The sequence below is a fragment of the Chromohalobacter marismortui genome (assembly GCF_004364315.1).
Lineage (GTDB): Bacteria > Pseudomonadota > Gammaproteobacteria > Pseudomonadales > Halomonadaceae > Chromohalobacter > Chromohalobacter marismortui.
Map to the genome: position 1 here is coordinate 57,672 of NZ_SOBR01000002.1, position 115,343 is coordinate 173,014.

A 115,343-nucleotide genomic window follows, 5' to 3' on the forward strand; every position below is an offset into this window, starting at 1 on the left:
ATTTGCAACAGAATCTGACGGAAGCCTGAAAGCAAGCGCTCGACGTCGGAACCGTCAAACTTGCGTGTGTCGTAGGAGAACTGCAGCATCAACTGCTCGCCAGGCACCACCACTACGGTCAAGGGATAATTGGTGTGGGTGCGATTCCCCTTGATGGACACATGAAGATCTTGGATCTTCTCCGTTAGATTCGAATCTATAGGCGCATTCTCGAACACAAAGAGGCTGTCGAACAGGCTGCGCCCTTGTGAGCGCTCTCCCAAGGATTGAATTTCGACCAACGGCAGGTGCTCGTATTGACGCATCTCCAGGTTTTTCGCCAATAACGCATGCAGCCAATCAAGGACGGATGTTTGCGGCGAAGGGGCTGACACACGCAGAGGAATCGTGTTGATAAACAGCCCCATCGTCTCCTGTATGCCCTCCAATTCTAGCGGACGCCCAGCCACCGTCACGCCAAACAGGATGTCATCCACCTGGGAAAGCCGCCCTAACAGCAATGCCCATGCCCCTTGCACAATCGTATTGACAGTCAATTGATGCTGTCGGGCAACGATCTGTAGTCCTGCACTCTCATCGTGGGAGAGCGAGGAGAACACATCGGCTACCGTGGCAACACTGTCGAGCGAGCCGTGCGGTTTAAGATACGGAATCGGCGTCACCTCACCGAAACCTTCAAGCTCCTGTTGCCAGTAGTCGCGAAGCGCCATTACATCCTGCTGCTGCAACCAGGCAATAAAATCACGATACGGCCTTGGCTGCGTCAACTCGTGCCTCGTACCTAGTCGACAGGCATCGTAGTAGTGGAAAAAATCGCTGAGCAGCAGGGAGCGGCACCAGGCATCCATCAGAATATGGTGGAAACTCTGTACGACGTAGAACAGGTTCTCCGCCAGTTGAACAAGGCGTACCTTTAGCAACGGTGGCTGTTCCAGATCGAAGCCATCGTCGAGCTCCTGACGCAGTAACACCGCCAAGCGACGATCAGCCTCGTCCTCGTCAATGCCGTGCCAATCGATATATTCGACAGGTGAAGGGACTTGCCGATACACCACCTGCAGTTGCATATCTTCGGTTTGCCAGACGAAGCCCGTACGTAGTACCTCATACCGTTCGACGACTCGCTGCCAGGCTTTCTCGAAAGCATTGACATCAATAGGCGACGCAAACCGGTAGCGATCCTGCATCATGTACATGCCTGCGCCTGGATTGAGCAGGGTATGCAATAACAGCCCTTGCTGCATCGGTGCCAGCGGGTAGATGTCCTCGACATTGGCGGCATCCAACCGCAAGCCGTCCAACTGTTCTTGACTCAGCCCCGCCAGCGGGAAGTCCGATGGCGTGACGCCGCGAAACCCGCTGTCACAGTGCTCGATCAATGCCTCCAGTTGCATCTGGAAACTTGCTTGCAAGGCACGCATCGTTGCCTCGCCGTGAATCTCACGACTGTAATGCCAGTCAAAGCGCAGTTGGCCTTCCTGAACCCAGGCCACCACCTCGATCCAGGTACGGCGCTCACTCTGCGGCGCACGGGGCTGCCCTGGGCTCTCTTTGGCGAGCCGCCAGGCCGCATCGCCTGGCAGAGTACGATCTAACTGGCCCAGATAATTGAAGGTGACCTGAGGATAGGCGCCACCGGCCAGCGCGGGCTCCTCTTTCAGATAGCGCAGCACGCCGTAGCCGAGTCCCTTGTCGGGCACCTGACGCAGTTGCTCCTTGATGGCCTTGAGATTCGAACCCGGTTCCGCATTGCCCGGCGCCAGGCGAACCGGGTAAAGGGATGTGAACCAACCCACGCTGCGACTGAGGTCGACACCATCGAACAGGTCTTCGCGGCCATGGCCTTCCAGCTCGACCAGCACGCTGTCTCGCTCCGCCCATTGGCACAGGGCGCTCGACAGCGCGGTCAGCAACACATCGTCGACCTGGGTACGGTAGGCTTTATGTATCGGTCCCAGCAGTTGCGTGGTCGCCTCGGCAGACAAGCTGCCAGCAAGTGATGCGATGTCGGCAGCGGTGTTGCTGCCCTGAGGGTTCCGTGATGGCAGGTTGGGCTCTGGCTCTTTGACGAGGCCTTCCCAATAGGAGCGCTGCTCAGCCAACGCCTCCGATGTGGCGTAGTCGGCCAGGACTCGCGACCACTCCTCTAGCGAAGTGGTAGCGGATGGCAGGTCGATGGCCTTTCCTGCACTTGACTGCGCGTAGGCCGCTTGCAGGTCGTCGAGAATCACGCGCCACGAGACGCCGTCGACCACCAGGTGGTGAGCCACCAGCAGCAGGCGTCCACCATGATCGCCTCCCAATTCCATCCAGATGGCACGAAACGGGCGTTCCAGGCTCAGGCTGCGCTGGGCAGCATCGGCGGTTTGAGTAAGCGCTTGCACGAGATCGGCATGCCCACTCAGATCCAGGTGCTCGAAGAGGTCATCGGCTAGCTTGCCATAGGCTTGTTGCCAGCTATCGCCAATGCGCTCAAAGCGCAACCGCAAGGCACCATGGTGTTCTACCACGGCCTCAATGGCACGCCGTAGCAGCGCGGCATCGACTCCACTGGCCGCTTCCAGCATCAACGACTGATTCCAGTGGTGTTGCCCAGCGCCGTAGTGCTCGAAGAACCAGCGCTGTACCGGCAGCAGTGCAAAGGAAGCCGCTTTATCAGGCGCAGCCGCTGGTTTAGGAGCGATGGCAGCTAGAGGTGTGGCCATCGCCGCCACGGCGGCCACGGTCTGCCCTTCCATCAACTGCTTGGGCGTTACCTTGTAGCCACGCTTACGCGAGCGCGCGACGATCTGCAGGCTGAGGATGGAGTCGCCGCCCAGTCCGAAGAAGTTGTCGTTGCGTCCCACCTGCTCGCAGCCGATCACCTCGGCCCAGACAGCGGCCAAGATTTCCTCCGCGTCTCCCTGCGGAGCTTCGAAAGACTCAACGCCACCGGCCGCATCCGGTTCCGGTAGCGCCTGCCGATCCAGCTTGCCGTTGGCGGTCAGTGGCAGGGCGTCCAACTGGGTGATGCCGGCCGGCACCATGTAATCCGGCAAGCGGCCACCAAGCTGCTCGAGCAGCACTGACGGATCGAACTCGGATCCGGCCTCGGCTACCACATAGGCATGCAACTGCGTGCGGCCATCCTCGCTTTCACGTGCAACGACCCCGGCGTCGTCGATGCCCGGCCAATCACGCAGCACCGCGGCGATCTCGCTTGGCTCCAGCCGATAGCCCCTGACCTTGACCTGATCGTCCACGCGACCGAGGAATTCCAGGCTACCGTCGGCCAGTTGACGCACCCGGTCACCGCTACGATAAAGCCGCTCGCCCGTATGAAAAGGGCTGGCGATGAAGCGTCCCGCCGTTTGCCCCAGCCGCTGCAGATAACCTTGCGCCAAACCGGCACCCCCCAGATAGAGCTCGCCAGCAACGCCCCTCGGCACCGGGCTGAGCCAGGGATCGAGCACATAAGCCTGAGCATTGGCCAGCGGCGTGCCGATCGGCAGTGTGGCGGCATGCCGATCCGCCGCCTCGGCCTCCTGTGTCAGGATGCCTACCGTGGTTTCGGTAGGGCCATAGTGGTTGAGTACTCGGCATCCCGGACTGAGTTCGGCGATACGCTCCACCAGTGCCCAATCGGCGGCCTCCCCACCGAGAATCAGACGCTCTCTCGGCAGTACGTCTGCCGGGCTCGCCGCACTCAGTAGCGCTCGCAGGTGGCTGGGCACGATCTTGAGGACATCTATGCGACGTTCACGCATGCAAATGGCGAACGCATCCGGATCGAAGGCGCATTCCTGCGGTATCAGATGCAGCGTGCGCCCCGTGCACAAGGCCCCGAACAGCACGGTGTGTCCCAGGTCAGCCGCCACCGTCGAGACCATCGCCATGTTGCGGGCATCTTCTGGTAGCGCCAGCGCCTCAAGAACGCCCTGCACGTAATTGGCCAGCGCACCGTGACTGACCGCCACCCCTTTGGGCTTACCCGTGGAGCCAGAGGTATAGATCACATAGGCGGTCTGCTGGGGATGGATGACGGGTGGTTCGTGCTCAACTGCAGTCGGAAGATCGTCGGCAAACGCCAGTTCCATTACCGGAACGGCACCGCTCCAGTCGCAAGCCGTACCGCTCAGCATTAAGCGAGCACCACTGTCAGCCAGTTGATAGGCCAAACGCTCGGTTGGTAGTTGCGGATCCAGCGGTACGAAAGCCCCGCCCGCTTTGAGTACGGCGAGAATGCCGAGCACGTACTCGCACGAGCGCTCGGCATGAACGCCAACGCGCACATCGGGGCCTACGCCCTGGGCCACTAACGCTGCCGCCAACCGTTTAGCCTGGGTATCGAGACTGGCATAGGTGAGCGCCACGTCCGATGCTTCTCGCATGGCCCAGCGTTGGGCGTTTTCCTCGACAGCGCGATCCCAGAGTTCCATGACGCTGCCAAAGGGGACGGTCGATATCTTGCCTTGCAGCACCGATATGGGGGGTGGCATTTCAAGCGACACCAACGAGGCATCAGGCGATTGCAGGACCTGCTCAGCCAAACGTTGCATGGCTTCGGCGAGTTTCGAGATCGTCGTTTCGTCGAACAGAGCCGTCGCGTAGGTGAATGCGCAGCGAATGCCATCGGAAGTATCGGTGAAGTCAAAACTGAGATCGAAGTGAGCATCCCCGCCGCTGAGTTCCTCGATATATACCGTGAGATCGCCCACGCGCTTCTCACGTTCAAACGCTTCCTGCTGGGTACATTTCACCTGAAACAGCGGATGTACTCCCGATTGCCGCTCGGGCTGAAGTGCATCTACCAAGAGATCGAACGGAATATCCTGATAGTCCTGCGCATCGAGCACCGTTTCCTTGACATCGGCTAGTAAATCGACAAAGCCCTTGATGGGGTTCACGCATGTCTTCAGCACTTGAACATTGAGTAGATACCCCATAAGCCCGTGTGTTTCCGCTTTCTTGCGGTTGGCGCTTGGGGAACCGACGCGTATTTCTTTCTGCCCACTGAATCGATATAACGTCAATTTCAACAGTGACAGCATCACCATATAGAGGGAAGCGCCCTGCTGTCGGGCCAACTGGTGGAGACCACCGCTCATTTCTCGAGGCAACTTCAGGTGATAGAGGCTGGCTTCCGACGTTTCCTGCAAGCCCCTCGGCCGGTCCAGAGGAAGCTCGATAGGCGAATGCGAAACACCAAGCCGCTTGCGCCAGTGTTCTAACTGCCGTTCCTTTTCTCCAGCTTCGAACCAGCCTCTTTGCCATACCGCATAATCGCCGAATTGAATCGGCAACACTGGTAACGCATCATCGCGGTGTTCGACTCGAGCCTCATAGAGTTCGAACAATTCATTGATCAGCAGCCGGACCGACCAACCATCGCAAGCAATATGGTGCAGCACGACAACGACCGCATGATAGCTGGCATCCAGTTGATAGATTGCCGTCCGGAACGGAATCTCTTCATCAAGGGCAAATGGCCGCCGAGAAAACTCGTCAACCAAGCCCTCTAGTGCTTCTGTCCGCTCGGACTCGGAATAGTCGTTCAGTGCCCCGTGTGACACGGGGATACTCCAGTCTTCGACGACCTCCTGGAAAGGCTCTCCATCGTCATTTTGAGGATATATCGTTCGCAGAATTTCATGTCGACGCACAAGGTCATTCAAACTCGACTCGAACTTCACGACGTCCAGCGGCCCTTTCATATAAATAACTCCCGGCATATTGTATGCAGGGCTCGTCGGATCGAGACGCCACGTCAGCCATAAACTACGCTGCGAATACGACAAGGGAAGCTGCTCATCCCGTGCTGCGGGAACGATGGGTAATTCACGAAAGTCGATGCCACTGCTTCTCAACTTCTTCAGGAAGGTTCGCTTGGCTTCCGGTTGCAGCACTGCAAAACGCTGAGCGATTTTTCTTTCGTCCAACTCCATGATTCACCCTTCCAATTCGTTGAGCAGTTGATTCATGGCGGAAAGTCGCTGTGTGCGGCTCTCATCGTCATTCGCGTCTCTTGGCGTGACCTGTTCTGCCACATGCGCCAGCGTCGGGTATTCGAAAATCAGCCTCACTGACAGATCCTTTCCCAGACGCTGCGCGAAACGCGCCGATATCTGAATCGCTGCAAGCGAGTGGCCACCCAACTCGAAGAAATCGTCATACCGGCCGACCCGCTCGACACCCAGCACTTCCGACCAGATCGCAGCCAGCGTCTCTTCCACTTCGCCTTGCGGCGCCTCGTGGTTGTCATTCCCCAACAACTCCGGCACAGGCAACGCCTGACGATCCACCTTGCCGTTGGGGAGCCGTGGCATCTCGTCCAGTGCCATCACATGCGCTGGTATCATGTAATCCGGCAGTGTATCGGCGAGGTTCGACTTCACGACCGACGCAGCGACCCGATCGCCCACCACATAGCCCACCAACTGCCGCCCCGCATCCGTTTCAACGAGCCGCACCACCGCTTCTCGGACCCCGTTACACTGCTGCAATGCAGCCTCTACTTCGCCAAGCTCGATACGGAACCCGCGCAGTTTGACCTGTTGATCCAGGCGGCCCAGGTATTCCAACTGCCCCGACTCGTTCACACGCACCCGGTCGCCCGTGCGATACAGCCGGGCACCATTCATGAACGGATGGGGCACGAAGCGTTCCGCCGTCACCCCCGGTCGCCCCAGGTAACCGCGCGCCAAGCCGCCCTCCAGATAGAGTTCACCCGCCATGCCAGGCGGCACCCGGTTGAGATCGGCATCCAGGACATGGCCTTGGCGGTCGCCGACGGGTTCGCCGATCGGGGCGTAGGTGCTTGCAAAGTCAGCCTCTTCCGCTGCGGCGCGCCATAGCGCTGGTGTCACTACCGCTTCGGTAGGCCCATAGCCATTGATGATCCACCGCGGCTGCAAGGCTGCTACGGCATCGCGCAGCATCTCCCGGTCGAAAACCTCCCCGGCGAAACAGTAGGTCGTCACGCCTGGCGCTCTCTGCTGGTGTCCTGCCCACTCGGCCAGCTGCCGCAGATAACTCGGCGGGAACGCGGCCACCGTGATGCCTTCGTCCGTCAGGCAGTCATAAGTCTGCTGGACACTCCAGAGTGCTTGGTCGCGCAGCACCACGCGAGCCCCCCGACTAAGCGGTGACAACCACCGCTCGTGGGCACCGTCGAAGCTGATCGACAGGAAATGCAGCTCCCGATCGTTCTCGGTCAGTTCATAGCGGTCCGCGATGCTCTGACAATGCATGGCCAAGGCGCCATGTTCGACTGCAACGCCCTTCGGAATGCCCGTGGAACCCGAGGTGTAGATCAGGTAGGCCAGTTGCTGGGAATGGATGGAAATGCGGGGAGGGCTTGCCGCTTCCAGCGAGAGGTCCAGTCGGTCCAGATCGGTCGCCTCGACGCCCTCGCTGCGCGGCAAACGCTCGATTGCCGCGCCGTGACTGAGCAAAAGCCTGATGCCGGCGTCAGCCTGCATGTAACGTAGCCGCTCGGCAGGATAATCGGGATCAAGAGGCACATAGGCACCACCTGCCTTGAGAACGCCATAGAGGGCCACTATCAGGTCCACGCTGCGTACCATGCCGACTCCGACGGGCACGTCCGGTCCCACCCCGTGGCGTCGCAACCAATGTGCCAGGCGGTTGGCCCGAGCGTCCAAATCGGCGAAATCGAGGCGCTCGGCACCGCACACCACCGCGATAGCCTCTGGTGTCATCGCCGCCTGGCGCTCGATCTGTCGGTGGATGGCATCGACATGGGAATAGCGAGACGCATGCCCACCCCACCGGGCCAGTTGTTGCCGTTCGGCTTCGCCAAGCACTTCCATGTCGCCCAGCGATTGCCCGGGTGTTGCAAGCATTCTTTCCAACAAGGCCTGGAAGTGACCCGAGAGTCGCTCGATGGTGGTGGGCTCGAAAAGTTCCGAGGCATAAATCATGCTGAATGCCAGCTTTCGACCCGGGAACTCCCGAACGTCCAATACCAGATCGAATTGGGCATCCTGCTGCAGAAAGCTCGAGTCGCTCGGCATCAGCTCGGACACATCCTGAAATGCGCGCATATCCTCGTGTCGATAATTGAATGCGACTTGCACAAGAGGATTGTGAGTCGAGCTACGCGCGGGCTGCAGTGCTTCGACTAGCTGCTCGAAAGGCAAGTCCGAGTGTGCCAAGGCATCGATCATCGTGTCCCGGCACTGGGTCAGGATCCTCCGAAGTGAGTGGTGACTCCTGATCACATTCCGCATCACCAGGGTATTGACGAAAAGCCCGATAACACCTTCGATTTCCCGACGCTGGCGATTGGCAACCGGTACTCCCACGCGAATATCGCTCTGTCCGCTACACCGGAACAACAATGCCTGGAAGGTGGCCAGAAGCACGGTGACAAGACTCGTATTCTGGCGTTCCGCAAGTCGGAACAGACCTTTCTGAAGGTCTTCGGAAAGCACAAACTCATGCTGGCCGGCACGCTTCGCAAACGCCCTCTGCCGCGGATGATCAGTTGGAAGGTTCAACGTGGGGTGCTCACTGCCGAGCTGTTGCTTCCAGTAAGCAAGCTGTCGCTCCCCCTCGCAGGATGCCAGCCAATCGCGATGCCAGGCCGCATAGTCGACGTACTGAACACTCAAGAAGGACAGCCCGGCAGGCTCACGACGTTTATGAGCACGGTAAAGAGCGGCCAGTTCATCGAACATGATCTGCATCGACATACCATCCGAGACGATGTGATGCATGACAACGGCCAAGACATGAGCGTCGTCGCTCAAGCGCAACAATACCGCACGCAGCAAGGGGCCCTCCGAGAGATGGAACGGCTCGTCATTGAAACGCCGTACCGTGTCATCCTCGTGTTGGCGTTGCTCTTCGGCAGTCAAACCACGCAAGTCCAACACGTCCAGCCCAAGGTGCTCGGGTGGCATGACCGATTGCCTGGGGAGTCCTTCATTGTCGAGGTGAAACAGAGTGCGCAGCGACTCATGACGGACTACCAAATCGTCAAAAGCGGCCTGCAACGCAGCGATATCCAGTTGACCCGCTAAACGCAAGACACCACCGATATGATAAGCCGTGCTCTGAGGGTTCAGTTGCCACAGGAACCAGAGACGTTGCTGAGCATGGGAAAGAGGCAGTGGCTTGACTCGGCGCTCAGGTGGCAATAGCGGTATCGGCGAACGCCTCGAAGTGACGTGCTCGTCTCTCAGACGGTCTACCGCTTCCGCCATGTCATCGAGCGCGGCATGCTGGAATACGGATGAAGCCGAGAGGTCGACCGCCCAATGATCGCTAATGCGTGATGCCAACCGCACCGCCGCCAAGGAATCGCCGCCGCTGGCAAAAAAATTCGCTTGTCGTCCCAATGCCCGGCTGTCGTCATGGCCAAGCACCTGGCGCCAGAGCATTGCCAACGCCTGCTCGGTTGAAGTCTCGGGCGCTTCGGCGACCTGCGGAGACTCGCCCTCTCCAGCAAACCTCCCGAATTCATGGACGGCATAGGCATCCAGCGTTCCCGCCTGCCAGCCCTGGCGGCAGGCGCTGCGCTGCAGTTTGCCGCTGGAGGTCTTCGGCAACCCGCCGGGGTTGAGCAGCAGTGCAACCGATAGCGGCTCATGACAGGCGTTGCCGACCGCCTCGCTCAGGGCATCGATCAGTTTTTCGGCGGGCACCAGCTTCTGCATGCCGCGGGAGACTTCTGCCGCGACCCCGATCCCTTCGGCGCCGTCGGGCGTGGTCACCGCAAAGGCCGCGATTCGTCCCTTGCGAACCGCCTCCACCTCCGCTTCGATAGCGCACTCGATGTCCTGGGGGTAGACGTTATGGCCACGCAGGATGATCAGATCCTTGATGCGCCCCGCGATATACAGCTGCCCATCATTCAGGAAGCCCAGGTCGCCGGTACGCAGCCAGCGATCGTCTGGGGCGTTGTGGTCTTCTGCCTGGGTATCGTGAGCGTCGCTATCGTGAGCCCCGGTACGTTGCCAGCTAACACCACCACGGGTAACAAAGGTTTTGGCCGTGGCTTCCGGGTTGTGCCAATACCCCTGTGCCACGCTGGGCCCCTTGACCCAGATCTCACCGACCTCACCCTCGGGCAGCGAGTGGAACTCCTGAGGGTCGACGATATCGATGCCGTGGTCGGGCGCCGGGGTGCCACAGCCCACCAGAGTGTTGCCTTCAACCGCTGAGGCAGCCTTTCCCTCGGCCAGCGACTGACGAGAAAACGCAGTGCCCACCACGCCCGTACCGCGAGGATTACAGCTCACCAGCAGCGTCGCCTCGGCCAGGCCATAGCAGGGCGCGGCAGTCTCGGCGGCAAAGCCCGCCGGGCGGAAGCGTTCGATAAAACCAGTGAGGGTCGAGTGTCGCACCGGCTCGGCGCCCGAGAACGCCAACCGCCAACTCGAGAGATCCAGCGCTGCGAGCTGGTCGTCGCGAATGCGCTCGAGGCACAGTCGATAAGCGAAATCTGGGCCCCCGCTGACGGTACCGCGGTGACGGGAAATCGCCTCCAGCCAGCGAACCGGCCGCTGCAGAAAGAAGGTGGGGCTCATCAACACCACGGGGATACCGCGATGGAGAGGCTGCAACAGACCGCCGATCAGCCCCATGTCGTGGTAGAGCGGCAGCCAGCTGACGAAGACATCATCGGCGCCGATCGAGAAGCCCGTCTCGATGGCGACTTCGTTGGCCATCAGGTTGCCATGGCTGACCATGACCCCCTTGGGCGCTGCCGTGGAGCCCGAGGTGTATTGCAAGAAGGCGATATCGTCTTCGTGCGGGCGGTGCTCGGCCCAGCATTCGGCGCGAGACTCGTCCACACCATCCACGGGGATCAATTCGGCACTACCGAAGCCCTCGCTTGCCGAGGCGACCACCTCGATGATCGTCGTCGAGGTGAGCACACAGGCAGCCCGGGAGTCGGCGGCAATGGCGCGCAGGCGCGCCAGGTGCTGCTGTTTCGACGACTCCGGCGGAAAGACCGGCACGGCAATGACCCCGGCATGGAGGCAGGCGAAGAATGCCACCACATAGCGCTGGTCGTTATCGAGCAGTATCAGGGCCCGCTCGCCCGGCGCGAAGCGCTCCTGCAGCTCGGCGGCCAGAGCCCGCGAGCGTCGCTCGAGGGTGGCGTAGTCGAGGGTAATTTCACCCTGCGCGTTCACCACGACCAGGGCCCTGTCGGCAGGCCGCTCTCTGGCCAGCCTGCCGAGGTGCTCGATAAAGTCGCGAGGATGATCGGTGCGTGGTGTCGGGATGTGTCCTGCGTTCATGGGGATACCTGCTGGAAAGCCGAGGGCCGGTAAGTCGTTACAAAGCGTCGTTGGCGAGATTTCCATGCCCTTCCGCCATGGCCACCACGACCTTGCGTGGCCCCTTGAACGGCGTGCGGGCATGGGCAACCAGCATGTTGTCGAGCATCAGTACATCGCCGGACTGCCAGGGAAAGATCACCGTTTCCTCGGCCAGCACGTCGCGAACCTCATCGAAGATGGCGTCATCGATGGGGCTGCCGTCGGCGAAGAAGACGTTGCGCGGCATGTCTTCGGGATCGAGCAATTCCTCGAGGCTCTCGCGCACTTCAGGCTGCAGGTTGGAGACATGGAAAAGGTGTCCCTGGTTGAACCAAACGCGCTCGCCGGTGACCGGGTGGGTTTCCATGCCCTGGCACAGCTGTGTCGTGCGCAGTTCGCCATCGGGCTTCCACTCCCAGCGAATGCCGGCTCGGCGGCAGAATGCCTCGACCTCGGCGCGATCGTCGGTGCCGAATACCTGCTGCCAGGGCACATCGAAGTCGCCGTAGTTGCGCACGTAGAGCATGCCGGGCTCGAAACGCTCGCGAATCCCTGCCGGCATGCGGCGGTAGATGGCGCGACTATCGGCAATGGGCGTTTCACCGCCCTCGGGCGCAGCCGTGACGCAGTGGAACCAGATCTTCATCGGCCATTCCCGGGTATAGGCCTGTTCGTTGTGCAGCGGGATATGCTGGTGGGCGGGATACTCGGTCGAGGTATAGATCCCCGCGGAAACCGCCGAGCGAGGCGTGGAAGCGAATTCGTAACTCAGTAACGGATGACCGAAGGCGGCGGCAAATTGCTGGAAATCCTCGACCGCCGGCACCTGAAAACCGCGCAGCAATACGCCACCGACTCGCGCCACGTGCGACTCGATATCGGCACGCAATCCGCCGAACGCATCCAGTAGCGGCTGTCCTTCATGATCGGCCGTGATCAGATGGGGCAGTTCCGAGCCGGCCGGCGCCTGGCGTTCGAACTCCCTCGTGGCATATTCCACTGATGTTGCACGGTTGCTAGACATGATGGGGCTCCTGGAAAGTGAGGCTTGGAAGTCCGCCCGGTGGCAGGTCCGCATGGGCCAGCGCGGCGACATACGCCGTTGGCGCGTGCAGCGCCCAGGCTGTTACAGGTCTCGGGATGGACAGGTGGAGATCGATTCGATAGCCGTGCCGCCGGGGCGGAGCGGGGGCAACAGAGAGCGCCTGCAAATGGTCGCCGATCCCCACCCCCAGGGCCTTGAGCGCCGCTTCCTTGACCACCCAGCGCTCGATGAAAGGCAGCGCAGCCTTGCCGCTGGCGTGGTCTCGCTGCTCGCGCGGCGACAGCACCCAGGCAACCAGCGCCGCGAGATCCGCATCGGGCTGGCGACGCTCGATGTCGATGCCGATCTCGCCGCACGGCGCCAGGGCAAGGAGGGCATATTCACCGGCATGGGAGACATTGAACGCCGGCCCATCGCCGTCACCCAGGCGCGGCTTGCCGTAGGCGTTCTCGGTGAACGTCAGCTCGTCCGCCGCGACGCCCATCCGGCACGCCAGCAGTCGCCGCAGGGCAGCACGCGTCGTCACCGAGCGCACCACATCCGCCGGATCGCGCAGCCGGCGCACCCGCTGCAGCTCCGTCGCGCTCATCAGCCGATAGTCGTCTGCGGCCGCCGGGGCGTTCAGGTCGAGCGCCAGTTGCCAGACCTCGAGCCCCGCGGGGGCGGATTCAGGTAGCGACAGGCGCTGCATCGGGCACCTCCACACGCTGACCGGAGAGGATTCGCTCGAGGGCCGACAGCACTTGCCGCTCCTGTTGACGGATGAAGAAGTGCCCACCATCGAACCAGTCCAGCGAGAACGCGACGTCGGTCTCCTGCCGCCAGGCGGCCATGCACGCGGGCTCGATGGCGTCGCCACGCCCGGCCAGGACATGCACCGGGATGTTCAAGGGAGCCGATTCGCGGTAGCCAAAGCTTTCGCATACCCGATAGTCGGCGCCCAGGGTATCCAGGGTGATCCGCAGCAACTCGGGGTTGGCGAACACCTCTTCAGGAGTACCGTCCTGCCGGCGCAGGTCGGCGATCAGGGCGGCATCGTCGTGCTTGCCGGGCAGGCCCTGTGTGTCGCGCCGCGCCGGTGCCGGGCTGCCCGAGGCCAGCAGCGCACGGGGCAGAGGCGCCCCGGCGGCGCGCAGGCGCTGCGTCATGCCGTAGGCCAGCAGCGCCCCCATGCTGTGGCCGAACAGGGCATACGACTCGAGCCTCCCATGCCCGCGCAGCTCGTCACACAGCCGGGAGGCGAGCCGTTCGAAGTCTTCGACGCAGGGCTCGGCGAGCCGCGTGCCCCGTCCTGGCAACTCGACGGGCTGCACGTCTATCCAGCCCGGCAGGCGGGCCTTCCAGCGCAGATACATCGTGGCACTGGCCCCGGCACAGGGCAGGCAGAACAGCGTCAGCGGCTCAGCCTGCATTCACCTGCTCCGCCTCGGTGGCGGCCTGCTCGTCCATCCACTGGCGTAGCGAGAGCGGTCGCATGTCGGTCCAGGTCTTCTCCACGTAGTCCAGGCAGGTCGCCTTGTCGCCGAGCACGCCGGTATCCGCCCAGCCCTCGGGAATCGCCTTCCATTCGGGCCACAGGGAGTACTGCTCTTCGTGGTTGACCAGGACGCGGAAGGTCTCGCCCTCGCGATCGAAACAGCTTGTCATGATGCTTACCTCGTCATCGCATGAACGCCAAGAAGCGAATGTGATTGCTTCTCATTTCAAATGACGGGTGAGGCGGGTCAGAATTTAGCGATCAGGCAAAAGAGATCGCCGGGAGGGAGAGATCAGGCGGGCCAGGAAAATGTCAGTGGCGCTCATCCGCCGGCGGGATCAGCCCGGTCAGCGACCATAACCGCTCGGCCTCACGATACGCCGCACGGTTCCCCGGGGAGGCCGCCAGCCAGGCATGCAACGCCTGACGCTCCGCCTCGTCCAGGTCGCCGTCATGCTGACGCATGAGCCAGCCCAGCGCCGTCTGCCAGGCATCATTATCGTCATCGTTCATTGTCGCCGTCATGCCTCGCCAAGGTTGCGGCCCTACCCACGGGCTTTACACCATCGTAACAAAACGGCGGCCGGGAATGAGCCGGCAGGAATCAACCGGTCTGCAACGAATCCCGGCAGTGACTGAGCGCATCGCGGATCATGAAGTTGACCAGCGTGGTCGATACCCCCAGCTGCTCGGCCACTTCACGCTGGGTGTGCCCGCCCATGCGATACAGCTCGAAGGCCCGACGCGTGCGTTCGGGAAGTTCGTCCAGCGCCCGCACGACCCGCTCCATGGCCTGGCGATCGATCTCGATCGCCTCGGGGGAGCCTGTCGGCGCGGCCACCGCCGCGCCCTGCTCCTCTGCCCTGAACAGGGTCGACTCGAACTGGCAGCGCCGCTGCCGATCGATCGCCAGGTTGCGCACCACACGGCAGGCATAGGCCAGCGGTTGCTTGATGGCGAAGGCGGACTGCGCCTGTGAAACCTTGAGATAGGCATCCTGCACGACATCGTCGGCCTGATCCGGCCCCAGGATCCTCGTCGCCAGCTTGCACAGTCGCAGCCTGTGGTTGGCGAAGACATCCTCGAGCTCGGCATTCCATTCATGTGCATCCACTGTCCGGCCTCCTGCCTCGAGAGATCTTGCACTAATATGATAATGATAAACATTATCATTAAAACCTCAAGACAGATTACCCCCCCAGTACTCATCACTGCATCAAGACCAGTTGCATAGCCCCCATGACCATGTTGACCTCATTCTTGGCAATTCCCACCCCACTAAACAGGATCACGCGCCACTGAAGACGCTGACCAACAAGGGCGTCGCAAGGCCACTCCACAGTGGAAAGCCTGAAACGAGACATCTCATATTATGGGACGTTAACGCACACCTGATTGCGCCCACCGTGCTTCGCCCTGTACAGCGCTTCGTCGGCCCGTTTGAACACATTTGGATACGTATCGGTAGACTGCCATTGAGTGACGCCGCTGCTGATCGTGATGAAAAGCGTGGGCACTCCTTCGATAGGAACCGGCATCGATTCGACCTTCGATCTCACACGTTCCATCACGCTGCGGGCCACGTCCAGTGACGAATTATTGATCATGACGACGAATTCCTCACCGCCCACGCGGGCCGCGAAGTCGCCCGCTCGGGCGCGAAGGATGTCAATGAAGAGTTCAGAGAGCCAAACGATGACCTGGTCGCCAATGTGGTGCCCATAGGTATCGTTGATGGTCTTGAAATGATCGATGTCGATGACGGCGAGACAAATGCCGCCGCGTTGAACATCGGGGCTATTGACTAGCGTGTTGACATAATCATTGAGATACGCACGGTTGGGAAGTCCCGTCAGCTGATCCTTTCTTGCCTGGGCTGCCATTTCATCGCGTTCTCGGCGCACCTGTGACAGATATTCGGAGTGCGTTACGATTCTCTCGACGGCCCCTACGATCAAGCGCACGAGCTCTACCTCGATATCGCTGAAGGGTTTCACGCGAGACTCGGCGCTGGAAAAGTTGACGGTTCCCCAGACACTGCCGTTGACGCGTATCGGAGCCCCAACATAGGTTTCCAAGCCAAACGTTTCATAGCAAGGGTGGCCTGAAAAGCGTATATCATTACCTGCATCAATGGTGTGGAAAACATCATCATGATTTAGCGTCAAACGGCAGTATGTATCCCCGAGGGGTAACACCGCCCCAGGCTCAAGCCCTTCCTCTCTAGATTCGCACCACATGATGGTGTATTGATCGCCTGTCACCTGGCTGACGATCGCGATATCCTGGCCCAGATAATCCAATGCATCACACAGCAGATTTCTTATAATCTCTTGTGTACCGACATCCGTCCTGTTGACAGCGGCATGAATGTCCTTGAGGAGATTGATCATTGCGCTATATTCCGAGACATCATTGATGACGGCATAGAACCCGCCGACTTCATCACCTAAAAAGTCGGGAATATAGCTGACATTGAAATGAAGCGATCGACCATCGGCAAGCGTTAGCCTATCTTCATAGTTGACTCTCTCGCCTTTAAGGGCCCTTTCAAAGCGCGGCACCACTCTCTTGAAGGACTCTTCGGTCATTACCGAGGAGACAGGCTTTCGGTACAACTCCTCACGAGTCAAACCGATGAAATCTTCATAGGCTTTATTGTTGAAAAGAAAGCGCCAATTTCTGTCAACATAAGTAACCATCATCGGCAACGCATCTGCAAGCTGATCGACGATCGCCTCTTCGGCTTCCAGGTTGGCATTCATTCGAGACACTTTGGCGACTACATTGCCCTCCTTGGCTTCATAGTATTTCCAGCGCAGACGGTGCTGGCGGTCTAAGTAGATACCATTTTTACCACCGGAAGGGAGAAATTTTTTGTTGGACGCCGACGTATAGTTTCTCAAAAAGTCGGCCCTCAAAATTTCCAAGTCGGATACAGTCGCTCCGAGCAGCTCTTCGCTCGGCACCTTGAAGATGTCATTGACAGCCCCCGCCACATCTTGGATCACGCCACCACGGGAAATGAAAAGGTAGGCATCTTCCAAGTCCTGCATGACCTGCTCGAACCACGCTTTCTCAGGCATGGGCTGCTCCCGGATCCTATCGCTGTCTTGGTACATGCAGCATATCTAGTGTGCCGTGTGTTTGTCATACTCTATGCCGATTTAATTCATGAGCAAAGAGAGCAACCAGCTGGCACTTCAATATATTCCACTAGGCATCCAGGTGATGGGAAAACCCACATTTCACCCCACGGATGTTTCTGCCTACAACCTCATTATAATTAGGCATTCCAGGTAGTCCGAATACGACATGAACAGCATGTGCTTGACACGCAGCCGCTCCGCGGTCATCCCTCAATGGCCGGTGGTTCACGCCCGCGTGGTGCTGGAAAATGCCAGGATGATGCTGTCCCGTTCAACGTACGCACTCTTCAAACCTCTTCCCAATGTACCCGGTTGCGGCCCGCTTTCTTGGCAGCGTAGAGCTTTTGGTCGGCACGCTTGATCGCCGGCTTCAGTGTGGTCTCTCCGGCGCTGACCATCGTCACGCCTAGCGAGGCGGTATAAGCCAGCACCGTGTCTTCTTTCGTGACCTGACCGATCTTGGCCGGGGTGGCCGCGATTGCCCGACGTAGCCTTTCGGCAACCTGCAGAGCTTGGTCTTTGCTCGTATTAGGCAACAGTACGGTGAACTCCTCACCCCCGATGCGACACAGGACGTCGCCGTCACGCAGCACCTCCTGAGTAAGCTCAGCGAAGGCTTGCAGCACCCAATCGCCCACGTCGTGGCCATAGGTATCGTTGATATCCTTGAAATGGTCGAGATCGATGGCCACCAGCGATAGCGGGGCGCCGCTACGCTCGGCACGGGCGATCTCCATGGCTGCCTGATCTTCCAGAGCACGACGGTTCCCCAGACCGGTGAGCGGATCGGTGAGCGCCTGTTGTTCCAACCGCGCTTCCATTGCCTTACGCTCGCTGAGATCGAACACCATGGTCCGAGAATACTGAAAGCCCTCCTCGGTCACATGCGCTTTGCCCTGAATGGCCACCGGCAGACGCGTGCCATCGCGACACAGCAGCTCGCACTCCGTTCCCCCCTCCTGTCCCTCGCCCAACACTTTCTGGAAAGCGGCATCAAAGGCCTCACGGCTCTCCGGCGTGACGAAGTCTCGGTAATGACGCTTGCCGATCACCTCGTCAGCACGATAGCCCAACCACTCGAGCTCGGTACGGTTGATGCGAATGACTCGCCCCTCACTGTCCAGCGAGTGGTAGCCACAGGGGGCGTGCTCATAGAGGTCCTGCACCTCGCCGGCGTACTGGCGGGCCTCGCGCGAGAACATCAGTGCCTGCTGGCGTAACTCACGTAGCCGGTAGTGACTGAACACCCAGAATACCCCGAAGGCCATCGACAACAGATAAACCAGGACGATGGCCAGCAACTGCACTGGGTTTTCTAACAGCACCCCCCAGAAACTGGGCCGCGGCATGAGAATGCCAAGATGCCAAGGCTGGGTGCCGGAGTCACTGATGATCATGCCCGCTTCGCTTCGATAATGCTGAGTGCGCAGATCGTGGCTGCGGAAAGCGAGTAGGTGATCGCTCAAGGTCATGCTGCCTTGGTTACGAGTAACCATGGCCGCCCAGGCGGCGGGCCATCGTGTTGACAGCAGTTGCCCGAAACGCATGTCGTCGGCATCGCCGCCAGGCAGCAACCACTGACCTTGGGCATCCACCAGCAGCGCCTGCCCTTGGTTGCCACGAGCATGAGGCAACGACGCCGTGAGTCTGGACCAGTCGAGCGTGAACATGAGCACGCCCAGGCGCTCGCCCCGCTCATCAACGATCGGCGTGGCGATATCGATGACGGTGGTCACCGGTGACGCTTGTTCGCCGGACGCCCCCAAGCGTGGCGGAGAAACATACAGGTCCCGTGAATGGAGAGTCATGGCCTTGTGGAAAGTGTCCGTGGTGTCATACGCAACGACCGGGGGCCGCGGCTGGAGTGGCAGCTCGGAGGTAGCCACCCACTCACGGCCCGCGGTATCCACTACCGCCATGCGAGTGTAGCGACCAAAATGCGTCAGCAGGGTACTAAACAATGTGTCCAGCTGTTCCCAATCGTGCTGCGACGCTCGATCCCACCTCGGCTCCTGGCTTACTGCTTGGCGGGACAGAAAACGCCTCAGCAGAGGATATTCCGCGGTAGACAACACCTGATTGAAACTCTCGTTCATGCCACTCAGGAGCAGGTCGTACTCGGAATTGAGCATCGCCTCGGCCGACCGGTGCGTGGCGTCGGTCCGCTCTTCCAGGTGCGAAATGAAGATGGGGATCACTGTCAGCGTGACCAATGCCATGGGGACCAAGACCGCCATCGCCAGGCGTGCCCAAAAGGGTTTGATGATCAAGGGCGAAACCTCGAAAAAGGCTAACCGCGGTCCATGCGAGTAAAGTCGTCCAAGATGTCTCGGGAAGTCGGAGAGGGCTTCCTCGCTGAGCGCACGCAGTATCCAGCACGAGCCGTATCGTGTCAGCTCGTCACGCATGGATAACGTAACGATATCGCCCTGCTCGTCAGGGCATACGCCACCGCCCCGCCCCGTAGATAAATGGCGCTGGTCGCCCCCTAGGTGCAACACTGCACACATATCCGTGCGGGTGAATCGCTGCGTTGCACGGTACTCCGAATTCTCACATATACAACGGTACGTAACGACCTATCAGGCACGCCCACAGGCGATTTCCATCGGTGCTGATATCGCCTCCTCTGGCTGCGCGGCCTATTGCCGCGAGCCGGTCATCCCTGGAGGCATCCGCAGCAGGAGGTCGTACTGTTGCACCATGACCTGCATGCGGCCTTGCTAGAGAGCCGGTTCGCGCCACAGAAACCGTCGATATCCCAAGACAGCCCCGGGATTCCTCAAAAGGACTCCCACTCGTCTACCTCTTGGCGAGGTTCGTTTGCCTTCTTGGGCTCTTGATCACGGTTCAGGCTGTGGTCCTCGTTCGATGGCTGCTGGCTGCTGGCATATCGCGCTTTGGCGACACTGCCGCGAGGCCCACGATCTTCTCGGCTACCAGGGCCACTCTGTGTCTGGGCATCGTGGCCCTGAGCCAGTGACTTGCGGCTGGCCGGTAGCGCCGTTGAGGAAGCTGACGCGTCTTCGCGGAGCTGGAAGGACGCCACCAAATCCGCCAAGCGGAAGGCCTCGTCTTCCAGCGATGCCGATGCCGTGCTGGTCTCCTCAACCAGGGAAACGTTCTGCTGAGTCGCGCTATCCATCTGATTGACCGCCGTCGAGACCTGGCTGATACCGCTTTCCTGCTCATGCACGGCACTCTGAATCTCCTGCATCATGGCCGTGACCTGCTGGATCGATTGCATGGTGGCTTCCATGTCTTCCCGCGTCTGGCCCGATTGCTCGGCACCCTCGGCGATGTGCCGGGTAATCTCTTCGATGATGGTGCGAATCTCCTTGGAAGATTCGGCGGAGTTGGCCGCCAACTTGCGCACCTCATCGGCCACGACCGCGAAGCCACGACCATGCTCGCCGGCCCTGGCAGCCTCGACGGACGCGTTCAGTGCCAGGATGTTGGTCTGGAAGGCGATGTTATCGATGGTGCCAATGATATCCTGCACGCGACGGGAGCTCTCCTCCATGGTCTCCATCAACTGCGAGGTGCGAAGAACGGCATCACGGGACTCCCTCGCTTTGTCGACCGTCTCCTCACTGAGTTGATTGGCCGTAGTGGCCGACTCGCTGGTCTGGCGCACCGTGGAATTCATCTGCTCCATGCTGGTCGCAGTCTCCTGCAACGCCGACGCCTGTTCCTCGGTGCGACTCGCCAAATCCTCGCTGCCAGCCGCAATTTCTCGAGAGCTGTGAGCCACCTGGTCACCGCTTTGGCGAAGCAGTCCGATGATCTCGATCAGGCGGACCTGCATGTCTTGCAGTGCCTGGTTCAGGAAGCTGATCTCGTTGCGCCCTTCCACGTCGATCTGGTTGGTGAGGTCACCCTTGGCGATCTGCGAACAAACCTTACTGGCTTGCCGCAAGGGGGCCACCAAGAGCTTCTGCATGCCAACGTAGGCCAGGAGCGTCAACACGGCTGCCGCCAGCAAAAGGAACGCCATCACCATGATGGCCTGCTGCACGTTGCTGTTGGCCTCCGCCTCCATTTCACCGGCTCGCTTCTCTGCGTACCCCGCAAACGCACGCACACGATTCGAGAAGTCGGGGCCAAGGGTGTTGAGCCGTTGGCGTTGCTGTTCTATTGCGGCAACATCTCCGCTTTCGACGGCCTTGACCAGTGCCGGCGTCACCATCTTCTCGAATCCCTCAACTACAGCCTTGAAGTAAGGATAGCGACGCTGGGCGGTTGTAATATTGGCCTCACGAAATCCTTCGAACCGATCTCTAGTCCGCTCAAGGCTTTCTTGCGTCTGGGCGAGTGCAGTAACCGCCATCTCATCGTCGTCACGCTGCGAGAACTCTTCGTAGCGCGCCATGCGCAGCCGCATCTCCAAGAGATTCGACTCCATGCGGTTAGCAGTGTTGGCCTGGTCGACACTGATTTCCGCCAGTTCGTTGACATCGCTTTCGAGGGCTAGCTGACCGCGGATGGAAAGCGTGCCGATGATGGCAGCCATGCCCACCATGATCAGCAATAGCGTCGTCAGTAGCGTCTTTAATGCTAGTCTGCGCATCATTCGTTCTCTTCATTATACTTAGGAATTGGGCGTCACATGGCTCCTATCGGCACGCGTTCCCTTGTCTTTAGTTGATTAGGGAGATAGTGCCTCTCATGGAGGCAGAGGTGCAGGCTGCAGGGGGCCGCAAGATGCGCAGATGGTCGTGGCCAGCCACTTAAGCCAGATGTGCTCGCGCATTTCGAGCGCAGGGCAGCGCCTCGATATGAGCCGATGGGACCAAGCTCTATCTGAAAAATGGACAAACGATGGCCAGACAATGCAAAAATCGGCGAAAAACGCACCGGGCTGGCGTTCCAATCGATTTTAGCGCCGTATGGGCAAGCACAGGGATTGTTAGACACAGCGTGCCGATGACGATGCGTTACGCGCACTTATCCCCGGACCACCTCAAGGAAGCCGTTCAACTAGGCCCCAAGATCGAGCGTGGACAAAATGTGGACACTGTACCGAAAGAAACGAACTCAGGAAGGAAAAAACGAAGCTAAGTGCTTGTTTTGTGGTGGGCCCAGGCGGACTCGAACCGCCGACCAAGGGATTATGAGTCCCCTGCTCTAACCAACTGAGCTATAGGCCCTATCGCAACGGGGCAGTATCATAGCGGAAGCCGATAAACGAGACTAGGGGTGATTGGCCCTTGGAGTTTAATTCCATCCCATGGAGGGTTTGGTGATGTATGAGATGAAGCGTATAGGGCGTCGCGCCGCTGGGATCGTCGCGCTGGGTCTGGCGGTTTTGCCGTGGGCGGCACAGGCGGATTGGCAGCTTGATCCGGCGCGCTCTCACGTCGAGGCGACGATCACCGAGATCACGTCGTCCGGCGAGTCGGTGCCGCATCATCATGCGCTGAAGCGCATGAACGGCCATATCGCGGAAGATGGCACGCTACGCTTGCCGGTGCGGCTCAATCAGACTGATCTTCTTGAGCAGCTAGGCGAGCTTCCCGTATGGATGCAAAGCCTGTCGGATACCGAGCTGACCACGGTGGTCACGCAGTTGGCCCCCAGCGTGCTCGAGAACCTGCCCGTCGGCGAGTCCCGTACCGAGACGCTGATGCTCAGCGTGGCGAATGGTGATGCCTCGCAGCAGGAGCCGTTGAAGGTGCGTTTCACGCGTGAGAGCGAAGACGAGATACGCGTGCGCAATGCCGACCCGGTGGCCCTGGATGGCACCGCCATCATGCAAAACCAGACCGCACGCACGGTGCTCGGCCTGCTCGGCTACCAGCAGATCGACGACGAGGTGCCGGTCGAACTCGACGCGGTACTGGTGGACCGCTGACGCATGCAGGACGCGCCCGATCTCCCCGCCGGTTGTCAGGACTGGCGACAGGCCTGGCCCTGGCCGCATACGTTACCCCACGTCGCCTGGCGAGGGGTGAGCTTCACGGCAGACGCGATATGCGAAGCGGCCTTTGCCGAGCACGGCATCGCCCTGCCGACGGGACTGGGGTCGGCCGTCGCCAAGCGCCGCGCGGAGTTTCTCGCCGGACGCCTGTGCGCGCGCGATGCCCTGCGCGCCGCAACGGGCCATGCCGAGGTGCCGGGAATCGCCGAGACACGGGCCCCGTGCTGGCCAGCCGGCACGCTCGGGAGCATCACGCACAGTGCCGGTTTCGCCGCTGCCCTGGCGGCACCGGCTCGCCATTGGCAAGGGCTGGGGCTGGATGCCGAGACGCTGATGCCGGCGGCACGCGCGGCGCGCCTCGCGCCGCAGATTCTCACGCCTTGCGAACGCGACTGGCGCGACCGGCTCCCCGCCGAGGCGCAGGCACTGTTCACCACCCTGGTCTTCTCCTGCAAGGAAAGCCTGTTCAAGGCACTGTTCCCGCTCGTGCAGCGGCGCTTTTACTTTCAGGATGCTGAACTCGCGGACTGGCAGCCCGAGGAAGGCCGCGTCACGCTTCGCCTTCTCACCACGCTCGCCCCCGACTGGCCTGCCGACACACCGTGCCATGGCCAGTACGTGGCGGCCCCACAGCGGCTCTTGAGCGTGATCGCGCTACCCCAGGCGCACGAGCACCCCGTGCATTCTTGAGCGAACCTGGGCCAGCCCCCTGTGTCTTCCTGCTTGTTGAACACCCTCTAATAATAATAATTATCGTTGAGTTTTGTTTTCTCATGCGTATGCTGTCACGCGCATACGAATAACACTCAATCTCAAGGGATCCGTCATGAAGAAGACACTCTCACTCGGCCTGGTCATCGCCACAGGGGGCGTGGCGCTTGGCGCCTCGGCGCAGGACACCGGGGAGACGATGGTGGTAGTCGGCACGCGCACCCCCACGGAAATCAGCCAGATTCCCGGGGCAGTCTGGGTCGTGGATGAAGCACAGATCCAGCAGCAACTGCGTTCGGGGCAGTCCCTGAAGTCGGCCCTGGGGCGGCTGATTCCGGGGTTCGACTTCGGCTCGAGCACCAACCGCACCAACTACGCCCAGAATTTCCGGGGCCGCGATGCACTGGTGATGATCAATGGCGTGTCGTTGAACAATTCGCGCAGCCTGTCGCGTCAGTTCGACTCCATCGACCCTTTCAACATCGCGCGCATCGAGGTGCTCTCCGGCGCGAGCAGCCTCTACGGTGGCGGCGCCACCGGCGGCATCATCAACATCATCACCAAGAAGGGCGAGCAAGGCGGGCCGCATTTCGAAAGCGAGCTGGGCCTGACCAGCGGCTTCAACGCCTCGGACGACCTGTCTCGGCGCGCCGCGCAATCGGTCTCGGGCGGCAACGAGCGCGTTCAGGGTCGACTGGCCGTGGCGGTGCAGGAAAACGGCTCGTTCTACGATGCCGACGGGGACATCATCAAGCCCGACATCGCCCAGACGGGACTCCAGGAAAACCGCTCCGTCGACCTGATGGGCACTATCGAGGCCAAGCTGAGCGACCATGAGCGCCTGGATATCACCGCCCAGTATTACGACTCATCCTTCGTGGGCGACAAGGGGCTCTACTACCCGAATTACGAAAGCGGCGCGGAATATTCGGACAAGATTCAGGGCAGCGAGGTCCGCGACGGCTATGACTCGGATGTCGACCCCGAGACCGAGCGGCTGTATCTCAACGCCAACTATCATCACGATGCCCTGCTCGGCCAGCGCTTCTATTTCCAGGCCTACCACCGTGAAGAGTCCTCGGTCTTCAACCCGTTCCCCGGCAGCAGCACCTTCACCGTCTCGGAACAGAACACCGACTTGACCGGCGCCAAGGCGGTCTTCACGGCATCACCGAGCGACCCGCTGAGCGTGACCTACGGGCTCGACGCCTCGCGGGAGGAATTCGATTCCAAGCGTTATACGCTGGCGCCTTCCGAGGGCGGTCTGGAACTCGATCAGATCGGCGTACTCGATCCGTATTATCCGTCGTTCCAGGCCGACACCCTGGCCGCGTTCGTGCAGGCGGATTATCAGCTCACCTCGAACCTGCAACTCTCCGGCGGCGCACGGGTGGAGCAAACCGATGTCGAGGTCGAGCCGCAAGGGGGCAACGACGGTGGCTCCAACGAGTACGATGTCTCGCTGTTCAATCTCAAGGCGCTCTACGATTTCCAGAACGGGCAGCAAACCTGGCTGGCGTACACCCAAGGCTTCGAGATTCCGGATATCGCCAAGGCGTATCGCGGGGTCAGCTTCGATATTTCGGACAACCCCGTGGATGGCATCAAGACGCAGCAGCTCGAGGCCGGCTGGCGTCTCACCGGGCGCGATTGGCAGTCGCAGATCGCCGCGTATTACAGCTGGTCGGACAAGGCGATCGACTATCTTTACAGCAACGATGGTGAACTCGAGATCGGGGTGACCACCATCGAAAAAGACGTGAGAACCTACGGCCTGGAAGGCAAGATCGAACGCTTCCTCGGCGCCCACTGGCTGTTCGGCTCGGCCTTCAACTGGGTCAAATCCGAGGAGAAGGTGGATGGTGAATGGGTCGACACCAGTGTCACCGAGGCCAGCCTGCCCACCACCACCTTGTATGGCGAATGGTCGGATGCCGATACCCGCGCGCGCCTGCAGGTCAACCGTGCCTTCGGCATCGACGACGCGTCAGGCAACGAGATCGACGGCTTCACCACGGTGGATGCCACCGCCAGCCAGGACACGGCCTACGGCACCTTCAGCCTGGGCATCAAAAACCTGCTCGACGAGAGCTACGTGACGATCTGGGGACAACGCGCCGCCGTGTTCTATGAAGCCTATGGCGCACAATCCCTGTGGGACCTCCAGGGGCGTGGGCGCACCTATACCCTGTCCTGGTCACACGCCTACTAGGTGATGTCTGGACAGCACAGGCGTCGCTTATGAGGCTCCCTGTCTAGAACCCGCACGCTCCCGACGGCCCGCTGCCCAGGCGGGCCGTTTCAGTGCGTTCGCCTCGCGACACACCGACACCAAGAGTTTTGATAACCGTTCTTATTTGAATTACGATTGCGCTCTAAGATTCTCCCGCTTGGGGTTCACCTGTAATGTTCAACGTCGACGCTGCCAGCTTCGAGGTCAACGGCCAGTGCCTATTGCACCCCACCGACCTCGCCTTCGAGGAAGGCAAGGTCTATGGGCTGATCGGCCACAACGGCTCGGGCAAGTCGACCCTGCTCAAGCTGCTCGCCCAGCAGCAAGCGCCGAGTCGCGGCCATATCCGTCTCGACCGGCGCCCACTCGCCGATTGGGGCACGCGTGAATTCGCGCGTCACGTGGCGTACCTGCCCCAGCAATTGCCGGGCGCCGACAATCTGACCGGCCGCGAGCTGGTGGGCTTCGGGCGCTATCCCTGGCACGGCCTGCTCGGTCGGCTCAACGGCAAGGACAAGACGCAGATCGACCGCGCCATCGCACTGACCCATACCGAGGCCTTCGCCGACCGCCTGGTCGACACCCTTTCCGGCGGTGAACGTCAGCGCGTCTGGCTCGCCATGCTGCTGGCTCAGGAAAGCCGCTTTCTGCTTCTGGACGAGCCCCTGGCGGCGCTGGACATCGCGCATCAGGTCGAAGTATTGGCTTTGATCCGCTCGCTGTGCCGCGAGTTGGGGCTGGGCGTGGTGATCGTGCTGCACGACGTCAACATGGCGGCGCGCTACTGCGACCACCTGATCGCCCTGCACAGCGGGCAGGTCTTGGCCCAGGGCGCCCCCCGCGACTTGATGTGCGATGCCACGCTGGAAGCCATCTATGGCATTCCCATGCGGGTCATGTCCCACCCCGGCGGCGAGCACCCCATCGCCATATTGCATTAGGGAGTCGATGTGAGGCCATTGTGGAACCGTGAAGGCCCGCGGCGCCCGCGGCTCGTCGTGCTGCTGTTGCTGATCGTGCTGGCTTGCCCGTATGCCGCTGGCGCCGACACGCCGCGCATCGCCACTGTCGACTGGACCATCGCCGAAACCCTGCTGGCACTCGGCGTGACACCCGTCGGCGTGGCGCAAACCGATGCCTACCGCGAGTGGGTCGGCGCCCCTTCCCTGCCTGACGAGGTGGTCGATATCGGCTTGCGAGCGCAACCCAATCGTGAACTGCTGGCCCAATTGAAGCTTGATCGAATCCTGATTTCGCCGATGTTCAGCCCCTTGAAGCCAAGCCTCGAACGTATTGCGCCGACGAGCACGGTAGCGCTCTACACTCAGGGCGACGATCTTTGGACGCGACTCAAGAAAGCCACCCGCAAGATCGCGGCGTTCGCCAATCGCGAGAAGCGCGCGGACACGCTGCTCGCCTCGCTGGAGGCGCACTTGGCCGAACTGCGGGACGGACTGAGTGACGCGGCCAAGGCACGGCCATTGCTCGTGGTGCAGTTCATGGATGCCCGCCATGTCCGCGTGTTCGGCGACCATAGCCTGTATAACGCCGTCATGCAGCGTCTGGGCCTGGAAAACGCGTGGCAGCGGGAGACCAATTTCTGGGGCTTCTCTCTGGTGGGACTGAAAGCCCTCGCCACGCTGGACGAGGCGCGTCTGGTCGTGGTCGACCCCATGCCCGTGGGCGTGGAAGAAAGCCTCGAGACGAGCGCCATTTGGCAACATTTGCCCTCCGTGCGGCGCGGCGGTGTCCTTACCCTGCCACCGGTATGGAGCTTCGGTGGCGCCCCCTCGGCGCGACGCTTCGCCGACAATCTGACCCAGGCTCTGCATCAGACGTCCCGCACCGCTGCCCACCGCGAGGCACCCGATGCGTAACTGGATTTCTCACTCGTTGCCATTTCCACACGTCATCGTCACGCCGGCACGCCTTTGCGCACTACTTGCGCTGCTTTGTCTCGTTTTGAGCGGTTTTTCTCTGGCAATGCAATTGCCTGCCGCGCAATGGGCAGAGGCGCTGTTCGCCCCCAATAGCACCCATATCGAACAGATAGTAGTGCATTACAGCTGGCTGCCACGCTGGACCATCGCGCTGCTGGCGGGCGGCGCCCTGGGCATCGCCGGGGTATTGATGCAGCAGGTACTGCGCAATCCCTTGGCCGCCCCCACCACCCTGGGCGTCGCCACCGGGGCACAGCTCGCCCTGCTGCTCGCCACGCTGTTCGCACCGGGGCTGCTCGTTCTCGGCCGCGAGTGGGTGGCCGTGGCGGGCGGCGGCCTGGCCATGGGACTGGTGTTTGCGCTGGCCTGGCGACGCGGTCTGGCGCCCATGGTGGTAGTCCTCGCAGGATTGGTGGTCAACCTTTACCTGGGCGCGGTCAGCACCACGCTGATCCTCTTCCATCAGGAAGAACTGCGCGGCCTGATGGTATGGGGCGCGGGCTCGCTCTCGCAGAACAGCTGGGATGGCGTACTCTATCTGCTCCCGCGATTGCTCATCGCGCTTGTCCTGGCCGTGGTCATGCTGCGCCCACTGGCGATTCTCGAGCTCGACGACGTCAACGCACGCAGCCTGGGAGTCTCGCTCAAGCACCTGCGCCTGGTGAGCCTGGGACTGGCGGTCTTCATCACGGCCTGCGTGGTCAGCGTGGTGGGCATCATCGGCTTCATCGGCCTGGCGGCGCCGGCCATCGTCCGCTTGCTGGGCGCCCGCACCCTGCCTCAGCGCCTGTTATGGGCACCGCTACTGGGGGCCTTGCTGCTGACGACCACCGACCAACTCCTGCAGCGCTTTTCCGGTGCCCTGCCGACGATGATTCCCACCGGCGCCACGACCGCCGCCCTCGGCGCCCCGCTGCTGTTGTGGCTGATCCCGCGCCTCAAGCTGGGCGGCGATCGCCCCCAGACCACCGCCATGCTCACTGCGCCACGTCGTCGCCACCCGATGCGATTGTACTTGGCATTGGGAGTGGCATTACTGGTCGCACTCGCGGCCTCTCTGCTGCTCGGCCAGGACGGCCAAGGCTGGGCCCTACCCTCGTGGTCGGTATGGCAAGCCACTCATGAGTGGCGCCTGCCGCGTACCCTGGCGGCGGCGGGGGCCGGTACGTTGCTGGCTCTGGCCGGGACCCTGATCCAGCGCGTCACCGGCAACCCCATGGCCAGCCCTGAAGTCGTGGGGATCAGCGGCGGCACCGCTATCGGCCTGATTGGCGTGGTCATGTTCGTGCCCGGCGTGGGGCTGGCGACGTTGCTGATCGCCGGCACGCTGAGCGCGTTGGTCACGCTGGGCGTGCTGCTGCTGATCAACCGCCGCAGTGGTTTCCAGCCCGAGCGCGTGCTGCTGACGGGCATCGCCATCACCGCCCTGTTCGATCCGCTGCGCAGCATCGTGCTGGCCAACGGCGACCCGCGCACGCAGCAGTTGCTCGCCTGGATGTCCGGCTCGACCTATTACGTCAGCACCACCCTGGCCGTCGTCGTGGCAGCAAGCGCCGTGGTACTGACGCTGGCACTGCAATGCCTGTCGCGCTGGCTGGACCTATTGCCGATGGGTAACTCCAGTGCCCGCGCGCTGGGCGTCAATGTCGACCGGGCGCGCCTGGCGCTGCTCGGTGTCGTCGCCCTGCTCACGGCCGCCGCCACGCTAGTGGTCGGGCCGCTTTCCTTCGTCGGTCTGCTCGCGCCGCACATGGCACGCCTGCTGGGCGCCTCGCGGGCACGCACACACCTTCTCGCCGCCGCCCTGTTGGGGGCGCTCTTGATGGTTCTCGCCGACTGGCTGGGACGCCAGTGGCTGTTCCCGCAGGAAATTCCCGCAGGCCTGATGTCCTCGTTGCTCGGCGGCGCTTACTTCATGTGGACGCTGCGGCGACTGTAGCGCTATGGGCAGTCGGAAGGTGGAAGGTGGAAGGTGGAAGGTGGAAGGTGGAAGGTGGAAGGTGGAAGGTGGAAGGTGGAAGGTGGAAGGTGGAAGGTGGAAGGTGGAAGGTGGAAGGCAATAGCATCGGCACGTGACGTATAAGGATCAATAAAAAACGGCTGGGATATACATTCCCAGCCGTTTTTTTTCCTCTTTCTTATACCTTTCCTCTGACGTCTTCTCTCTTGCGTTTCCTTACCACTGATAACTCAGGCTACCGATCACGCTACGTGATTCGCCGTAATAGCACCAGAAATCACAGCTAGCAACGTATTCTTTATCGGTGAGATTGTTGACGTTGACCTGGGCGGTCCAGTTGTTGTCGAAAGCGTAACTCGCCATGGCGTCTGCCACGGTGTAGTCAGGCACGGTAATGCTACCATCAACCGACTCTCCCACATGGCGAATGCCGGCGCCGACGTTCAGTCCATTCAAGGTCGACCCCGTGAAATCGTAGTCTAGCCACGCAGACGCCATGTGGCGAGGGATTAGTGCCGCACGGTTATCATTTTTGTCACGTGCATCCGTATACGTATAAGCCGCCGTCAATTGAAGTGACTGGGTCAGATAGCCCACACCTTCAATTTCAAAGCCGGTAGCGGTACGCTCACCTTCCTGAGTCTGATAACCGCCCGCCGTCGTTGCGAAGGAGTTGGATTCCTTGATATCGAAAACCGCCGCCGTGACATAACCATCCCAGCCTGTGGGCGCATATTTGGTTCCCAGTTCCCACTGTTCCCCTTCGATATCATCGAAACCAGCACCAGTTGCACTGAGCTGTGCAACTGGTTGGAAGGACTCGGTGTAGCTAAGATAGGGGTTCAGGCCGTTGTCGCCTAGATACATAACCCCGCCCGACCATGAGACTGCGGATTGGGTTTCATCTACAACGACGTCATAACGTTTGGATTCACTCCTGACATCAGCATTATCGTAGCGCACAGCCCCCAGCAATACCCAACTATCGTCTATGCGTAGTTGGTCCTGTACATAGAGACCAAGCTGCTGCTTATCGATCTTTCGGCCGGTCAGAGCGCTATCAGGTACCGGTGTAATAGAAGTATCAGGATCGAAGATATCGACGATGTCGTAAGTGAAGTCGTCGAATTCTTTACCATCCAGGCTCAGGTCTTGGTAATCCACCCCGACCAACAGGGTATTTTCCGTGCGTTCGGTGTACCACTTGCCGACCATGCGATTGTCGACGGTAAAGCTGTCAATCTCGCCATTACGCTGCAGGTGACCACGATAAGCCGTTCGGCCATCGCCAGTCGCAAAATCCATGTAGGTACTGCGCAGGTCGAGGTCGAGCTTGCTATAACGTAAATCCTGCTCGAATTTCCAGGTGTCATCGAGCTGGTGCTTGAATTCGTAGCCGATGGCCGTTTGTGTATGCTCATCTTTATCGTAGTCAGGTGCACCGTAATTGGTTTCCGGGTCCACTTTTCCGAACGGCGTGTCTTGCACTGTACCGTAGGCAAGCTTGAAGGGGTTGACGGGGACGCCATCGTCCTTCTGGAAGCTGGCCAGGACTGTCAGCTGGGTATCATCGGAGATATCCCACTCGAGGCTCGGCGCGAAGTAATAGCGCTTGTTGTAGGTGCCATCGAGATCGCCGTCACGCTCCTTGTACAACCCCACCATCCGGTAGCGTATGTCCCCGCTCTCGGTGGCCGGCCCCGAGGTATCGAAGGCGAACTGACGATGCTCGCGATTCCCAACCTGGATCTCGATTTCCCCCTGAGCTTCCTCGGTGGGACGCTTGCTAACGGCATTGACGATCCCCCCTGAGGGCGCCTCGCCGTAGAGAATGGACGCCGGTCCCTTGAATACCTCGACACGTTCCAGCCCATACGTCTCAGGCAACCATTGATAGTAGCCGGTCCGATAAAGACGTAGGCCATCCAAGTAGGTCGCCTGATCGAAGCCCCTGACCTTGAACCAATTCGTATTATTGTCAGCACCATAGTGACCAGACAACACACCCGAGCGATAACGGAAGCTTTCATCGAGGCTTTGGACGTTACGCTTATCGAGTGCTTCGCGGCTCACGCTGGATACCGAACGCGGCGTCTCGGCAAGCGGAGCAGCTACCTTCAGCGCGGTCGCCGTCACCACGATGGTATCGCTCTGGGCGGCGTTATCTTGTGCCTGTGCCGCTAGTGGGCAGCTCAGCAACAGCGTCGCCATCGCCGCACGGTGAGCCGAGGACGAAAGCACGTTGAAAGGCAGGAACGAGGGACGGGAGCAGGACATGAGGTTCCTTATGGCATGTTATTAGCGGATAGCAGGAGCGAGCTTGGAGCAAAGCCCTTCGCATATGATAAGAATTGTGATTTGTTTTCACAATGACGATTGTTCAACGCTGACCTTTGCTCTCCTTCACACCTCGCCTGATGTGTCCTCGAGCCGTGCCACGGCGTCGCGGCCAAAGCTTTCGCCCCCTCCCACAGAAAGCGTGGCATGACGCCCTTTCCCCTGCTCAGATCACGCGATGCACCAATATTGCAAATAAAAAGAATTATCATTATATTTATCATTCAATGCCTATAACAAAAAAATCATCACATCAAATCCAGCAAGGGGATATCGGTTTACCATGCAAGCCTTCCAACGACCACGTCATAAGCAGCTCTCTCTGCTGCCATTGGTACTCGTTTCTGCTCTACCCGCCACGGTACTGGCCCAAGCCTCCGCGAGTACCAACTCCCAAGAGGCCAATGACCATGGACTGGACCCATTGGTCATCACCGCTACCCGCAACCAGAGCCGCGAAGACGAAACCCCGCAAAAAATCACCATCATTACCCGCGAGCAAATCGAACAGCAATTGGCGATTACCCAGGATCCCGGGCAGGTGCTCAGCAACTTGATACCTTCCTACTCGCCCAGCCGCCAAAAGCTCTCCAACGCTGGTGAAACCTTCCGTGGGCGTTCGCCGCTGTTCCTGATCGATGGCGTACCGCAGTCCAACCCGCTGCGTGACAGCTCCCGAGACAGTTACACCATTGACCTCTCCATGGTCGAGCGCATCGAAGTCATTCATGGTGCCAGCGCCGAACACGGCCTGGGTGCGACCGGCGGTATCATCAACTACGTGACCAAGCGTCCCGAGGGCGCCGGGGTCAATCAGCATGTCGGCGTCAGATTGACCAGCGACGACGATTTCGAGTCGGCAGGCTTCGGCCACAAGCTGAACTACCGTCTCAGCGGCCAGACTCGCGATTGGGACTACCTGGTCGCCGCCAGTCGCCAAGAGCGCGGAATCTTCTACGACGGCAGCGATGATGAAGTAGGTATCGCCTATCCCGGCGAACTCCAGAACTCCACCAGTTACGACCTGATGGCCAAAGCAGCCTACTGGATCGACGACGACCAGAATGTCAAAGTGTCACTTAACCGCTTCGAACTCGAAGGCGACGGTGACTATGTACCAGTGCCCGGTGACCGTGACGCAGGCGTCGCCACCACCGCACGCAAGGGCAACCCCGATGGCGACCCGGGCTATAACAAGGTCACTACCGCTAGTGTGTCATATTCCCATGACGATTGGCTGGGCAACAGCCTGAATGCCCAGCTTTATACTCAGCGTTTTCGTGCTCAGTTCGCCACCACGCCGTATTTTCCTTATCCAGATAGTGCCGGTAACACCCTTTATGATCAGACTCGCAACGAGTCCGATAAGCTCGGTGCCAAGTTCACCCTGAGCCGCGACGGCCTGCTCGATGACCGGCTCACGCTAACCACGGGGCTCGATCTGCTACAGGATGATACCCGTCAGATGCTGGTCCATACCGATCGCACTTATGTACCGGAGACCCGCTTCCGTAACGCAGCCGTGTTCTTGCAGGGCGATTATGCCCTGACCAATGCGTTGAGCCTGCATGCCGGGATTCGCCAGGAATATGCCGAGCTCGAGGTGGATGATTACAGCACCGTTGATCGCAGCACCGATGATGGTAATCCTGAGAACGTCACGCGGGACCTGGTCGATGTCAAAGGCGGCAACCCCGACTTCAACGAGACGCTCTACAATGCTGGCATCGTCTACCAGGCCACCGACTGGGCACAGATCTATGCCAACTACTCCGAGGGTTTCGGCATGCCCGATGTCGGCCGGGTGTTGCGTGGCATTGAAACTCCCGGCTTAGATGTCGACTCACTGCTGACGCTGCAGCCCATCGTCACCGACAACCGTGAGATCGGCGCCCGCTTCGACTGGGATCGCTATGGCCTCGAGCTAAGCTACTATGAATCGAACTCCGACTATGGCGAGCGCCTCACCGAGGAAAACGGCACCTGGGTCGGCAGCCGCGAGAAGACCGAAATCCAGGGCATCGAGATTACCGGCGAAGCGCAGGTGAGTGATGCCCACCAACTGCGACTTTCTTATGCGCACACCGAGGGCAAGTCGGACACCGATGGTGACGGTAGCGTGGATACCAAACTGACCGGTATTAACATCGCACCAGACACTCTCAGGCTGGCCTGGAGTGCCGCCTGGAACGAGAAACTCTCCTCGCATCTGCAGTACAGCCGCTACTTCGACCGCAGTGTCGACGATCCCAAGCTCGCATTCGACGGCTATGGTTTACTCGACGCCTCATTGGCCTATCGCCTGCCGGTGGGCCGCACCAGTCTGGGCGTGGAGAATCTCACCGACGAGGACTACTTCACCTATTATTCCCAGGCGGCAAGGGTCAGCGACGAGTATTACTTCAAGGGCCGGGGACGCACTTTCACTCTGAGCTACCAGCTCGACTTCTAAGCCATATCCGCCTATTGCCCAGTTCTCAGAAAGCGCGGCACGGCCACTTTTACGACCCGCTCAATAGCTTAATAAACAAGGAGGCTGCCATGCAGCTCCGACACAAGTGGCTCGCCGCGCTGCTGGTATCCCTCATGCCTTGGGCGGCCATCGCCCTCGCCGCCGACGCTACCCGAGATGGACGCTCCGTCACCAATGCGTTCGGCGACACCCACATTCCCGCAATGACCCAGCGCATCGTCACCCTTTACCAGGGCGCGACGGACAGCGCAGTGGCACTGGGCATCACGCCAGTCGGCGTCGTCGACTCCTGGCTGGAAAAACCCATGTATCGCTACTTGCGTGATGCCCTCGACGGCGTGGAACACGTTGGCCTGGAGACCCAACCCAACCTGGAGAAGGTCGCCTGGCTGAAACCCGACCTGATCGTAGCCACGCGCTTTCGCCACGAGCGGGTTCGGCCACTGCTGGAAAAAATCGCGCCGACGGTCGCTACAGACACCGTCTTCGACTTCAAGGCTACCCTGAGGCTGATCGCCGAAGCCACGGGGCGAGAAGCCCGCGCCCGCAAGTTGTTACGGAACTGGGACGCACGCGTAGCGGACTTCCGCCAAAAAATCGCTGACACGCTGGGCGACGCCTGGCCGCAGAAGGCCGCCGTGGTTCGCTTCAAGAGCGACCATGTACGCATCTACTCCACGGGCTTCGCTGGTTCTATCCTGAATGAGCTGGGTTTCGAGCAACCCAACTCACTGCACGACCAGGGCTGGGGTATGAAGCTGACCAGTGAGGAAAACATCCCGGTCATGAATGCCGACGTGATCTTCGTTCTCCTGGAACCGAACGATCCAGCCATCATGCGCAACTATCGGCACTGGACCTCCCATCCTCTCTGGAAACGACTGGATGCCGTACAAGACGACCGTGTCTTCGAGGTAGACCCAGTGGACTGGATCATGGGCGGGGGCATCCTGGCCGCCAATGCCATGCTGGATGATCTATACGCTCATTACGGGCTGGATGATCCTCGTGATCCCACGACGCCCGCCGCTATCTGCACCGTGGGAGCGTCCGCGAAGTCTCGCGCTCACGACCAGGAGTCGAGCGCATGCTGAATCATCGTGCTTCCCGCATTGCGGGGCTCTTGCTGGGCCTGGTACTGGTCGCGACGGCCTTCGCAGCAAGCGTCATGCTGGGCACCACGGATATCGCCCCGCCGATCTTCGTTCAAGCCTTGGTGCAATACGACCCCGCTCGGGTCGCGCATATCATCATTGTCACGGAACGCCTGCCACGCGCAGTCATTGCCGCCTTGGTCGGCGCGAGCCTGGCCATCGCCGGCGCTCTGATGCAGACCATGACCCGCAACCCCCTCGCCTCGCCAGGCATCCTGGGGATCAACGCCGGGGCGATGTTCTTCGTGGTGGTCGCAGTCTCGCTGCTGCCCCTGCATACCCCGGCCGAGTACGTCTGGGCGGCGCTGCTGGGCGCCCTGGTAGCGGCCTGCCTGGTAGTCATGCTGAGTCGCGGTCGACAGGGAGAGCTTTCATCATTGCGGGTCGTGCTGGCAGGCGTGGCCGTCACGGCCATGTTCGTCTCGTTTAGCCAAGGCCTGCTGATCGTCGACCAACAGAGCTTCGAAAGCGTGCTGTACTGGCTGGCTGGTTCCGTGTCCGGGCGCGAGCTGTCGGTAGTGGTACCTCTGCTGCCGCTCTTCGGCATCGCCCTGCTGCTGTGCATACTGCTGGTCCGCCACGCCAATGCCTTGATGTTAGGCGATGACATGGTCAAGGGTCTGGGCATGCGTGCCGGCACCATCAAGCTACTGCTTGGTCTGGTGGTGATCCTGCTCGCCGGCAGTTCGGTCGCGCTCGCTGGCATGATCGGTTTCGTCGGTCTCATCGTGCCGCACATGGCGCGGGGCCTCTTCGGCGTCGACCATCGCTGGCTACTGCCGGCCTGTGCCCTGCTGGGAGCAAGCCTGTTGTTGCTGGCCGATGTGGCCTCGCGCTTTCTGATGCCACCTCAGGATGTCCCGGTAGGGGTGATGACCGCCCTGATCGGCACGCCCTTCTTCATCTATCTGGCGCGCAGGAAGCAGACCTGACCATGACGCATTCCGCCTCCCTGCCACAGCAAGGCAACGACACCGCCGCCGGCCACACGACTCGCCCTGTACGCCTCAGTGCCCTGCTCGCTCTGGTGCTGCTGGCCAGCATAGGGCTGTCGCTGAGTCTGGGCAGCTTCCCCACCTCGTTCGATCAGGTGGTGCACGCGCTGGCCACGCCGCAGAACAGCGACATCACCTTCATCGTCTGGGAGCTGCGCCTGCCGCGTATCCTGCTTGCCTTGTTGGTGGGTGCAGCCTTGGCCGTGGCCGGCGCCATCCTTCAAGGCATAGTACGCAACCCGCTGGCCTCCCCGGACGTCATCGGCATCACCAGTGGCGCCGCCATGGCCGCCGTGACGTTCCTGGCACTGTTCGGTACCGGCCTGAGTATCCATTGGCTGCCGGCCGCCGCCCTGCTCGGCGCGCTGCTTTCCGCGGTGCTGGTGTTCTCGCTGGCCTGGAAGCGTGGCATCACGCCCTCACGTATGGTGCTGGTCGGCATCGGGCTCTCCGCGGCAATGGGGGCCGTGACCACCTTGTTGATCGTGATCAGCGACGATGCCGCTGCCATGGTCGCCTATGTGTGGTTGACCGGTAGCCTCTACGCCGCCCAGTGGCAAGATGTCTTCGGCATGCTGCCGTGGCTGCTGGTCGCCGTTCCGCTGTGCCTCACCCTGGCACGCCACATGGATGCCATGGCGCTGGGAGACTCGGTGGCCCAGGGGCTGGGCGTGAACGTGTTGCAAAGCCGGCTGGTGCTGATGGCCTGCAGCGTGGCGCTGGCGGGAGCGGCGGTGGCCTTCGCCGGGGGCCTCAGTTTCGTGGGCCTGATCGCCCCTCATATCGCCGCCCGCCTGGTGGGCCGGGGATTTGCCCGGCTGGTGCCCGTCACCGCCCTGGTCGGGGCCCTGATCGTGCTCTACGCCGACCTGCTGGGCCGCGTGGCTTTCCTGCCCAAGGACCTGCCCGCCGGCATCTTCGTCTCGGGGGTCGGCGCGCCCTTCTTCGTCTACCTGTTGCATCGGAACCGTCATTCCCCCTATCAAACGGCGAGACAGAACTGATAATTGAAAATGAGAATTTTTTGTCTTACGGTTGCCAGCCTAGAGACCATACCAACGAGCTACCTTCATGCCCTCGATACCTGCCAAGCCGTCTCGTCTAACAGGCGAAGCCTTGTGCGCCGGGTACGAATCCCGACGCGTACTGGACGGCGTCGATCTGACGGTGGCCGAGGGCAAGCTGACGGTGTTGCTGGGCGCCAACGGTAGCGGGAAGTCGACGTTATTGAAGACGCTCGCGCGCACGCTTATACCCAGCGCCGGGCAAGTCTGTCTCGATGGCAAGGATATCCACCGCCGCAATACGCGAGAGGTAGCACAGCGCCTGGGTATCCTGCCCCAGGGCCCTGTGGCCCCGGAGGGACTGACGGTGCGGCAACTGGTCGGTATGGGGCGCTTTCCTCACCAGCGGTTGTGGCGACAGGACGCCGAGCAGGATGCCCGCGCCATCCGCGAGGCGATGGCCTATGCCGATGTCACGGAGTTCGCCGAACGCAGCGTCGATGCGCTCTCCGGCGGTCAGCGTCAGCGTTGTTGGATCGCTATGGTACTGGCCCAGGAAACCGATCTAATCCTGCTCGATGAACCCACCACCTTCCTCGATCTCAAGGTGCAAGTGGACTTGCTGGAGCTGCTATCCCGCCTGGCCCATGAGCACGGCCGCACCCTGCTGCTGGTCCTGCACGACCTGAACCTGGCGGCAGCCTACGCGGACCAGCTAGTGATGATGCGTGAAGGGCAGATTGTCACCCGCGGCGCGCCACAGGAGGTATTCACGGCCCCCAATCTCAAACATGTCTTCGATCTCGATGCCCATGTGCTCGAAGACCCAGAGACCGGCAGCCCGATCTGCGTGCCACACAAGAAAAAGCGACCCCATCGGCGTGCCCACCCCACCACTCAACAGCGCTGTGTTTCATGAGCCATCGCTTCTGCGCCGATCTCAGCCGTGAGCAGCATGACCCGTTGGCCGGCAGCGCCGCGCATTTTGAGCACAATCTGCTGATCAGTTGGCCTCGCGCCAAGTGGACACGCAATCTGCGTCATGCCCACGACATGCCGGACAGCCTGGCAAAAACCCTCGACGCCATCGCCGCCGATGGGCGACGGGTCAATCTGATTCATCGACGCGAGCAGGCCGACGAGAGCCATCAGGTGTTTCTGATGCCCGAACGCCGGCGGTTCGTCGTGCCTCGCGAGGCACTGGAGACGTTTCTGGCCGCGTGGCAATCAGGTGCGCCACTGACGGCATGGGAAGGGGCGCGAGTCGACCACGACCTGCTGCTTTGCTGCACGCACGGCAAGAAAGATAAGTGCTGCGCCAAGTATGGTTACCAGACCTACAAGCAGTTGGCCCAGACCGTCGCGGCACACGAGCTGCCCTTCGACGTCTGGGAAAGCAGCCACTTGGGCGGCTGCCGCTTCGCCGCCAGCCTCATCCTGCTCTCGCCAGTCCGCAAGTACGGCCGCATCACACCGCAGCAGGCATTACCTTTCCTACAAGCGGAGTCACGAGGCCGTCGTTTTCTGCCCGGCTATCGCGGCGACTCCCGACTGACACCCGCGCAGCAGTGCGCCCAGCTTGCCGCCCTGGGCTTTCTGGAACGACGCTACCCGGCGGCCAACCTTAGGTTACAGAACGACACCGGCGACGAGCAGCGGCGGTGCATCCTGTGGCAATGGGAGCAAGATGGTGCGCATGGTCGGCTGCGGACGGTATGCGAAACGACGGCGATCCTGCGCGTCGACATGTGCTCCGATCTGGATGACGGCCCCACCGAAAGCCTCGTCTGGCATGCCAGCGAGATCTCACCCGCATGAGCGTGTCTGGCATGAGAGTGGCAGCCGCCGCAGGTAGCCTGCCGTCCCTCACACGTTGTCCGATGTGTCCTCGAGCCGTGCCACGGCGTCGCGGCTGACGCGCTCGCGCATCTCGCCGGTCAGTTCGCTCAACTGACCTGCGCGCATTTCCAATAGCCGGTCGGCATGCTGGAAGTAGTGATCGTCGTGACTAATGGCGAAGACGGTCTTGCCGTTTTCGCGCAGCAAGGGCAGCAGCTCGCGGTAGAAGATGCGCCGGAACTGCGGGTCCTGATCCGCCGCCCATTCGTCGAGCAGCAGGATATCGCGTTGTTCGGCCACCGCCAGCAGCAGCGCCAGGCGTTTGCGCTGCCCCTGGGAAAGCTGCGTGTTGGTCACCCGCCAGCCGTCGAAATGTAGCTTCTCGCCCATGCCCAGGCGTGCGATCCAGGTTTCGGTCAGGGCCGTGTCCGGCGCCTTGCCATCAGGGCCGATCACCTGGTCGAAGAGGTGAAAGTCGGTGAATACAGCGGCGAAGCGACTACGAAACGCCTGCCAGCCGGCCTCATCCACGGCGACACCATCGATGCGAATCTCACCGCTGCGCGGCTGGTAGAGTCCCGTCAGCAAACGCGCGAGTGTCGATTTGCCACTGCCGTTACCCCCGATCAAGAAGACCAGCTCGCCACGCGACAGCGTCAGATCGACAGGCCCGACTTCGAAGCCTCGGCCATGCTCACCGGCCGCATAGGCAAAAGTCACGCCACGCAGCTCGAGTGTCTGCCAATCGCCTTGCATGGCGTTTTCGCCGAACGCCGTACGATATTCGGTCAGCTCCAATGCTTTGAGCTTGTCGAAGGCGACCTGAGCACTCAGCAACGTGGGCAGGGCACCCACCGCCTGGATCAAGGGCGTGCGCAGGAACAAAAGCGTCAGCGAATAGGTCGCCGCCACGTTGGTGTTGGCCCAACCCAAGCCATTGGCGAGGAAGAAGACCATGCCGATGGCCCCCAGCATCATGATGTTCGACCAGTTCACCGCACTCAAATGGAAGGTGTCGGAGCGGATGATATGGTGGCGATACGCCTTGGCGTCGCGCTCGTAGACATCCTCGTAGAGCGTCTTGGCCCGGTCGCGATTGAGGGCCAGCTCCTTGCGACCGTCGATTACCGCCTCGTAATCCTTATAGAGTCGATCCTCGGTGTTGCGCACTTGGCCGAGATGACGATACACGTGCGAGACCAGATACCAGCCTCCCACCACGGTCACCGCCACCCACAGCGCCGTGATCCCCAGCATGCCCGGCGATAGCCAAGCCAGATAAGCGGCCGAGCCCAGCGTCAGGATCACGCCCTGCACCAGTTCGGGCAAGCGCACGAAGGCGATGGTGATATTGCGCACGTCGCTCGATAGGCTCGCCAGCAGATGCGCGCTTCCCAGGCGCTCAATGCGCTCGATATCGGTATCCAGAATCCGCTTGATCAGTCGCCCGCGCAGCCGATAGACGAAATGATGGCCCAACGTGGTCAACGCCAATTGCGAGCCCAGCGTGACCACCAGCAGCAAGGCGATCAAGCCCAGAAACTGCGGCAGCACCCGAAGCGGCGCCCCCTGGGCTTCGATCAAGCGTTGGTTGATGAAAGCGATGACTCCAATACCAAGTCCTGCGCTGGCCAGGCTCAACACCATGACGCCGATGAACGGCCAGCGGTAATCTCGATACACGACGCGCAATAATTCCATGCAAGCCTCAGAATGGCGACGCGCCGCGCGTACGCGACGCCAATGAATGTCAGCGTGGCCCACGATTCTTGCCAATTCGCACGTCACGTCAAGGTAAAGGATTCTCGTTTTCGTGCGCACATTGCAACGCATTGCCACGATTGGCGACAATAGCGCCTTATATGGCACTGTCCGCGACTCTTGTGATCGCGTTCACAACCGTCTCGTCCGCTCACCACTCAGTGGACGCAACCTCCTGAATCAGGCTCGCGCATGCTCGCCGAACTCCTAGCTGTCATGGCCCCCGTCTTCGTGGGCGCCAGTATCGGATTTTTCTGGATACGCCTGGGATACACGTATCCCACCGACTTCGTCACCAAGTTGGTCTTCAATGTCGGTACGCCATCGTTGATCCTCGCCTCGCTCTCCGGCGCCAACATCGATGCCCACACCTTCGGACGCACCATGCTGAGTACGCTGGTCGTGCTCGTCATCATGGCAATGTCGACCGCCTTGATGGCGCTGCTGCTGCGCAAGGACTGGCGCGTCCTGCTAGCGCCCATGATGTACCCCAACACCGGCAATATGGGACTACCGGTCGCGCTCTACGCCTTCGGCAAGGAGGGCTTCGCCTATGCCATCACCGTGATGGTAACGGTCGCCCTGGTGCAGTTCACCTTCGGCATCATGATGATCAGCCGCAGCAATCCTCTGAAAAGCCTGCTGCGCACGCCTACCGTCTACAGTATTCTACTCTCGGTGGCCATCCTGCTGACGGATACCGATCTGCCTTTGTGGATCGACAATACCGTGGATCTGATCTCCGGCTTCACCGTGCCCTTGATGCTGATCACCCTCGGCGTGTCGCTGGCCAACATCCAGGTGCGTAGCCTCTCTTCAGGACTCAAGTTCAGCGTGTTACGCACACTCTTGGCCGTGGGTGTCGCCTTCGCCGTTGGCCATTTGCTACGACTTCCCCCTTTGGCGCAGAGCGTCTTGATCATGCAGATGAGCATGCCGGTCGCCGTCTATAATTACCTTTTCGCCCAACGCTCGCGGCGTGAACCGGAATACGTTGCCAGCCTGGTATTCTGCTCTACCTTGCTGGCCTTCATCTATGTACCGCTGCTGCTGGCGCTGTTCATGTAGCGACCCTGCCCTCGATACGCTGACCTGGCAACATCTGTGCCTATAATTGCTACAGCGTGAATCTCTGTTATTCTGCATCATACGTGACGCGCAGGAAGTGCACGCGTATTGGCAATTGTTCAGGAGGAACCGCCATGAAAGTAAGTAACTCAATGTATCGCATGACGCAAACCGCCATTCTCATCGGCGGCCTGAGTCTGACAGGCGCTGCCCTCGCACAATCGCAGCAGTCCCAGCCACAAGGGCTGTACTCGGCCGACGAGCTGATGGATGCCGATGTTTTTCTTTCGGAAAACCCCAATGAAGATGTCGGCGATGTCGAAGACGTATTACTCGGCGAAGACATGAGCGTACAGGCACTGGTCATCGAGACCGGCGGTGTGCTCGATCTCGGCGATACCCATCGCGTGATCGATCGCAACAACTTCACCCTGACCACGCAGAACGCAGATAACCTCGACAACATGGACTACAGTGTCACGCTCGACTTGACGCGTGACGATATTGCCACGCTTCCCGAATACGACAATGACTGGTGGCAAAACGCCCAAGAGCAGGCACGCCAGGCTTGGAAGAATACCAAGCAGGGAGCTGAAAGTGCTTGGCAAAGCACCAAGTCGGTCACTGCCGATTTGCTCGACGATGCCAGCGACGCCATCAGCAACTAAGCACATCGTGGCGGGCTAATCCCACACGAAGTCGACGTAAAGGCCTGCCTATTGGCAGGCCTTTTTAGTACTCACGCATCGCCTTGAACCGCGATCCCGTGCTTTTGATGCGTCCGGCCACGAAAAAGACCACCCGAAGGTGACCTTTCACGAAAGATGACATCTTTACGCCTTCCTAGCGCCGCATCGATGTCTCGATCATATGCTTACTGCGGCTGTTGTACCATGCCCTGAACGCGCTTCATGAGCTGTGGATTCTGCTGAATCGCTTGGCCAATGGCATTGAACTGTTTAACACTCAAGCCGCTGTCCTTGACGACGCTGACCATTTCTTCATTAGCTTGCTTACGCAGTTCCTGCTGAGCGGACTTGTCTTGTGCGTTCTGAAGCTGCTTGGTGTACTTCTGAGAAACCTGAGCGATTTGCTGAGAGGCGTCGGCGAATTGCTGAAGCTGCTGGTCAGAGAAATTCTGCGTCTGAACGCCTTGCTGGGCTTGATCAGAACCGCTGGCAGCCGAGCTGTCCTGCTGGGCCATCGCCATCGGTGCGGCGACCATTCCCGTGCTCAAGATGGCCGCTGAAACGAACGCAGTAATCCTTTGCATGAATACCTCCAAGTTTTACATATATGTAAGGCGTCAGACGCCCTCATGCTGCATGAGTTCCACTTCCCATGAAATAAAAAGTGGTTTTTTAACGTGAATTAAGCCATGTCACGATGGCTTCTATTCCTTTACCTACTGACCGAATATCGGGATCAGCCATGTCAGTTTCAAGGGTGGCAGGGGGGTCACGTTCAAGCAACCCCGCGCCATCGAAGTCGACATAGGCCAAGCGTGCCGTCAATTGCGTCGGTTCGCAGCCAAATGCGCTGCCCGGCAAGAGCGCGACTCCCGCCTCTTCGAGAAGCGTTTCTGTCAACTCGGTACTGGTGGTAATCCCGCGCACGCGTAGTGCCTCACGGTATGCGCTGAAATCGGGAAAGAGATAGAAACCGCCATCCGGCACATGCGTCCGCACCCCCGACGCCTCGAGGCGTTGTGCGCACCAGCGGCCGATCGCGCTCAACCACTGCCGCTGGGTATCGAGATACACTTCCAGCGCTGGCGTGATGCTATATGCGGTAGCCGCTGCCGCCTGTACCGGACTGGCCACGCTCGACCAGGTCTCCGAGGCAATGCCCAGCAGGCGCGTGAGGAGCTCATCACCCAGCGCATCGGGCACGTTGAGCACGCCCAGGCGCCAGCCGCCCGCGCCGCACCATTTGGAAAGCCCGCTGGTGGTCAAAGTACCCTCAGGGTAATCGCGTGCGAAGGGGCGATGTTCCCCGCGATGATGGAGTGGGCCATATATTTCGTCGGCCAGCACCACTACGCCATGACGCCTGGCGACCGCGGCCAATTCACGCTGTACCTCGGGCTCATATGACAGCCCCGTGGGATTGCCGGGCGCATTGAGGATCAGCAAGCGCCGGGTCGGACCGTGTTCGCGGCAATAGCGGTCGAGTTGTTCCGGCGTGACCTGCCAGCGGTTTTCGAAGGTCGTCGACAGACGTACCGCGTGCTGTCCCGCCAAGCGTGCTTGCGGGGCATAGGAGACCCAGGCCGGCGCGGGAATCAATATCTCGCTAGCCGGCAGGGCCTTCATCAGCGCGAAGAGAAGCAGCTTGCTGCCCGGCGCTATCAATACCCGCTCGGCCCGCCAGTCGGTGCCATCCATATAGCGATGGAACGCTGCCACCCGCTCGCGCAGCGCGGCGGTGCCCTGTACCGGCAAATAGGCCTTGTCGGCGGCGTGCTCGGCCAGTGTCGCCACCGCCGGCGCGAACACCGGAAACGGCGATTGGCCGAACCCGAACTTGATGATGCGCCGCCCCTGCTCCTCGAGCAGGCGCGACTGCTCGTTGATCAAGAGCGTATCCGAGGCGGCGGTGGCGTTGTAATCCTCGGCGTAGCCCCGGTCCAACCAATCGGCGGCGCTAGTAGCTGACCCCGGGATACCATAGGAAGAGGCGGAATCGGGCATGAAAGTCTCCAGGAGATAGGGCACAAGAAAGCGATGAGAGTGGATACGTCACTCGACGTGCAGACGTGAGATCAGCGCCTCGCGCTGGCGCAAGGCGAGCACCGCGTCGTTCCCCATCTCTCGGGCCACGCGGGACAACAACAGCTCGACGAGCATGAACAGGCTACTCATGGGATTGAAGAAGAAGGCGCCTTCGGCCGGCGCGAGCAGCGTCGATTCGCTCAACGCGGCCAGTTGCGAGCTGGAATGATTCGTCAACGCCAGCAGCGAAGCGCCCTGTTCCCCCGCCAGCCGGCAATAGTCGACGCTCATCCGCGACTCGGGCCGAAAGGCGATGCCGATCACCAGGTCGTCTTCGCCCAACCGCAATGCCTGCTCGACGCTCACGCCCGCCTGCCCCGAGACCAGGTGCACAGCATCGCGCAGATAATCCAGGTAATACGCCAGGTAATGCGCGGCCCCGAAACTCGCCCGCAGGCCGATGACATGAATGCGCCTTGCCCGCTGGATGGTGACCACCGCTCGCGCCAGTTGCGCCGTGTCCAGCGCCTCGACCGCAGCCGATAGATTTTGCATCTCCTGCTGCCAAAGCGCGCGATCGTCGGCCAATTCATCGCCCTCGGCGCGGGGCGTCTCACCGAAATCCAGCAGGCGCTGAGCACGCGTGGAATAGAAAGCGCTGTCGCTAAGATCTTCACGAAAAAGCGCCTGCAGTGCCTTGAAGCCGTCGAGGCCGAGGGCATGTGCCAGGCGCGTCAGACGCGAGGGATTGACGCCATGGCACTGCGCCAACTGCGAGATATTCGACAGGCTAACGGTCTCGGGGTGCGTCAACAGGGCCTCGAGCAATGCCAACCCTTTGGCGGAAAGCTTCAGATCGGGCGTGTCGCCGCGTCGAGCACGCAGCATCAGCAGTTGCAGATCGGCATAGCGCCGGGGCGGCAAGTCGATATCGTCGGTGGGCATGGCAGGCTCCTGGCCCCCTCTTTTGAAACGCGTTTGAGTCCAGATTAGATATCGACTCCCTTTATTGCAAATAAATTTGCAATAAAGGAAATAAAACATCAAAGCGTTCCCGAGAGATCCTGCCCCAATATGTCAGCGCCAGTACGCCAACTGGCGAAGATGGGCGTCACGCGCCTGCCCCGCCGCCACCGGTGTCAGCCATACCTCGCTGCCCGGCTGACATTGCGCCAAACGCGTGCAGGCCAGCGGCGTCAGCGCGCCGAGACGCGGGTAGCCGCCGATGGTCTGACGATCATTGAGCAACACGATGGGCTGGCCATCGGCAGGTACCTGGACGGCGCCCAGGGGGATGCCTTCCGAGACCATTCCCTCTCCCAGATAACGCAGTTCGGGACCAGTAAGACGCACGCCCATACGATCCGCGCGCTGATCGACCTGCCAGGGTGTGTTGAAGGCTTCAAAAACGCTGGTACCACTGAAGCCGGCGAGCTGCGCACCGCCCACCAGCGCCAGCATCACGCGTTCACCAACTTCAGGTAACGTGCCCACGCCCGAGGGTAGCGTGCGCTCGGGTCCGGCGGCGCCCGCCCAGGTCAGGCAATCGCCTTCGGTCAGCGCCCGCCCCTGGCCATCGAGACCGCCCAGGCGTTCGCGCACCGTACTGGCCGCGCTGCCCAGCACCGGCGCGGCATCGAGTCCGCCCGGGAAGGCGAGATAGGCGCGCAGACCGGCTCTCGGACGCTCGAACGCCAGACGCTGCCCGGCAGCGATCGTGAAGCGGCACCCTGGCGCTAATGGCTCATCGTCGAGGGTCGCGCCTAGATCAGCCCCCGTCAGGGCCAGCGTGGCCGAGGCCTCGGCACAGAGCGTCAGGCCGCCCAGGGTGATTTCCACGCCGGGCGCTTGCGGTGCGTTACCCAGTAGCCAATTGGCCCAGCCCAGCGACACCCAGTCGGCGGCACCGCCCTGGGTCACGCCGAGGTGACGCACGCCGAAGCGCCCGCCATCCTGAATCAGCGCCAGCGGCCCCGCGCGTTCGACGATCAATCCCTTCATCTCTGGGCCTCCGTGGGTGTGTCGCCGCGCTCGGCCAGCGGCGCCGGATCGCCGCCCTGCTCGATGAAGGCCTCGCGGGTGATCGCCTCGAAACGCACCGTGTCACCGGGCCGGAACAGGCTGTAGCCTTCTTGGTCGCGCCCGAACAGCGCCACGGCCGTACGTCCGATGATGTTCCAGCCGCCGGGCGAGAGCGTGGGATAAACGGCCGTCTGGCGCTCGGCGATAGCCACGCTGCCGGCGGCGACCTTCTGACGTGGTGTCTTCAGACGCGGCGTGGCCAGCGCATCGTCGAGGCGCCCCATGAAGGCGTAACCGGGCGCGAAGCCCAGCGCGAAGACGCTGTAATCCCGTGCGCAATGTCGCGCGATGACGTCTTCTTGGCTGACGCCCAGACGCTCGGCGATGCGCGCGAGTTCCGGCCCGACACTGACGTCGTACCATACCGGGATCACATGCCGCTGGCCTTCGCCACTCGTCGCGGGCGTCAGCCCCGTCAGCGCTTCTCTTGCCCGCGCACGAGCGGCCTGCAGGTCCAGACGTTCGATATCGTAGTGCACCAGCAGCGTGGTGTAGGACGGCACCAGATCGATCAGCGCCTCGCCAAAGGCCTCACGCAGGGCGTGATCGGCGGCCAGCATCCACGGCATGTGCTCTTCGTCGATGTCGTCGAAGAGGCGCACGATGAGCGTGTCCATGCCCACCGTTTCGATATTCGGATCGCTCACCGGTTCACTCCCGTGCCAGGCCATCGAAGGCGTCACGAATGGCGCGCACGGCGGCCACCGACTCGGCATTGTCGCCATGCACGCACAAGGTATCCGCCGGCAGGTGCAGCGAGCTGCCGTCGTTGGCCGTCAACGGCTCTCCCCTGGCGAGCGTCACTGCCTGCGCCACGATGGTCTCGCGATCGTGATGCACGGCGCCCGGCTCACGCCGCGACACCAGTCGTCCCTGGGGGTCGTAGGCCCGGTCGGCGAAGGTCTCGAACCACAGCGTCACGCCCATTTCCTCGGCCAGCGCACGCATCGGCGCCGGATCCGCCGTGGCCATGGCCAGCAACGGCAGTCGGGAATCGTAGGCCAGCACCGCGCGCATGGCGCCGCGCAACAGCTCCGGGTCGCGGGCCATGTCGTTGTACAGCGCGCCGTGCGGCTTGACATAACTCACGCTCGTGCCCTCGGCACGACACATGCCCGCCAGCGCGCCGATCTGATACAGCATCATGTCCTCGACTTCACGCGGCGAACAGGCCAGCGAACGACGCCCGAAGCCTTGCAGATCGGGATAGGCCGGATGGGCGCCGACACGCACGCCGTGTTGCACGGCCAACGCCACGGTACGCCGCATGATGCCGGGATCCGAGGCATGAAAGCCACAGGCGATGTTGGCGCAATCGACATAGGGCATGACCTCGTCGTCGAGGCCCATTTTCCAGTTGCCGAAGCTTTCTCCCATGTCACAGTTGAGAAGCGGAAGGGACATGAACGTGACCTCTTTTATTGTCGTCGGCTTGCACGAATATAGGATTTCACTCTAAGAAAGCCCACTTGGCCCGGTCCAATCGTTTTTCGTGATGCGGGATATCGGCGCAACCTTTCACCGTCTCGAAGACGAAGAAAACCAGTTGACGCCGCACAGCGCCGGGCTAAAGAATCGAGGCTCGCGAATGCCCATCACAACCTAACGAGGATGCTTCCATGGCCGTCAGCGATCCCTTTCATCTTGCCGTACAGGTCCGCGATATCGACGAGGCCCGGCGTTTCTATGGCGACTTCCTGGGCTGCCCCGAGGGGCGTTCTTCGGAAAGCTGGGTCGACTTCGACCTCTTCGGCCACCAGTTCGTCTGCCACCTCAATCCGGCGCTAAAAGACAATGCCGTGGCCAGCCACAAGAACCCGGTGGACGGCCACGGCGTGCCCGTGCCGCATTTCGGCGTGGTGCTGGAAATGCCCGCCTGGCAGGCTCTTGCCGACAAGCTGCGCGCCCATGACGTGACCTTCGAAATAGAGCCCTACGTACGCTTCAAGGGCGAACCCGGCGAACAAGCCACCATGTTCTTCTACGACCCCTCCGGCAATGCCCTGGAGTTCAAGGCCTTCAAGGACCGCGAAACGCAGCTATTCAAGAAAACGTAGCATCCACCACCGTTTCCCTTACGCCGCGCGGGGTCGCGCGGCGACCTGTGCAGGATCACCGATGTTCGATTTCAAGGAACTCGAGGCGTTCGTCTGGGTGGTGCGCCTGGGCTCGTTTCGCAAAGGCGCGACCAAGCTGCACATCACCCAGCCCTCGATCTCGGATCGTATTACCCGGCTCGAAGACAGCGTCGGCGAATCGCTGCTCGACCGCTCGGCGCGCCCCGTACAGCCGACGCTTCGCGGCCGCGAGTTTTTCACTCATGCCGAACGCCTGCTCGAGGGCCGCGACGAAGCCATGCGCTTGTTTCAGGATGAGGAATCGTTCTCCGGCACGCTACGCCTGGGGGTCATCGAGACCATCGCCAGCAGCTGGTGCCCGACCTTCATGCGTCGCTTGGCCGAACGTTATCCGCAGCTGACCATCGAATTGATGGTGGATATTTCACCCTTCCTGCATCAACGCCTGGCCGAAAACGATCTCGACATGCTGTTCGCCATGGACGGCCTGGTGCCTGGGCTCTGCGCCATCCAGACCCCACTTTGCACTTTCGAAATGGGCATGTTCGCGGCCCCCGAGCTGGCTGCAGCACTACGCCAAGGCGACATGGCAACGTTCGCCGACACGGCATTCATCTCTTTCAGCAAGCAGGCGCGACCCTACAGCGAATTGGTCGCCTACCTCACCGCGCTGGGCATCGACACACCACGGATTCACTCCACCAGCACGCTTATGACGATCATGCGCATGAGCATCGAGGGGCTGGGCATCGGCGTGTTACCGGTCGCTACGGTACGCGATGCCGTGGATGCCGGCAGTCTGGAGCGGCTGACGCTGGAAGAACCCTTGCCGCCGATGATCTATGACGCCATTTGGCGGCGTTCCAACTATCCGAGCTTTTGCGCCAGCGTGGCGCGTCTGGCCAAGCAATGTGCCGCCGATTACGCCCAGGATCACGGAAAGCTTTCATCGCCCTCCACTATGAAAGGGTACGTCGATACTTGACATCAGAATTAACGATTTGACGCCAACGCTCCGCCACTTGAAGAATGATTTTGTCTTACGAGGCGATTCAGAAACGTACTTCATCACCTCCTTTCAATAACAATGAGGAACCTAACATGCGCACGATGCATTCCCTCGCCTGGCTGGTAGCGTTGGGCTCGCTCAGCGTGACCGGCGGCGCCATGGCCGCACAATGGAATCTTGCCACCCCCTATGGCGATGCCAGTTTCCATACCCAGAACACCCAACAATTCGCCGAGGACATCGCCCAAGCCACCGATGGCGACTTGATCATCAACGTGCACAGCGGCGGCTCGCTGATCGCACATGACCAAATCAAGCCCTCCGTGCGGCGCGGCACCGTACAGGCCGGTGAAATATTTCTTTCGTCGCTCTCCAACGAGTCACCGATCTACGAGGTCGATACGCTGCCAGGGCTCGCCAGCAGCTATGAAGACGCCTATGACCTGTGGCAGGCCTCCAAACCGATCATCACCCAGATGTTCGCCAAGGAAGGCCTGATGCCGCTCTACGCCGTGCCGTGGCCGGCCCAGGGAATCTATACCGATTTCAAACTGACCGATGCCTCGCAGTTCAAAGGCTTGCGCGTGCGGGCGCCCAATATCAATACGCAACGCTTCATCGAAAATCTCGGCGGGTTGCCCACCGAGACCGAGGAAGCCGATATTCCTACCGCGTTCAGCACCGGGCGCGTCGACGCCATGATCACGTCGGTTTCCACCGGTGAGGCGATGGCGGCCTGGGATTACGTCTCGAATTACACTGACGCTCAGTTGTGGTTGCCCAAGAACATCGTGTTCGTCAACAAGCGCGCCTTCGACCGACTCGATGACGAGACCCAGCAGGCCGTACTCGAAGCCGCCAAAAAAGCCGAGCGTCGCGGCTGGCAAGCCAGTCGTGAGGACAGCGCCGCCAGCGCCAAGGCGCTCAAGGAACATGGCATTGAAATCTCCAAGCCCAATGAGCAATTGGCTGCGGATCTCCAGGCAGCGGGAAAATCGCTGTTCGCTAACTGGCAAGAGCGGGCCGGCGAGCGTGCACAGAAGCTGATCGAGCGCTATCGCGAGCGCCAAGCCGCCGAATAGCGCATCCGCGCCTTTAAGCAAGACCTGCAAGCCCCGTTCACTACCGATAGTGGTACGTAAGCGGGGCCCCGTCCTCACCCTCCATTCGTGAGTGACCGACATGACCTACCGACTCGACAAACTCTATCGCCTCGGCGCTTGGGGTGCAGCCGCCTGCATGCTGGCAATCTGTGCCATCGTCACACTGCAAGTGCTACTACGCTGCCTGGATGCGCTGCTGGCTCTGGTGGGCAGCGCACGCCTGGGGCTCGAAATTCCCGGCGTCTCGGAAATAGCCGCTTATCTGCTGGTGGGCGCCACTTTTCTAAGCATGGCCTATACCTTCACGCATCATGCACATATCCGCGTGACGCTGGTCATCTCGCGTCTACCACCCCGCGCTCGTGTATGGATAGAGTCTCTCTGCCTGCTGGTGGCGCTAGCCCTGAGCCTGCTGCTCACCTGGGAACTGATTGGCCTGGTACGCGAAAGCCTCGAATACAACGACGTCTCCTCAGGGTTACTCGCCATTCCATTATGGATACCGCAAAGCGTTCTCGTCGTCGGCATCGCTTTGATGTGCGTGGCACTCACCGAAACCCTATGGGGGACCCTGCACTCGGCTTTAACGGCCCCTGATTCTTATGTGGCACCCGAGCCACAGGACGGTGACTCATGACCCGCCACTCGCTGAAGGGAGCCCTGCCATGCTGACTCTCAGCCTCGTCACGATACTGACGCTCGCGTTGCTGCTCGGCGGCGGCGTGTGGATCGCCTTCGCTCTTCTCGGTACCGGCTGGGTCGCGCTGACATTCTTCGGTAGCTTCGACCCCGGCCCGATTCTCGCATCCGACTTCTGGGGTGCCAGCTACGGCTGGGACTTGACCGCTCTACCCATGTTCGTGTGGATGGGGGAAATCCTGTTTCGCTCGGGCCTGGCGGATAACATGTTTCGCGCCCTGGCGCCCTGGCTCAACCGCCTTCCTGGCCGTTTGCTGCACTCCAATATCATCGGCAGCGGCTTGTTCGCCGCCGTATGCGGCTCCTCGGCGGCGACCTGCGCCACGGTCGGCAAGATGACGCTACCCGAGCTGGAGCGTCGCGGCTACGACAGCAATGCCGCCATCGGCACGTTGGCCAGCGCCTCGACGCTAGGGCTATTGATTCCCCCCTCGATCATGATGATCGTCTACGGCGTGGTGACCGAGCAGTCGATCTCAAGGCTGTTCATCGCCGGCATCTTGCCAGGCCTGCTCTTGCTGGGTTTGTTCATGGCCTACCTGATCGGCTGGTCGCTGCTGATCGGTAATCGCCAAGGGCGTGCCGGCGAAAGCGCGGCTCATATGCCGTTCGGGGAAAAGATGCGCAACAGTGCCCAGTTGATTCCGCTACTGGTGCTCATCGGCGGTATTCTGGGCAGCATCTACGGCGGCTTTGCTTCGCCGACCGAGGCCGCTGCCGTGGGCGTGGTGCTGTCGATGCTGATCGCGCGGGGCAATGGGCATTTCAACAAGACCATCTTCCTCGACTCACTCTTCGCGGCATTGCGCACGGCCTGCATGATCGCTTTCATCATCGCAGGCGCTTCGTTTCTCTCTTCGGCGTTGAGTTTCACGCAATTACCCATGCAGCTTGCCAACCACATCGCCGCGATGGGCCTCTCCCCCACCATGCTGCTCGTGGTATTGACGCTCTTCTTGCTGGTGCTGGGCTGCTTTCTCGATGGCATCTCGCTGATCCTGCTGGTCACCTCGATCATCATGCCGCTGATCGACGCCGCCGGCATCGACCTGATCTGGTTCGGCATCTATCTGGTCATCGTGGTGGAAATGTCGCAGATCACGCCCCCAGTCGGTTTCAACCTGTTCGTCATTCAAGGCCTTACCGGCAAGGACATCATCACCATCACGCGGGCCACCTTGCCCTTCTTCCTGCTGATGATCTTCGCCGTGGTGCTGTTGCACCTGTTCCCCGAGATCGTGCTGTATCTGCCGCAGGCGATGAACTGACCAGCACACTCCCTCAGTACAACGCCAACCCGCCACAACGCCAACGGCCGCTGGAGCATTCCAGCGGCCGTTGGCGTATCGGGTCGACAGGGACTGCGAGACGGCCCCGTGGGGCTTACTCGCCAGCCTTACAAAGGTGTGACGCTCGGCACCGGTGCGGTGGCGTCCTTGGCCAACGGGTTGCGCAGCGGCAGGGCGAACGGCTTGGCGTCGATCTCGAACACATCTCCCGGTTGAGCGCTGATGCCGTCGCTGAAGCTCAGCGTCGCGGTGCCGAAGAAGTGCACATGGACATCGCCCGGGCGGCAGAACTGCGCGTACTTGAAATGATGGGCTTCGAGATTGGCGAGGCTATGACACATGTTGTCTTCGCCGGAGATGAACGGCTTTTCCCATAGCACGTCACCGTCGCGACGGATGCGTGAAGTGCCCTGCACGTCGCTGGGCAGCTCATCGACGAGCAGCGTCGGCCCGAAGGAACAGGCACGCAGCTTGGAATGCGCCAGATACAAGTAGTTCTCGCGCTCGGTGACGTGATCCGAGAACTCGTTGCCCAGCGCGTAGCCGATGCGCCGCGGCAGGCCGTCGTTGTCGATCAGGTACAACCCGGCGATTTCGGGCTCCTCGCCGCCATCCAGCGCGAAATGCGGCATGCGCAGCGCCTCGCCCGGCGCCATGACGATGCCGCCGTCGCCCTTGTAGAACCACTCCGGCTGCACGCCGAACTCGCCGGGCGCGGGTTTGCCGCCCTCGAGGCCCTTGCGGAACATCTTCATCGAGTCGGTGAGCGGTTGCTCGCTCTGATCCGCCTCGTTCATCTGGCGGTGCATCTTGTCACGGCCCTCGGCGCTGCCCAGGTGCGTCAGCCCGGTGCCGGTGACCAGCAGGTGCGCCGGGTCGGGATGGTCGAGCGGCGCCAGCAATTGCCCCTTGTCGGCCAGGGCCACAGCATCGACACGTGCATCCCCGGGCCATTCCTCGATCAGCGCGGCGAGCCCGATCTTGCGGCCGAGCGCGGTGAGCGCCAGGGCATGCACGCTGTTCACGTCATCCAGGCGACGCGCCTGAGTGGGATCATCCTCGATGACCAGGACGAAGCGCTCGCCGTTGTCGTTTCGAGCTTGTGCGAGTTGCATGTAATGGGCTCTCCTGAAGGTCGAATCGATAGCATGGCGCCGCTCCGTGGCAATGGCCTCAGCGACGCCCCACTACCGAAGATTACTAGCTAACCTTGACCACTAGCTAACGTTGTAAAAAGGTCATCCCTTGGCGCGCCGGGCCTGCTTCCAGCGGTCGAACATCACCGCCAGCAACAAGATCGCCCCACGCACCAGATACTGATAGAAGGTCGGTACGTTGAGTAGTCCCATGGCGTTCTGCACGCAGCCCATGATCAGTACGCCGACCAATACGCCGGTAATCGAGGCGACCCCGCCGGACAACGACACGCCGCCCAGCACACAGGCGGAAATCACCGCCAGCTCCAGCCCCATCGAGGTATTGGGGTCGCCCAGTCCCATGCGCGAGGCCAACAAGACCCCAGCGATCCCCGCGACGACGCCTTGCAGGGCGAATACGGTAATCTTGAGACGCCGCACATTGACACCCGCCAGGCTCGCCGCCTCGGCATTGCCGCCGGTTGCCAGGGTATTGCGGCCGAAGGCCGTCATGTTGAGCACGATACCGAAGACCACGAAGCAGGCGATCATGGTCCACACCGGCAGCGTCAGCCCCAGGAACGAGGCGCTGCCCAGGTCGAAGAAGCCCGGCACCGTGACCATGACCGCATCGCCGCCGGAGGTGATATAGGCCAATCCACGCACGAACTCCATCGCCGCCAACGTGGCAATCAACGAATTGATGCCGAACTTGGACACCACGAAGCCATTGAAGGCCCCCACCGCACCGCCGGCACCTACCCCGACGAGAACGCCGATGAAGACACTGCCCGAAGTCGACGTCACGACAGCGGCCACCACGCCCGCAAAGGCGACGATGGAGGCGACCGACAGATCCACTTCACCGAGTGCCAGCACCATCATCATGGTGGTCGCGATGGTCCCGATCAGGGTGACCGAGAGCAGCAGTCCAACGATATTGCGGCCGGTCAGAAAGTCCGGTACGAAGATCGACAAGGCGATGAAGAGTACGAAAAAGATCGCAATCAACCCGGAGGTATCAAGCAACGTGCGCAATGCCTTGACCCGCGGTTTTGGCGCCGCCGGCGAGGTGTCGGAAGCGGCCAGTTTGTCTGTGCTCATGTCGTCAGTCTCTTCATGTTGTTAGCGGTGAGCATCGTGATTGGTCGGGCTCACGCCGGCAGTGCCAATCCCAGCAGGCGCTCTTGGGTCGCCTGCTCGCGCGGTACGATGTCGACCAGAGCGCCATCGCGCATGACACCGATGCGGTCGCAGATCGAGCTGACTTCGGCGAGGTCGCTGGAGATCACGATCACCCCCTTCCCTTGATCCGCCAGGTCATACAACAGGGTATAGATATCGCGTCGCGCGCCCACGTCGATGCCGCGCGTGGGCTCGTCCATCACGAACAAATCGATCTCCTCCGCCAGCCAGCGCCCGAGAATCACCTTCTGCTGATTTCCCCCGGAGAGAGTATTGATCGGCGTCCGATGGCTCGGTGTCTTGATGCTCAAGCGCTGGATATAGGTCTTGGCGTTGTCGGTCTCGCGCGCAACATGCCGGAACATGCCCCAGCGACGGAAAAAGCGTCGACAACTGATATTCAGGTTGTCGGAGACGCTGGCCACGGGGAAGATCCCCTGAGACTTGCGGTCCTCGGGACACATGGCGATGCCCGCGCGAATCGCCTCTTGCGGCGAGGTGAAGACACCGCTTTTGCCGCGAAACGTCACCTGACCCTGGCTTGCCTTTTCCACGCCGCACACCACACGCATCAACTCGCTGCGTCCGGCGCCGACCAGACCGAACAAGCCCAGCACCTCGCCACGCTTGACCTCAAGACTCACCGGCTTGCGCACCCCGCGGCCCTGCAAGGCATCGATGCGCATCAACACCTCACCCATGGCGCGTTGGCGGAAGCCATACACATCGTCGATCTGGCGCCCGACCATCTCGCCGACCAGGGTGTCCTGATCCACGCCTTCGAGTGTTTCATGCGTGCGAATATGGCGCCCATCACGGAATACCGTCAGCGCATCGCACATCTCGAAGACTTCTTCCATGCGGTGCGTGACGTAGAGCACCACGCGCCCTTCCTCGCGCAGCCGCGCGACGATGCGCTTGAGCTGCCGTGTTTCCTGCACGGACAGGCTGCTCGTGGGTTCGTCGAAGGCGATGATCTGAGCGTCGCGCAACAGTGCACGGCCGATCTCGATCATCTGCTGCTGCCCGATGGAGAGTTCCCGCACCTTGGTGGCCGGGTCGATGTCCCCCTCGCCGAGCTCTTCGAGAATCTCCCGGGCACGTGCCTTCATGGTGCGTCGGTCGATGAATCCTCGACGTTCCGGCAACTGCCCCAGCAGCAGGTTCTCGGCTACCGACAAGTTGGGTGACAGCGTCAGCTCTTGATAGATGATCGCGATGCCGTGAGCCAACGCCTCGCGGGCGTTGGCAAAGACATACGATTGATCGTTGATCCACAACTGGCCCGAAGAGGGACGATTGACGCCGCTGAGTACCTTGAGCAACGTCGACTTCCCGGCGCCGTTTTCGCCCATCAAGGCATGCACCTCACCGGCCTTCGCAGTAAAACTCACACCATCGAGCGCCCTCACACCGGGAAACTCGACAGTAATCTCGTCGAAACGGAGAAAAGCCTCGGACATACGGTACTCCTGAAGAAAAAAGCGTGCCCGCGCGCTCAGGCGCGGGCATCGGTCTTACAAGCCCAACTCTTCCCGTACGTCTTTCCAGTTATCCCGCGTCATTAACGTGCCGGTCGTCTCGGTATTGGCCGGCGGTTTCTCCCCCTCGGTGATCCACTTATAGAGATTGGCCGCTGACTGGCGTCCATGCATGGTCGAGCTCACGGCAACGGTGCCATGGAAGCCAGTGGGCTTCTCGCGCGAGAACTCGGCAAAGGCTGCCCCTGAGCCGTTGATGCCCACGCCGATCACCTGATCGGCGGACAGTCCGTACTGTTCGCTGGCGCGCACCCCACCCAGCACGCTTTCTTCGTTGAGGGCATAGATCACCCAGTGCTCGAAATCGCCACGTTTGGCAAACACCGGCGAAGCCGCCGCAAAGGCACTGCTGGTATCGGTATTCTGCTGCGGGGCATCGAAGATGTTGTCCTTTTTGAAACCGGACTCGAGCAACGCATCGGTAGCCCCATCGGTGCGTGCCTTGGCGGTGGGCAACTCGTAATTGGTGATGCGCAATGCGGCCACGTTCTCGGGATCCCAGCCGCGACGTTCCATCTCCGCGGCGATGGCGTTACCGACCTGCTGGCCGATCTTGTAACCGGACATCCCCAAGTGCGGCACGTTCTCCATCGGCTCGCCATCGGTTCCCACGAAGCGGTCATCGACGGTGACGACCTTCATACCGTACTGCTTGGCGCGGTGCATGATCGCCGGCCCCAGACGCACGTCCGGCGGACAGATCACGAACCCCTGCGCTCCTTGTGAATGGAGATTATCGATGGCACTGAGCACCTGCTGACCGTCCTCACCCGACAAGCGCACCACCTCGAAGCCTTTTTCCTCTCCCAGCTTGGTCGCAGCGTCTTGTTCGTTGATGAACCATGCCTGTTCGGGTTTCTTGACGATGAACCCCATCGTGACGTCATCGTCGCTCTGGGCTTGTGCCGTCAACGGTCCAACGCTCAGCGCCAGGCCCACGGCCATTCCCAATAACGTGCGTGTCATCGGTATCTTGAATGACATTCGGCGTCCTCCTGTACCCTCGCGGGGGTTGTTGTTGTGTTGCGAAACAGGTTGCTTAATAGTCTGAACAATAGGCATCTGCGAAATAACCTACTAATGCCACTTGACAGAAAAAACGATATATATTTTGTTATTACTTTCGCCTGAGGCCAGACACCATGAGCTCCTTGCCCTCCGACTGGTTCATGAAGGTGCGACTAAAGTTGCGCCATTTGCAGCTGTTCATCGCGCTGGACGAGCTGCGCAACCTGCATCGTGCCGCCGAACGCCTGGGCATGAGCCAGCCCGCGGCATCGAAGCTACTCGGAGAACTGGAGAGTCAGCTCGGCCTGGTGCTGTTCGATCGACACCCGCGCGGCATTGCACCCAACTGGTACGGCGAAACGGTGATTCGCCACGCACGCGGCATCCTGTCGTCGCTCCATCAGGCCGGTGATGAGCTGAATGCCTTGCATGCAGGTAGCGCGGGGAGCGTCTCGGTGGGAACGGTCATGGCGCCGGCCGTCACACTATTGACCAGTGCGGTGGAACGCGTACATCGCGACCGTCCCAACCTCAAGGTCAGCATCGATGTCGATGTCAGCCACGCGCTGATTCCGCGCCTCATGGAAGGCGAGTTCGATTTTGCCATCGCCCGGATTCCCTCGACGCTGCCGGCAGGTGACTTCGTTTTCGAGGAGATCGGCGAGGAGGCCTTGTGCTTCGTGTGTCGCGCCGAGCACCCGCTGGCCGACCGTACGTCGCTCAATCTCGAGGCCATGGTCGAGTATCCGTGGGTCCTGCAACCGCCGGGCGCGCTGATGCGTCAACGGGTCGATCACCTGTTCCTGCATCACGGCGTGGCGTTGCCGCGCCAGATCGTCGACACGCCGGACATCCTCGTGGCGCTGGCCATGGTCGACAAGTCGGACACCGTGACCGTGACCACGCGGCAAGTCGCCGAGTTACTCTGCGACCAGCCGCGCTTTTGCATCCTGCCCTTCCCCGAGGCGCTGAGCGTGCAGCCCTACGGGCTGGTCAGCCTGCGCGAGCAACGGCTATCGCCCGGCGCGGCGGCGTTGATGTCGACCCTGCGCGACCTCATTCGCGAACAACGAGACGCTCACTCGTGAAAGGCCTCGACCTCGACACGCTTGCCGAGCAGGAAGGCATCGGCGACATGCCGTAGCGGTGCCACGTCGACGTCGCTCTCGCCCCGGGCAATGAGTTCGGCGAAGCGCGCGTAGAGCCCGGGATATTCGACGTCGCCCCCTTCCAGCACGACGTCGTCGCCGAGGGTCAGGCAGCTGCCACCCTGGGTCAGCGCCAACGGCCCGGCATCGGTCTCGACATGAATGTCCCAGGTTTGCGGCCCGGTCTGGCGCCAGTCGAACTCGGCACGAATCGCGGCGCCCCGGCGGTCGCTGAAGGCCAAGGTGGCGGCGATCGGCCCCTGCCGATTGGCCGGCACCGCCAGTTCGCCCTGGGTGAGAAAGAACGCCTCCGGCAGAATCGCGGTGATGATCGATAGCGCGTTGATACCGGGGTCGAACACACCCAGCCCGCCGGCTTCCCAGATCCATTCCTGGCCAGGGTGCCAGCGCCGCACATCTTCCTTCCATTGCACCTCGACGGCAGTGACGTGACGCTCACGCAGCCAATCGCGCGCCTGGGCAACGGCGGCGGCGTACCGTGAGTGCCAGGTCGCGAACAACGTCACGCCGGCGCGTTCGGCCTGGGCGCGCAGATCTTCCACTTCGCTGAGCGTCGCCCCAGGCGGCTTCTCCAGCATCACATGCTTGCCCGCCGCGATGGCCGCACACGCCTGGCGGTAGCGCACCTGCGGCGGCGCGCACAGCGACACGGCCTGGATGTCCGGTCGCTCGTCGAGCAGCGTCTGAGTATCGCGAAAATGCGCGACGCCCTCCAACGAGGCATTGCGACTGGCCACGGCGTCGAGCGAGAACGCAGCGTTGCCGCGTAGGGCGGGCACGTGCTGGTCGCGGGCGATTTTGCCGACCCCGACGATGGCGATGGAGGTGGGGGACATGAGGGCTCCTTTTCTGATCTGGCAACCGCAAGGACGAGGCAAGGCCCTCGCCCACGCTCATAGGCGCTCGAGGTAGGCGCTGCCGCCTAGCTGACGCATTTGCTGGCGAATCCACTGGCTGCGTTGCTGAATGTATGCCGACGGCCGCGACGCACTCCACTCACGCGGGTTGGGCAAAATCGCTGCCAAGCGGCTGGCCTGTAATACCGATAGCCGATCAGCACCAACGCCGAAATAGTGCTGGGCGGCGGCTTCCAGGCCGAACACGCCGCGATCCCATTCGACGATATTGAGGTAGACCTCGAGGATGCGCTCCTTGGGCCACAATAACTCGATCAGCACCGTGAACCATGCTTCCAGGCCCTTGCGAAGCCAACTGCGGTTGGTCCACAGGAACAGGTTCTTGGCGGTCTGCTGGCTGATGGTGCTGGCACCGCGCAGGCTGTCGCCGTTGAACCAGGCATTGAGCGCCTTTTGCATCTGGTTGAAGTCGAAACCGTAATGCATCGGAAAACGCTGATCCTCCGACGCGATCACCGCCAGCTTGGCATTGTCGGATAGCGCCTTCCACGGCCGCCACTGTTGCTGGATCGAGATCGGTTCATCACTCATCCAGGATTCGACCTTGCGCTCCAGCATCACCATCGAGCCGAAAACCGGCACCACGCGAAATACCAGCACCAGCAATACCGATAGCCCGACGAAACCGAGCATCGCGAACAGCAAAAAGCGCAGTCCCCTGCGCAACCAATCCCGCGTCATGCGTTAGCCTTATGGGGTCGCAGCATCATGACGACAGAGTATATCAGGCCTGCTCGTTAACAGATGTCTACATGATCGATGCCAACCTACTGCGTGTTCTCATGGTCAGCCAATGCCAATGTTCGGGGTATTCGATACGTCTTTATATATCGAACTGCTCGGTACCTTGATCATCGGACGCCACCCTGCACATCCAGGGCCAAAGGCGTCATACCAAAGTATTGCGGCATGATCTTCATATTAGTGTGCTTGCAACCTCGCCTCGCTCATTCGATCATGGGTCGTGCCGGTCCTGATACCAGGGTCGCCGCCCTTCACCGTGATCCCAGGGAGCTTTGCCATGTGGCCGCAACGTGAACTGCTCGACCGCTTCGCCATCGACCTGCCCATCGTCCAGGCCCCCATGGCCGGCGCCAACGACGCGACACTGGCCATCGCCGCCAGTCGAGGGGGCGCGCTGGGCTCCATTCCTTGCGCCACGCTCGCCCCCGAGCGCATCGAGCAGGAAGTCGCACGGTTTCGCGAGCACGCCACCGGCCCGCTCAACCTCAACTTCTTCTGCCACTTGCCGTCACCGCCCGACCCCAGCGCCGAAACCGCCTGGCGCGAACGCCTGGCACCGTTCTACCGCGAGGCGGGACTCGATCCCGAGGATGCCGCTCCGGCCGCCCAGCGCACGCCCTTCGACGACGTCCAGTGCGCGCTGGTCGAACGTCTGCGTCCCGAGGTCGTGAGCTTTCACTTCGGCTTGCCGGACGCGGCCTTGCTGGCCCGCGTGAAAGCCACCGGCACCACGGTCATGGCCAGTGCCACCAGCGTTGCAGAGGGACGCTGGCTGGTCACCCACGGCGCGGACATCATCATCGCCCAGGGGCTCGAAGCCGGCGGGCACCGCGGCGCGTTTCTCGAGGATACCCGCGCGGACACGGTGGCCGACGCCATGGCCCGCCAGCCCGGCACCTTCGCGCTGGTACCGCAGCTCGTCGATGCCATCGATCGGCCCGTCATCGCCGCCGGGGGCATCGGCGACGCACGCGGCGTCGCCGCCGCCTTCGCGCTGGGTGCCTGCGGCGTGCAGCTCGGCACCTACTACCTGGCCACGCCGGAAAGTCTGATCAGCGACATTCATCGCACCGCCCTGGCCGAGGCCCGCGACGACAACACCGTCGTCACCCGCCTGTTCTCCGGCCGCCCTGCGCGCAGCCTCGTCAATCGAGTGATTCGCGAACTCGGCCCTCTCTCGCCGGACGCTCCGCCCTTTCCCACCGCCGGTGGCGCGCTTGCCCCGCTCAAGCAAGCCGCCGAAGCCCAAGGGCGTGGCGACTTCTCATCGCTGTGGGCCGGCCAGGCAGCGGCACTGGCCCCCCACGGCGACGCCGAGACCCTCACCCGGCGACTGGGCGACGAGACGCTGGCACGACTCCAGGCGCTGGCTTCGTTTTGAGCATGCCCCGGGCCGCCTCCGACGCGCGGCCCGTTGAAAGACGACTTGCAAAGCCGTCATAATCCCTTAGCTAACAAAATATCGTCACGTTATCGATTCGCATGCTTGCGATTTGCATGACAGCAAGCTTGGCATGAGTAACGCTCACGACACACAAGGACAAGGCTTTGCATTCTCTCTCGCTGGCATTCGCTCCTCCGTGCCATCGCTCCCTCTGCGTCGGTGGTCACGCATGACGCAGGTCGATCGGCTCTTCGAACGCTACGGCCCCCGCTATCGTCTGTGGGTCACCCTGACCGTGATGCTGGGACTCGTCGCCCTGGGCATGTCGATCACCATCGTCAATGTGGCGGTGCCTTACATAAAAGGGGCGTTCGGCATGAGCGATTCCCAGGTGCAATGGCTATCGACCGGCTTTCTGGCCTCGACGACCGTCTCGCTGCTCGTCGCGCCGTGGCTGGTCTCCGCCGTCGGTCAGCGCGCCACCTTCATTGGTTTGCTGGTCGTGTTCATCGCCGCCTCGTTTCTCGGCGGCCTGGGGCAAGGCATGGGTATGCTCGTCGCCGCGCGCGTCATCCAGGGCGGTATGACGGGCCTGATACGCCCGGTGGCGATGCAGGCGCTATTCGCGGCTTACCCGCCCGAGGGGCGCGGCATGGCGACGGCGATGTACGGCATGTGTCTGGGTCTGCCGCTGACGCTGGCCACGGTGATCGGCGGCTGGCTGGTCGAGCATTTCACCTGGCGATACGTCTTCTTCGTGACCCTGCCGATCTGCGTGGCAGCGGCGGTGATGGGCTATTTCTTCCTGCCTTCGCGGGAGCAGAAGGGCCCGCGCCCGCCCTTCGACTGGGCCGGCGTCGTGCTGTTATTCGTCTCGGTGTTCTCACTACTCGCGGCGCTTTCCAACGGCCAGCGCTGGGGCTGGTACGACCCGCGCGTGCCGGGCCTGATCCTCATCGCCCTCGTCTGTGGCACCGCGTTCGTGGTCTGGCAGAATCGTACCGTTCACCCGTTGATGGACCTGGCGATCTTCCGCAATCGCGTGTTCGTGGTCGGCACTCTGGCGATGTTCCTGTTCGGCGGCACCTTCTACGGCATCATGTATTTGCTGCCGCAGTTCGTGCAGTCGGTACTGCATTACAGCCCGATTACTGCTGGGCAGATCTTTCTGCCTTCCACCGCCGTGCTGGGGGTGCTGGTACCCCTGGTCGGCTGGCTGAGCGACCGCCACCCACCGCATCGACTCACTATGCCGGGGCTGGGCTGCGCCATGTATGCGGTGTGGCTGATGGCGCAGATGGACTGGAACACCTCGTTCGCGTACCTGGCGACGGCAATGGGCACTCTGTCCATCGGGATGGCCGCGTTCCCGCCACCGACACTCTCCAACGCCATTGCCGGCCTGCCCAGGCACCTGACCGGCCACGGCTCCGGGGCGATCAATTTCGCGTTGCAACTCGGCGGCGCACTGGGCACGGCCGCGTTGGTCATTCTGCTCGACCGACGAACAGTCCAGCACGGTCAATCGCTGAATGCCGGGGTCAATGCCGATAACGCGCTCGCCAACCTCCAGCTCGACAAACTCGCAGAGTTGGCCGGACATCTGGGCACCGCCGCCACCCAGCAAAGCGCCATGGCCGGGTATCTCATGGAACGCATCGAGACGATCTGGGCATCGATTCTCGCTTATCAAGACGGCTTCTGGGTGCTCACTGGGAGCCTCTTCATCGTCGCGATTCCATCGCTGCTCCTCAGTCGCTGGCGCACCACGTCACCCGGGTGAACGCAGCTCACGTGACCAGGACGTCCATGCGACGTCCGTTTCGACCAAGGACACTGTCATGCCCCAAGACACCACCATGACCGACAATACGACAACACCTCCGACATCCCGCCAACACCTGCCACGCACAGCCAAATGGCTGCTTCTCGCCATCATCGTCGTGCTCTGTCTGGTGTGGCTGGGCTTCGCCATCGCACACCGTGTGACCCATGTCAGCGCCCAGGACGCCCGCGTAATGGCCAACCAGATCACGGTCAGCAGCCGTCTGAGTGGCCGGGTCACCGACTTCACGCTCACCGAGGGCGATAGGCTTGAGAAAGGCGACACCGTGGCGACACTGTATCGCAAACCCGACGAGCGCAAGATGACATCGCTCGAGGCCAACGTCGCTGTACAGCGCGCCCATCTTGACTACGAGAAAGCACGGCTGGCGATGGCCGAAAAGCAGCTCGAGGGCGGTATGAACCTGACCCATCAGGAACTCGAAGCCAGCAAGGCCGCTGAAAAAGCCGCCCAGGCACGATTGACCGAAGCCAAACGCGAGTTCAAGCGCGCCGATGCGCTGTACAAGAAGGGGTCGGTCTCCGAACAGCGTCGCGATCAAGATTACTACGCCTATCAGGCCGCGCTTGCCGAGCACGCCCAGGCACAGCAGGAAGTGGAAGTCAGCCAAGCCCTGGCCGATAACGCCCAGGTAGGCTTCATCAACGGCTCGCAGATGCCACTGCCCAATCCCGACGTGTTGAAAAAGCAAGTGCGCATCGCCGAACAGAATCTTGCCATCGCCCAAGCCAAACGCGACGAAGAACGCCTGCGTCTGAACGACCTGAGCATCACCAGCCCCAGCGACGGCATTATCAACAAGACGCTGGCCGATCAAGGCGAATACATCAGTGCCGGGCAGCCGATCCTGATGATGCACGATCCCGACCACCTGTGGGTCGAGGCCAATATCAAGGAAACCGACATCGCCGAATTACGCGTCGGTCAGCCGGTGGCGATCACCGTCGATGCTTTTCCCGACGCCACCTTCAAGGGTCACATCAGCGTCATCGGCCGCGCTGCCACCAGCCAGTTTGCCCTACTACCGGACCCCAACCCCTCCGGCAACTTCACCAAGATCACCCAGCGCCTGCCGGTACGCATCCAATTCGACGATGGACCGACCGAGTTGATCGGCCCGGGCATGATGGTCGAGGTGGATATCGACGTCAGCGGCGCCGAGCCGCGCATTCAGGGCTAAACGCAGCGGGCCGAGCGCGCAAGCGATCGCTCACTTCAAGCCTTCCGCCTGCATGGCGCGCTGGACCGATTCGCGCTCGGCAATGCGCGCCACGAAGCGCTCCAGGTGAGGCCACGGCGACAGCGAAACATGCACCACCCGTGACCAGCTGAGTACCGTGAACAGGTAGGCGTCCGCCACGCTGAAACGCTCGCCCGCCACGTAATCGCGTGTGGCCAGGTGCTCGTTCATCAGCGACAGCCGCGCGTTGAGGTTTTTCTGCGCGATGCCGCGCCACGTCTCGCCGCTGTTGGGCTTGAAGAACGGGCTGAAGTTCTTGTGCAGCTCGGTGGTAATGAATACCAGATGGCTCAACAGCTCGAAATAGGCCTTGCTGCCCGGCGATGGCGCCAATTCGGCCTCCGGCGCGAGGCTGGCGATATACAGCAGGATCGCGACCGCCTCGGTCATTACCTCGCCGTCATCCAGCACCAGGGCGGGAACGTAGCCGTTGGGATTGATGGTCAGATAATCCTCGCCGCTGGCCGTCTGCTTGGTGGCCAGATCCACCGTCTCGATCTCGCAGGTCAACTCCGCCTCTTCCAGCGCGATATGTACCGCCATCGCACAGCTGCCCGGCTTGAGATACAACTTCATGACATCGTCTCCGTTCATGGGGGGCCATCGTCGCCATCCGAGTGGGCGCTCACGTCGTCCCGCCGCCTTCCAGTGCCTGGCAATGGCGCGCCACCGATAGTGCCACGACCGGCCCCGCGTCGGTAGTGATCTCACTGTGCCAGAATGCCGCGTAGACGGCCTCGAAGTCGAGACGCTGCAAGCGCTCGCCGATACGTGCCACCTCACTGGCGGGCAGCGGAATGTTGTTGGGGTATGACCACATGAAGGATGCCATGCGGTCCGGCGTGACCAGCAGCGTATCCCCGCTCAACAGCGTACCGCGCGCTTCCCAATGCAGCACGCTGGCGCCGGGGAAATGCCCGCCCAGCCGGTGCGCCGTCACGCCGGGCAACACCTCCAGCGTCTCGCCCTCCCACGGAGTGAGCGCTTCATCAGGCGCCATGATCCACTCGCGATCCGCTGCGTGCACGTACACCGGGCACTCGAAAGTACGCCCCCAGGACGCCATGCTGCTGTAGAAATGCGGGTGCGACATGACGATGGCCTCGAGCCCGCCCAGCGCCTCGATCAGGGTGACCGTGGCCGCATCCAGCAGACTCAGGCAATCCCACAACACATTGCCGTGGGACGTGCGCAGCAAGAACGCCCGCTGGCCGATGGCGAACGTCGGCACCGTGCCCAGCGCCAGAAGCCCCGGGACCATCTCGCGAAAGGTATTGGTATGCCCCGCCGCCAGCGCCGTCGGCGTCGTCCACTGCTGGCCCGATACCGGCACGTACTGGCGCTCGTCCTCGCATACCGGACACCGCAACGGCGGCGCCTCGCCCGCAGGATACTGCACCCCGCATGTCGCACACAGAAACCCCGGTAGCATCATCCGTCCCCCTCCCTCATGTTGGCGCGTGGCATGAGTGTGGTCGAGGTCATGGGTCGAGGCCAGGTGGGTAATGACTCACTTTAAAGGTGCCTCATCGTCGCTCAGTCAATAAAAACCGGGCACCTGGCGGCGCCCGGTCGTGAGTGAGCATTGACTTGGCCACGCGTTCAGCGCTTGAAGAAGTTGCTCTTGACGAGGTCGACGACATCCTCCATGCGCCCGTTGAGAACGGCTTTGGTGGAGTAGAGCGCGGTGGAGGCGACTTGTCCGGCTTCCACCTTGGGCGGCATGACGAGTTCCATGCGGTTGACCTTGACGTCGAGCAACGCCGGACCGTCGTGATTGAGCCACTCGGTTATCGCGGGCTTGAGCGCATGGACCTCCTCGACGCGTTTGCCCCAAATGCCCATGACCTGGGCCAGTTTGTCGAACTCGGGATTCTCGAGATCGGTATAGCTGTCAAGCAGGCCCTCGACCTTCTGTTCCAGTTCGACGAAGCCCAGCGAACTGTTGTTGTAGACGACGATCTTGAGCGGCACCTTCTCCTGCTTGAGGGTGAGGAGGTCGCCCATCAGCATGGTCAGGCCGCCATCGCCGCACATGGCAATGACTTGCCGCTCGGGAAAGGCCTTCTGAATGCCGATCGCCTGTGGATAAGCGTTGGCCATGGTGCCGTGGACGAGGCTGGAAAGCGTGCGCCGCCAGCCGTTGGCATGAATGTGACGCAACATCCAGACCATGGGACTACCGCCATCCGCCGTGAAGATGGCATCGTCGGCGCCCTGCTCATCGAGTGCCAGGGTCAGCGCCTGGGGGTGGATGAGGGTGTCGTCGTTGGATGCATGGGCATCATGCGCCAGCGCCTCCAGATACTGCTTGCGGCAGCCATCCAGCCATCGGGTATCGGTCTGCTCGTCGACCATCTTGGCCAGCGCCAGGCAGGTATCGCGCACGCTGCCGACCAGGCCGATGTCCACCGGATGACGCTTGCCGATCTGCTGCGGGTCGATATCCACCTGAATGATGGTCGCCTTCTCGGGATAGAACTGCCCCCAGGCGAAGTTGCAGCCCAGCAGCAGGAGCGTGTCGCATTCGGCCACGGCATGATAGCCGCCCGCCAGGCCGAAGATACCGGTCATGCCCACCTGGTAGGGATTGTCGGGTTCGATGAAGTCCTTGGCGCGCGAGGTCCAGGCGATCGGCGCATTGAGCTTGGCCGCCAGTGCCATGACCTCGCTGCGCGCGTGCTCACAGCCAAATCCGGCGAAGATGGATATCTTGCCACCCTGGTTGAGCTGTTTGACGGCGGGCACGAATTCCTCGGCATTGGGCCGCACGATGGGGTCGAAGCGATGCGCGCGAAACGGCAGGTCCTGACTCGGTGTCTGCGTGAAGATATCGCCGTGCACGACGAGCACCGCCACCCCGTTATTGGCCAGTGCCGCCTGGGCGGCCAACGCGGTCATGCGGCGTGCCTGGTCGGGGTTGACGATCGATTCGCAGAACACGCTGTACTGTGAGTAGACCGCCTTGGGGTCGACATCCTGAGGGAAGCCGATGCCGGTATCCCCGGTGGCGACCTGAGAGGCGATCAACACCACCGGCGAACCACTGCGATGCGCCTCGAACAGCCCATTCACGAAATGCAGGCTCCCGGGTCCGCAGGTACCGGCACACAGCGCCAGCTCGCGGGTCATGTAGGCCTCGCCCCCCGCGGCGAAGCCGCCGACTTCCTCATGACGCACATGCACCCATTCCAGGGCATCACTGCGCCGAATGGCATCGGTGAAGTGATTGATGGTGTCGCCGACGACGCCGTAACAGCGCCTGGCGCCCGCGTCCGCCAGTGTCTCGACGATGATCTCGGCCACGTTACTGTGACGACTCATGCGATTCCCTCCGCATCGGCGCCCTCAAGGGGCGCGTAAACACGATCGCCACGCCGACGCGTGGCACCTCTCTCACTCTATGCCCGACGAAGGTCGATCTCCAAGCCCTGTGATATTGCTGGACGCTGTCATCGTGTAGATGCGACTGGCGCGCCTTGGCGGCGTCGCATCGCTGAAAGGGGCAAGCCTCAACCGGCCTCGGCCTGCTGTGCCTGGCGTTCAAGCTCGGCGGTCATCTCTTGGGATAAATCAAGAGCGCTGGCCAATTGATCGAGCCAGGCGCGTTCCATCGGGTTCTGCTCATCGATCACGGCGACACTGATCAAGTACATTTCCCGCGCCGCCTGGGGCGAGTCCGCCTCACGGGCCAGAACCTGGGCATCCAATGGCGCCTTCAATTGCTGTTCGACCCAGCGATGCATTTCGTCATCGGCCCCCAGCGCGTCGATCTGTTCGCTGATCAGCGTCTGTTCTTGCTCATCGATATGGCCATCGGCTCGGGCCGCCATGATCATCGCCTGCAGGAGTTCCAGGCTCCGCCGCTCCTGATACTCGCCATCGAGCGCCTCGACACGCTCGCCTTCCCCAGCGTCTTGTGGCTCGCTACCCGAGTTTTTGTTTTGAGCGCTTTGCCAGGCTTTCCAGGCCAGTACGCCGACACCGGCGATCGCGCCGTACTTGAGTGCTTTACCGCCCATCTTGCGACCGCGCTTGGAGCCGACCAGCATGCCCATGGCACCGCCGCCGAGCAGGCTCTTCATATCGAAACCACCCGAGCTGCCGCCACTGGACTTGCCGTGTGAGGCACTCCCGCCCAGCTGTTTCGAGAGGCCATCCAGCATCCCCTTCACATCGACACCGCTGCTCTTCTGACTGCCACCGGCCTGTTGCATCAACTGCTGCAGTATCTTGCTTGCGTTCATTCCCTGGCTCCTCCAGTGATCACTGACGACGCTGCCCCAGGCGCCCCATTACGCAACGCCGCTGCCTTCGGAGAAACCCTGACACAGTTTCTGCCCACCGCCCACAAAAAAGCCACGCCAGAAGGCGTGGCATTCCCTTGAAGCCCCTTTGATCGAGGGGCTTGGCGGCGCGTTATCGTGGTTATGGTGACGATGGCCGGATCACAGGATCAAGCGCCTTCCTCGTCATCGCCGCCGTTAGTCCCCTCGTTGCCGAGGTAATCGGCCTTGCTGGAGCGTTCGAGCCACAGCGGGTTCGTCCAGGCGGTATCGCCATCGGCATCATCGACTTCCAGCGCGACCCAGCCCTTGGCATCGCCGGGGATCTCGAAAGTCAATGTCGCGTCGGTGCCGTCGAGCGATTGGGTAGCGAGCACCTCGCCGCCCTGACCGATCAGGCGCGCTTCCTTGAGGCCGTTGACGGCAGTAGCGTTCACCGTCCATTCGCCCTTGGCGTCCTCGATCAAGCGCAGGGTGTCGCCGAACAGATGCTCCTCGGGGAACAGCAGCGGCCCTTGGGTGGCGTAACCGTGGCCATCCTTGAGGGCACGGGCGAACGCGTCCGGGGTCAGCTCACCGGGCACGTGGGCCATCATGCGAATGCGACCGGTAAGGTCATTCCAGGCATCATGCGTATCCGTCCCTGCGGTGAAGTAAACCCGCGTCCCCTGGTCCCACAGACGGTGCGCGGCTTTCAGCGTGGCCGCGTTATCCACCTCGGCGTTGAGTTCGAGCAGGTCGAAGTGCGGCGTAAAGCCGCCGGGCACCTTGCCGTCCCCCAGGTTTTGCAGGTAACCGTAGGCATTGTACGGGTGGTTGAGGGGAATCACCTCGGCGCCCAGGCGGCGCGCATCGGCGATGATGTCCTGCACGTCAGCGGTGCCGGGATCGACCTTGAGTTCGCCGCTCATCTCGATGGGGAACGGATTCATGTGGCCCCACGAAGGTGAAATCTCGATGGACGGAATGAACGGCATCCCGCGTGCGGCAGAGAGCTTGCGGAAGGTGTCGTGGTTGGCAGTGGAGTCGTGATCGCTGATGAAGGTCAGGTCAAGGTCCGTAGCCAATTGCGCACGCACCACGACATCCGGCGGTGTGGTCCCTTCCAGTACGTTGGCGTGATGGTGCAGGTCAGCACCGTACCAATGTGCGTCGTTGGGCTCGACGAGGCGCTCGATCTCGACCGTCTTATCGAGCGCTTCCCCGGTCTCGAGGCTAACGTGCAACGTTTCCTCGCGGGCCGTGAAGCCGGCGCCGGCATTGATGCCCAAGCGGTAATCGCCGGGCGCCAGCTTGAGCTCGGCATGCCCGGCCGGGTCCAGCGCGGTGAAGAAGGTCTGTTTGCCGAGGAATTCCACCAGCGGCTGCTGACCCTCGAGAATGGTCAAGCGTGCATCACGCGGCATGTCGCCTTCCTCGCTGCGGATATCGAGGCTCAGCGTGCCGGGGCCTTGCATGTCGCTGAAGGTCAGTGTGCGTTCGCTGTCGGCGGTGACATTCAGTTCGACCGACTCGGAATTGGCGAAGCCTTCCGCCGTGGCGTAAGCCTGGTACTCGCCTACCGGCAGCGGCATCGAGAACGCACCCTCGTCGGCCAGAGTCCAGGCATACGGCACCCCATGCTTCTCGATCACCACCAGCCCGTTATGCGGTGCCTGGCCACTGCCATTGCGCAGCTGGCCGTGGATGTCGCCGCTCTCCAGGTTCTTGCGCTCGATCTCGTTGGCCACCACCGGGGCCAGATCGCCCGCCGGCACGACCTGCAGCCAGCCCTCGAAGCGGCGCGACTCGCCCGCCTTCAGACTGTGCTCCAGGTACATGTCCTTACCTTGATAGTTGATGCGATCGAAATACGGCGCATGCAGGGCGAAGGCCCAGTCCTGATCGTATGCCACCACCCGATCGGTCAAGGCGGCGCTGGCTTCGGTTTCCTTGGCATCGCCCAGGCCGGGAACACCGAACAGGTAACCGGTATCCGGCCATAGCGTGAAACCGGAGCGGATGTTCTGCAGCGGCGCATCACCTCGGTTATCGAGCACGGTTTCCAGATGCACGCGGTCGCTGCCGGCTTCCAATGTGTAGGTGGTGGTGACCATCGCTTCGCCAAAATTGCGGCTGACGCGGATCACCGCACGCTCGGGCGACTTCTCGACGACCTCGATCTTCTTGCCGTCGTTGGGCCAGGCGGACCAGTTATCGGGGATGAAATCGGCGAAGGCAATCCGATCCAGATCGACTTCCCCCTCCTTGACCGCCGCCAGGTCGACCAGGGTGCCTCGCGGCACACCCCAGGGCGGACTTGATTCGATGGCCAGTGCAAAGGCCAGCTTATCGTTGGCGACGGTGAGATCCTGGGCGTTGATAGCCTCGCCATCCGGAATATTAGTCGCGCCGCGCGTGACGCTGACATCGGCCTGCGCCAGCGAGGCCGCGCTCAAGGCAAGCGCCGCCAGCGGCATCAGGCTCCATCTTGAATATGTCATGAGATCCCTCTGATGTTGATTTGTTATCCAAGCTTCTCTTTTCCATTATTCAGAATTTTCATTATACGTTCAAATTACTGTCATATTTGCAGGATGCTTGCCCTGGAGTGCGCTCCAGGGTTGTAGAATCAGGAAATAACTTTCGACGCACGACACGAGGTGTCTTATGGCATGCTGCTGCGGTCCTTCATCTTCTTCACCGCAATCGACGCCACGCTACCGACGCGTGCTGTGGATCGCGCTGCTGGTCAACGCGGTGATGTTCGGGGTCGAGATGCTGGCAGGGATGAAGGCCGATTCAACCTCGTTGATGGCCGACTCGCTCGACTTCCTGGGCGATGCAGCGAACTACGCCATCAGCCTCGGGGTGCTGGGCATGGGACTGATGTGGCGCGCCCGAGCCTCGCTGATCAAGGCGGCAACGCTGGCTGGCTTCGGTGTCGTGGTGCTGGGCGTGACGTTGCACAACCTGTTGGTGGGGAGCTACCCGGATGCGCCGACCATGGGCGCGGTAGGGTTCTTGGCACTGCTCGCCAACCTGGCAGTGCTGGTGCTGTTGATGCGCTATCGCGAGGGCGACAGCAACATGCAGAGCGTGTGGATCTGCACCCGTAATGATGTCATCGGCAACGGCGCGGTGCTGCTCGCTGCGCTGGGTGTGTTCGGCAGCGGCACCGCCCTGCCCGACTTGATCGTGGGCGGCGTGTTCGCCTTTCTATCGCTCTCCGGCGGCTGGAAGATCGCCCGTCAGGCGCGCGGTGAACTCCGCCAGGCGCACGAGATGGCGCGGTCCGAAACGGTCAGTGCCGGGTCTTCGCATTGAGCACTTTGCCACCACAAGCACTTCATCACCACAAGTAGCGCCCCGGCACTCGCCGGGGCCTCTCATCAAGCCGGTTGGGGACTCGTCTCAAAACTCGATGGCGACATGGCTCCTGGGCGTGCTGCAGCAGCTCAGAATGTAGCCGTCCGCTTCGTCGTCCTCGGTGATGCCGCCGTTGTGCTCCATGTTGACGTCACCCGAGAGCTTCTTGACCTTGCAGGTGCCGCAGATGCCCATGCCGCAGGCCTTGGGGATGTGCAGGCCCAGCTTGGCAGCAGCGGCATGCACGGTCTCCTCGGGCATGATGCGAATACTCTTGCCGCTGTTGCTGAACTCGACCTGCAGCATGTCGGCGGTATCGACGGCCTCCAGCTCCGCCTCGGCTTGCTCGGCAAGCTCCTCCACATCCGCTCGGACATCGGCGGGCGTGGCTCCGAACGATTCCTCGTGGTAGTGGCTCATGTCGAAGCCGTTGCTCTTCAGCACCTGCTTGACCGCCTTCATGTACGGCGTGGGTCCGCAGCAGAAGATTTCACGCTCCAGGTAATCCGGCACCATCAACTCGAGCATCGCCTGCGCCAGATAGCCGCGGAATCCCGCCCAGGCCTCGCCGCTTTCGTCACCGCGTTCGCAGACGATATGCAACCGGAAGTCGGGAATCCGCGAGAAGATGTGCTCGAGCTCGCGATGGAAAATGATATCGCGCGGCGTCCGCGCGCTGTGCACGAACTGCAGATCGACGTTGGCGTTGGTGTCGAAGAACCAGCGCGTCATCGACATCAACGGCGTGACGCCGACCCCGCCGGAGAGCATGAGCACCTTGTCGGCGGGGTAATCGATGACGTTGAAGTCCCCCACCGGACCGTGAACGACAAGCTCGCTGCCGACCTGCAGGTTGTCATGCAGCCAGTTGGAAACGCGCCCATCGGGAAGCCGCTTGACTGTGATAGAGAAGCTATAGGGCACCGAGGGCGAACTGGAAATCGTGTAGGAGCGCATGATCGGCTCGCCATCGATCTCCAGCTCCAGCGTCACGAATTGTCCGGGCTTGAAGAAGAACAATACTGGCTGATCGGCCATGAAGCAGAAGGTGCGAACGTCCCAGGTTTCCTGGATGATCTTCACGCAACGCACGTTATGGCGCCCATTGGTCCAGGTCTGGGTAGTGACGGGATTGAAGAAGTTCAAGGTCATGAGATGGCTACCTGGTCGCGCGGCGATATCTAATTGTCAGGCGCATTGTGGGTGCCCTCTGCAGCGGCCACTTGCCTGCCAACGACACGCGCATGCCTGCTCTGGCCGCCATCCTGGCGCCCATTCGAGACAAGCGTCGTCACGGCATCGGCGGATGTCGCGGGCAGACAATCCCCACTGGTGGCAATGCATCACACTGCGTGTCACTCACGCCTCTCACGCAAAAACTCACTCAATGTCATGGCGCCATCCGTTACCCGACACGGCGCACGAAGAGGATGCCTTCATGGATCTGATCGCCACATCCGTACTCGACGATCCCTTGGCCGCCGCGCGTGACGCGACCGCCGACATGCTTCGCCAGCGTCGGCGCACGTATTCGCTGCCGCAACCCTTCTATAATGATCCGCGCGTGTTCGCGCTGGATATGCAGGAAATCTTTTCCCACGAGTGGCTGTTCGTCGGCATGACCTGCGAACTCCCCGCCAAGGGCAATTACCTGACCGCGCAGATCGGCGACAACCCCATCATCGTGGTGCGCGGCGACCAGGGCACACTGCATGCCTTCCACAACGTCTGCCGACATCGCGGGTCGCGGCTGTGCACGCAGGAGAAAGGCAAGGTCGCCAAGCTGGTCTGTCCCTATCATCAATGGACCTACGAACTCGATGGCCGCTTGCTGTTCGCCGGGCAGGACATGGGCGAGGATTTCGACCTTTCCGCGCATGGCCTCAAGCCGGTAGCGGTGAAGAGTGCCGGCGGTTTCATCTTCATCAGTCTCGCCGAACAGCCACCGGCCATCGACGACTTCCTGGCGACACTCGATGAGTACCTGGCGCCCTACGAGATGGATAACGTCAAGGTCGCGGCAGAATCGAACATCGTCGAGCAGGCCAACTGGAAGCTGGTCCTCGAGAACAACCGCGAGTGTTATCACTGCAACGGCGCGCATCCGGAGCTGCTCAACTCGCTGATCGAGTTCGACGACACCGACGACCCCCGCGCCACGCCCGCCTATCGCGACCTGGTCGCTCGCCAGCAGGCCCACTGGGAACGCCTACAGGTGCCCTGGGCGCTCAAGCACTTCGGCAAGCGCAACCGTCTGACTCGCACGCCGATGATCGACGGCGTCATGTCGATGACCATGGACGGCAAGCCCGGCTGCAGGAAACTGATGGGAAGCCTCACGAGCCCCGATCTGGGCTCGCTGCGCATTCTGCACCTGCCCAATTCCTGGAACCATTTCATGGGCGATCATGCCGTGGTCTTCCGTGTCCTGCCACTGGGCCCGCAACAGACCCTGGTAACCACCAAGTGGCTCGTCCGCCGGGACGCCCAGGAAGGCGTCGATTACGATCCGCAATGGCTCCGCAAGGTCTGGGATGCCACCAACGATCAGGATCGGCAACTGGCCGAGGAGAACCAGCGCGGCATCAACTCCATCGCCTACCAGCCCGGTCCCTACTCCGAGACCTACGAATTCGGCGTGATCGACTTCGTCGACTGGTACAGCGAGACGATGCTCTCGTATCTGGAATCGGAGACGCCTTCGCTGCAGGTCGTGCAAGGCTGACGCCTGACGGTAGGTACTGAAAGGCATGATGTAGTATCCCGCGCCGATGTCGGCGCGGGATCAATGATAGAGCTTGCCCTCGCCTACGGTGTGGGCTCGGCCTCCAATAAGAATGGTCATGGCATCGTCACGTTCGACCCAGGCATGAATACGACTGGGGCGGCCCATTTCGATACCCTGATCGATCTGCCAGTACCGCGGCCCCACGTCCGGTTCCCGAACCGCCAGATAGCCAGCCAATGCCGAGGCGGCACTGCCAGTCGCCGGGTCCTCACGGAGACTGCCGATTGTGGTGGAAAACATGCGCGCGCGCCGGGCCTCGTCGCCGGTACGAACATGCAGGTAGATCTGCTCGATGCCGCTCGGCGACACACTCCGGCCCCATGATGCCGCCGACGGTCGCGCCTGCTCCAGGGCATCGAGGCTATCCAGTTCGATGAGATGGTAGGCAAGGCCACAAGAGGCAATTTCCGGCTCATCGACTACCTGAGAGGCCGACAACCCCAGCAGCTCGGCAGCCATGGCACTATCCAGCGAGCTTGGCTGTACGTCGACTGGCCGGGCGGTCTTGAAACGGGCCATGCCCTCGTCGAAATGCACTTCCAGATTTCCCACACCGGCTTGCAACACGAGTAGCGACCGGCGATCGGCTAAATCGAGTGAGGCCAGCAAATGAGCCGTTCCGATGACCGGGTGGCCGGCGAAGGGCAATTCAGTGCCAGGGGTAAAGATGCGGATCGGGAAGCGGTTATCGGCTGTCTGCTTACCGACGAAAACCGTCTCCGAGAGATTCAATTCCGTCGCGATAGCCTGCATCCGCTCGGCGCATATGCCCGACGCTTCCGTAAAAACGGCCAACGGATTACCCGCAAACGGCGTATCCGTGAACACATCGAGTAGGTAATAACGGTCACCGGCCTTTTCCATCGGTTCACCTACCCCTGAAAACGAAGCGTAGCATCGCGTCCTGAAAGCGCTTAACCGGCCGCTGGTTCATTAAGCGAATCCCAGCCGAGAACCAATGGCGTCATCTCTGGCGCTCCCGCATGACACGCCCACACCGCACCCGTCTCGGCGTGTCGATGGACGTCGCAAGCGCTGCTTATTCGTTCGCGCGCAGGCGAGGCCGCAGATGAGTGTCGATCGCCTGGCGTACCGAGGGCAGCATTTCATCGCTGTGCTGCATCATGTCGTGAATGGCCTCGGGCAATCCTGGCACCCCGACTTCGTTGTACTTGCAGGCGGCCATGCGGGCACAGGTTTCGGGGCAGGCCCCGTCGGGGATGCGTACGCCCAGAGCCTGCAGGCGCTGGCGGAAGTCGTCGCCGTCGATCAAATCCGCGATCATCATGGCTCACCCTCCTCTTGATAAAGATCTCCATAAGGCGGCGCCATCTGGAGGTCGTGCTTGTGATTGTCGTGTTCGAGTGTTTACCGCACGGGCCTATTTAGATTAGGAGAATGTCGAAAAAATTCCCGCTGTCGCCGCATCAACGTGTGAATACCACGGTGCGCTTGGCATGCAAAAACACCCTGCGCTCCAGATGAAGCGATACGGCCCGCGCCAAGGTCAAGCACTCGATGTCTCGCCCCTTGACCACCAGGTCCTCGGGATAATCGGCATGACTGACCGGCTCCACCCCTTGGGTGATGATGGGGCCTTCATCGAGATCGTCGTTGATGTAATGCGCGGTGGCCCCGACCAGTTTGACGCCTTTTTCGTAGGCCTGGTGATACGGCTTGGCCCCTTTGAACCCCGGCAACAACGAGTGATGAATGTTGATCGCGCGCCCGCTGAGACGCGCGCACATCTCACTGGAAAGTACTTGCATGTAACGCGCCAGGATCACCAGCTCGGCGCCGGTGGACTCGATCACGTCCAGGACGCGAGCTTCCTGCGCTGCCTTGGTCTCGGGCGTGATCGGAAAATGGTGATATGCCAAGCCGTGCCCGGTTACCAACGATTCGAGATCGGGGTGATTGGAAATCACCGCACGAATATCCAGCGGCAACTGCCCGGTGCGGTAGCGATACAACAGATCGTGGAGGCAATGATCGGCCTTGGAGACCATGATCACCACCGGCGTGCGGCGCCCGGGCGGGGTCAGTTCGAAATCCATCTCGAATTCGAAGGCCCGGGTCGCGAAATCGGCCTGAAACATCTCGGCATCGAAGTCGGAGGCCAAGGGTCGAAATTCGGTACGAATGAAGAAACGCTCGCCCAGGCGGTCATCGAACGACTGCTGCTCGGTGATGTAGCAATCGCGCTCCTTGAGGAAGCGCGTCACGACATCCACAGTGCCCAGGCGGCTCGGGCACTGTGCGGCGAGGATCCACGTATCGTCATTGCGACTCATGGCGATCTTCTCGAACGACACCGATGCCATATTCCGCCCCTGCATCCAGCAGCCAGCGATACACGTAGTCGGCGAAACTGCGCCGGACGATGAGCTCCCAACGCGACTCATCGGGGCGACGCAAGATCACGCTGGTCTTGGCGAAGAGCGTGGTCACGCCCTTGCCCACCGTGAACGCATGCGGGTCGACATCATAGACCGTCGACTTCATCAGGACCTCGTGCGCCGCCTCCCCGGAGAGTTCGATCAGCGTCTGCCCCGCGCTGACATCGACGATGGCGACATGCGACCCGCCGAGATGGGCACGCAACCGTGTCTCGAGGCCGAAGGTCTCGTCGCCGGGCACGATCAGCAGCCATTCGTCGGGCGACAACCACTGCACGGAGCGCTGGCCATCGGCATCTACGGTCAGTGAATTGGGACGCCCGGGCAGACCAATGCCGAGCACCTCACGCAGCGCCTCGTCGAGCACGATGGCCCCGCCGCGCAGGATCAGGTGTCCCAGGAACGCCCGTTCGCCGATCACTGCCCGGCTTTCCTCGCCAGACGCCTCTCCAGGCGCGGGCATACCGCTGCGCTGGAAGGAGTACGCCAGCGGCGACTCGGCCGTGACGGTAGCATGATCGGCGCGGGCATCGTAGACATGAACGGTGTTAGACATGCTGGCGCTCTCCCTGGGGATCGACGAATTGAGTACCGACGATGTCGGCTTCATGTATACGGCCATCGGCCATCGGCAAGTAGACGCTCTCGCCCATGCGCTGATGGCCACCCTTGACCACCGCCAGGGCGAAGCCGCTTTCCAGCGTCGGGCTGTAATAGCTGGACGTCACGTGGCCCACCATGGGCATGGGAATCGCGTGGTTGGGATCGAAAACGATCTGGGCGCCTTCCTCCAGCACGACCGAAGGGTCCTTGGGGCGCAGCCCCACCAGCTGCTTGCGATTTTCGCGGCGCGTATCGGAACGCGTCAGCGCTCGCTTGCCGATCCAGGGGAAGGGCTTGTCGTAACCGATGGCCCAGTGCATGCCCAGATCCTCGGGCGTCACCGAACCGTCGGTATCCTGACCGACGATGATGAAGCCCTTTTCGGCGCGCAGAACGTGCATGGTTTCCGTGCCGTAGGGGGTCAAGTCGAAATGCTTGCCGCGTTCGAACAAGGCTTCCCAAACGTGCATGGCGTAATGCGCCTGAACGTTGATTTCGAAGGCCAGCTCCCCGGTGAAGGAGATCCGGAACACCCGCGCCGGCACGCCGGCCACGTGCCCCTCGCGCCAGTCCATGAACTTGAATGCCTCACGGTCGAGGTCGATATCGGTCATGTCGGTGAGCAGCTTGCGCGCTTCGGGGCCGGTCACGGTCATCGTCGCCCAGTGGTCGGTGACCGAGGTGAAATATACGTCGAGTTCCGGCCATTCGGTCTGGTGCCAGAGTTCGAGCCATTCCAGCACCGGCGCGGCGTTGCCGGTCGTAGTGGTCATCAGGAAGTGATTCTCGGCCAGGCAACTGGTGGTGCCGTCATCCATCACCATGCCGTCGTCGCCGCACATCAGTCCATAGCGCACGCGTCCCGGTGCCAGCTTCTGCCATTTGTTGGTGTAGATGCGGCCCAGGAACTCACGCGCATCCGGCCCCTGAATATCGATCTTGCCCAGTGTCGAGGCGTCGAGAATGCCCACCCCCTCGCGAACCGCACGGCATTCACGGGCCACCGCTTCCGCCATGGTTTCGAGTTCGCCACCGGCGCGCTTGCGTGGATAGTACCAGGGTCGCTTCCACTGGCCGACGTCCTCGAATTCGGCGCCCTGGGCAACGTGCCAGGCCTGCATCGGCGTGTAGCGTTCGGGATCGAAGAGCTCGCGGCAGTGGCGTCCGACCACGGCACCGAAGGTCACCGGCGTGTAGTTGGGCCTGAAGACCGTAGTACCGGTTTCGGGAATGCTCTGCCCCAGGCAGCGTGCGGCGACCGCCATGCCATTGATATTGCCCAGCTTGCCCTGGTCGGTGCCGAAGCCCATGGCGGTATAACGCTTGACGTGTTCGATGGATTCGAACCCTTCGAGCGTTGCCACTTCGATGGCGGCGGCAGTGACGTCATTCTGCAGATCGACGAACTGCTTGGGCGCACGCAGCGTAGCTTTCTCATGCGGCACCTGGAACAGTGCGCAGGCAGGGCCTTCATGACGCGGCGCGACACGCGGCAAGTCCGCGTCGTTCACGGTGGTGGCGAATCCGAGCGCCGTCACTGCATTGGCACCGGCCTCGACGCCATCCGCCAGCACCTCGCCCAGCGGATAGACGCCATGAGCACCGCCCGCCGCCGTGACGCCCGCCACGGTGGTCGGCACGAAGCCTATGATGTCATCGCTCCATACCGGACGCGCGCCGGTATGCGAAGCCAGATGGATGACCGGACTGTAGCCGCCGGAGCTGGCGATGGTGTCACACTCGAGCGTCTCGACTTTTCCGGTGACCGTGAAGGCGTCCACGTCGATGGCCGCCACGCGGGCCGACGAGACGCGCTGCGCGCCCTTGGCCTCGATCACCGCGCTGCCGGTGATGACGCGGATGCCCGCGGCCTTGGCCTGCGCGACGAGGTCGCCCTCCGGCGCGGTGCGGGCATCGACGATGGCTGCCACCTCACGTCCGGCCTCCTGCCAATCCAATGCGGCGCGGTAAGCGTGATCATTGCTGGTGGAGAGGACCAGCTTCCGGCCGGGCACCACGCCGTAGCGGCGGATGTAGGTCGACACCGCCCCGGCCAGCAGATTGCCGGGGACATCGTTGTTGGCATACACCAGGGGGCGCTCATGCGCGCCGGTCGCCAGCACCACCTGGCCGGCACGTACCCGGTGCAGTCGTGAGCGCGACTGGCGATGGCCGGCCCGAGACGGCGCACTATCGCCCAGGTGCTCGGTGCGGCGCTCGTGAAGCGTCACGAAATGATGATCGTGATAACCATGCGCGGTGGTGCGCGGCAGCAAGGTGACGTTATCGTATTCCGCCAGCGCCGCCAGTGTCGCCTGCAGCCAATGAGCGGCGGGTCGATCGTCCAGCGTCTCGCGCGTATCGAGCAACGAGCCGCCCATCGTCTCCTGCTCATCGCACAGGATCACGCGAGCCCCGGCACGCGCCGCCGTGAGTGCCGCGCTCAAGCCCGCGGGGCCAGCACCGACGACGAGCAGATCGCAATGCCGATGCATGTGATCGTAGATATCCGGATCGGGCTGTGTCGGGCTGCGCCCCAGGCCGGCGGTCTTGCGGATGTATTTCTCGTAGGTCATCCACATCGAGGCCGGTGCCATGAAGGTCTTGTAGTAGAACCCCGGCGGCATGAAGGGACTGCCCAGCTTCCCCACCCAGCGCATGATGTCGCGCTGCACGTCGGGCCAACCATTGGTGCTACTCGCGACCAGGCCGTCATACAGCGCCTGCTGGGTAGCGCGCACGTTGGGCACCTGAGTCGCCTCCGTCGCACCCAATTGCACCACCGCATTGGGCTCTTCCGCACCTGCCGCCACGATGCCGCGTGGGCGCGAGTACTTGAAGCTGCGATTGACCAGGTCGACGCCGTTGGCCAACAAGGCCGAGGCTAGAGTATCGCCGGGATGGCCGGTGTATGAGTGGCCATTGAAGGTAAAGGTCAACGCTTGCGTACGGTCGACCTGACCGCCTTGCGCCAGGCGGTTGGGCTGTGCTGCTGTCTGGCTCATGCCTGCGCTCCCTTGACCGACGCCAGAGCGGCGTCGCTGGCACCTACGGCCTGCTGGCCACCCTCGGCGACCTGCACGCTATCGGTTTTCCCCTCACGCGCGGTTTTTTCCTCACGCGCCAGATGCTCGGCGCCCACCGTCGGCTGTTCGCCCATCTTGTAGGTTTCGAGAATCTCGTAACTCACGGTATGGCGCGTGATATTGAAGAACTTGCGACACCCAACGGCATGCAGCCACATCTCGTGATGGATGCCGCGCGGATTGTCGCGGAAGAACAGATAGTCGCCCCACGCCTCATCGCTGCAGGCATCCGGGTCCTCGGGACGGGCGATGTGCGCCTGGCCCTTGGGATGAAATTCCTCTTCCTCGCGATGTTCTTCGCAATAGGGGCAGTAGATATGGAACATGGTGGCTCTCCCTTAGTGCGCGACGCCAGCGGCGCCGTGCTCGTCGATCAACGCGCCGCTGTGGAAGCGGTCGATGGAAAACGGCGCGGCGATGGGATGCATCTCCCCCTTGGCCAGACTGGCCGCGAAGACATGCCCCGAGCCCGGTGTCGCCTTGAAACCGCCCGTGCCCCAGCCACAGTTGAAATAGAGTCCCTTGACCTTGGTCTTGGAAAGGATCGGGCAGGCATCCGGGCAGGTATCGACGATGCCGCCCCACTGCCGGTTCATGCGCACCCGGGAGAAGATCGGGAACATCTCGACGATGGCCTGCAAGGTGTGCTCGACGGTGGGATAGCTGCCCCGCTGGCCATAGCCGTTGTAGCCGTCGATGCCCGCGCCGATGACCAGGTCACCCTTGTCGGACTGACTGATGTAACCGTGCACGTGATTGGACATCACCACAGTGTCCAGCACCGGCTTGAGCGGCTCGGAGACCAGTGCCTGCAAGGGATGCGACTCCAGCGGCAAGTTGAGGCCGGCCATGCCGGCCAGCACGCTGGAATTGCCCGCCGTGACACAGCCCACGGTCTTGGCCTCGATATCGCCGCGGTTGGTGTGCACGCCCAGGATCCGCCCATCGCGAATCTTGAAGCCGGTGACCTCGGTGTTCTGCAGCAGGTCGACGCCCAGTGCGTCGGCGGCACGGGCATACCCCCAGGCCACGGCATCGTGACGCGCCACCCCGGCACGCGGTTGCCAGGACGCCCCCATGACCGGGTATCGAGCACGCTTCGAGCAGTCCATGATCGGCACCAGCGACTGCACCCCTTCGGCATCCAGCACCTCGCCATCGATGCCGTTGAGGCGATTGGCATTGACCCGGCGCTGAATGTCGCGCATGTCCTGCAGGGTATGGCCCAGGTTCAACACGCCACGCTGGGAGAACATGACGTTGTAGTTGAGCTCCTGCGAGAGCCCTTCCCAATGCTTCATGGCATGCTCGTAGAGCGCCGCCGACTCGTCCCACAAGTAGTTGGAACGCACGATGGTGGTGTTGCGCGCGGTATTACCCCCGCCCAGCCAGCCTTTCTCGAGTACCGCCACGTTGGTAATGCCGTGTTCCTTGGCCAGGTAGTACGCCGTGGCCAGACCATGTCCCCCACCGCCGACGATGATCACGTCATAGCCCGGCTTGGGCGTGGGATTGCGCCATTGGCGTTGCCAATCCTCGTGGTGACGTAACGCGTGCTTGACGAGCCCGAAGCCTGAATAACGTTGCATGGCACCTCTCCTGCGCTATCCCCGTGCGCTGTCATGGCACGACGACGTGTCTGTGTCTGCCACGATGGTAGCCCCGTCCTCCTGGGCGCCGGGTACTCGCAAACGTCATGCCCGGATGCGTTTGCGACACGTCAGTGCGATCACCCCTCGAGCGCCGTCGCCACCTCGCCACGCTGCAACCGGCTGGCGGCGTACTTGAACTCGGGGATCTTGCCGAACGGATCGAGCACCGGATTGGTCAGGATATTGGCCGCCGCCTCCAGATAGCAGAACGGTACGAACACCATGCCTGACTGCATCAAGGGATCGGCGCGCGTTTTCAGGGTGATGCTGCCGCGACGAGTGGTAATGGTGATCGGCTCGCCCGGCGATAGCCGCAGGCGGCCCAGCTCCGACGGCGCGAGGCTGGCCACCGCTTCGGGCTCGAGCTCATCGAGGACCCGAGTACGCCGGGTCATGGAGCCGGTGTGCCAATGTTCCAGTTGGCGCCCGGTGATCAACACCGTGGGATAGTCGTCATCGATGGGCTCATCCGGCGGCAGTGGCCGGGTCGGCGTGAACGTCGCCCGCCCGCTCCCGGTGGGGAAGGCGTCGGAGAACACCACATCAAAGCCGGAGGCATCCTCGGCGGGGCAGGGATAGGTCACCGAGCTCTCGCGTTCCAGCCGGGCCCACGAAATGTGATCGAGCGACGCCATGCCCTGCTTCATCTCGTCGAACACCTCGCGCGGATGCGTGTAATGCCAGTCCAGGCCCAGGCGATTGGCGAGCTGCTGGATGATCCACCAGTCGGGCTTCGCCTCACCGGGTAGCGGCACCGCAGCGCGACCGAGCTGCACCTGACGGTTGGTGTTGGTCACGCTGCCGTCTTTTTCCGGCCAGCTCGAGGCCGGCAGGATCACATCGGCGAACTGCGCGGTCTCGGTGACGAACAGATCCTGCACCACCAGATGCTCGAGCTTGGCCAGCGCTGCCCGGGCGTGATCGAGGTCCGGGTCGGACATCGCGGGATTCTCGCCGAGGATGTACATCCCCTTGATGGTACCGGTAGCGATGGCATGCATGATCTCCACCACCGTGAGGCCTGGCGTCGCATCCAGCGGCGAGTTCCACAGTTCCTCGAAGGCACTGCGCATCTGGGCGTCGCCCACCGGTTGATAGTCTGGCAACACCATGGGAATCAGGCCGGCATCGGAGGCGCCCTGGACGTTGTTCTGGCCGCGCAGCGGATGCAAGCCGGTCCCGGGACGGCCGGTCTGGCCGCAGGCCAGCGCCAGCGAGATCAGGCAGCGGGCGTTGTCGGTGCCATGCACGTGCTGGGAAATGCCCATGCCCCAGAAGATCATCGCCCGCTCGGCCTGGGCATACAGCCGTGCAAGCTCGCGAATCCGCTCGGGCTCGACGCCGCAGGCGGGCGACATCGCTTCGGGCGTCATGTCACGCACATGGGCCTTGAGGGCCTCGAAGCCCTCGGTATGGGCATCGATATAGGCCTGATCATAGAGCGCCTCGCCGATGATGACGTTGAGCATGGCGTTGTAGAGCGAGACATCGCCACCGGGCGTGAAACGCACACTGCGATGCGCGTAGGCATCCAGTGCCTGGCCGCGTGGATCGAGGACGATCAGTTTGGTGCCGTTTCTGGCCGCCTGCTTGAAGTAGGTGGCCGCCACGGGATGGTTGATCGTCGGATTGCAGCCGGTGAGGATCACGACATCGGCCTCTAGCGCCTGCATGAAGGAGGCGGTCACCGCGCCCGAGCCGATGCACTCCATCAGTGCCGCCACCGAGCTGGCATGGCACAGCCGGGTGCAATGGTCCACATGGTTGGAACCGAAGCCGGTGCGTACCAGCTTCTGGAACAGCCAGGCTTCCTCGTTGGAGCATTTGGCGCTGCCGAAGCCGGCCAGGGCATCGGGACCGTGGGCTGCCTTGAGCGCAGAAAGTCCGCCGGCGGCAAGCTCCAGTGCCTCGTCCCAGCTCGCTTCAAAGAAGTGGGTCAGCGGTTGAGCCGGATCGAAGCCGGGATCGAGCCCCTTGGGCACCCCCGGTTTGCGGATCAGTGGCGTGGTCAAGCGTGACGGGTGACGCGGATAATCGAAGCCGAAGCGGCCCTTGACGCATAACCGGTTCTGGTTGGAAGGGCCCTCGCGCCCTTCGACGAAGAGAATCGCGTCGTCCTTGACATGGTAGGTGAGCTGACAGCCCACGCCGCAGTAGGGGCACACGGAATCGACGCTGCGGTCGGCCACCCGGGAATCGCCGCGCCCCGCTTCGTCGACCAGGGTCGCCGGCATCAGGGCCCCGGTCGGGCAGGCCTGGACGCACTCGCCGCAGGCCACGCAGGTGCTATCACCCATGGGGTCGTCGAAATCGAAGACGACCTTGGCTGCCGCACCGCGATGGGCCATGCCGATGACGTCATTGCCCTGGACCTCGCGACAGGCACGCACGCAGAGATTGCACCCGATGCAGGCGTCGAGGTTGACGTTCATGGCCGAATGGCTGGCGTCATGGGTCGACGAGGCGCGCCGCGAATGCTCGGGAAGGTGCACATGGTGTACGGTGGCCGACGCTCGCTCGGCCCGCGCCGGTAGCCGTCGGCGCACCGCCGTGGCATCGATGGCCAGCTGATCGGCCATGGCCCAGAAGTGGCTGGAACGGTCAGGGCTGTCGTCACGCGCCGGCTGGTCGACCAGCAGCAGCTCCATGACGCCTTCCCGCGCCGTGCGGGCCCGCTCTGAACTGGCGCTCTTGACCACCATGCCGGGGACGGCCTCGCGCAGGCAACTGGCGGCCAGGGCACGCTCGCCCTCGATCTCCACCATGCAGGCGCGGCAATTGCCGTCGGCGCGGTAGCCACTGGCATCCTTGAAGCACAGGTGAGGAATGCTCTCGCCGGCACGCTTGGCCACCTGCCAGAGCGTCTCCCCGGCAGTGGCGCTGACGGCCACTCCGTCCAGGGTCAGGGTGAAGCTTGTGTTCGAGCGTTGCTTGCTCATGCCATGTCTCCCTTATCCCTTGACGATCACGTTCTGGGCGGCGAGTTCACCGCGGAAGTCCTTGAGCAGCCCCAGCACCGGATTGGGCGCCGCCTGGCCGAGGCCGCAGATGGAGGCATCCATCATCACCTGCGAGAGGCGCGTCAGGGTCGCGGCATCCCATTCGTCGCCCTCGAGCAGGGTCAGCATCTTCTCGGTGCCTACCCGACAAGGGGTGCACTGACCGCAGGACTCGTCGGCGAAGAAGGCCAGCAGATTGGTGGCGACGCCACGCAGATCGTCCCGGTCGGACAACACGATCACCGCCGCCGAGCCGATGAAGCCGCCATGCGCCTGGAGGGTGTCGAAGTCCAGCGGCACGTTCGCCTTGGACGCCGGCAGAATGCCGCCGGAGGCGCCGCCGGGTAGATAAGCAGCCAAGCGGTGGCCCTCGGCCATGCCACCGCAATATTCCTCGATCAACTCCTCGAGGGTGATGCCCGCCGGGGCCAGGTGCACGCCGGGGTGCTTGACCCGGCCGGAGACCGAGAAGCTGCGCAGCCCCACCCGCCCGTGGCGGCCCTGGCGCGCGAAGGCCTCGGCGCCGCGCTGCCAGATCAGCGGAATCCAGTAGACGGTTTCCACGTTGTTGACCAGCGTGGGACGATCGAACAACCCTCTCTGGGCGACGAAGGGCGGCCGATGGCGAGGCTTGCCGGGCTTGCCCTCCAGCGACTCGATCATCGCCGACTCCTCGCCGCAGATATAGGCACCGGCGCCGCGCCGCAGCACGATATAGCCCGGCGTCACCAGGCCCTCGTCCTCGAGCTCGGCGATCGCCTCGCGCAATACGCGGTGCAGGCCCGGATACTCGTCGCGCAGGTAAATGTAGAGCGCCTCGGCCTCCACCGCCCAGGCGCTGACCAGGGCGCCCTCGAGGAAGCGGTGCGGCGCGCGCTCCAGATAGATGCGATCCTTGAAGGTGCCGGGCTCGCCTTCGTCGGCGTTGATGGCACAGTAGCGCGGCCCCGCTTCCTGGCGCACGAAGGTCCATTTCTTGAAGGTGGGAAAGCCGGCGCCGCCCAGGCCGCGCAGATTGGCGGTTTCCAGCGCCTGCATCAGCGCCTCGACCGTGACGCGTCCCGCGTGGCAGTCGGCGAGCAACGCATGGCCACCCTCGGCGCGATAATCCGCCAGCCGCTGCCAAAGAATCGCCTCGGGATGGTAATGACCGGTATCGATCACCGAGGCCACCCCTTCATGGGTAGCGAAGCACACGTGATGATGCCCCACTTCCACCACCGGCGCGGTATCGCAGCGCCCCATGCAAGGGGCTCGCACCACCCGGACCGCTTCCGGATCGACGCCGGCCGCCAGCTTTGCCTTGAGCGCCTCGGCACCGGCCAGCCGGCAGGACAGCGAATCGCAGACCCGCACCGTCACCTCGGGGGGTGGCGACTGATCGTCATGGACCACGTCGAAATGCGCGTAAAAGGTCGCCGTCTCATAGATCGCGGCCATGGGCAGATTCATGTAGGTGGCAAGCGCGCGAAGCATCACCAGCGAGAGGTGGCCCTGGGCATCCTGGAGGGTGTGCAGATGCTCGATCAGGAGGTCGCGGCGGCGCCGTTCATCGTCCTCGCGTTCATCGCCGAGGAGTTGGCGAAGCGCCGCCAGCGCGACGGGGGGCAGATCACGGCCACGGAGCTTGTTGCGGAAACGACGCTTGGGAGTGAGAGTCTCGACGGTCATGGCGTGCTCGTTATTATCGATAGGCACTTGCCCGGGGACGTGCTGGACGGCGGGACGGACCGCCATCGACAACGGCCCCCGGATATCGGCCACCCTGTCCTGAGACAGGCGCCTCGTTGCAGGTTAGCCCCGGTCGCGTGCCGGGGCCATTCACACCGCTCAGGCGGCCACGCTGCCATGTGGGTCGATGACGAATTTCTTGGCCACGCCGCCGTCGAAGTCCGCATACCCACGCGGCGCTTCGTCCAGGGAGATGATCTCGACGTTGACCGCATCGGCGAGGTTCACCTTGTCGAACAGGATCGCCTGCATCAGCTGCCGGTGATATTTCATCACCGGGCACTGACCGGTATGGAAAGAATGAGACTTGGCCCAGCCCTGCCCGAGGCGCATCGAGAGGTTGCCGTGCTGGGCTTCCTGGCTCTCGGCACCGGGGTCTTCGGTGACGTACAACCCGGGGATGCCGATCTGGCCGCCGGCCCGGGTGACGTCCATGCAGGCATTGAGCACCGTGGCGGGCTGCTCATGCGCATGATTGTGACCATGACAGCGCGCCTCGAAGCCGACCGCATCCACTGCACTGTCCACTTCGCGTTCGCCGAGGATCGACTCCAGCATGTCGGGCATGGGCGTGTCCTGGCGCAGGTCCAGGGTCTCGCAACCGAAACTCTTGGCTTGGTCGAGACGCTGCGGGTTCATATCGCCGACGATGACACAGGCAGCCCCCAGCAGTTGGGCGGAGACCGCTGCGGCCAGTCCCACGGGGCCGGCACCGGCGATATAAACGGTGCTGCCGGGGCCGACACCGGCGGTGGCGCAACCGTGGAAGCCGGTAGGAAAGATATCGGAGAGCAACGTCAAATCGCGGATCTTGTCCATGGCGATGTCACGGTCGGGGAACTTCAGCAGGTTGAAGTCCGCATAGGGCACCATGACGTATTCGGACTGGCCACCGACCCAGCCGCCCATGTCGACATATCCGTAAGCGGCACCCGGGCGAGCTGGATTGACGTTGAGGCAGATGCCCGTCTGCCCCTCCTTGCAGTTGCGGCAACGTCCACAGGCAATGTTGAAAGGGACCGAAACGATATCGCCGACACTGACGAACTCGACGTCGCGCCCGCACTCGATGACCTCGCCGGTGATCTCGTGTCCCAGCACCATGCCGGCAGGCGCGGTGGTACGCCCGCGCACCATGTGCTGGTCACTGCCGCATATGTTGGTGGTGACGACCTTGAGTATCACACCGTGCTGGCACTTGCGATCTCCCAGCGCCAGCTCGGGAAAGGCTATCGGTTGAACTTCGACGTGGCCGGCGCCCATGTAGATCACGCCGCGGTTGGCTGCACTCATGGCTATTGTCCTTTGATTCGTGGTGAGAGGCGTCGTGGCGTCAACGCCACTCTTCGACCATAGCCCTCTTGCTGGTGCGGACTGTTCCCAACGAGTCATCGCCATGCTCAAAAGAGACATTTTCCGCCCGTGAAGGCCAGTGGCTCTTTGGCGAAGCAATCCTTCGTCGGCTTATCGTAAGCGCGACTTGTTCCCACACCAGGGGCATGGTATCCAAGCAATGAGCAAAATACGTCTCGCCTCGGGGCGTTGTCGCCCACCACATCGGAGTCCGCCATGGAGGTCTCGCCCACCATCACCGCGTCTCGTTCCCAGCCCGCTCGCCTGACCGGCATGAGCTGGGCGCATTTTCTCAACGACGGCGCCGCCAATTACCTGCCGGGCGTGCTGCCGGCGATTCTGATCTCGCTCAATCTCTCGGTAGCCCTGGCGGGCACGATCATGGCCGCCCTGTTGATGGGCCAGGCCTTGCAACCGTTGGTGGGGCTCTTCGCCGACCGTGTCGGCGGTCGCGTCATGGTGGCTCTGGGGCTGGCTGGCTCGTCGCTGGGTGGCGCGCTGATAGGCTTCGCCTCCGGCTTCTGGTCGCTGATCGGCATTCTGGTGATGATCGGCATTGCCAACGCCTTCTTTCACCCCCAGGCGCTGGCCGGCATCCGTCAACTGGGCGGCGAACGGCCCGGTACCGCCATGTCGGTGTTCATGGTCGGCGGCGAGGTGGGGCGCGGCGTATGGCCGGCCGTGGCGAGCTGGGTAGTGGTGCACTGGGGCCTGGACTATCTATGGCTGCTCGCTCTGCCGGCACTCGCGACGCTGCCGTTCATGCTGCGCTGGGCACCGCGCTTGCCGCCCCGCAACACGCATGCCACTCCCATCGCCTGGCGCCGCCACGCCGGCCCCCTGTCGCGTCTGGTGGCGTTTTCCACGCTGCGCTCGCTGATGATTCTCTCGGTGGTGACCTATGTGCCGCTGATGTGGACCCAGGCGGGGGGCGATCTCACCACCGGCGCCAGCTTCATCACCGTTCTGCTGGTCGTCGGCGTGATCGGCAATCTCGGCGGCGGACGGCTCTCGGATCATTTCGGCCGCCGCCCGGTACTGATCGCCGCCATGAGCATCTCGGTGATCATGCTCGCCGCCTTCCTGCTGGCCGAAGGTCTCTGGCTGTGGATCGTGCTCGGCGTGCTGGGCATCAGCCTGTTCGCGACCCTGCCGCTGGGCATCCTCATCGCTCAGGACATCCTGCCCGAGAACCGCTCGCTGGGATCGGGCATGGCACTGGGACTCGCCAATGCCCTGGCCGCGCTGGGCGTGATGCTGCTGGGACCGGTTGCCGCGCTGTGGGCACCCGCGGCACCGTTGTGGATCGCCCTGGGCGGTGGCGTGATCAGCATCTTGCTCGCCAGTGGCCTGCCCGAGCACCGGGAAACGACTCCGCGCTCAGGCACATCTTGAGCGAAGAGACAGGCGCGTACCAGACTGTGTCGGTACCCTGACATTGCCGAGGAGCTTGCGAATGCAGATCGAGTCGTTCATTCAACGCCTGACGCCGCTCGGCGATCATGCCAATGCCCCACTCGGCGAACGACGACGCCTCTATGACGCCCTGCATGCCGAACACCGTCCGACCGATCCGGAAGGCATGCAGGTCGACGACGACATTGTGGCCGGTGTCGCCGTGCGTCGCTTCCTGCCGGCACGGCCCTTGAGCGAGTGCATCGTTTATGTGCACGGCGGCGGTTGGAACCTGGGGTCACCGAGGAGTCATCACGGGATCACCGCCGATCTCGCCGAGCGACTCGAACGCGAGGTCATCAGCGTCGACTACCGCTTGCTGCCGGAAGCGCACTACGCTGAGGCGCTGGACGATTGCCGCATGGTGGTGGAAGCGCTCGACCCCGTCGCCGTGATCGGTGACAGCGCCGGTGGTCGACTGGCGCTCGACATGGCGGGCACGAGCCAGTGGAAAGGCATGCTGGGCGTGATCTACCCGGTGGTGGGGACGCCGACACCCACAAATCTGGGCGCGGACGCCCCGCTGCTGTCGCGCGCGGATATTCTCTCGTTGTGGGAGATGGCCGCCGACGATGTGCCGGCGCTCGATCCGCACCATCCCCCCGTCACCCTCATCGAAGCACTGGCCGTGGAGCATGACCCGCTGACGCGGCCATTGGAACAGGCCATCGAGCGCTGGCGTGCGGCAGGCGCCGCGGTCGGTTACCGCTGCGCGCCGAACATGGTGCATTCGGCCCTCCACGGTCATGCCGAATTGCCGGACATGGCCGCCGCCTGGCAGGACTTCTGCCAGGCCATGCATAAGCGCCTGGGCGACGCCTAGTCCCTATAAGAAACCTCGCACGACTGTCAGCTTCCCAGTTGTGCCTTGACGGCGTCGATGGCCGGCTCGCCCGCCTTGGTGGTCACGCCCTCGAGCCACTTCGCCACGGTCGCGTAGTGATGGCGGATCCACTCGCTGGCGACCTCGTCGGCGGGACGTTCCTCGTGGCTGTATTCGTAGACCCAGGCGTTCTGGTCTTCGATCGAGACCCGATACTGCGACAGGAAGCGATAGAGGTTGGCATCTTCCGATTGAAGCTCGGCCGGTACCACGGTCCAGACCGTGCTCTTGATCTCGGCGACGCCGCTGTCGTCGGCGTCCTTCACGTAATAAAGATCGTAGCTGACGTTCATCCAGTGCGGTTCCCAACCGACGAAGGTCACCCACTCCTGATTGGCGATCTTCTGTTCGGCGTAGGCCAGCATCGCCGTGGTCGAACTCTCGCGCAGTTCCCAGTCACCAAGCCCTGCTTTATTTGCGTCGATGGCGGCCAGAATGGCGTCGTTGATGCCGGTGCCTGCCTCGATACCCTGAATCTGGCCAGCGAAACGCTCGCGGTATTGATCGAGATCGGCGACGCTGTCGACCCCGGCTTCGTGGACGTATTCGGGCACCACCAGCCCGGAATTGGCGTTACTGATGTTGCGTGCGACCTTTGCCACCTTATCATCGGCGATCAGCGGTTCGATCATCTCTTCCTCGATGGGATACCAGCCCCCGAGATAGACCTCGAGGTCGTCGCTGGCGAGACCATTGAGGATGACCCCCACTGCCAGTTGACTCTGCTCGGTCTTGTAACCCATCGCCTCGAGCAGTTGCGCGGCAATCTCCGACTTGACCGTCACCCCCGGCCACGGCGGCACACCGAAGCGCACGGTATCGAGCTCGGCTTGTGCCGGTCCGGCGGCAGCAAGCCATGCCAGCGTTAACGAGGCAAGCGAGGAACGAAACAGACTCTTGCGCATGAGAGGACTCCATGGTCGTTTAGGTTTTCCCTACTCTGCGCCACCTCGCCGAAAACCATTACCATCAAGCGACAAAAAATACGCACCAAGCGTCTTTCATGCGTTCTCATTGAGAGCGCTCGCCCCCTCGACGATGTGCCCTCACTGCAAGACGTTCTCCTCGCGCAATAACGTCAGAATCGCTTCGGCGCCCTGGGTCGGGGTCACATCCGTGAGCACCTGCCCGCCACCACCGTCGGACTTGGCGGCGGCGGCCTTGAAGCGGTCCCGCGCAGACGTCGCCTTGACGATCTTGAGGCGCTTGGGGCGTGGACGTGCGGGTTGAACCTGCCATTTGGCCCATTCTTCGTCATTGCTCACCGGCCCCATCGAGGCCTCTAACGTGCCGCGTCGCGCCGGGCCATAGGCGCTCTGGCGCGGCGCCGGGGCCGCGTCATCGACGGTAACGATGGCCGGCAGGCGGACGCTGAGTCGCCGCCGCTGCCCCCGCGGCAGGGCTTGCAGCAAGGTCGCCACGCCGTTCTCGACGCTTTCCACCGCCGCCAGGCTACTCACCAGCGGCCAGCCAAGACGCTCGGCAAGCAGATAGGGCAACAGGCCCGATCCCTCGCCCCGCTCGGCACGCTCTCCGGTGATCACCAGATGTGGCGATGTCGCATCCAGCGCTTCCGCCAGCGCGGGCAACACATCGGCACCCTCGGGTTGCTCGAGCAACGCCAGTTCGGAGAATCCCATGCCCAGATAGCCACGCAATGCCGCGTCGCTGCTTTCGTTGCGTTCACCGGCATGCAGCAAGCGAACCTCGGCATTCGCCAAGGAACGTGCCAGTTCCACGCCTCGAGCATCCTGATCGGCACGCCGTACCCGGCCGGTCAGCGGATGACGCCCGACGGAGACCAGCACCGTCACATCGAGTCCTGGCGTCATGGCAGATTCAGGCTGCATCGCGTTTCTCCTCCCGCGCTTGCGTCACCAAGGTGACCAGCGCTTCAAGTATCTGGGTCGAATCCCCGATCACCGCGAGATCCGCACGCTTGATCATGTCGCAACCAGGATCCATGTTGATCGCCACCACCTTGTCGCAGGTCTGGATCCCCTGCAGGTGCTGGATGGCGCCACTAATGCCCACGGCCACATAGACCCGCGCCGTGACCCAGGTGCCGGTGGCGCCCACCTGACGATCGCGGGCCATGAAGCCATCATCCACCGCCACGCGGGACGCGCCTTCGGTGGCGCCCAGGAGCTCGGCAGCATGGTGAAAGCCTTGCCAATCCTTGACGCCATTACCGGCAGAGAGAATGAATTCGGCCTCGGACAAGGCGACGCTGGCGGGATCGACACTCACCTGCCCCAGATCCTGAATACGCGACAAGGTCGACGGCAACGGCTGAGGCAAGGCCAGTTCGGCGGCAGTGTGGCGCGTTTCGCTGACCGGCTCGGCACATTCGGCCAAGGCCAGGGCGATGCGCGGCAGGGGGCGCCGAATATCCAGCGACCCGGCCGCGCCCCGTGCCGTGCACTGCCAGCCGGTCGCCGCCTCGGCATCTGCTTCGAGCTGCCAGATGCCCGTCGCCGGCCGCTCGTCGAGACGCGCGGCCAGGCGCCTTCCCAGTTCGCCGCCGCCCAACTTGGAATCCGGCAACAGCCAATGGCGTGGCGCCCAGGCCTGCTCTGCCATGACCAGCGCTCCCAGGCGCGCCTCGGGGGCATAGCCTGTGACTTCCGGCGAATCGAGATGCAGCAGGCGGTCGATGCCCGCCTCACCGAAGCGGGTCTCCTTGTGGGGACCGAAAATCACGGCCACCACCGCCCCTTGTGCCGCAGGGTCGGCATCGGCGAGCCGGCGGGCCAGGCCGAGCAGGTCCTTGTCATGCCCGCTCAGGCGACCGCCGGCCATATCCGGCACCACCGCCACCAGGAAAGCCGGCTCGGCGATCTCGATCAAGGGCTTGCGATCGGCGACGGGCGTCGACGCTTTGCCGCCCATCGCCCCCTGCTGCGTACCGCTGCGGTCGATACGCTTCACACCGTGAGGACCGATGAACCCCACTCGATGCGGATTCTTGCGCACCAGGCCATTGGGCCCCGGCCATTCGCTGGCCGCCCCCTGTCCCAGCGCGACGAGCACCTCCTCGTGGCGAGGATGAAGGCGATTGCGGGCGATCCATTCCAGGCGCGGATCGCGACGCGGTAAGTCGCTCATGACAGTACCTCCTCGGCAGCCTGCGGGGTCGAGGCATCACGCGGCACGGGTGTCGCCGCCGGCGTGGTATCCAGCGCGGCGGCGACCATCTCGGCGATGTCCTTGACCGCGACCTCTTCGTCATTCGCTGACGGGACGACGCCTTCGAGCATGGCGGTGCATTGCGGGCAGCCCACGACCACCTGCTCGGCCTGGGTCTCGCGCACGTCGCCCATGCGCATGTCAGGGATGCGTTGCTTGCCGGGGACGTCGGTGATCGGTGCACCGCCGCCACCGCCGCAGCAACGCGAGCGGTAGCCCGAACGCTGCATCTCGACCAGCTCGACGCCCAGCGCTTGCAGTACCGCACGGGGTGCCTCGTATTCACCGTTGTAGCGGCCCAGGTAGCACGGATCATGGTAGGTCACGCGCGCCCTTTGCCCCGGCGCCAATCGCAGCCGGCCGGACTCGATCAACTGATGGATGAACGTGCTGTGATGCCAGACCGGGTAATCGGCTTCCTGCCCAGGCGGATAGAAGGCACCGTATTCGTTCTTGAGCACGTGGAAGCTGTGCGGATCGCAGGTGACGATACACTCGAAGCGATACCGCGACAGCGTGGCGATATTGCGCCGTGCCAGCGACTGAAAGGTGGCTTCGTCTCCCAGCCGACGAGCCACATCGCCGCTGTCGCGCTCTTCATTGCCGAGCACCGCGAAGTCGACGCCGGCAGCACGCAGCACCTTGATCAAGGCTCGCAGCGTGCGCTGATTGCGCATGTCGAAGACGCCATCGCCCAGCCACAGCAACACCTCGGCGCGTTCCACATCGGCCATCAGCGGTAGTTCGAGATCCGCCGCCCAGTTGAGGCGTCCCCCGGGATCGAAACCGCCCGGGTTGTCGGTGGCGATCAGGTTGTCGATGACCTCGGCGCCCTTGCCGGGCGTCGCGCCTTCTTCCAGGGTCAGGTGGCGGCGCATGTCGACGATGGCATCGACATGCTCGATCATCATCGGGCATTCCTCGACGCAGGCACGACAGGTGGTGCACGACCACAGCGTTTCGGCGTCGACCAGCGCCTTGCCATCTTTTGTCGCAGCCGGCGCGACGATGGGGCCATGCGGTGAGCCTTGGTGCTCGCCGACCGGCTGTTCTCCACGCTCGGGGGAGGGATAGGGAGAGCCAGCGTAATGGGCGTCACTGCCGCCGGCCATGCCGACCACCATGTCCTGGATCAGTTTCTTGGGATTGAGCGGCTGTCCCGCCGCGAAGGCCGGACAGACCGCTTCACAACGGCCGCACTGCACGCAGGCGTCGAAGCCCAGCAACTGGTTCCAGGTGAAATCGGCGGGTGTCTCGACGCCGAGCGGGGCCTGATCATCCTCGAGATCGAGGGCCTTGAGCCCGGTCGAGCGGCCTTCGCCCCCCCGCTTGTCCGAAAAGCGCTCGGGACGACGATGGAAGGCCAGGTGCAGGGCGCCGGCAAAGGCGTGCTTCATCGGCCCGCCCCATGTCATGCCGAACACCAGCTCGGCCAGCCCCCAGGCCACCACGGCGGCCAGCACCAGCGCGACCAGCCAGCCGCCGGCGTCGGCGGGCAGCACGCCCACCGCCGGCAGGGTCACCACGAAGATGCCCAGCGAGAACGCCATCAGACTCTTGGGCAAACGCATCCAGGGCCCCTTCGACAGGCGCGCCGGCGGATTCCGCCGACGCCGGGCGACGAACAGGCTGCCCGCGAACATCGTCGCGCTCGCTGCCAGCAGCAACCAGCCCAGGACACCGCTAACCCAGCCAGAGCCGAGGCCCAGGCCATGGACGACGATCGCCAGCGCCATGGCGGCGACAAAGCCGCCGGCGGTGGCGACGTGGGTGTTGGCGATCACCTTGTCGCGCGCCACCACGTGGTGCAGGTCGACCAGATAACGGCGCGGCATCGCTGCCAGACCGCGGAGCACGGGCACCGGCGACGGCCGCCCCTGCCCCCACAGACGAATGCGCCGCACGGCGCCGACCGCCGCCAGCGCCAGGGCGGAAAAGATCAGGATCGGCAGGAGGGTATCGAGCATGATGGCTCACCTCATCGGCGAGCTGGAAGCTGAAAGCCGGAAGCTGAAAGAAAGGGCGCAAAGCGCAGAGGGTCCTTCCAGCTTCAAGCTTCAGGCTTCCAGCTAGGGGTTAAAAGTCCTTGCAGATCCGCAGGGCATCATAGATCGCCGCATGCGTATTGCGCGGCGCCGTGCAATCGCCCAGTCGGAACAGCACGAAGCCGGCATCGGCATCGTCGTCCAGCGTCGCCAGCGCGGGCTGGGGCTGGATGGCATAGAGCGCTTCGATATCGACCTGCCCCTTGTTGCGCGACTGATCCTTGAGGGCGTAATAGAGCGCCTCGTCGGGTCGCACGCCATTTTCGACCACCACCTGGTCGACCACCCGCTCTTCCTGGGCGCCGGTGTACTCGTTCTCGAGTACCGCGACCAGGGCATCGCCCTCGCGATAGACCCTGTGCAGCGCCAGGTCGGAGGTCATGATCACCTCCTTCTCGTAGAGACTGCGGTAATAGGTCGGGAAGGTGGTGCCACCAACCGCCGCGCCGGGCTTGATGTCGTCGGTGACGATCTCGACCTGGGCGCCCTTGTCGGCCAGGTAATCCGCCGCCGAAACGCCGGCGAACTCGCAGATGGAGTCGAAGATCAGTACGTTCTTGCCGGGCTCGACGGCCCCGCTGAGAATGTCCCAGGTGCTGACGACCAGGCTCCGTTCGCGGTCCTCGGCATAGCCCCATTCGGGCACCTGCGACAGGAAGGGCTGGCCGCCGGTGGCGAGCACCACGATGTCCGGCCGCAGATCGGCGATGGTCGCGTCGTCGGCACGGGTGCCCAGGCGCAGGTCGACCTTGAGCCGTGTCAGTTCGAGCTGGTACCAGCGGGTGATGCCGGCGATCTGGTCGCGCTGAGGGGCCTTGGCGGCGAGCGTGATCTGACCGCCGATCTGGTCCGCGGCCTCGAACAGCGTGACCTCGTGGCCGCGCTCGGCGGCGACGCGCGCCGCCTCCATGCCGCCCGGACCACCACCGACCACCACCACCCTGCGCTTCGGCCCGTCGCTGGGGGCGATCTCGTGGGGCAGGCCCAGGTACTCGCGCGAAGTGGCGGCGTTCTGGATGCACAGCACGTCGAGCCCCTGGTATTGACGATCGATGCAGTAGTTGGCACCGACGCACTGCCGAATCCGGTCGGTCTGATCCATCTGGATCTTGGCGATCAGATGCGGGTCGGCGATGTGTGCCCGGGTCATGCCGACCAGATCGACGTAGCCGCCCTCGAGAATACGACTGGCCTGGTTGGGATCCTTGATGTTCTGGGCATGGATCACCGGCACGCTGACCACGTCCTTGACGCCCGCCGCCAGGTGCAGGAACGGCTCCGGCGGGTAGGACATGTTGGGAATCACGTTGGCCAGGGTGTTGTGCGTGTCGCATCCCGAGCCGACCACGCCGAAGAAATCGACCATGCCGGTGGCATCGTAGTAGGTGGCGATCCGTTTCATGTCGTCGTGGGTCAGACCGTCGGGATGGAACTCGTCGCCGCAGATGCGCAGGCCGACCACGAAGTCGTCGCCGACTTCGGCGCGTACCGCCTTGAGGACTTCCAGACCGAAGCGCATGCGATTCTCGAAGCTGCCGCCCCACTGGTCCTCGCGCTTGTTGACACGCGGACTCCAGAACTGGTCGATCAGGTGCTGGTGCACGGCCGACAACTCGATGCCGTCGAGGCCGCCCTCCTTGACGCGACGTGCCCCCTGGGCGAAATCGTCGATGACGCGCCAGATTTCTTCTTCCTCGATGGTCTTGCAGGTCGAGCGGTGTACCGGCTCGCGAATGCCCGACGGCGATAGCAGCGTCGGCCAGTCGAAGCCATCCCAGCGCGACCGGCGGCCCATATGGGTGATCTGGATCATGATCTTGCCGCCATGCTTGTGCACGGCGTCCGCCAGATTCTGGAAGTGCGGAATGATCCGGTCGGTGGAGACGTTCACCGAACTCCACCAGGCCTGGGGGCTGTCGATCGATACCGGCGAGGAGCCACCGCAGATGCACAATCCACAACCGCCCTTGGCCTTCTCCTCGTAGTACTTGACATAACGTTCGGTGGTCATGCCGCCATCGGTCGCGTGGACCTCGGCATGGGCAGTGCTGACCACGCGGTTGCGTATGGTGAGATTGCCGATCTCGATCGGCTTGAACAACGCATCGAATGCCATCTCGGAAACCTCAACCTGCCAGGGTATGACGGGGAACGACCGTGAAGCGGCCGACGTCGCAGCCTTCCTCGGCGGCGCTCTGGGTCTGCTCGGCGATGGTGCGCAGGTCGCTGTCCCGGGCCTCGAGAATCAGATCCATGGCACCGGCGAACCAGCCGGTGAACATGTACTCGACCTTGCGCCCGACCTTGCCGAGCTGATAGACGAAGGCGCTGTGCTCGAGACGTACCTGGGCGGTGCCCGCATCGAGGTCGATGTCTTCGGTGATGAACAGCCCCCAGCCGCGCTGGGAGAGCCGTGTCATGTAGTGTTCGAACACCGCCTCGCCCTCCAGGCCGTGCAGCTCGGCCTCTTTCTCGCACCAGTGCCAGGCGCTCTTGTAGCCGGCGTGATAGAGGATATCCGCGTAGGTCTCCACGCCCAGCGCCTCTTCCACCGCGACGTGGTTGTTGATGAAGAAGTGGCGAGGCACGTAGAGCATCGGCAGGGCATCGGTGGTCCACACGCCGGTTTCTCTATCCACCTCGATGGGCAGTTCGGGGGCCATCTTGGTCACGGTCGTATTCCTCGAATTGTCGTTATGCAGAAGGAAGGGATAAGAGGTAAGGGAAGCTTCTTCCTTCTTTCCTCTTCTTTCTTCTGTCTCGCGTTAGCTTCCCCAGACGTCGCGTAGCAAGCGCACCCAGTTCTCGCCCATGATCTTGCGCACCTGACGCTCGCTCATGCCGCGTCGCAAGAGCGCCTCGGTAAGATTGCCGAACTCGCCGATGGTGCGGATGCCCTCGGGATTGATGATGGTCCCGAAGTTGGTCAGTCGCCGAGCGTAGCCCTTGTCGTGGGTGAGCCATTCGAAGAAGGCCTGGTCCTGGCCCTGGGTGAAGTCGGTACCGATACCGATGGCGTCCTCGCCGACGATGTTCATCACGTATTCGATCGCCTCGACGTAGTCGTCGACGGTGGCGTCGACCCCGGCACGCAGGAAGGGCGTGAACATGGTCACGCCGACGAAACCGCCATGCTCGGCGATGAACCGGAGTTCCGCATCGGACTTGTTGCGCGGGTGTTCCTTGAGACCGGATGGCAGGCAATGGGAATAGCAGACCGGTTTCTCGGAGGCCTCGATGACCTCGCGGGACGTGGTCTCGCCAACGTGGGACAGGTCACACATCATGCCCACGCGGTTCATCTCGGCGACGATCTCGCGACCGAAACCGGAGAGCCCGCCGTCGCGTTCGTAGCAGCCGGTGCCCACCAGGTTCTGGGTGTTGTAGCACATCTGTACGATGCCTACGCCGAGCTTCTTGAAGACTTCGACGTAGCCGATCTGATCCTCGAAGGCGTGGGCGTTCTGGAAACCGTAGATGATGCCGGTCTTGCCTTCTTCCTTGGCGCGGGTGATATCGGCGGTGGTATGCACGGGCCGCACCAGGTCGTCGCACGCCGCGAGGAGTGCGTTGGTCTGAACGATATTGTCGACGGTGGCCTGAAACCCTTCCCATACCGAGACGGTACAATTGGCGGCGGTCAAGCCACCCCGACGCATGTCTTCGAGTAGGTCACGGTTCCACTTGGCGATAATCAGGCCATCGATGACGATGGCGTCGTCGTGCAGTGCTTGCGCGGTCATGAGTCTCGCTCCCGGAATGGCGTCATGTCGGCCAGCTTAGCCCCGTCCTCGAGACCGCCGACGCTTGGAAGCGACGAGGAAAATTCCAAATGCGTCACGCCTTGGAATCGGCCTTTGAGCTCATTTCCAAACCTCGATGATGGTGGACGCCGGGGGAATGCGAAGGCAGGGGAAGAACTCTTAACGCACCGGGGCCGCCCGATGATCGGACGGCCCCGGTGGAGAAATCACGCTTTGCGCCGCACTATCGCAAATGCACGCTCGCATAGGTGGGTTCGCCTTGCGCCTGGGCCAGGGCCTGCATGGCACTGGAGGTGCGTGGCGCGACATAAGCGTCGTCTTCACTGCCCGCGGGCTGCGTGGCGGGCGTCAGTGCCACGCTGGCGCTCGCCAGACGCATCTGGCGTTCGTCGCGCGGCGGCGTGCCGAAGTATTCCCGATAGCACTTGGAAAAATGCGGTGTGGAAACGAACCCGCACACCGAGGCGATTTCGATGATCGACATCGACGTCTGGCGCAGCAACTGTCGAGCCCGGGTCAGTCGCAGCTTGAGGTAATAGCGCGACGGCGAGCAACTCAAGTATTTCTGGAATAGGCGCTCGAGTTGGCGACGCGAGACGTTCACGTAGTTCGCCAGCTCGTCGAGGGCAATGGGCTCCTCCAGATTGGCCTCCATCAGCGCCACGATTTCGAGCAACTTGGGCTGGCTAGTTCCCAGCACGTGTCGCAACGGCACGCGCTGCTGATCTTGTTCGCCACGCATACGGTCGCAAATGAACATGTCGGAGATCGCCGCCGATAACTCACGGCCGTGATCACGGGCGATCAACGTCAGCATCATGTCCATCGGCGCCGTCCCACCGGAGGCCGTGGCGCGATCGCGGTCGATCGAAAACAATCGCGTCGTCAAGGTAGCGCGCGGATAGGCTTCCTGCGCAGCGGCCTGGAATTCCCAGTGAATGCTGCATTCGTAGCCATCCAGCAGCCCCGCCTTGGCCAGCGCCCAACTGCCGGTACACAGCGCGCCAATGCGCCGCGACTGGCGCGCCTGAGCCTGCAGCCACAGCACGTGTTCACGCGTGACATGACGCTGGATACCGACACCGCCACACACGAACACCATGTCGAGCGCCAACGGCTCATGCATGCCGTTATCCGGCGTGATCAGCAAGCCATCGCTGGCCCGCACGGCCTCGCCATCGGTACTCAGCGTGGTCCATTGGTAGAGTTCACGCCCCGCCAACTGGTTAGCCATGCGCAACGGCTCCACCGCCGAGGCCAACGAGATCAGCGTGAAATTATCCATCAACAAGAAGCCCAGACGCATGGGCGTCTTGGGGACGTCCGGCGTCGCGGGGCGATCGCTCGAGCGGGTCATCAGCGGTTCTCCTCCATGTCACGTTCGGAGCCACTGGTAATGCTTCACCAGGGGGATATTGTCATTGTAGGAAGTCAGGTACAACGCCTCGAGTGTGACGAGAAGGCGCCCCCTCAACGTATCTAAAAGCGTCATCCAGCGCTATCAAAAACGACATGCTTTGACGTTTTCAAGAAAATGCCTCGCCCCCGTTCATTGGGGCGAGGCATGGAGGCAACACGACATCGCGCGAGCTGTCGGCAACGCAACGGCGTGGGACTAACGCTTTCGCTGTAAATGCTTGGCGTGATAATGCAAATGCTCTTCGATGAAGGTCGCGATGAAGAAATAGCTATGATCGTAGCCCGGCTGACGGCGCAGCGTCAGCGGATGATCGTGTTTCTCGCACGTGGCTTCGATGCGCTCCGGCATGAGCTGTTCATCGAGAAAATTATCGGCCTCGCCCTGATCGATGAACAGCGGCTGGCGCGAGGCGCCCTTGGCAATCAGCTCGCAGGCGTCGTATTGCGTCCACTTGCCGTGGTCCTCGCCGAGATAGGCGGTGAAGGCCTTCTGCCCCCAAGGCGAGACAATGGGGTTGACCACCGGCGCGAATGCCGAGACGGATGCATAACGACCGGGTTGACGCAAGGCCAATACCAGCGCGCCATGACCGCCCATGGAGTGGCCACTGATGGCTTCACGCCCATTGAGCGGAAAATGCTGGCGCACCACCGAGGGTAGTTCCTCGGTGACGTAGTCGTACATGCGATAATGCTTGGACCACGGCGCCTGGATGGCATTGACGTAGAATCCCGCTCCCGACCCGAAGTCGTAGCTGTCATGCTCGCCGGGCAGCTCGGTGCCGCGCGGGCTGGTATCCGGGCAGACGATGGCCATGCCCAGCTCGGCGGCCACGCGCTGCGCCCCTGCCTTCTGCATGAAGTTTTCATCATTGCAGGTCAGACCCGACAGCCACCACAACAGCGGCACCTTGTCGGTTTCCGCCTGGGGCGGAAGATAAATGGAGAAGATCATCTCGCAATCGAGCGCCCGCGAGTGATGCTTGTAACGCTTCAGCCAACCGCCGAACGACTTGGTGGCGGAAACCAGCTCCAGCGATTCGGACATGGTCATGGTGCTCTCCCTGAGAAACCGACGGCATCGAGCCGCCGGCGGATGGAACGACGTCGGAACGCGCCCGGGCGCGATGAATCACCAAAGGCGCGTGTCAAGCGCCTGTCGCGCGGCTTCGGGCGCGTGTCGCGCGGCTTCGGGCGCGTGTCAATAGTGCAGCACGGTGCGGATGCTCTTGCCGGCGTGCAGCAGCTCGAACGCCTCGTTGATCTCCTCGAACGCCATATCTTGGGTGACGAATTCATCGATCTTGAGTTTGCCGTTCATGTAGTCGTCGACATAGCCCGGCAGCTCGCTGCGGCCCTTGACGCCACCGAAGGCGGATCCCTTCCAGACGCGCCCGGTGACCAGCTGGAACGGCCGCGTGGAGATTTCCTCGCCGGCGCCGGCCACACCGATGATGATCGACTCGCCCCAGCCCTTGTGACAGCACTCCAGCGCCGAACGCATGACATTGACGTTGCCGATGCACTCGAAAGAGTAATCGACACCGCCGTCGGTCAAGTCGACGATGACCTGCTGGATGGGGTCCGAATAATCCTTCGGATTGACGAAGTCAGTGGCACCGAACTGACGCGCCAGGTCGAACTTGTCGGGATTGACGTCGATGGCGATGATCCGGCTCGCCTTGGCCATCTGCGCGCCCTGGATGACGGCCAGGCCGATGGCACCGAGACCGAACACGGCGACGGTGGCCCCCGGCTCGACCTTGGCGGTGTTCATGACCGCGCCGATGCCCGTGGTCACCCCACAGCCCAGCAGGCAGATCTTGTCCAGCGGCGCTTCAGGCGAGACCTTGGCCAGCGAGACTTCCGGCAGCACGGTGTACTCGCTGAACGTCGAGCAGCCCATGTAGTGATGCAGCGATTGTCCATCCTTGGAGAAGCGCGAGGTCCCGTCGGGCATCACGCCCTTGCCCTGCGTGGCGCGCACCGAGCTGCACAGGTTGGTCTTGCCGGAGAGACAGAACTTGCACTGGCCGCATTCGGCGGTGTACAGCGGAATGACGTGATCGCCGGGCTTGAGGCTGGTGACGCCCTCGCCGACTTCCTGGACGACGCCGGCCCCTTCATGGCCCAGCACCGCCGGGAAGTTGCCCTCGGGATCGGCGCCGGACAACGTGTAAGCGTCGGTATGGCAGACGCTGGTCGCCTTGATCTGAACCATGACTTCGCCGGCCTTGGGCCCTTCGACGTCGATCTCGGCGAGTTCCAGCGGCTTGCCGGCTTCCCAAGCAATGGCGGCGCGTGATTTCATCAGGCATTCTCCTTCGTCGATCGTGGCGGCGCCCACTGCGCCAGCAAAGGCAGTCTAGGCGCGCGTGGTTAACCCCACCAGTCTAGGCAGTCGGCACGCTTGGATAAATGCTTACGACGTCACAACATTATTGCCATGGAGCAACAATGCAGCGCTGGGATCGCATCGAAGCTTTCATCGAAGTCGCCCGCTTGGGTACGTTTTCCGGCGCCGCCCGCCATCTGCAGGTGTCCACGTCCCATGTGAGCCGCCTGATCGGGCAACTCGAGAGCCAACTCGGCACGACGCTCTTGTATCGCACCACGCGCCAGACGCGCCTCACCGATGCCGGCGCACTCTACTACCGACATTGTCGGCATCTATTCGACGGTTTTCGCGAGGCCGAAGAGGCCATCGTCGACTTCCAGTCGCGCCCCAAGGGCACGCTGCGGCTGACCTGCGCCACCACGTTCGGCGAGCGCTACATCGCCCCGCTGGTCAATGACTTCCAGTGCTTGCATCCACAGCTCGAAATCGACATGAACTTCACCAACCGCCAAGTCGAGCTGATCGAGGAGGGGTTCGATGTCGCCATCCGCATGGGCGTGCTACGTAATTCCAGCCTGATCGCCCGGCGGCTGTGCGAACGCCGTGAGTATGTGGTGGGGTCGCCGGCCTACTTCGAACGCGCCGCACCACCGCACTCGCTGGCTGAGCTGCCCCATCACAATTGCCTGCGCGGATCACGCGACAGCTGGCTGTTCGAGGTCAGTGGCCGGCGCCGGGAAGTGCGTATCGAAGGCCGCTGGCGCGCCAATTCTGGGCCGGCATTGCTCGACGCGGTATTGAAGGGCTTAGGACTGGCGCAACTGCCTGACTACTATATCGCGCCCTATCTGGCCACGGGCGAGCTGGTGCCGGTGCTGACGGCTTATCAGTTCACCGACACCGCCGTATGGGCCATTTACCCGCGCCACCGTCACTTGTCACCCAAGGTGCGCCAGTTCGTCGACTTTCTGGTCGCGCGTCTACCGGTCGCGTTACAGGGCTGATCCTTACTCTCCCGCCATTGGCCCCAATCCGTCGCGCAAATAGCGGCCTGCGAACTCGGCCTCACGGGCCAGCGCATCAGGATCGAGCAGCTCGACCCACTGACGCTCGCGGAGCAACAGGCCATCCTCGCGAAATCCACTCAGCGTCCGGCTGATATGCACCGACGTGAGGCCCAGCGCGTCGCCCAGTTGTTGCTGTGACAATGGCAGACGGAAACGCCGCGTAGCATGCGGCATAGTGCGCTGCAAGCGCATATACATCTCATAGATGAGATGTGCCACTTTCTGACGTGCGCTGCGCCGCGCCAGATTGACCAGGCGCTCGGTCAGCAAGGCTTGCTGCTGGGAGGAGACCGCGAAGAAAATCATCGACAGCGTGAAGGACTCGCGAAACACCTCGAGCAAGCGGCGATGAGGAAAATCGCAGACGATGCCGTCGTCGATCATCATCACACCCGCCAGACGCTCTTGAAAGGCGAATTCGCGCAGGCCGATGACATCCCCCGGCAGGTAGATTTCGAGGATCTGGCGCGAGCCGTCTTCCATGTCACGAAAGGAATACGCCCACCCCTTGGAAAGCGTGCAGAAGCGCCCCGCTGGATCGTCGGTTTGCCACAACGCCTCCCCCCGCTCTACCTCGCGCGGCTCGCGTTCGAGCGAGTCCAGCAGGGCTTCGTCACTCTCGGTAAGGTTCGCGTAATGCCTGAAATGGCGGATGATACAGCTATCGTTCTCGCTCATGATCTTTCGTATTCCGTCGGGAGTCCTGGAGACAGTGCGCTGAGCCTATCCCGGCAACGCCAAGCGCACTATTCACGACGAAATAAAACCATAGAAGGCCACACGGTGCGATCCCGAATCAAAAAAAGGACACCATCAAGGTGTCCCAAAGGGTTGATCGAGTGATTCGACGTCAGCATTCGATGGCATTCACCGCCAGGCCACCACGCGAAGTTTCCTTGTATTTGTCCTGCATGTCGGCGCCGGTATCGCGCATGGTGCGAATGACCCGGTCGAGGGATACGAAATGCTCGCCGTCGCCGCCCAACGCCATCTGCGCAGCGTTGATGGCCTTCACCGAGGCGATGGCGTTGCGCTCGATGCAGGGCACCTGCACCAGGCCGCCGATGGGGTCGCAGGTCAATCCCAGGTTGTGCTCGAGACCGATCTCGGCGGCATTCTCGACCTGCGCGGGCGTACCGCCCATTACGTCGGCAAGCCCGGCGGCGGCCATGGCGCAGGCCGAGCCGACCTCCCCTTGGCAACCGACCTCGGCGCCAGAAATCGAGGCATTCTTCTTGCACAGGATACCGATGGCACCGGCCGCCAGCAGAAAATCCACGACATCGCGTTCACTGGCATCCGGTTGAAACTGCATATAGTAGTGCAGTACCGCCGGCACAATGCCCGCCGCACCGTTGGTCGGCGCGGTCACCATGCGCCCGCCGGCGGCGTTTTCCTCGTTGACGGCCAGGGCGAAGACATTGACCCAATCCATGGCCGAAAAGGTCGAGGCGATGACGCTGGTATTGTCGCTGGCTGCCTGCAAGCGCCGATGCAAGATACTTGCACGACGCTTGACGTTGAGCCCACCAGGCAGGACGCCATCATGACGCAGGCCGTTGTCGACGCAGTCTTTCATCGCCACCCAGATATGCCACAGCGCATCGCGGACGCTGTCCTCGTCGCGCCAAGCCTTCTCGTTCTCGAGCATCAACTCGGAGATGCGCAGCCCATGGGTGCGGCACAGCGCCAGCAATTCATCCGCCGTCGCAAAGTCGTAGGGCAAGGTTGTGGTGTCGGTATCCAGCGCACCGTTGGCGGCCTGGGCCTCGTCGATGACGAAACCGCCGCCCACGGAGTAATAGGTATTGCGGTAAAGTTCTTCATCATGAGCATGCGCGATGAGGCGCAACGCATTGGGATGGTAGGCGAGCGGCGCGTCATACCACTGCATGTCGCGCTTCCAGGGAAACGAGATAGGGTGTTGACCCGCCAGCAGCAAGGTCTGCGATTCACGTAGCTCCTCCATGCAGGCGGGCATGATCTCGGGATCGATGGTCTCGGGACGCTCGCCCATGAGTCCCATGATCACGGCCTGGTCCGTGCCATGCCCTTCGCCAGTGGCACACAGCGAACCATGCAGATGCACTTCGATGCGCGTGACACGCGTCAGCCAGTCATGCACGCGCAACACATCGATGAAGTCGCAGGCCGCACGCATGGGACCGACCGTATGCGAACTGGAGGGGCCAATTCCCACCTTGAATAGATCGAACACACTAATTGCCATGCGTGACACCTCGAGCCGTCTTCATGAATCAAATTTTCTAAACGAGCTTGTCAGCCACTCGATTTGATTCTAGCTTGGTGCCAGCCTGAACGCCGGGCAACGGAGAATAATTCGACAAAGCTTTAGAATCACTAAACCATGAGCCGCACCCTGCACGCCCAAACCCATGCCTGGCTGAAAGTCTTCACCATCAGTGCCCGACACCTTTCCTTTACGCGGGCCGCGGAAGAGCTGCATGTGACGACCGGTGCGGTCAGCCAGCAGATCAAACAGCTCGAGGAACGCCTGGGCTTCAAGCTCTTCCGGCGCCTGCCACGACGCCTGGAGCTCACTGACGAAGGCCAACGCCTGGCTGCCGTGGTCGATCAAGCCTACGATGCGGTCGGCATGGAGGTACGTCGTCTGCGCACGGGGGTCATGAGCGGTGTCCTGCGCCTGCGTTGCGTGCCTTCCTTTCTCGCCAAATGGTTGATGCCAAGACTGACGCGCTTGCAGGCACGCTTTCCCGACATCGAGTTGCATGTCGCCTCCGAGGACAGCAACCTGTCACTGCGCGAGGGCGAGTTCGAGCTGGCCATCGACCTGAATGACGGGCGCTATGCGGGTTTCCAGATCACGCCGCTGATGGATGAGGAAATCTTTGCGGTATGCTCGCCACAACTGTTGCGACGCCGTCCGCCGCTGGTGCGTCCCGAGGACCTGGGCTATTACCCGCTATTGCATGACGTTACCGCATGGCGCGGCAGTCATGATTACGCCGAGTGGGAACATTATCTGAACGCCCTGGACGCCGGTTCCGTCAATGTGCGGCGAGGTTATACCTTCAACCGCAACCACCTGACGGTAGAGGCGGCCATCGCCGGCATGGGCGTGGCGATCGCGCGGCGCACGCTGATTACCGATGAGCTGGACACCGGGGCATTGATAGCACCGTTCGCTGGCGCCGTGGCCACCGGCAAGACCTATGGCCTGGTCTATCATCCCGGCGCACTGGACGATCGCCGAGTGCGTGCCGTGCATGACTGGATCGTCGAGGAAGCGGCACGCGGCCATGGCCATTGAATGCCAGGTCGATTCCGCCGAGAATGCATTTTTTTGCGAAACACCGCACAAAACGTTTAAGGTCTCGATGGCAAAAACGACTCAACTCTGCAAACTTATTGAGTACAATAGCTTTTAAGCACAATACGCTAATTGCCAACACGGCATTCTCGCGTCAATGACGCATCTACGCTTACCTGAGACGGAGAATTCTCATGGACAAACGTTCGCAGGACGATACGCAAGAGCCGAATGCGGGCTCCGAGGGCGTACCGGCTCCGGATGGGCCGGCCAACCTGATCGATACCGACTACGTCATAGGTCAAGACAACATCACCTCGACGAAGTTCGGCATCGATTTCGACCTTCACGGCAAGGTCTTCACGATCTCGTCGTTGATGATCTTATTCTTCGTCATCGTGACACTGGCGTTCCAGAACCAGGTGGAGCCGATCTTCAATGCCATGTTCTCGTTCTTGACGGGCAACATGGATTGGTTCTTTCTCCTGGCTGCCAATATTTTCGTGATACTTGCCATCGTGTTGATCTTCACGCCTTTGAGCAAGGTGCGTATCGGCGGCGCTCACGCCACGCCGGACTTCAGCTATGCCGGCTGGTTCGCCATGCTGTTCGCGGCGGGGATGGGCATCGGCTTGATGTTCTACGGCGTCTCCGAGCCGATGACGCATTTCAGCACCTCGATGCAGGGTGCATCGAGCGCGCCCTTGGGCGGCGCCCCTGGCAATGAGCAAGCCGCCATACAACTCGCCATGTCCGCGACGATTTTCCACTGGGGGCTTCACCCTTGGGGCGTTTACGCCATTGTCGCACTGTCGCTGGCCCTGTTTGCCTACAACAAGGGCCTCCCGCTGACCATGCGCTCGATCTTCTACCCGATTCTGGGGGAGCGCATCTGGGGATGGCCGGGTCATGTCATCGACATTCTGGCGGTCTTCGCCACGCTCTTCGGCCTGGCCACCTCTCTCGGGCTGGGTGCGTCCCAGGCTTCGGCGGGGCTGCACTATCTGTTCGATACGCCCAACACCAATACCACCATGGTGCTGTTGATCTTTGGTATCACGCTGGTGGCACTGGGCTCGGTGCTTGCCGGGGTCGACAAGGGTGTACAGCGCCTTTCTCAGCTCAACATGGCGTTGGCCTTCCTGCTGCTGCTGTTCGTGATTTTCGTCGGCCCGACACTGCTGATCGCCACCGGCTTTTTCGAGAACCTGTGGGGTTATGCCAAGAACCTCCCCGCCCTTTCCAATCCCTTTGGACGTGAGGACACCGGCTTCACGCAAGGCTGGACGGCCTACTACTGGGCCTGGTGGATCTCCTGGTCACCGTTCGTGGGCATGTTCATCGCGCGTGTCAGCCGTGGTCGCACCGTCCGCGAATTCCTGATCGCCGTGCTGGTGGTACCGACCCTGGTCTCGGTCCTGTGGATGACGGCCTTCGGCAGTACCGCCATCGACCAGTACATCAACCAAGGCTTCGAAGGCGTCAAGAATGCCGCGCTGGAATTGCAACTGTTTACCATGCTCGGCCAACTGCCGCTGACCGCGATCACTTCGTTCGTGGGCATCGTGCTGGTGATGGTCTTCTTCATCACCTCATCGGATTCCGGCTCGCTGGTCATCGACTCGATCACTGCCGGCGGCAAGGTCGATGCGCCCAAGCCTCAGCGTATCTTCTGGGCCTTGATCGAAGGCGCGATCGCCATCGCCCTGCTGCTGGGGGGTGGCCTCACCGCGCTGCAGACAGCGGTCATCACCACGGGCCTGCCCTTTACGCTGGTTCTGCTGGTGGCCTGCTACGCCATCGTCAAAGGCTTGATGAGCGAACCACGCGGCACCTGACGCGAGCATTCCACTCGCACCATGCAGAAGGCGGCCCCTGGGGGCCGCCTTCTTGCGTTGCGACGTCGGTCCGCGACTTCGCCCGGCTGTCATCTCGTCAAACACCGTCTCGCCAAGCGCCTGCCGCGTTCAGTTCCATACCTCGCTCAACGGCGTCTCAGGACGATAGTGATGCGCAATCTGTGCCTGCAGCAGCTCCGCGGTGGCGAGGGCGTCGATCAGGGCATGGTGTGCCTGATAAGGCGGCAGGCCATAGCGCGTGCGACTATCGGGCAGCCGGATCGAGGCCGGTGGACGTCCCAGCCAACGCCGAAAGCGCGCCCACAAGGGCTGACGGTGCAGGCGGGCTTCCAGCGACATGGTATCGATCACCGGGAAGTGAATGCCCTCACCACGGCGTGCCTTGACGGCAGCATCAAGGAAGGTACGTTCGATATGTCGGTAATGCACCACGACGATACGCCCAGCCATTACGGCCAATAGCTCATCGAGAACATCATCAAGGTCAGGGGCCTGCTCGATCTCGCTATGAGTAATATGGTGAAAGGTAATCGAGCGCTCATTGAGAGGACGCGGCGGCCTCACGATCCAGTAGCGCCGTTCGGCAAGCCGAATGCGCCGTAGATCGAATGGCACCACGCCGATACTGACGATCGCATGACGCTGCTCATCGAGGCCGGTGGTTTCCATGTCCATGGCCAGCATCGGCACGTCACCGATGGGCGTCTCCGGCCCCGGCATGGCGACATCGAAGTAACGCTCCAAGGCCGTATCGCGCGTTTGCTCGCGACGTGCCATGAAGTAGCTCGCCCAGGTCGGCGCCTGAGAGCGACGTGAAAGCAGTGGCTTCATGCGACTATCAGCGCTTGTTGGAAGGCATAGGGTAACGGAACCTCAGAAACTTCTGGGCATTACTCAGGACCTGGAAGGCGTCCTTGAGATTGTGACGCTCGTTATCCGAGACGTTTTCCGGCTCGATATTATTGTCCGGTTCACGCTCTTCCTGGATATCGATGACCTGGTGACGAATACGTACCATGGCGATGAATTCCAGGGCGTAGCGAATACGTTCCCCGGAATGCCCCGCGAGCAAGCGGGTCTTATTGATCTCCTCGAGGCGCTCGAAGGAGTTCTGCGCCCTTGAGCCGCAGGCCAGCGCATGCACACGAATCAGATCAACCAAAGGCGCCGTGCCGCGCCGCTTGAGATTGATCGTATTGTTCTGCTCGCCATCCTTTTCCATCACGAAGGTACGGAAAAAACCCAGCGGGGGCGTGCGGTTCAGCGCATTACGCGCCATCGCGGCCAAAAAGCGTGGCCGCTGGGAGGCACGCTCGGCGACCAGGTCCTGCAAGCGTTCGGCGAACACTTCTTCCCCATAGACGCTATCGAGATCGAAGAAAATAGAGCTATGCAGCAAGCGCTCAGCGCTGGGATCGTCGATCCAATCGCGAAAATATTGCTGCCATACTTTCAAGGGCTGACGCCAACGTGGGTTGGTAGCCATGATGTCGCCCTTGCAATAGCTATAACCGCAAGCCGCCAGGCCATCGCTCACGCGTTGCGCCAAGGCCAGGAAATAGGCGTCGTGCTGCTGGGGATCGAAGCGATCATCCAGCACCAAGGCGTTGTCCTGATCGGTGACGATGGATTGTTCGTTACGCGCCATCGATCCCAGCGCCATGAAGCAATACGGTACCGGCGGTGGTCCGAGTTCTTCTTCGGCCAATTCCAGCAGGCGTCGCGTGAAAGCACGCCCGATGCTCGACAGCGAGCTGCCGACCATTTGCGAGTTGTCATCTTCGGTGACCATGCGCACGAAGGCCGCACGCACGTCGCTTTTCATCGCGGCGAGGCTTTCGACATTCGGCTGGCGAAAGATATTGTCCACCAGATACAGGCTGCTATTGGTCTCATAGCGCACGATATCGGACAAATGCAACACGCCGATCGGTCGACGGCGATGAAGCACCGGCAAATGGTGGATGTTGTTGCGCAGCATGCGCAGCATCGCCTCATAGACCGACTCGTCGGACTGAATGGTGATCGGCCGCTCGTTGATCAACTGCCCTACCTGGGTGCTCGCTGGCAGTCCTTCGGCAAGCACTCGGTTACGCAGGTCGTGGTCGGTGAGTATCCCCACCATGCGGCGTCGTTGCCCTTCTCCGTACGAAAAGGCGTGCGCGTCGTCGGACGCCTGCGGCGCCGCCAGCACCAACACCGAAGAGGCATTATGCCCTCCCATGCGCTGGGCCGCCTCTTGTACTGTCGCCTCACTTTCCACCATCACCGGGGCTCGCGAGGCAAGCTTACGCACCTTGGTGACCAGCATCTCGTGCCCCTTGCGCTGCTGGTCGACGGTTGCTTCCAGGCGCGGCCGCTCGACCTCGACGAAATCGGCGAAGCTGTCGTCCGCTTCGCACAAGTGCTGGAACACCGCATGGGGAATGAAATAGATCAGCGTGTCTTCGATCGCGCGCGCCGGGAAGCGCACCCGTTGATCGCGAAGCAGGTCGAACTGGCCGAATATATCGCCTTCGCTGAGACGGTTGTAGAGATCGCCGTTACGTCGATACAGATCGATCGCCCCACTGCGAATGTAGTGAAGATACTCAACGGCATCGCCATGGCGATAAATATCGGTCTCGGCCTGAAAGTAGCCCACCTCGACCTGACCGGCCAGCTCATCGAGCAAGTCGTCGGATAGTTGCTCGAAAGGCGGGTACTGCGCCATGTGCTGACGAACTTCCAGCAATTCTGCTTGCATGCAATGCTCTCGGACAGTGGCAGGGCAATCTAGCTAGTCTGAGTTTCTCGCCAGACTCTGTAAAGGTCTACCTACAAGATAGGAAACGGCGTTTCTTATAATTAGTTTTCTTGCTAAAATTAAGCATTGCTTAACACTCGCCATGTCGCCACTTGGATGCACGCCAGAGACGCCGTATGCCTCATTTGCCACCCCCCGCCGAAGCCACCATCAGCTTCAAGGCCCTTTGCGTTCGCGCATTTTGCTATACCCTGTGCGTCGCTGGCGCCATGCAACTCGTCATGCTCGATGCCCAGTCGGGCGTCGACCGCTTCACCGAGTCTTCTTTGACCGAGCTCATGCAGTCGACCCTGCTCTTGATCAGCGCCCTGATGATGGGCTACCTCCATCGCAGACCGTCGGCCATCCCTCATGTCAGCCTGTTGATGGGCGCGTTTCTGTTCGCCTCCTATGTGCGTGAAAACGACTACTGGCTGGACCGCTATGTCTTCGACGGCGCCTGGCAGGTGATCGTGATCCTGGTCGTGCTACCGGCGCTGTTCGTGGTCATCCGTCAACGCCACGCCTTCGTCGCCGAATTCAAGTCGATTTCCAACAGCCTGGGACTCGGCATGTTCACCGCCGGCTTTCTCACCACCTACGTTTTCTCGCGGCTTTACGGTCGTTCGGCATTCTGGGAAGCCATGTTGGGCGACCATTACCAGCGCGTCATCAAGGACGCCGCCGAGGAAGTCACCGAACTGGCCGGCTACATGCTGCTCTTTTTCGCCTGCATCGAGCTGGTGCTCCTGCTGCAACGTCGCGCCCGCGCCGCCTGACGAAGCATGCACGACCGGCCACAAAAAACCCGCGAGGATGACCTCGCGGGTTTTTTCATACCCGGCTTGCGCCCTTGCCCGACTTACTCGTCGAGGAAAGTCCGCAGCGGTTCGGAACGCGACGGATGGCGAAGCTTGCGTAGCGCCTTGGCCTCGATCTGACGAATGCGCTCACGCGTTACATCGAACTGCTTACCGACCTCTTCCAGCGTGTGATCGGTATTCATGTCGATCCCGAAGCGCATGCGCAGCACCTTGGCTTCACGCGCCGTCAAGCCGCCCAGCACGTTGCGGGTCGCCTCGATCAGGCCTTCACCGGTGGCCAAGTCGATCGGCAGCAGCATAGTGCCATCCTCGATGAAATCACCGAGATGCGAGTCGTCGTCGTCACCGATCGGCGTTTCCATGGAGATCGGTTCCTTGGCGATCTTGAGCACCTTGCGAACCTTGTCTTCCGGCATTTCGAGGCGCTCGCCCAGCTCTTCCGGCGTCGGCTCACGGCCCATTTCCTGCAGCATCTGGCGCGAGACGCGATTGAGCTTGTTGATGGTCTCGATCATGTGCACCGGAATACGAATGGTGCGTGCCTGGTCGGCAATGGAGCGCGTGATCGCCTGGCGAATCCACCAGGTGGCATAGGTCGAGAACTTGTAGCCACGGCGGTATTCGAACTTGTCCACCGCCTTCATCAAACCGATGTTGCCCTCCTGAATGAGATCCAGGAACTGCAGGCCACG

The 115,343-nt window shown here is 62.0% G+C and carries 86 protein-coding genes, 1 tRNA gene and 1 pseudogene (2 of these 88 cut by a window edge); 31 read left to right on the plus strand and 57 right to left on the minus strand.

Annotated features, from left to right (window positions below):
* The 12 genes from C8E00_RS03555 to C8E00_RS03615 all read right to left on the minus strand — a co-directional run.
* Positions 1–5,924, minus strand: partial view of an amino acid adenylation domain-containing protein gene (locus C8E00_RS03555; RefSeq protein ID WP_133694656.1) — the 5' end (the start) only. The gene continues 5,980 nt to the left of window position 1, outside the view; 5,924 of the gene's 11,904 nt are visible here — the first part of the coding sequence; it begins with the start codon at positions 5,922–5,924; its stop codon lies beyond the left edge, outside the window.
* A 3-nt stretch (positions 5,925–5,927) separates the two neighbouring features.
* Positions 5,928–11,255, minus strand: a complete 5,328-nt coding sequence (locus C8E00_RS03560; RefSeq protein ID WP_133694658.1) for a non-ribosomal peptide synthetase — start codon at positions 11,253–11,255, stop codon at positions 5,928–5,930.
* A 37-nt stretch (positions 11,256–11,292) separates the two neighbouring features.
* Positions 11,293–12,300, minus strand: a complete 1,008-nt coding sequence (locus C8E00_RS03565; RefSeq protein ID WP_133694661.1) for a TauD/TfdA family dioxygenase — start codon at positions 12,298–12,300, stop codon at positions 11,293–11,295.
* Positions 12,293–13,012, minus strand: a complete 720-nt coding sequence (locus C8E00_RS03570; RefSeq protein WP_166638242.1) for a 4'-phosphopantetheinyl transferase family protein — start codon at positions 13,010–13,012, stop codon at positions 12,293–12,295. Before C8E00_RS03570 ends, C8E00_RS03565 begins: the two co-directional genes overlap by 8 nt.
* A complete protein-coding gene (locus C8E00_RS03575; protein WP_133694666.1) occupies positions 12,990–13,733 on the minus strand; it encodes a thioesterase II family protein in 744 nt (247 codons plus the stop codon). The genes C8E00_RS03570 and C8E00_RS03575 overlap by 23 nt, the downstream gene beginning before the upstream one ends.
* Positions 13,723–13,968 (minus strand): MbtH family protein, encoded by a 246-nt coding sequence (locus tag C8E00_RS03580; RefSeq protein ID WP_279586104.1) that lies wholly within the window; start codon positions 13,966–13,968, stop codon positions 13,723–13,725. Before C8E00_RS03580 ends, C8E00_RS03575 begins: the two co-directional genes overlap by 11 nt.
* Positions 13,969–14,110: 142 nt before the next feature.
* Positions 14,111–14,311: a FecR/PupR family sigma factor regulator gene (locus tag C8E00_RS03585; RefSeq protein WP_133694670.1), complete on the minus strand. Its 201-nt coding sequence runs from the start codon at positions 14,309–14,311 to the stop codon at positions 14,111–14,113.
* A 91-nt stretch (positions 14,312–14,402) separates the two neighbouring features.
* Positions 14,403–14,912, minus strand: a complete 510-nt coding sequence (locus tag C8E00_RS03590) for an RNA polymerase factor sigma-70 (RefSeq protein ID WP_133694672.1) — start codon at positions 14,910–14,912, stop codon at positions 14,403–14,405.
* Between the two features lie 256 nt (positions 14,913–15,168).
* Positions 15,169–16,884 carry a sensor domain-containing diguanylate cyclase gene (locus C8E00_RS03595; RefSeq protein WP_166638243.1) on the minus strand — a complete coding sequence of 572 codons (1,716 nt, stop codon included), beginning with the start codon at positions 16,882–16,884 and terminating at the stop codon, positions 15,169–15,171.
* Between the two features lie 350 nt (positions 16,885–17,234).
* Entirely contained in the window at positions 17,235–19,217 is a 1,983-nt protein-coding gene (locus tag C8E00_RS03600) for a sensor domain-containing diguanylate cyclase (protein WP_133694676.1), read from the minus strand.
* A gap of 512 nt (positions 19,218–19,729) precedes the next feature.
* Complete coding sequence (locus C8E00_RS03605; protein ID WP_133694679.1) at positions 19,730–21,520, minus strand: methyl-accepting chemotaxis protein; 1,791 nt, start codon at positions 21,518–21,520, stop codon at positions 19,730–19,732.
* 500 nt (positions 21,521–22,020) lie between these two features.
* Positions 22,021–22,097: transfer RNA gene (locus C8E00_RS03615), tRNA-Ile, on the minus strand.
* A 95-nt stretch (positions 22,098–22,192) separates the two neighbouring features.
* Here C8E00_RS03615 and C8E00_RS03620 point away from each other — a divergent pair.
* From C8E00_RS03620 to fhuB, 6 genes are all read left to right on the plus strand, one after another.
* The gene (locus C8E00_RS03620) at positions 22,193–22,801 is read left to right on the plus strand and encodes a hypothetical protein (RefSeq protein WP_133694681.1); all 609 of its coding nucleotides are present in this window, start codon (positions 22,193–22,195) and stop codon (positions 22,799–22,801) included.
* Positions 22,802–22,804: 3 nt separating this feature from the next.
* Entirely contained in the window at positions 22,805–23,557 is a 753-nt protein-coding gene (locus tag C8E00_RS03625) for a 4'-phosphopantetheinyl transferase family protein (protein ID WP_133694684.1), read from the plus strand.
* Between the two features lie 136 nt (positions 23,558–23,693).
* Complete coding sequence (locus C8E00_RS03630; RefSeq protein ID WP_133694686.1) at positions 23,694–25,790, plus strand: TonB-dependent receptor; 2,097 nt, start codon at positions 23,694–23,696, stop codon at positions 25,788–25,790.
* Positions 25,791–25,984: 194 nt separating this feature from the next.
* Positions 25,985–26,752 carry an ATP-binding cassette domain-containing protein gene (locus C8E00_RS03635; RefSeq protein WP_133694688.1) on the plus strand — a complete coding sequence of 256 codons (768 nt, stop codon included), beginning with the start codon at positions 25,985–25,987 and terminating at the stop codon, positions 26,750–26,752.
* A gap of 9 nt (positions 26,753–26,761) precedes the next feature.
* Positions 26,762–27,688, plus strand: a complete 927-nt coding sequence (locus C8E00_RS03640) for an ABC transporter substrate-binding protein (protein WP_133694691.1) — start codon at positions 26,762–26,764, stop codon at positions 27,686–27,688.
* The gene (gene fhuB / locus C8E00_RS03645; RefSeq protein ID WP_133694693.1) at positions 27,681–29,690 is read left to right on the plus strand and encodes a Fe(3+)-hydroxamate ABC transporter permease FhuB; all 2,010 of its coding nucleotides are present in this window, start codon (positions 27,681–27,683) and stop codon (positions 29,688–29,690) included. The genes C8E00_RS03640 and fhuB overlap by 8 nt, the downstream gene beginning before the upstream one ends.
* 237 nt (positions 29,691–29,927) lie before the next feature.
* On the opposite strand, the gene C8E00_RS03650 is transcribed toward fhuB, so the two are convergent.
* Entirely contained in the window at positions 29,928–31,988 is a 2,061-nt protein-coding gene (locus C8E00_RS03650; RefSeq protein WP_133694695.1) for a TonB-dependent siderophore receptor, read from the minus strand.
* A 343-nt stretch (positions 31,989–32,331) separates the two neighbouring features.
* Here C8E00_RS03650 and C8E00_RS03655 point away from each other — a divergent pair, with 343 nt between their 5' ends.
* From C8E00_RS03655 to C8E00_RS03680, 6 genes are all read left to right on the plus strand, one after another.
* The gene (locus C8E00_RS03655) at positions 32,332–34,500 is read left to right on the plus strand and encodes a TonB-dependent receptor (RefSeq protein WP_133694698.1); all 2,169 of its coding nucleotides are present in this window, start codon (positions 32,332–32,334) and stop codon (positions 34,498–34,500) included.
* Between the two features lie 89 nt (positions 34,501–34,589).
* A complete protein-coding gene (locus C8E00_RS03660) occupies positions 34,590–35,615 on the plus strand; it encodes an ABC transporter substrate-binding protein (RefSeq protein WP_133694701.1) in 1,026 nt (341 codons plus the stop codon).
* Complete coding sequence (locus tag C8E00_RS03665) at positions 35,609–36,607, plus strand: FecCD family ABC transporter permease (protein ID WP_133694704.1); 999 nt, start codon at positions 35,609–35,611, stop codon at positions 36,605–36,607. The genes C8E00_RS03660 and C8E00_RS03665 overlap by 7 nt, the downstream gene beginning before the upstream one ends.
* A gap of 2 nt (positions 36,608–36,609) precedes the next feature.
* Positions 36,610–37,674: a FecCD family ABC transporter permease gene (locus C8E00_RS03670; protein WP_133694707.1), complete on the plus strand. Its 1,065-nt coding sequence runs from the start codon at positions 36,610–36,612 to the stop codon at positions 37,672–37,674.
* Between the two features lie 67 nt (positions 37,675–37,741).
* The gene (locus C8E00_RS03675; protein WP_133694710.1) at positions 37,742–38,593 is read left to right on the plus strand and encodes an ABC transporter ATP-binding protein; all 852 of its coding nucleotides are present in this window, start codon (positions 37,742–37,744) and stop codon (positions 38,591–38,593) included.
* A complete protein-coding gene (locus tag C8E00_RS03680; protein ID WP_133694712.1) occupies positions 38,590–39,492 on the plus strand; it encodes a sucrase ferredoxin in 903 nt (300 codons plus the stop codon). The genes C8E00_RS03675 and C8E00_RS03680 overlap by 4 nt, the downstream gene beginning before the upstream one ends.
* A 48-nt stretch (positions 39,493–39,540) precedes the next feature.
* Here the strand turns inward: C8E00_RS03680 and C8E00_RS03685 are convergent, their stop codons facing one another.
* Entirely contained in the window at positions 39,541–41,214 is a 1,674-nt protein-coding gene (locus tag C8E00_RS03685) for a multidrug ABC transporter permease/ATP-binding protein (RefSeq protein ID WP_133694714.1), read from the minus strand.
* 252 nt (positions 41,215–41,466) lie between these two features.
* Here C8E00_RS03685 and C8E00_RS03690 point away from each other — a divergent pair, with 252 nt between their 5' ends.
* Positions 41,467–42,342 carry an AEC family transporter gene (locus C8E00_RS03690; protein WP_133694717.1) on the plus strand — a complete coding sequence of 292 codons (876 nt, stop codon included), beginning with the start codon at positions 41,467–41,469 and terminating at the stop codon, positions 42,340–42,342.
* Positions 42,343–42,476: 134 nt separating this feature from the next.
* Positions 42,477–43,010 carry a PRC-barrel domain containing protein gene (locus C8E00_RS03695; RefSeq protein ID WP_133694720.1) on the plus strand — a complete coding sequence of 178 codons (534 nt, stop codon included), beginning with the start codon at positions 42,477–42,479 and terminating at the stop codon, positions 43,008–43,010.
* A gap of 206 nt (positions 43,011–43,216) precedes the next feature.
* Here C8E00_RS03695 and C8E00_RS03700 read toward each other — a convergent pair whose 3' ends face one another.
* From C8E00_RS03700 to C8E00_RS03725, 6 genes are all read right to left on the minus strand, one after another.
* Complete coding sequence (locus C8E00_RS03700) at positions 43,217–43,615, minus strand: DUF4168 domain-containing protein (protein ID WP_133694722.1); 399 nt, start codon at positions 43,613–43,615, stop codon at positions 43,217–43,219.
* Between the two features lie 88 nt (positions 43,616–43,703).
* The gene (locus C8E00_RS03705) at positions 43,704–45,035 is read right to left on the minus strand and encodes a pyridoxal phosphate-dependent aminotransferase (protein WP_133694724.1); all 1,332 of its coding nucleotides are present in this window, start codon (positions 45,033–45,035) and stop codon (positions 43,704–43,706) included.
* Between the two features lie 48 nt (positions 45,036–45,083).
* On the minus strand, positions 45,084–46,001 hold the full coding sequence (locus tag C8E00_RS03710; protein WP_133694726.1) for a MurR/RpiR family transcriptional regulator: 918 nt from the start codon (positions 45,999–46,001) through the stop codon (positions 45,084–45,086).
* A gap of 132 nt (positions 46,002–46,133) precedes the next feature.
* The gene (locus C8E00_RS03715) at positions 46,134–47,057 is read right to left on the minus strand and encodes a 5-oxoprolinase subunit C family protein (RefSeq protein ID WP_133694728.1); all 924 of its coding nucleotides are present in this window, start codon (positions 47,055–47,057) and stop codon (positions 46,134–46,136) included.
* A complete protein-coding gene (locus tag C8E00_RS03720; RefSeq protein WP_279586105.1) occupies positions 47,054–47,785 on the minus strand; it encodes a 5-oxoprolinase subunit B family protein in 732 nt (243 codons plus the stop codon). Before C8E00_RS03720 ends, C8E00_RS03715 begins: the two co-directional genes overlap by 4 nt.
* A gap of 4 nt (positions 47,786–47,789) precedes the next feature.
* Positions 47,790–48,542, minus strand: coding sequence for a 5-oxoprolinase subunit PxpA (locus C8E00_RS03725; protein WP_133694731.1), 753 nt, complete (start codon positions 48,540–48,542; stop codon positions 47,790–47,792).
* Positions 48,543–48,757: 215 nt separating this feature from the next.
* Here C8E00_RS03725 and C8E00_RS03730 point away from each other — a divergent pair, with 215 nt between their 5' ends.
* From C8E00_RS03730 to C8E00_RS03750, 5 genes are all read left to right on the plus strand, one after another.
* Entirely contained in the window at positions 48,758–49,195 is a 438-nt protein-coding gene (locus C8E00_RS03730) for a VOC family protein (RefSeq protein WP_133694733.1), read from the plus strand.
* Positions 49,196–49,256: 61 nt separating this feature from the next.
* On the plus strand, positions 49,257–50,201 hold the full coding sequence (locus C8E00_RS03735) for a LysR family transcriptional regulator (protein WP_133694736.1): 945 nt from the start codon (positions 49,257–49,259) through the stop codon (positions 50,199–50,201).
* Between the two features lie 116 nt (positions 50,202–50,317).
* Positions 50,318–51,307 carry a TRAP transporter substrate-binding protein gene (locus tag C8E00_RS03740; protein ID WP_133694738.1) on the plus strand — a complete coding sequence of 330 codons (990 nt, stop codon included), beginning with the start codon at positions 50,318–50,320 and terminating at the stop codon, positions 51,305–51,307.
* Positions 51,308–51,407: 100 nt separating this feature from the next.
* The gene (locus C8E00_RS03745; protein WP_133694740.1) at positions 51,408–51,965 is read left to right on the plus strand and encodes a TRAP transporter small permease; all 558 of its coding nucleotides are present in this window, start codon (positions 51,408–51,410) and stop codon (positions 51,963–51,965) included.
* A 28-nt stretch (positions 51,966–51,993) separates the two neighbouring features.
* Positions 51,994–53,295, plus strand: coding sequence for a TRAP transporter large permease (locus C8E00_RS03750; protein WP_133694743.1), 1,302 nt, complete (start codon positions 51,994–51,996; stop codon positions 53,293–53,295).
* 128 nt (positions 53,296–53,423) lie between these two features.
* On the opposite strand, the gene araD1 is transcribed toward C8E00_RS03750, so the two are convergent.
* The 4 genes from araD1 to C8E00_RS03770 all read right to left on the minus strand — a co-directional run bounded on the left by araD1 (position 53,424) and on the right by C8E00_RS03770 (position 58,162).
* Positions 53,424–54,431 carry an AraD1 family protein gene (araD1, locus tag C8E00_RS03755; RefSeq protein ID WP_133694746.1) on the minus strand — a complete coding sequence of 336 codons (1,008 nt, stop codon included), beginning with the start codon at positions 54,429–54,431 and terminating at the stop codon, positions 53,424–53,426.
* 123 nt (positions 54,432–54,554) lie between these two features.
* Entirely contained in the window at positions 54,555–55,556 is a 1,002-nt protein-coding gene (gene araH / locus C8E00_RS03760; protein ID WP_133694748.1) for an L-arabinose ABC transporter permease AraH, read from the minus strand.
* Between the two features lie 50 nt (positions 55,557–55,606).
* Positions 55,607–57,100, minus strand: coding sequence for an L-arabinose ABC transporter ATP-binding protein AraG (araG, locus tag C8E00_RS03765; RefSeq protein ID WP_133694750.1), 1,494 nt, complete (start codon positions 57,098–57,100; stop codon positions 55,607–55,609).
* Between the two features lie 54 nt (positions 57,101–57,154).
* Positions 57,155–58,162: an arabinose ABC transporter substrate-binding protein gene (locus C8E00_RS03770; protein ID WP_133694753.1), complete on the minus strand. Its 1,008-nt coding sequence runs from the start codon at positions 58,160–58,162 to the stop codon at positions 57,155–57,157.
* A gap of 158 nt (positions 58,163–58,320) precedes the next feature.
* On the opposite strand from C8E00_RS03770, the gene C8E00_RS03775 reads away from it, so the two are divergent.
* Positions 58,321–59,274: a LysR substrate-binding domain-containing protein gene (locus tag C8E00_RS03775; protein ID WP_133694755.1), complete on the plus strand. Its 954-nt coding sequence runs from the start codon at positions 58,321–58,323 to the stop codon at positions 59,272–59,274.
* On the opposite strand, the gene C8E00_RS03780 is transcribed toward C8E00_RS03775, so the two are convergent.
* Positions 59,265–60,191 (minus strand): Gfo/Idh/MocA family protein, encoded by a 927-nt coding sequence (locus tag C8E00_RS03780; protein WP_133694757.1) that lies wholly within the window; start codon positions 60,189–60,191, stop codon positions 59,265–59,267. The genes C8E00_RS03775 and C8E00_RS03780 overlap by 10 nt on opposite strands.
* A 57-nt stretch (positions 60,192–60,248) precedes the next feature.
* Positions 60,249–60,953, minus strand: a complete 705-nt coding sequence (mtgA, locus tag C8E00_RS03785; RefSeq protein ID WP_133694759.1) for a monofunctional biosynthetic peptidoglycan transglycosylase — start codon at positions 60,951–60,953, stop codon at positions 60,249–60,251.
* Positions 60,954–61,293: 340 nt separating this feature from the next.
* On the opposite strand from mtgA, the gene C8E00_RS03790 reads away from it, so the two are divergent.
* From C8E00_RS03790 to C8E00_RS03800, 3 genes are all read left to right on the plus strand, one after another.
* The gene (locus tag C8E00_RS03790; protein WP_133694761.1) at positions 61,294–62,397 is read left to right on the plus strand and encodes an NAD(P)H-dependent flavin oxidoreductase; all 1,104 of its coding nucleotides are present in this window, start codon (positions 61,294–61,296) and stop codon (positions 62,395–62,397) included.
* Between the two features lie 232 nt (positions 62,398–62,629).
* Positions 62,630–64,183, plus strand: coding sequence for a DHA2 family efflux MFS transporter permease subunit (locus tag C8E00_RS03795; protein WP_133694763.1), 1,554 nt, complete (start codon positions 62,630–62,632; stop codon positions 64,181–64,183).
* A gap of 58 nt (positions 64,184–64,241) precedes the next feature.
* Complete coding sequence (locus tag C8E00_RS03800) at positions 64,242–65,426, plus strand: HlyD family secretion protein (protein WP_133694765.1); 1,185 nt, start codon at positions 64,242–64,244, stop codon at positions 65,424–65,426.
* 30 nt (positions 65,427–65,456) lie between these two features.
* Here the strand turns inward: C8E00_RS03800 and gstA are convergent, their stop codons facing one another.
* The 5 genes from gstA to C8E00_RS03825 form a co-directional block, all read right to left on the minus strand.
* Positions 65,457–66,080, minus strand: coding sequence for a glutathione transferase GstA (gene gstA, locus C8E00_RS03805; RefSeq protein WP_243833106.1), 624 nt, complete (start codon positions 66,078–66,080; stop codon positions 65,457–65,459).
* Positions 66,081–66,111: 31 nt separating this feature from the next.
* A complete protein-coding gene (locus C8E00_RS03810) occupies positions 66,112–66,921 on the minus strand; it encodes an MBL fold metallo-hydrolase (RefSeq protein WP_133694768.1) in 810 nt (269 codons plus the stop codon).
* 167 nt (positions 66,922–67,088) lie between these two features.
* Positions 67,089–68,810 (minus strand): thiamine pyrophosphate-dependent enzyme, encoded by a 1,722-nt coding sequence (locus C8E00_RS03815; protein ID WP_133694770.1) that lies wholly within the window; start codon positions 68,808–68,810, stop codon positions 67,089–67,091.
* Between the two features lie 188 nt (positions 68,811–68,998).
* A complete protein-coding gene (locus tag C8E00_RS03820) occupies positions 68,999–69,733 on the minus strand; it encodes a tellurite resistance TerB family protein (RefSeq protein ID WP_133694773.1) in 735 nt (244 codons plus the stop codon).
* Positions 69,734–69,942: 209 nt separating this feature from the next.
* The gene (locus C8E00_RS03825; protein WP_133694775.1) at positions 69,943–72,255 is read right to left on the minus strand and encodes a CehA/McbA family metallohydrolase; all 2,313 of its coding nucleotides are present in this window, start codon (positions 72,253–72,255) and stop codon (positions 69,943–69,945) included.
* Between the two features lie 166 nt (positions 72,256–72,421).
* On the opposite strand from C8E00_RS03825, the gene C8E00_RS03830 reads away from it, so the two are divergent.
* Positions 72,422–73,078: a cation efflux transmembrane domain-containing protein gene (locus tag C8E00_RS03830; protein WP_133694777.1), complete on the plus strand. Its 657-nt coding sequence runs from the start codon at positions 72,422–72,424 to the stop codon at positions 73,076–73,078.
* A gap of 87 nt (positions 73,079–73,165) precedes the next feature.
* On the opposite strand, the gene C8E00_RS03835 is transcribed toward C8E00_RS03830, so the two are convergent.
* Positions 73,166–74,272, minus strand: coding sequence for an FAD-binding oxidoreductase (locus C8E00_RS03835; protein ID WP_133694779.1), 1,107 nt, complete (start codon positions 74,270–74,272; stop codon positions 73,166–73,168).
* A gap of 286 nt (positions 74,273–74,558) precedes the next feature.
* Between C8E00_RS03835 and C8E00_RS03840 the strand changes: the two genes are divergently transcribed.
* On the plus strand, positions 74,559–75,845 hold the full coding sequence (locus tag C8E00_RS03840) for an aromatic ring-hydroxylating oxygenase subunit alpha (protein ID WP_133694782.1): 1,287 nt from the start codon (positions 74,559–74,561) through the stop codon (positions 75,843–75,845).
* Between the two features lie 60 nt (positions 75,846–75,905).
* Here the strand turns inward: C8E00_RS03840 and C8E00_RS03845 are convergent, their stop codons facing one another.
* The 10 genes from C8E00_RS03845 to fdhA all read right to left on the minus strand — a co-directional run bounded on the left by C8E00_RS03845 (position 75,906) and on the right by fdhA (position 89,671).
* Positions 75,906–76,772, minus strand: a complete 867-nt coding sequence (locus tag C8E00_RS03845) for a PhzF family phenazine biosynthesis protein (protein ID WP_133694784.1) — start codon at positions 76,770–76,772, stop codon at positions 75,906–75,908.
* Between the two features lie 175 nt (positions 76,773–76,947).
* Positions 76,948–77,196 carry a hypothetical protein gene (locus tag C8E00_RS03850; RefSeq protein ID WP_133694786.1) on the minus strand — a complete coding sequence of 83 codons (249 nt, stop codon included), beginning with the start codon at positions 77,194–77,196 and terminating at the stop codon, positions 76,948–76,950.
* A 139-nt stretch (positions 77,197–77,335) separates the two neighbouring features.
* Entirely contained in the window at positions 77,336–78,202 is an 867-nt protein-coding gene (gene purU / locus C8E00_RS03855) for a formyltetrahydrofolate deformylase (RefSeq protein WP_133694789.1), read from the minus strand.
* Entirely contained in the window at positions 78,189–78,863 is a 675-nt protein-coding gene (locus C8E00_RS03860) for a sarcosine oxidase subunit gamma (RefSeq protein ID WP_133694792.1), read from the minus strand. Before C8E00_RS03860 ends, purU begins: the two co-directional genes overlap by 14 nt.
* Positions 78,856–81,915 carry a sarcosine oxidase subunit alpha family protein gene (locus C8E00_RS03865; RefSeq protein WP_133694794.1) on the minus strand — a complete coding sequence of 1,020 codons (3,060 nt, stop codon included), beginning with the start codon at positions 81,913–81,915 and terminating at the stop codon, positions 78,856–78,858. The genes C8E00_RS03860 and C8E00_RS03865 overlap by 8 nt, the downstream gene beginning before the upstream one ends.
* Positions 81,912–82,322 carry a sarcosine oxidase subunit delta gene (locus C8E00_RS03870; RefSeq protein WP_133694797.1) on the minus strand — a complete coding sequence of 137 codons (411 nt, stop codon included), beginning with the start codon at positions 82,320–82,322 and terminating at the stop codon, positions 81,912–81,914. The genes C8E00_RS03865 and C8E00_RS03870 overlap by 4 nt, the downstream gene beginning before the upstream one ends.
* A 12-nt stretch (positions 82,323–82,334) precedes the next feature.
* Positions 82,335–83,585 (minus strand): sarcosine oxidase subunit beta family protein, encoded by a 1,251-nt coding sequence (locus C8E00_RS03875; protein ID WP_133694799.1) that lies wholly within the window; start codon positions 83,583–83,585, stop codon positions 82,335–82,337.
* A 140-nt stretch (positions 83,586–83,725) separates the two neighbouring features.
* A complete protein-coding gene (gene fdhF / locus C8E00_RS03880) occupies positions 83,726–86,587 on the minus strand; it encodes a formate dehydrogenase subunit alpha (RefSeq protein WP_133694801.1) in 2,862 nt (953 codons plus the stop codon).
* Positions 86,588–86,599: 12 nt separating this feature from the next.
* Entirely contained in the window at positions 86,600–88,318 is a 1,719-nt protein-coding gene (locus C8E00_RS03885; RefSeq protein WP_133694804.1) for an NADH-ubiquinone oxidoreductase-F iron-sulfur binding region domain-containing protein, read from the minus strand.
* Between the two features lie 159 nt (positions 88,319–88,477).
* On the minus strand, positions 88,478–89,671 hold the full coding sequence (fdhA, locus tag C8E00_RS03890; RefSeq protein WP_133694806.1) for a formaldehyde dehydrogenase, glutathione-independent: 1,194 nt from the start codon (positions 89,669–89,671) through the stop codon (positions 88,478–88,480).
* A 276-nt stretch (positions 89,672–89,947) separates the two neighbouring features.
* Between fdhA and C8E00_RS03895 the strand changes: the two genes are divergently transcribed.
* Together C8E00_RS03895 and C8E00_RS03900 are read left to right on the plus strand one after the other, a co-directional pair.
* A complete protein-coding gene (locus C8E00_RS03895; protein ID WP_133694808.1) occupies positions 89,948–91,126 on the plus strand; it encodes an MFS transporter in 1,179 nt (392 codons plus the stop codon).
* Positions 91,127–91,187: 61 nt separating this feature from the next.
* Positions 91,188–92,009, plus strand: a complete 822-nt coding sequence (locus C8E00_RS03900) for an alpha/beta hydrolase fold domain-containing protein (protein ID WP_133694811.1) — start codon at positions 91,188–91,190, stop codon at positions 92,007–92,009.
* A gap of 26 nt (positions 92,010–92,035) precedes the next feature.
* Here the strand turns inward: C8E00_RS03900 and C8E00_RS03905 are convergent, their stop codons facing one another.
* The 10 genes from C8E00_RS03905 to C8E00_RS03950 all read right to left on the minus strand — a co-directional run bounded on the left by C8E00_RS03905 (position 92,036) and on the right by C8E00_RS03950 (position 104,797).
* The gene (locus C8E00_RS03905) at positions 92,036–92,974 is read right to left on the minus strand and encodes an ABC transporter substrate-binding protein (protein WP_133694813.1); all 939 of its coding nucleotides are present in this window, start codon (positions 92,972–92,974) and stop codon (positions 92,036–92,038) included.
* A gap of 141 nt (positions 92,975–93,115) precedes the next feature.
* Positions 93,116–93,919 (minus strand): electron transfer flavoprotein subunit beta, encoded by an 804-nt coding sequence (etfB, locus tag C8E00_RS03910; protein ID WP_133694815.1) that lies wholly within the window; start codon positions 93,917–93,919, stop codon positions 93,116–93,118.
* Entirely contained in the window at positions 93,909–95,177 is a 1,269-nt protein-coding gene (gene etfA / locus C8E00_RS03915) for an electron transfer flavoprotein subunit alpha (RefSeq protein ID WP_133694817.1), read from the minus strand. Before etfA ends, etfB begins: the two co-directional genes overlap by 11 nt.
* Positions 95,174–97,225: a (Fe-S)-binding protein gene (locus C8E00_RS03920; protein WP_133694820.1), complete on the minus strand. Its 2,052-nt coding sequence runs from the start codon at positions 97,223–97,225 to the stop codon at positions 95,174–95,176. The genes etfA and C8E00_RS03920 overlap by 4 nt, the downstream gene beginning before the upstream one ends.
* A gap of 109 nt (positions 97,226–97,334) precedes the next feature.
* The gene (gene dgcA / locus C8E00_RS03925; RefSeq protein WP_133694823.1) at positions 97,335–99,419 is read right to left on the minus strand and encodes a dimethylglycine demethylation protein DgcA; all 2,085 of its coding nucleotides are present in this window, start codon (positions 99,417–99,419) and stop codon (positions 97,335–97,337) included.
* A 10-nt stretch (positions 99,420–99,429) separates the two neighbouring features.
* Positions 99,430–99,975 carry a 4-vinyl reductase gene (locus C8E00_RS03930; RefSeq protein WP_133694825.1) on the minus strand — a complete coding sequence of 182 codons (546 nt, stop codon included), beginning with the start codon at positions 99,973–99,975 and terminating at the stop codon, positions 99,430–99,432.
* A 93-nt stretch (positions 99,976–100,068) separates the two neighbouring features.
* Positions 100,069–101,046 (minus strand): dipeptidase, encoded by a 978-nt coding sequence (locus tag C8E00_RS03935; RefSeq protein WP_133694828.1) that lies wholly within the window; start codon positions 101,044–101,046, stop codon positions 100,069–100,071.
* 244 nt (positions 101,047–101,290) lie between these two features.
* A complete protein-coding gene (gene gbdR, locus C8E00_RS03940) occupies positions 101,291–102,424 on the minus strand; it encodes a choline metabolism transcriptional regulator GbdR (protein ID WP_243833107.1) in 1,134 nt (377 codons plus the stop codon).
* Between the two features lie 258 nt (positions 102,425–102,682).
* Positions 102,683–103,540, minus strand: a complete 858-nt coding sequence (gene fghA, locus C8E00_RS03945) for an S-formylglutathione hydrolase (RefSeq protein WP_133694831.1) — start codon at positions 103,538–103,540, stop codon at positions 102,683–102,685.
* Between the two features lie 147 nt (positions 103,541–103,687).
* Positions 103,688–104,797 (minus strand): S-(hydroxymethyl)glutathione dehydrogenase/class III alcohol dehydrogenase, encoded by a 1,110-nt coding sequence (locus C8E00_RS03950; protein ID WP_133694833.1) that lies wholly within the window; start codon positions 104,795–104,797, stop codon positions 103,688–103,690.
* 146 nt (positions 104,798–104,943) lie between these two features.
* Between C8E00_RS03950 and C8E00_RS03955 the strand changes: the two genes are divergently transcribed.
* The gene (locus C8E00_RS03955; RefSeq protein ID WP_133694836.1) at positions 104,944–105,828 is read left to right on the plus strand and encodes a LysR family transcriptional regulator; all 885 of its coding nucleotides are present in this window, start codon (positions 104,944–104,946) and stop codon (positions 105,826–105,828) included.
* Between the two features lie 3 nt (positions 105,829–105,831).
* Here the strand turns inward: C8E00_RS03955 and C8E00_RS03960 are convergent, their stop codons facing one another.
* Positions 105,832–106,569, minus strand: a complete 738-nt coding sequence (locus tag C8E00_RS03960) for a Crp/Fnr family transcriptional regulator (RefSeq protein ID WP_133694838.1) — start codon at positions 106,567–106,569, stop codon at positions 105,832–105,834.
* A gap of 172 nt (positions 106,570–106,741) precedes the next feature.
* A pseudogene (locus C8E00_RS03965) lies at positions 106,742–108,055 on the minus strand (L-serine ammonia-lyase); the annotation flags it as partial.
* Between the two features lie 204 nt (positions 108,056–108,259).
* On the opposite strand from C8E00_RS03965, the gene C8E00_RS03970 reads away from it, so the two are divergent.
* Together C8E00_RS03970 and C8E00_RS03975 are read left to right on the plus strand one after the other, a co-directional pair.
* On the plus strand, positions 108,260–109,183 hold the full coding sequence (locus C8E00_RS03970) for a LysR substrate-binding domain-containing protein (protein ID WP_133694844.1): 924 nt from the start codon (positions 108,260–108,262) through the stop codon (positions 109,181–109,183).
* A gap of 194 nt (positions 109,184–109,377) precedes the next feature.
* A complete protein-coding gene (locus C8E00_RS03975) occupies positions 109,378–111,021 on the plus strand; it encodes a BCCT family transporter (RefSeq protein ID WP_133694847.1) in 1,644 nt (547 codons plus the stop codon).
* A 129-nt stretch (positions 111,022–111,150) separates the two neighbouring features.
* Here C8E00_RS03975 and C8E00_RS03980 read toward each other — a convergent pair whose 3' ends face one another.
* On the minus strand, positions 111,151–111,873 hold the full coding sequence (locus C8E00_RS03980; RefSeq protein WP_133694850.1) for a 3'-5' exonuclease: 723 nt from the start codon (positions 111,871–111,873) through the stop codon (positions 111,151–111,153).
* A gap of 7 nt (positions 111,874–111,880) precedes the next feature.
* Positions 111,881–113,788 carry a DUF294 nucleotidyltransferase-like domain-containing protein gene (locus C8E00_RS03985; RefSeq protein ID WP_133694853.1) on the minus strand — a complete coding sequence of 636 codons (1,908 nt, stop codon included), beginning with the start codon at positions 113,786–113,788 and terminating at the stop codon, positions 111,881–111,883.
* A 176-nt stretch (positions 113,789–113,964) separates the two neighbouring features.
* Between C8E00_RS03985 and C8E00_RS03990 the strand changes: the two genes are divergently transcribed.
* Positions 113,965–114,606: a hypothetical protein gene (locus tag C8E00_RS03990; RefSeq protein WP_133694855.1), complete on the plus strand. Its 642-nt coding sequence runs from the start codon at positions 113,965–113,967 to the stop codon at positions 114,604–114,606.
* An 83-nt stretch (positions 114,607–114,689) separates the two neighbouring features.
* Here the strand turns inward: C8E00_RS03990 and rpoD are convergent, their stop codons facing one another.
* On the minus strand, positions 114,690–115,343 hold the 3' end of the coding sequence (gene rpoD / locus C8E00_RS03995; protein WP_133694857.1) for an RNA polymerase sigma factor RpoD. It continues 1,191 nt past the right edge of the window; 654 of the gene's 1,845 nt are visible here — the last part of the coding sequence; its start codon lies beyond the right edge, outside the window — the gene reads right to left on this strand; its stop codon occupies positions 114,690–114,692.

Excerpts from the sequence above, each read along its gene's own strand:
- C8E00_RS03635 (WP_133694688.1), top strand. The coding sequence starts at position 25,985 with ATGTTCAACGTCGACGCTGCCAGCTTCGAGGTCAACGGCCAGTGCCTA.
- C8E00_RS03790 (WP_133694761.1), top strand. The coding sequence starts at position 61,294 with ATGTGGCCGCAACGTGAACTGCTCGACCGCTTCGCCATCGACCTGCCC.
- C8E00_RS03725 (WP_133694731.1), bottom strand. The coding sequence starts at position 48,542 with ATGTCCCTTCCGCTTCTCAACTGTGACATGGGAGAAAGCTTCGGCAAC.
- C8E00_RS03625 (WP_133694684.1), top strand. The coding sequence starts at position 22,805 with ATGCAGGACGCGCCCGATCTCCCCGCCGGTTGTCAGGACTGGCGACAG.
- C8E00_RS03835 (WP_133694779.1), bottom strand. The coding sequence starts at position 74,272 with ATGACCTTGAACTTCTTCAATCCCGTCACTACCCAGACCTGGACCAAT.
- gbdR (WP_243833107.1), bottom strand. The coding sequence starts at position 102,424 with ATGACCCGCTCGAGCGATCGCCCCGCGACGCCGGACGTCCCCAAGACG.
- C8E00_RS03800 (WP_133694765.1), top strand. The coding sequence starts at position 64,242 with ATGCCCCAAGACACCACCATGACCGACAATACGACAACACCTCCGACA.
- C8E00_RS03950 (WP_133694833.1), bottom strand. The coding sequence starts at position 104,797 with ATGAAATCACGCGCCGCCATTGCTTGGGAAGCCGGCAAGCCGCTGGAA.
- C8E00_RS03565 (WP_133694661.1), bottom strand. The coding sequence starts at position 12,300 with ATGTCTAGCAACCGTGCAACATCAGTGGAATATGCCACGAGGGAGTTC.
- purU (WP_133694789.1), bottom strand. The coding sequence starts at position 78,202 with ATGAGTCGCAATGACGATACGTGGATCCTCGCCGCACAGTGCCCGAGC.
- C8E00_RS03655 (WP_133694698.1), top strand. The coding sequence starts at position 32,332 with ATGCAAGCCTTCCAACGACCACGTCATAAGCAGCTCTCTCTGCTGCCA.
- C8E00_RS03660 (WP_133694701.1), top strand. The coding sequence starts at position 34,590 with ATGCAGCTCCGACACAAGTGGCTCGCCGCGCTGCTGGTATCCCTCATG.
- C8E00_RS03820 (WP_133694773.1), bottom strand. The coding sequence starts at position 69,733 with ATGAACGCAAGCAAGATACTGCAGCAGTTGATGCAACAGGCCGGTGGC.
- C8E00_RS03695 (WP_133694720.1), top strand. The coding sequence starts at position 42,477 with ATGAAAGTAAGTAACTCAATGTATCGCATGACGCAAACCGCCATTCTC.
- C8E00_RS03870 (WP_133694797.1), bottom strand. The coding sequence starts at position 82,322 with ATGTTCCATATCTACTGCCCCTATTGCGAAGAACATCGCGAGGAAGAG.
- araG (WP_133694750.1), bottom strand. The coding sequence starts at position 57,100 with ATGTCCGAGGCTTTTCTCCGTTTCGACGAGATTACTGTCGAGTTTCCC.
- C8E00_RS03860 (WP_133694792.1), bottom strand. The coding sequence starts at position 78,863 with ATGTCTAACACCGTTCATGTCTACGATGCCCGCGCCGATCATGCTACC.
- C8E00_RS03745 (WP_133694740.1), top strand. The coding sequence starts at position 51,408 with ATGACCTACCGACTCGACAAACTCTATCGCCTCGGCGCTTGGGGTGCA.
- etfB (WP_133694815.1), bottom strand. The coding sequence starts at position 93,919 with ATGCAGCCTGAATCTGCCATGACGCCAGGACTCGATGTGACGGTGCTG.
- C8E00_RS03650 (WP_133694695.1), bottom strand. The coding sequence starts at position 31,988 with ATGTCCTGCTCCCGTCCCTCGTTCCTGCCTTTCAACGTGCTTTCGTCC.
- C8E00_RS03710 (WP_133694726.1), bottom strand. The coding sequence starts at position 46,001 with ATGCCCACCGACGATATCGACTTGCCGCCCCGGCGCTATGCCGATCTG.
- C8E00_RS03705 (WP_133694724.1), bottom strand. The coding sequence starts at position 45,035 with ATGCCCGATTCCGCCTCTTCCTATGGTATCCCGGGGTCAGCTACTAGC.
- C8E00_RS03960 (WP_133694838.1), bottom strand. The coding sequence starts at position 106,569 with ATGAGCGAGAACGATAGCTGTATCATCCGCCATTTCAGGCATTACGCG.
- C8E00_RS03955 (WP_133694836.1), top strand. The coding sequence starts at position 104,944 with ATGCAGCGCTGGGATCGCATCGAAGCTTTCATCGAAGTCGCCCGCTTG.
- C8E00_RS03985 (WP_133694853.1), bottom strand. The coding sequence starts at position 113,788 with ATGCAAGCAGAATTGCTGGAAGTTCGTCAGCACATGGCGCAGTACCCG.
- C8E00_RS03815 (WP_133694770.1), bottom strand. The coding sequence starts at position 68,810 with ATGAGTCGTCACAGTAACGTGGCCGAGATCATCGTCGAGACACTGGCG.
- C8E00_RS03580 (WP_279586104.1), bottom strand. The coding sequence starts at position 13,968 with ATGACAAGCTGTTTCGATCGCGAGGGCGAGACCTTCCGCGTCCTGGTC.
- C8E00_RS03935 (WP_133694828.1), bottom strand. The coding sequence starts at position 101,046 with ATGACCGCGCAAGCACTGCACGACGACGCCATCGTCATCGATGGCCTG.
- C8E00_RS03685 (WP_133694714.1), bottom strand. The coding sequence starts at position 41,214 with ATGGAATTATTGCGCGTCGTGTATCGAGATTACCGCTGGCCGTTCATC.
- C8E00_RS03570 (WP_166638242.1), bottom strand. The coding sequence starts at position 13,012 with ATGCAGCGCCTGTCGCTACCTGAATCCGCCCCCGCGGGGCTCGAGGTC.
- C8E00_RS03750 (WP_133694743.1), top strand. The coding sequence starts at position 51,994 with ATGCTGACTCTCAGCCTCGTCACGATACTGACGCTCGCGTTGCTGCTC.
- C8E00_RS03975 (WP_133694847.1), top strand. The coding sequence starts at position 109,378 with ATGGACAAACGTTCGCAGGACGATACGCAAGAGCCGAATGCGGGCTCC.
- C8E00_RS03715 (WP_133694728.1), bottom strand. The coding sequence starts at position 47,057 with ATGAAGGGATTGATCGTCGAACGCGCGGGGCCGCTGGCGCTGATTCAG.
- C8E00_RS03980 (WP_133694850.1), bottom strand. The coding sequence starts at position 111,873 with ATGAAGCCACTGCTTTCACGTCGCTCTCAGGCGCCGACCTGGGCGAGC.
- dgcA (WP_133694823.1), bottom strand. The coding sequence starts at position 99,419 with ATGGCATTCGATGCGTTGTTCAAGCCGATCGAGATCGGCAATCTCACC.
- C8E00_RS03900 (WP_133694811.1), top strand. The coding sequence starts at position 91,188 with ATGCAGATCGAGTCGTTCATTCAACGCCTGACGCCGCTCGGCGATCAT.
- C8E00_RS03560 (WP_133694658.1), bottom strand. The coding sequence starts at position 11,255 with ATGAACGCAGGACACATCCCGACACCACGCACCGATCATCCTCGCGAC.
- C8E00_RS03970 (WP_133694844.1), top strand. The coding sequence starts at position 108,260 with ATGAGCCGCACCCTGCACGCCCAAACCCATGCCTGGCTGAAAGTCTTC.
- fdhA (WP_133694806.1), bottom strand. The coding sequence starts at position 89,671 with ATGAGTGCAGCCAACCGCGGCGTGATCTACATGGGCGCCGGCCACGTC.
- C8E00_RS03585 (WP_133694670.1), bottom strand. The coding sequence starts at position 14,311 with ATGAACGATGACGATAATGATGCCTGGCAGACGGCGCTGGGCTGGCTC.
- araH (WP_133694748.1), bottom strand. The coding sequence starts at position 55,556 with ATGAGCACAGACAAACTGGCCGCTTCCGACACCTCGCCGGCGGCGCCA.
- C8E00_RS03735 (WP_133694736.1), top strand. The coding sequence starts at position 49,257 with ATGTTCGATTTCAAGGAACTCGAGGCGTTCGTCTGGGTGGTGCGCCTG.
- C8E00_RS03780 (WP_133694757.1), bottom strand. The coding sequence starts at position 60,191 with ATGTCCCCCACCTCCATCGCCATCGTCGGGGTCGGCAAAATCGCCCGC.
- fdhF (WP_133694801.1), bottom strand. The coding sequence starts at position 86,587 with ATGAGCAAGCAACGCTCGAACACAAGCTTCACCCTGACCCTGGACGGA.
- C8E00_RS03670 (WP_133694707.1), top strand. The coding sequence starts at position 36,610 with ATGACGCATTCCGCCTCCCTGCCACAGCAAGGCAACGACACCGCCGCC.
- C8E00_RS03630 (WP_133694686.1), top strand. The coding sequence starts at position 23,694 with ATGAAGAAGACACTCTCACTCGGCCTGGTCATCGCCACAGGGGGCGTG.
- C8E00_RS03920 (WP_133694820.1), bottom strand. The coding sequence starts at position 97,225 with ATGCTCGATACCCTCCTGCCGATCCTGATCTTTTCCGCCCTGGCGCTG.
- C8E00_RS03850 (WP_133694786.1), bottom strand. The coding sequence starts at position 77,196 with ATGATGATCGCGGATTTGATCGACGGCGACGACTTCCGCCAGCGCCTG.
- etfA (WP_133694817.1), bottom strand. The coding sequence starts at position 95,177 with ATGAGCGACTTACCGCGTCGCGATCCGCGCCTGGAATGGATCGCCCGC.
- C8E00_RS03875 (WP_133694799.1), bottom strand. The coding sequence starts at position 83,585 with ATGCAACGTTATTCAGGCTTCGGGCTCGTCAAGCACGCGTTACGTCAC.
- C8E00_RS03830 (WP_133694777.1), top strand. The coding sequence starts at position 72,422 with ATGGCATGCTGCTGCGGTCCTTCATCTTCTTCACCGCAATCGACGCCA.
- mtgA (WP_133694759.1), bottom strand. The coding sequence starts at position 60,953 with ATGACGCGGGATTGGTTGCGCAGGGGACTGCGCTTTTTGCTGTTCGCG.
- C8E00_RS03700 (WP_133694722.1), bottom strand. The coding sequence starts at position 43,615 with ATGCAAAGGATTACTGCGTTCGTTTCAGCGGCCATCTTGAGCACGGGA.
- C8E00_RS03770 (WP_133694753.1), bottom strand. The coding sequence starts at position 58,162 with ATGTCATTCAAGATACCGATGACACGCACGTTATTGGGAATGGCCGTG.
- C8E00_RS03865 (WP_133694794.1), bottom strand. The coding sequence starts at position 81,915 with ATGAGCCAGACAGCAGCACAGCCCAACCGCCTGGCGCAAGGCGGTCAG.
- C8E00_RS03680 (WP_133694712.1), top strand. The coding sequence starts at position 38,590 with ATGAGCCATCGCTTCTGCGCCGATCTCAGCCGTGAGCAGCATGACCCG.
- C8E00_RS03665 (WP_133694704.1), top strand. The coding sequence starts at position 35,609 with ATGCTGAATCATCGTGCTTCCCGCATTGCGGGGCTCTTGCTGGGCCTG.
- C8E00_RS03905 (WP_133694813.1), bottom strand. The coding sequence starts at position 92,974 with ATGCGCAAGAGTCTGTTTCGTTCCTCGCTTGCCTCGTTAACGCTGGCA.
- fhuB (WP_133694693.1), top strand. The coding sequence starts at position 27,681 with ATGCGTAACTGGATTTCTCACTCGTTGCCATTTCCACACGTCATCGTC.
- C8E00_RS03730 (WP_133694733.1), top strand. The coding sequence starts at position 48,758 with ATGGCCGTCAGCGATCCCTTTCATCTTGCCGTACAGGTCCGCGATATC.
- C8E00_RS03795 (WP_133694763.1), top strand. The coding sequence starts at position 62,630 with ATGACGCAGGTCGATCGGCTCTTCGAACGCTACGGCCCCCGCTATCGT.
- C8E00_RS03885 (WP_133694804.1), bottom strand. The coding sequence starts at position 88,318 with ATGACCGTCGAGACTCTCACTCCCAAGCGTCGTTTCCGCAACAAGCTC.
- C8E00_RS03675 (WP_133694710.1), top strand. The coding sequence starts at position 37,742 with ATGCCCTCGATACCTGCCAAGCCGTCTCGTCTAACAGGCGAAGCCTTG.
- C8E00_RS03895 (WP_133694808.1), top strand. The coding sequence starts at position 89,948 with ATGGAGGTCTCGCCCACCATCACCGCGTCTCGTTCCCAGCCCGCTCGC.
- C8E00_RS03620 (WP_133694681.1), top strand. The coding sequence starts at position 22,193 with ATGTATGAGATGAAGCGTATAGGGCGTCGCGCCGCTGGGATCGTCGCG.
- C8E00_RS03775 (WP_133694755.1), top strand. The coding sequence starts at position 58,321 with ATGAGCTCCTTGCCCTCCGACTGGTTCATGAAGGTGCGACTAAAGTTG.
- C8E00_RS03840 (WP_133694782.1), top strand. The coding sequence starts at position 74,559 with ATGGATCTGATCGCCACATCCGTACTCGACGATCCCTTGGCCGCCGCG.
- C8E00_RS03740 (WP_133694738.1), top strand. The coding sequence starts at position 50,318 with ATGCGCACGATGCATTCCCTCGCCTGGCTGGTAGCGTTGGGCTCGCTC.
- C8E00_RS03825 (WP_133694775.1), bottom strand. The coding sequence starts at position 72,255 with ATGACATATTCAAGATGGAGCCTGATGCCGCTGGCGGCGCTTGCCTTG.
- C8E00_RS03595 (WP_166638243.1), bottom strand. The coding sequence starts at position 16,884 with ATGCCTGAGAAAGCGTGGTTCGAGCAGGTCATGCAGGACTTGGAAGAT.
- C8E00_RS03990 (WP_133694855.1), top strand. The coding sequence starts at position 113,965 with ATGCCTCATTTGCCACCCCCCGCCGAAGCCACCATCAGCTTCAAGGCC.
- C8E00_RS03810 (WP_133694768.1), bottom strand. The coding sequence starts at position 66,921 with ATGATGCTACCGGGGTTTCTGTGTGCGACATGCGGGGTGCAGTATCCT.
- C8E00_RS03575 (WP_133694666.1), bottom strand. The coding sequence starts at position 13,733 with ATGCAGGCTGAGCCGCTGACGCTGTTCTGCCTGCCCTGTGCCGGGGCC.
- fghA (WP_133694831.1), bottom strand. The coding sequence starts at position 103,540 with ATGACCATGTCCGAATCGCTGGAGCTGGTTTCCGCCACCAAGTCGTTC.
- C8E00_RS03690 (WP_133694717.1), top strand. The coding sequence starts at position 41,467 with ATGCTCGCCGAACTCCTAGCTGTCATGGCCCCCGTCTTCGTGGGCGCC.
- C8E00_RS03845 (WP_133694784.1), bottom strand. The coding sequence starts at position 76,772 with ATGGAAAAGGCCGGTGACCGTTATTACCTACTCGATGTGTTCACGGAT.
- gstA (WP_243833106.1), bottom strand. The coding sequence starts at position 66,080 with ATGAACGGAGACGATGTCATGAAGTTGTATCTCAAGCCGGGCAGCTGT.
- araD1 (WP_133694746.1), bottom strand. The coding sequence starts at position 54,431 with ATGCAACTCGCACAAGCTCGAAACGACAACGGCGAGCGCTTCGTCCTG.
- C8E00_RS03605 (WP_133694679.1), bottom strand. The coding sequence starts at position 21,520 with ATGATGCGCAGACTAGCATTAAAGACGCTACTGACGACGCTATTGCTG.